A 114,139-nucleotide genomic window follows, 5' to 3' on the forward strand; every position below is an offset into this window, starting at 1 on the left:
GGCCGGGCCGGTCTCGTCGAAGAACTCGGCGTAGACCTCGTTGTAGCCGCCGAAGTCGTTCATGTTGACCAGGTACGTCGTGACGTTGACCAGGTCGGCCAGCGAACCCCCGGCCGCGGCAAGGATGTCCGCGATGTTGCCGATGACGGCGCGGGTCTGCTCGCGGATGTCGAGGTCGGTCACTCCCATGGGGTCGGCCGCGGCCCCGGCGAAGCTGCCGTCCGGGCGGCGCGAGCTGGTGCCGGACACGAACACGAGGTCCCCGGCGCGCCGGAAGTGCGGGAACCGGCCGCGCGGCTTGGCCTTGCCGGGGACGACAAGGGCGTCCGCGTTCGTCCCTTCGGCGGTGCCGGTCATCCCATCACCTCCGCCGCGGCGGTGACCTCGACCGCGCCCAGGCCCTCGATGCTCGCGCGGACGTGGTGCCCGGGCAGCAGCGGTACGGCCGCGGTCGCGGCGCCCGCCAGGATCACCGAACCGGCCGGCAGCGTCGTCCCGGCCTGCGCGGCGAGCCGCGCCGCGGCCGCGAGCGAGCGCAGCGGGTGCCCGAGGATCGCCGCCGTGGTGCCGGTCTGCGCGACGCGGCCGTCGACTTCGAGCAGCACGCCCAGGTTGTCCAGGACGACCCCCGCGGCCGGACGCCACGCGCCCACCGCGAAACCGGCCGACGAGGCGTTGTCCGCGACGACTTCGGCGAGCGTGAAGGAGAACCCGGCGTACCGAGAGTCGATGATCTCCACCGCCGGAGCCACGCCGGCGACCGCGCCCAGCGGGTCGCTGTTGTCCGCCCCGGCGCCCAGCGGCGCACCGAGCAGGAACGCCACTTCGGGCTCGATCCGCGGGTGCAGCAGCGCGGCCGTGTCGGCGGTACCGCCGTCCGCGACCCGCATGCCCTCGGTCAGCCATCCGTGGATCAGGTCGTGCACGCCCATCTGCCGCATCTTGGCGACCGACGTGAAGCCCAGCTTGAACCCGGCGATGCGGTCGCCGCGGTCCAGCCGGCGGCGGACCACGGCCCGCTGCACCGCATACGCGTCGGCCAGCGGCACGTCCGCCAGTTCGGTCGGCCCGGCCACCGGCTTGCGCCCGGTCGCCGCGTCGTCCAGCAGCTGCGCCCAGCGCTCCACCAGGCCCGTCGCGTCGTTCATGCCCCGGCCTCCTCGTCCGTGCCGGATCCGGCCGCCGGACGCCCGAAGACCGCCCGCACGCTGCCCAACCCCTGGATGCGTGCCTCGAAGGCGTCCCCGGGCGCCGCGGCGACCATCGGGCCCAGCGCGCCGGTCAGCACGGTGTCGCCCGCCCGGAGCGGGTCGCCCACCGCGGCCAGTGCGTCGGCCAGCCAGAGCGCGGCGTTCAGCGGATGCCCGAGGCAGGCCGCGCCCGCGCCCGTGGACACCTGCTCGCCGCGCCGCTCCAGGACCATGCCCGCGGTGCGCAGGTCCACATCGCGCAGCAGTGTCGGCCGCCCGCCCAGCACGTACAGGCCGGACGAGGCGTTGTCGGCGACCGTGTCGACGATCGTGATGTCCCAGTCCGCGACCCGGCTGCCGACCACCTCGATCGCGGGCAGCACGAACGCGGTCGCGCGGATCAGGTCCGCCACCGTGTTGCGCTCGTGCGGCAGGTCGTGTTCGAGCACCAGCGCGACCTCGGCCTCGGCGCGCGGCTGCAGCACCGCACCGTGCGGGATCTCCGCCCCGTCCGGCACCGCCATGTCGTCGAAGAGCACCCCGAAGTCCGGTGTGTCCACGCCGAGTTGCTTCTGCACGGCAAGCGAGGTCAGGCCGATCTTGCGGCCCACCACGCGGCGCCCCGACGTCATCCGGCGCTCGGTCTGGATCTGCTGCACCGCATACGCCGCGGCGACGTCGCCGGGCGGCAGGATGTCGCGCACCGGCGGACACGGGGTGCCGTTGCGGCGCGCCCAGTCCAGCCGGTCCGCGGCTTCCACAAGGACCTTGCGGTCGGTCGTCGTCACAGCTTCACGCACACATTCGTCGGTTCGGAGAAGAAGTCCAGGGAGTGCATGCCGCCTTCGCGGCCGATGCCGGAGGCCTTGACGCCGCCGAACGGGGTCCGCAGGTCGCGCAGGTTCCAGCAGTTCACCCAGGAGATGCCGACCTCGAGCTTCGGCGCGACCCGGTGCGCGCGCGAGACGTCGGTGGTCCACAGTGACGCGGCCAGGCCGTACGGGCTGTCGTTGGCCAGCCGCACGGCCTCCTCCTCGGTATCGAAGGGGGCGACGTGGCAGACCGGGCCGAAGATCTCCTCGCGCACCACCGGATGCGACTCGGGCAGCCCGGCCAGCACGGTGGGCTGCACGAAGTAGCCGCCGTCGCGGTCGTCGCCGAAGTACGGGATGCCGCCGCCGGCCAGGACCGCCCCGTCGCGCGCGGCCTGCTCGTAGTAGCCGAGCACCTTGGCGCGGTGCTCCGCGGAGACCAGCGGGCCCATCCGGGTGCTCTCGTCGTACGGCCGGCCCAGGACCAGTTCCTTGGCCCGGGCGGCCAGCGCGGCGGCGAAGTCGTCGAACACCGCGCGTTCGACGTACACGCGCTCGGTGCACAGGCACACCTGGCCGGCGTTGGTGAACGCGGAGGCCAGGGTGCCCTCGACGGCCTTGTCGAGGTCCGCGTCGGCGAACACCAGTGCGGCGTTCTTGCCGCCGAGTTCGAACGAGACCGGGGTCAGGTTGCGCGCGGCGGCGCGCATGATGGCGGTTCCGGTGCGGGTCTCCCCGGTGAACGCGATGGCGTCCACGCCCGGGTGGGAGGTCAGGAACTCGCCCGCGCTGTCCGTGCCGAGTCCGTGCACCAGGTTGAACACGCCGGCCGGGACCCCGGCCTCGTCCATCACCTCCGCCAGCAGGGTCGCCGTGGACGGGGTGAGTTCGGACGGCTTGGCCACCACCGTGTTGCCCGCCGCGAGCGCCGGGGCGACCTTCCAGGTCAGCAGGAGCAGCGGCAGGTTCCACGGGGAGACCACGGCCACCACGCCCAGCGGGCGGCGCACCGTGTAGTTGAGTGCGCCCAGGCCGTCCGGGGTGGTCGTGCGATACGACTCCTCCGCGCGGCCCAGCGCCAGGTCGGCGTAGCTGCGGAAGTTCGCGATGCCGCGCGGGATGTCGACCGTCGAGGCGAGTGCGTACGGCTTGCCGGTGTCCGCGATCTCGGCCGCCGCGAACTCCTCGAAGCGCGCCTCGATGCCGTCCGCGACGCGCCGCAGGATGCGGCACCGCTCCGCGGTGTCCAGATCGCCCCACGGGCCGGCCAGGGCGCTGCGGGCGGCCGCCACGGCGCGGCCGACGGTCTCCCGGCCTGCCTGCGGGACGGTGTCGAACGCGGTCCCGGTGACCGGGTCGGTCAACGCGAAGGGTTCGCCCTCGCTTTCGGCCTCGAACCGGCCGCCGATGTAGTGCTGCATACGTGCATCATGGCGGCGGGCAGCCATAACCAGCCAATGCCCGTTTGGCGCTGTGCCATACCAGGATCGATATACTCGCGGCGTCCGGTGCGGCAGCTGCCCCGCAGCCCCGCGCACCACCCCGTCCGCTCGGAAGGCCGCCCATGATCGACCTGCTCGACGGGCGGCTGAAATTCCGCCACCTGACCCTGGCCGTGGCGGTCGCCGAACAGGGCAGCGTGGTGCGTGCCGCCGAGACGCTGCACCTGACCCAGCCCGCCGCCACCCGCACCCTGCGCGAGCTGGAGGACCTGGTCGGCGCCCGCCTCTTCGACCGCGGACCGCGCGGCATGACCGCGACCGTGTCCGGGGAGGCGTTCGTCGACCACGCACGCGTCGTGCTCGCCGAGGTCCGGCGGGCCGGCGACCACCTCGCCGGCCTGCGCGAGGGCCAGACCGGGACGGTCACGGTCGGCACCCTCCTGGCCGGCACCGCCGTCCTGCTGCCGCGCGCGGTCGCGGCCCTCAAGCGCGAGCGGCCGCGCATCACCGTGGTGGTCCGCGAGGCCACCTACGACGTCCTGTACCAGCAGCTCCTGTCCGGCGAGGTCGACGTCGTCGTCGGCCGGCTGAGCCCGCCGCCGGAGCCGGGCCGGGTACGCCAGCACGCGCTGTACCACGAGCCGATCCGCCTCATGGCCCGGCGCGGCCACCCGCTGCACACCGGGCGCCGCCTCGCGCTCGCCGACACGCTCGCGCACCCGTGGATCCTGCCGCTCGAACAGACCACGCTGCGCGGCGAACTGGAAGGCCTGTTCGACCGCAGCGGCCTCCCGCTGCCCGCCGACCGGGTCGAGTGCACCTCGATCCTGACCGTGCGCGCCCTGCTGCTGGCCACCGACATGATCGCCGCGCTGCCCGAGCTGGTCATCTCCGGCGACGACCAGCTCGCGGCGCTGCCCGTGCCGCTCGAATCGGTCCGCCGCACGGTCGGCACGACGCTCGTCGCGGACCGCACGAGCACGCCGGCCGTCCGCGAGTTCCTGCGGCACCTGGAGTCCGAGGGCGGCGAACTGCGCGCCGCGCTCGACGGGTGACGCGCGCCTCGGTGCGGGATGCGAAGGCACGGCGGGCCGGAGCGGATGGCCGGCCCGCCGTACCGGTTCGGGAACCGCCGCGGGTCAGTTGCGGCGGCTGAGCGCCACCCCGATCCGGGAACCCGAACTGCCCAGGCCCGAGGCCACCGGCGCGGTGAACGCCACCGCTCCCGTGACCATCGCGGCCGGCACGGTCTCGGGGATCGGCGGCAGGCCCGGCCGTACGGGCGCATATGCCGGTGCGGTGGCGGACAGCACCGGGGAACCGGTGGGCGACGTCCTCGGGGCCGGCGTCCGGGCGTCCGGGGACGCGAAGTTGCGGCGCAGCGACTCCTCGTCGTACCGCTGGGCGGCCTGATGCCAGTTCAGGATGCCGGACAGCCAGTTCTGCAGGTCCGCGACGTACGCGTCCATACTCGCGCGGCCCTCGGCCCCGAGCCGGTGGTCGTCGTACAGGATCGGCAGCTCATGCGCGATGACGTGCTGGAACTGGCTCATGCGCTGGTTCATGAGGTCCGCGACGATCCGCACCGACGTCTCGTGGTCGCAGTCGAAGAACTTCTCGACCACCAGCAGCGCGTTGTGCACCTCGCCTTCGTACTCGATCTCTTTCTGGTACGAGAACAGGTCGTTGACCAGGCACGCGTAGTCCATCGCCGCGTTCTCCAGCGAACGCACCGGCCCGCTCCGGTAGATGGCGTCCGGAACTCCGGCGCCGTGCTGCAGCCGGCACAGGCTCATCGTCAGGTCCGAGCCGAACGTGTCGCGGCGCATCTCGATGTAGTCGACCGGATCGGGGACGCGGCGGTGGGCCAGGTTGTGGACCTCCCACACCCAGCTGTCCAGCATCTTCCGGTTCACCTCCCGGAAGTCGCGCCGGACCGGGTCGGACATCGAGCGCGTGGTCCGCTCCCACAGGTCCGCGAGCCCGCGCTCCAGCGCGGTGGCCGGCGGGGGAGCGGGCGCACCGTCCACCGGCATCTGGGCGATCAGCCGCTCGGTGCACAGCTTCGCGCCGGCCACGTCCCCAGGGGTGCCGAAGCGCACCGGGAAGTAGTCGTCCCCGTACGTCCCCCACGTCAGCCACTGCGCGGAAAGCTCCAACTCCTCGGCGGTGGCGTCCGGATCGAGTCCGGCCGAGCACAGCGCGAAGTCGAAGCCGATCAGCTTCTCGCGGTCCCACACTTCCGTACCCGGCTCGCCCGGCTGCGGCGTCAGCATGCCCATCTGCTCCGCCCAGTCCACCGACGCGCGGCGCGCCCGGTCCAGATGCGGGCTGAGCGCGAGCGGGTAGGGCATCGCGAACTCCGGGAGCGGGGAGGGCCCGACCGGATGCGGCGTGTGCAGGCGGCGGCGCAGCCGGTTCAGCGTGGCCAGGATGTTCACCGCCGACATGCCGAGCCCGGCAGGGCCCAGGCCGCCCGCGCCGCTCCAGCCCGCGCCGCCGCCTCCGCCCGGTGCGAACGCGTACGGCAGAGCGCCGACGCCGCCGGTCCGCGCGTTCTCGTTCATGTAGCGGCTGGACCGCATGTGCCATTCGTGGCCGCCGGACTGCCAGTCCTGCAGGCCCTTCACGTACGCCAGCACGTCCGCGCAGCGCTTCGGGTCGATGGCGTACTCGGAGAACAGCGGCCCGAGTTCGGTGAAGACGGTGTCCTCGAACTGCTGCAGCCGCGAGGTCAGCAGGTCGTTGACGGCGTCGGCGGCCTCCTGCGTGCCGCAGTCGAAGAAGGTCTCCAGGACCAGGACCCCGTTGCTCAGCTCGCCCTCGTCCTGGATCTCCCGCTCGTACGAGAAGAGGTCGTTGCGCAGGTGCACGGCATCCGAGAACGTCTCGCGCAGCACCCTCAGCGGGCGCGACTCGGCGATCTCCTGCGGGACTTCGGCCCCCGCCGCGAACTCCACCAGGTTCGCCGACCAGGGCGCGCCGCCGACCTTGCGGCGCATCTCGATGTACTCGACCGGATTCGCGATCCGGTGCTCATTGATGTTCGACAATTCCCAGAGGGATTCGTTGAGGAGATTCGCGGTGTGCTCGGCGAACCGCTCGCGCCACTCCTGCGACATCGACGGCACGGTACGCGTCCACAGATCCGCGAGCCCCGCCTCCACGGGATTGGTCGGCTCCGGCGTCCCGGTCCCGGAATCCAGCGGCATGAACAGCGGCAGGCGGTCCAGATACGCCTTGCCGCCTTCCCGGTCCTGCGACCGCTTGAACACTTCCAGGAAATGGTCGTCGAAGAAGAAGACCCACGTGTACCAGTCCGTGACCAGCGACAACTTCGTCGCATCGCAATCGGGATGGGTATAGGAGCAGAGCAGTGCATAGTCGTGCGCATCGAGGTCGTCGCCGGTCCAGACGCCCGACCCTTCCAGCATCCCCATCTCGCCGGCCCACTGCTTCGTATGCGTGCGGGCCGTCTCCAGATTCGGATTGAGCCGTGCCGGATACGGCATGTAGAACTCCGGCAGTTCGAAAGGCTGCGCCACCCCAGACCCCTTTGGCTTTCCCCCGTTTCCGCCACCCGGACGTCTGGGCATTACCCGCCGCGACACGCGGCTATCCGGGTGGCGAAACAGTCATACAAACGCCAGGGTGCGGGGTGGCGGCCCGCGGAACTCCGGTCAGGCAGCGCTGCTCCGGGAGTGCTGCTCAGGCCGTGCTGCTCGGACAGTGCTGCTCAGGCCGTGCTGCGTACCCGCCCGAGTTCCTCGGCTGCCGAACCGGTCCGCTGCATGCGGTGCCAGCGCAGCCGGTTGCCCAGCACCGCGGTCACCACGGACTGGATCACCACCAGGTACATCAGCTGCCGGTACACGAACTGCTGCAGCGGCAGCGTCCAGATCGGCCCGAACTTCTCCCGGTCCAGGCGCAGCGCGTACATCGCGGTCAGCAACTGCGCGACCAGGAAGGCCGACCAGATCCCGACGGTCTGCCACGGGTCCAGGAAGACCACGCCGTACAGCGCGAACACGTCGACCACCGGCGCGAGCAGCGGCATCAGCACCTGGAACAGGAACAGGTACGGCAGCCCGCGGCGCCCCAAGTGCCCGGCCGGGCCGCGCTCGACGAGCGCCTTGCGGTGCTTCCACATCGCCTGCAGCGTGCCGTAGCACCACCGGTAGCGCTGCCGCCACAACTGCCGCAGCGACTCAGGCGCCTCCGTCCAGGCCAGCGCCCGCTCCTCGTAGACCACGCGCCAACCGGAGCGGCAGAACGCCATCGTCAGGTCGGTGTCCTCGGCCAGCGTGTCCTCGCTGACGCCGCCGACACCGGCCAGCGCGGTGCGCCGGAAGCCGCCGATCGCGCCCGGAACCGTCGGCATGCACTCCAGCACGTCGAACATCCGGCGGTCGAGGTTGAACCCGATCACGTACTCCAGATGCTGCCAACGGCCCAGGATGCCGCGCCTGTTGCCCACCTTGGTGTTGCCGCTCACGGCACCGACCGCCGGGTCCGCGAACGGCTGCACCAGGTGGTGCACGGCATCCGGTTCGAAGACGGTGTCGCCGTCGATCATGACCACGAGCTCATGGCTCGACCACGCGATCCCGGTGTTCAACGCGGCCGCCTTGCCCGCGTTGCGCTGCCGGATCACCGAGACCCCGGGCAGCTTCAGCGACTCGGCGATGTCCGCGGTGCCGTCCGTCGAACCGTCGTCCACGACCACGATCTCGACATTCGGGTGCGTGGAGGCCGCCAGCGAGCGCAAAGTCGCCTCGATGCCCGCCGCTTCGTTGTACGCCGGCACGATCACCGACACCGGGTCCCACACCTCGGGCAGCCGGAAGCGCCGCTTCTGGGACCGCCGCGTCCGGCGTACGTGGATGCGCGCCACGACGAGCAGCACCACGAGCCGCAGCACGGTCAGCACGCCCGCGATGGCCAGCGTCCAGGTCATGCCGACGGTGAACCAGTGCGCGCCGCGCTGCGCCCAGATGAGCGCACCGCCGCGCAGTTCGGCCGTCGAGTCGGCCCGCGCGGTGGGCGGCAGCCCGACACCATCCGACACCGTGGTGAACCGGTAGCCCTGCTTGCCGAGTTCGGTGAGCAGCATGTCGAGGCCCTCGACGGTCTGCGTGCGGTCGCCGCCGCCGTCGTGGAACATCACCACCGCGCCCGCCCCGCCCTTCGGCATGGCGGCGGCCGCGATCGCCGCGGCGCCCGGCTTGGCCCAGTCCTTCGAGTCCAGGTCGGTGGTGACGGTCAGATAGCCGTCCTGACCGGCCCTGCGGACCGCCTCCCAGGTCTCCCCGCACAAGGCGGAGGGGACCGACGAGTACGGCGGACGCATCAACCGCGGCCGCAGGCCCGCGGCACCGGCGATGGCGTTGTCGGTCAGCGTGAGTTCGAGATTGGTCCGCCACGCGGGCTGGGCGCCGATGTCGGTGTGCGTATACGTGTGCGAACCGATCTCGTGGCCGGCGTCGCGTACTTTGCGTACCAGACCGGGATGCGTCGCGGCCTCGGCGCCCACCATGAAGAAGGTGCCCTTGGCGTTGTGCCGTTCGAGTACTTCGAGGACCCGCGGCGTCCACGTCGGGTCGGGGCCGTCGTCGAACGTCAGTGCCACCGTCTTCGGCGGCATCGACGCCGACTCCGTACCGCCCTCGGTGGCCCGGATGACCGGGCCGCCCTCACGTACCGCGGTCGGCGCCGGGGCGCAGGAAGCCTCGTCGGCCGACGCGGTGCCGGAACGGCCTACGGTGTGCCGGGCGTACCCGTCGAGCAGCAGCGCCGACGCGACGACCACGAGGACGAAGGCCAGCATGAGCCAGTGCGCCTTGGGCTCGCGCGGCGGCCGCGGCGCGGGGGCACCGGCCGCCGGGCGGGCCGGGGGACCGGCTGCAGGGGTCCTCGGTGCCGGGACGGAGTCGTCCCGGAAGGTGTCATCCGGTGCGGGGCCGCCCCGGAAAGAGTCGTCCGGTGCGGAGCCGGCCCGGAAGGTGTCATCCGGGAAGGATTCATCCGGAAACGGGACATGTGAAAACGTGCCGTCCGGACCCGGGCCGGCCGCAGGCGATGCGACCGGCGCGGCACCCGGCAGGGCCTGCCCTTTACGACGCCGACCGGCCACTCAGTGCCCGCCCTTGTTGGTGTTCTCGGCGGTCGGGCGGCGCGTCTGGCCGGGAGGCTCGGTAGGCGCATTGCCGGGCTTGTCGGTGCTCTGGCCGGGCGCGGAGGCCGCGTTGCCCGGCAAGCTCGAGGCCGGAGCCGGCACCGCGGTCGGGCCGGCAGTAGCAGCGGGAGCCGTGCTGCGCGCTCCCGAGGGCCGGGCAGTGGCCGGCGGCCGGCTCGGCGCCTTGCTGGCCTCCGCACTGCCGGTCGGCCCCTCCGAAGCATCCGGTTTCGCCCCCTCGCCGGGACGCTTCCCATCAGCGTCGCCCGGCTTTTCGGCCACCCACGGGGGCGTGCCGAGCGGCGATGACGCGACGATGCCGGTGGCGAGCAGACCGAGATATCCGGCCGCCGCGACGCACACGGCAATCGCGCCGCGCCGCAGCCACCGCTTCCGGCGGCCCCCCGCGTCGACGAATATCTGCGTCGGGGCGTCGTCTTCGACGGCCCCGCGGCCGAGGCTGTGCCGCCCGCGAGACTGATCCGGCAGTGTCATGGCGCCGGAGTTTAGCCACGCTCCCCGGCGCCGTGAGACACCCTCCGCTCCATCGTCACAGTTGGCCGGTTCGTCCCCCCTGCCCGGCCGCGTTCCGGAACCCGCCGCACCGGCCGCGATACGGTCGGGCCATCCGACGGGGAGTGGCCATGACGTCCGTTTTGCTCGACGACCTCGGGTACGAGGTGACCGTGCCGCGCGAGGTCCGCCGCGTGGTCTCCCTCGTGCCGTCCCTCACCGAGGCGGTCGCGGAGACCGCCCCCGGCCTGCTCGTCGGCGCGACCGACTGGTGCAGCCATCCCGCCGATCTCGACGTGACCCGGGTGCGCGGCACCAAGAACCCGGACCTCCAGGCCGTCACCGCCCTCGCCCCGGACCTCGTGATCGCCAACGAGGAGGAGAACCGCGTCGCCGACCTCGACGCCCTACGGGCCGCAGGCCTCGCCGTGTGGGTCACCCAGGTCCGCACCCTGGACGAGGCCTTCTCCTCCCTCGACCGCCTCCTCGGCGACGCCCTCGGGCGCGACGCCCCGCCCTGGCTCGCCGCCGCCCGGCACGCCTGGGCCGCGATCGACCCCGCCGCCTTCCCGCGGCGCATCGCCATCGTCCCCATTTGGCGCCGCCCCTGGATGGTCCTCGGCCGCGACACCTTCGCCGGCGACCTCCTGACCCGCTTCAACATCGCCAACGTGTACGCCCACCACGCCGACCGCTACCCCCGCATCCCGCTCCCCGACCTCGTCGCCACCCGCCCCGACCTGGTCGTCCTCCCCGACGAGCCCTACCGCTTCACCCCCGAAGACGGCCCGGAGGCGTTCCCGGAAACCCCCGCCGTCCTCCTGAGCGGCCGCCACCTCACCTGGTACGGCCCCTCCCTGACCGAAGCCGCCCAGGCCCTCACAGCGGCCCTGACGTCATCCGACTGACGGGGCGACCCGGACCGCCCGGCGTCAGTCGGCCGCCGAGCGCCGCTCCTGAGCGTGCTGGTAGTTCCGCCAGATGCGGTGCCACGGGTACGCGTCCTCCGGAGGTTCTGCGACCGCGGGCGGGAACGGAGCCGTCTCGATCAGGTGGACGAGGGTGTACCCCAAGCCGTAACAGCCGTCCGGGCCGAAGCAGGTGGCGAGCAGCGCGGCCTCGGCCTCGCTGACGGGACGGGCAATGGCGAGCAGGGCCCGTTCCTGCTGTTCGAGGAGGACGGTCACGTCGTCGCCGTCGTCCGCCTCGGACACGAGGGGAGCCAGCCGCGCGAACTCCCGTACCGCAGGCCGGATCTCCAAGGCGGACCGGCAGCGCGTGAGCATTTCGCGCACCGCGGCGTGCGGAAAGCCGTCCCCTTCCTCGCCCGTGTCCTTCGACTTGCCGTACGACTCCGGGCGGACGCGGAGGCTGTAGAGCTCGGGGCCGTCCAGCGGGGCGGCGGCCTCCTGGGGGAACGCGTCGCCTGACGGATCCGTCACCCACATGACACCCGCACCGCGCAGGTCGCGGCTTTCCGTCCACTCGGTGGAGTCCGGCCAGTACGGCTCCGGTTCCCCGGCAGCCGAGCTCTCGCCGGCGGTGCGCGGCCGCAGCGCGGCGAACGACGCATCGAGCCGCCGCGCGAACGCCTCGACGTCGTCGCCATCCACGGCGAACGCGAACCGGGCGAGCAGCGCGAGCAGCGGTCCGGGATGGGGGAGCCCGGGATCCCGCAGGGCCGCGGCACGGCACACCAGGTCGAGTTCCTCCGGGCGGAACACATGAGGGTGCCAGTGCGCCTGGTCGTCCCAGCCGAGCGTCCGGTCCTCGGAGGGGTCGCCGGTGCGCACGGCCAGGTCGAAGTACCCGGTGTCGACGTCCAGGGCCAGGACCAGGGCGTGGTCGTCGGTCACCTCGACGACGACCTCGCAGTCCTCGAGATCCGGGAAGAGCAGGCCGTCATCGTCGAGGACCTCCTGACGGCCTTCGCAAAGGTCGTCGAGGAGGTCCTCGCGGAAGTGGTACGCGGCCCAAAAGCGCGGATCGGCGAGGCGGGCCGACAGGGGTTCGGGGAGTGGCATGTGCCGAACCTAGTCAGGGCTGCCGACAGCGCGGTTCAGGCGTCTCGTTTGGTCAGGGTGAGGGTGCCGAGGGCCAGGGAGGTTGCGGACCAGGCGGTCAGGATGGCCAGGCCCGGCCAGGGGCCTATGGGCAGTTGGTCGAGGTTGCGGGTGGCCTGGATGGACATGCCGGCCGAGGCCGGGGCGGCCTTGGTGAGGCGGTCGGCCCACTTCTCGTCGCCGATGGCGGAGACCAGGATCGGGAACGCGTACAGCAGGACCAGGACGATGGTGAGGGCGCTTGCGGTGTCGCGGAAGGCCCAGGCCAGGCCGAGGGCCAGGAGGGCGATCAGGATGAGGAATATGACGGTGCCGAACGCAGCCCGGGCGGTGGGGCCGTCCAGGAGGGAGATGCGTTCGTAGCCGTGCGCCGGGGTGAAGCCGCCTGCGGCCACCAGGAAACGGCCTGCGATGAGAGAACCGAGAACGGCGACGGCGCCGGCCGCTGCGGTCAGGGCCGAGACGACCAGGGCCTTGGCGGCCAGGACGCGCGTGCGGCTCGGCATTGCGGTGAGGGTGGTCCGGATGGTGCCGGTGCCGTACTCGGACGTCACCGCCAGCACGGCCAGGACCGCCACCGCGACCTGTCCCGGCCACACGCCGGTCAGGCTGAGCTTGACGACGTCCTCGTTGCAGGACTCCGGCGTGCGGCAGGCGGATGTGTCCACGGCTCCGGCGGACGCCGCGCCCACGGCGACGGTGAGCACGACCATGGTCGCCAGCAGCCACCAAGTGCTGTGCAGCGTACGGAGCTTCTCCCACTCGGCACGCAGCTCGCCGAGCAGGCGCGGCGGCATCGAGGTGCCGGGAGCGCGCGGCGCGGGGGAGCGGCGCGGGTGGGGCGTCGTGGTGCCGTCCGGGTCGCGGCCGGGCGTGCCCGCGACCCGGAACGTACCCGTGTCCGCGCTCACACGGGCCGCCGGCGCAGCTTCCACGCGGCCGCGGCGAGCACCACCGCCGTGTACGCGGCCAGGACCAGGAGTCCCGACCAGGGGCTCGAACCGGTGCACCCGTTGTCCGGCAGGCACACGTCGTCGACCTGCGGCACGTCGACGCGGGTGTCCTGGACCCCGAAGCCCGCCACCGGAGTCGCCCGCATGATGAACCGCGAGACCTCCAAAGGCAGTCCGGACACCAGCACCTGCGGCAGCACCATCACCACCACGAGCAGCGTGACCGCCGCGGCGGTGTTGCGCAGCAGGGCGCCGAGTCCCAGGGCCAGCAGCGCGACCAGGGCGAGGACCGCGGCCGTGCCGACGATCGCCCGCAGCGCGGGACCGTCCGTCCAGGCCACGTCCGGGAACATGGGCGGCCGATGCCCGGCATCGCGCAACGCCTTGATCCCCAGCGCCGCCGAGACCGCCGCCGCGACCACGCCCACCGCGAACACCGTCCCGGACAGCACCACCGACTTCGCGGCCAGCACCCGGCCGCGCCGCGGGCTCACCGTGAAGGTGGTCCGGATCATGTCCTTGCGGTACTCGGCGGTGATGAACAGGACTCCCAGGGCCGCGAACGGGATCAGCCCGATCGCCGCCCCCGACAGGGCGGTCTGCACGAGGTCCATGTCGGTCTCCGTCGGCGCGATGTCGCCCGACGCGGACACCGTGTGGATGCCGTCCCGCTCCTGCGCCTCCCCTTGGTCGCCCGGCGCCTGGCCGACGAAGTCGTCCCCGAGTTCGCCGCCTGTGCGGCCCTGCACCGAGAACTGCCCGAAGTCGGCCTGCGAGATGGTCGGGAACGAGCTGGCCGACGTGGTCCCGAACGCCCGCTCGTACGTGTTCGCGAACGGCGACGCGACGAACATGCCGACCTCGACCGTCCCCGGCAGGCCCTTGAGCCGGGTCGAGCCGACCTTGTCCCAGGAGACCCCGTCCGCCGACTCGTAGCCGGTCACCAGATCGCCGGCCCGGACCAGCCGCAGCCAGCGCGGCACCTCCGGCTTGGCCGCACTGCCGGCCGTGTCGTGCACGAAGTCCGATTGGAAGCGCACGCCATGACTGCGGGTCAGCATGACCGCGGCGTACGTCGCCCCCGGCTTCGTCGAGGCCTTGACCAGCAGCCCGGCCTTCGCCCACGGCGCCGGCGTCAGTTGCTTGTCGCCCGGCTCCGAAGCACCGCCGCCCGGTACCAGGCGGTCCACCCGCACAGTCACCGTGCCGTCGCCGTCGAGCGGTTGGTGCACGAAGCGGAACGAGTCGCTGACCGTGGTGCCGTCCGGCCCGCGCAGGACGTCGCTCGGCCCGTCGCCGCTGATCTCGCTCCCGTTGGCCGAGAGCAGCGAGATCAGCACCGTCAGCCCGAGCCCGGTGATCAGCACGACGGTCCAGCGCCGCACACTGTGCAGCTTGGTCCACTCGGCGGCCAGCAGGCGCCCGAAGCCGTCTTTGCCGGGCCCGAGCCGCGACCGGTACGGGGCCGGCGGAGCCGAAGCCGAATCGGTGGGCGGCGGAGGAGCAGGTGCGGACGTGCTCATCGCGGGTCCCCGTTCTCGTGTCCGGTGCCGTCGGCCGCATGCACGACGGCCTGGAACTCGGCCGCGTCGCGCGTCAGTTCCATGTACGCCTCCTCCAACGTCGCGCGGTGCGCGGACACCTCGGAGAAGGGCACCGAGTGCTCGGTCAGCAGCGCGATGATCCGCTGGGTGGTCAACCCGGTGACGGTCAGCGAGTCCGGCCCGTTGGCGGCCACCGTCGCCCCTTCGCGGGCCAGCAGGCCCATCGCCTCGGTACGCGCCGCCGTGCGCAGCGCCACGCGTTCGCCGGACGCCGCGGCCAGCAGCTCCGCCACGCTCGTCTCGGCGATCAGCCGCCCCCGGCCGATCACGATCAAATGGTCCGCACTGTCCTCGAGTTCGCTCATCAGGTGACTGGAGATCAGTACCGTCCGGCCCTCGGCGGCCAGCGCCCGCAAGAACCCCCGTATCCAGCGGATGCCCTCCGGGTCGAGGCCGTTGACCGGCTCGTCCAGCATCAGCACCGGCGGATCGCCGAGCAGCGCCGCGGCGATGCCCAGGCGCTGCCGCATGCCCAGCGAGTAGCCGCCCGCCCGGCGCTTGCCGGCCGTGCCCAGCCCGACCAGTTCGATCAGCTCGTCCACCCGCTTCCGGGACATCCCGTGCGAACGGGCCATCCAGAGCAGGTGGTCGCGGCCGCTCCGGCTCGGATGCACGGCACCCGCGTCCAGCAGCGCCCCGACCTCGTGCAGCGGGGCGCGCAGCTCGCGGTACGGGCGGCCGCCGATGGTCGCGCGCCCCTCGTCCGGTGCGTCCAGGCCCAGCAGCATCCGCATGGTCGTGGACTTGCCCGCCCCGTTGGGCCCGACGAAGCCGGTGACCTGGCCGGGCCGGGCACCGAACGAGAGCCCGTCCACGGCGACCGCCCGCCCGAACCGCTTCCGCAGGTCGTGCACTTCAATGGTTGCGTCCATGGCAGCAAAGCTAGGGATCCGGGCCCGTCCGGGTCGTCACGCAGGGGAGCCGTCTTCGCGGTCCCGGAACAGGGGGACGGGACGCCCGCGGGCATCCCCCGCGCGGGGGACGGCCGAGCGGCTGCCGGGAGTGACGCGGCCGCGCCCGGACCCGGCCACAATGGCATTCGTGCAGTTCAGCGCCGCGGCACCCGGCAGAATCGGGCAGCGCACGCGGGCCGGCCGGCCGGCCGCCCGGGCCGGCGGAGGGAGGAGGGGGAGCAGCGGCATGGCAGCACTCCGGCAGCAGCTGACACGCTGCGGACCGCAGTTCGGCGGGGCCGTCCTCGGTCTGCTCGCCGTGGTGGAGACGCTGAACCGGATGGGCAGCGGCATGGCGCTCGACGACCCCGAGTCCCGGCCTTTCCTGCTGATCCTCGCGCTGCTGACCACCGTCCCGATCGCGCTGCTGCCCGCCTACCCGACCGCGGTCGGGGTGCTCGTCACCGCCGCTGCGGTGCTCTCGCTGCTGCCGTTCCGGGTGCTGACCGTGCCCGGCCTGGCCGCCCAGCTGATCGTCCTGTACCACCTCGGCCGGCACAGCTCGCGGCTCTTCGCGCTGGCCCCTTTGCCGGTGTTCGGGGCGTACGCGCTGGCCGCCTCCGGGGACATCGACCAGGCCGAGCGGACCTATGCGGTGATGGTCGCCCTGCTCGCCTTCGGCGCGGTCGCGGCCGGGCTGTCCCGGCGCGTCCGCACCGAGGCCCAGGTGCACAGCGCGGCGGCGCAGGCCGTCGCCGACACCATGTACGAGCACGCCGCCCGCGGCGAACGCGCCCGCATCGCCCGCGAACTCCACGACGTCGTCGCGCACCACATCTCGATGATCGCGGTCCAGGCCGAGACCGCCCGCTTCACCACGGCCGGCATGCCGCCCGAGGGCGCCAAGCGCCTGCTGGCCATCGGCGACACCGCCCGCGCGGCACTGACCGAGATGCGCAGGCTGCTCGGCGTCCTGCGCGAGGACGCGGGCACCACCGGCGGCCGCAAGCCGCAACCCGCCCTGCAGCAGCTCGTCGACCTCGTCGACGAAGCCCGGGAAGCCTCCGGCACGGCCACCCGGCTGATCGTGCGCGGCGACATCGTGCCGCTCGACCCGGGTATCGAACTCACCGCGTACCGCATCGTCCAAGAAGCCCTCACCAACGCGCGCCGGCATGCTCCGGGCGCCGCGGTCGACGTCGAATTGCACTACACCGGCGGCGCGCTCGCGCTGCGGATCCGCGACAACGGGCCGGGCCCGCGGCGGACCGCCGCGACGGGCACGGCGGCCGCGGCAACCGGGACGGCCGGAGAGGTCGCGGCCGGGCACGGCTTGGTCGGCATGCGCGAGCGGGCCGCGATGGTCGGCGGGGAACTGCACGTGGGGGAGGCGGTCGGCGGGGGATTCATCATCGACGTACGCCTGCCCGTCCCGGACGCGGAGACGGCATGACCGGGGAGCCCGCAAGACAGGGAAGGCCGCATGACAGGCAGGCCCCTATGACAGGCAAGTCCGTATGACGGGAGAGTCCGCATGACCGCACCGGGCCCGGCGGAACCGGGGGTCATCAAGGTCGTCGTGGTCGACGACCACGAGGTGGTGCGCGCCGGGTTCGCCGGACTGCTCGCCACCCAGCCGGACTTCCGCGTCGTCGGCACCGCCGCGGACGGCGCCGAGGCGGTACGCGTGTGCGCCGCGGAGCAGCCCGACGTGGTGCTGATGGACGTCCGCATGCCCGGCATGGACGGCATCGAGGCCACCGGCCGCATCGTGGCCGGCCAGGAGCAACGGGATCAGCGCCGGGATCAGCATCGGGATCAGCACCGGCAGCAGCAGCCGTCCGCGGACGGACCGCGGATCCTCATCCTCACCACGTTCGACCTCGACGAGCACGTCTACGACGCGCTGGCCGCGGGCGCCAGCGGCTTCCTGCTCAAGGACGTCACCGCCGAGCGGCTGTTCGATGCGGTACGCGTGGTCGCCTCCGGCGAGGCGCTGCTCGCCCCGACCGTCACCCGGCGCCTGATCGGCGAGTTCGCCCGGATGCGCCCCAAGCCGGCCGCGACCGCGACGCCGATGGCCGCACTCACCCCGCGTGAGACGGAAGTCCTGCGGCTCATCGCGGGCGGCATGTCCAATCCGGAGATCGCCGGACGGCTGCTGGTCAGCGAGGAGACGGTCAAGACGCACGTGAGCCGCGTGCTGGCCAAACTCGGCCTGCGGGACCGCACCCAGGCGGTGGTCGCCGCGTACGAGTCGGGCCTGGTCGTCCCCGGAACCGGCCCGGCCTCCTGACCCGTTCGCCGACCGGCGGCCCGACCGCGCTCCATGCCGTTGCAACCTCGGGCACCCGCGCCTAACCTGCGCTGACGCAGAGTCAGATACGCCCGTCTGCCCGGCGGCGCAGCTCTGCTCGGCTCGGATCAGCTCGGCCCGGATCAGCTCGGATCAGCTCGGCAAACGGAAAGGCGTGCCCCATGCCTCAGGTCGCGGTCGTCGGCGTCGGGATGATCGGTTCGGGCGTGGCCCGGGCCCTGATCAAGGCCGGGTACGAGGTCGCCGTGCACGACGTGCGGCCCGAAGCCACCGCGGCGTTCGGCACCGCGGCCACCGTCGCCCCGACCCCGGCGTCCGCTGCCGCAGGCGCCGAGGCGCTGATCGTGGCCGTCTTCGACGACGCACAGGCCCGTGCCGCGCTGACCGGCCCCGACGGGGCGTTCGCCGCGCTGCCGACGGGCGCTGTGGTCCTCGTGCTCAGCACCGTGGCGGTCCCCACCCTCGCGGAACTCGCCGAGGACGCCGCGAAATACGGCGTCCACGTCGTCGACTGCGGCGTCACCGGCGGCCCGATGGCAGCCCTCGACGGCCGCCTCGTCTCGATGGTCGGCGGCACCGCGGAAGCAGTCGAGCGGGTACGCCCCGTCGTGGCCGCGTTCAGCTCGAAGGTCGTGCACATGGGCGGCCCGGGCACCGGCATGCAGGCGAAGCTGATTCGCAATCACATGCAGTACGGCATATGGGCGGTGGCCGCCGAAGCGGCCGGCGTCGCGGAGGCGGCGGGCATCGACGTCAGTCTCCTCAAGGAGATCGTCACCGCGGGCGACGAGCTGACCGGCGGCCCCACCGCGCTGATGGGTGTGCGGCCCGCCGACCCGGAACTGATGCGGGGCGCCGCCGCGATGGCCCGCAAGGACCTGCGCGCCTCGATCGCGCTGGCCGACGAAGTGGGCGCCGACGTGCCCATCGCGCGCCTGGCCGAGCCGGGCTACCACCGCGTCTTCGGCGTCGCCGACGCCTTGCCGGAGCCGACCGAGCCCGCGCCCGAGCCCGAACCCGCGCCCGAGTCTGAACCCACGACCGGCGCGGCCGGCCGGCACGACGAGGCAGCAGACGAAGCCGCCGAACTGCGCGCCCGCGGCCTGGCCATGATGTCCGCGGTCTACAGCCTGCCGATGAGCCTCGACGGTGCCAGTGGACCGTACGTCGACCTCACCGTCGACCACCTCTTCGGGAAGATCTGGACGCGCCCCGGACTCGACATCCGGCAGCGCCGCCTGCTCACCATCGGCGTGCTGGCCGCGCTCGGCAAGGACGAACTGATGGAGCTTCAGTTCAGCAGCGCCCTGGAACGCGGCGAACTCACCGGCGACCAGCTGCGCGAGGTGGTCGTGCACCTCGCGCACTACGTGGGCTGGCCGCTGACCGCGGGGCTCGGCGGGCTGGCCGAAAAGGTCGCCCGCAAGCACGAGCAAGCCGCGTCCGAGGCAGCCCGCACCCCCGGCGACACCTCAGGAGCTCCGGGCACCGCGAAGAGCTGAGCCCGCGGGGCCGGCGGCCGCCGCCGCGTCACGACGCGGGTTCCGCGGCCGCCGCCCCCGCTTCGCCGACCGGTGCCGCGACCGCCTTCTCCGCTGCCCGGCTGGTGCCCTCCCACGCCGCCCACGTCTCCATGCGCTTGCGCGAGACGTCGAACGCCAGGTCGTACACCATGCTGCCGAGCAGCAGGCGCAGCGGCGGCTCGTCGCTGTCCACCAGCTTCAGCAGCGCCTCGGCGGCCAGCCGCGGCTCGCTGTCCACCGAGCCTTCCGCCCACATCTTCTCCAGCTCGGCGCGCAGCGGGGCGTATGCCTCGAGCGGTGTCGCCGCCTTCATCGCCGTGTAGAGGTCGGTCCAGTAGCCGCCCGGCTGGACGATGCTGACCTTGACCCCGAACTGCGCCGCCTCCATGGCCAGCGCCTCGCTCATGCCCTCCAGCGCGAACTTGCTCGCCGCGTACAGGCCGGAGAGCGGGAAGCCGGCCAGGCCGCCGATGCTCGATATCTGCACGATGTGGCCGGAGCCCTGGGCACGCAGGTACGGCATGACCGCCTGGCCTACCCACAGCGCGCCGAAGAAGTTGGTCTCCATCTGCGCGCGGGCCTCGGCCTCGGTGAACTCCTCGACCATGCCCATCGACAGCGTGCCCGCGTTGTTGACCACGACGTCGAGCCGGCCGAAGTGCGCCACAGCGGCCTCGACCGCCCGGGACACCGCCTCGCGGTCCGTCACGTCCAGGGTCAGCGGCAGGACGCGGCCCGGGTGGGCGGCGGCCAGCTCGTCCAGCGCGGCCGTGCTGCGCGCCGCCGCGGCGACCCGGTCGCCGGCGCCCAGCGCCGCCTCGGCGAACGCCCGGCCGAGACCGCGGCTGGCCCCGGTGATGAACCAGGTGCGGGGAGTGCGGCCGGCAGCGGTGGTCGTCATGGGGACTCCTTCGGTGTGCACGGTGCTGGTGGTGTCGGTAGTGCCGGTACTGCTCGCAGGCCCCGTGGAGGCGCCGGCTTCCGGGATGTTCATGCGGACCCGATTCTCTAGACGAGACGTTGCGTCTTGCTTGCGGACTTCACTCTGCCGTGCCGATCCCCCGATGTCAAGACGCAACGTCTCGTCTAGTTTTTCGCTAGCATCGACGGCATGACCACGAAGACGCCCAACGCCGCCCGCCGCAGCGAGGCCTCCCGCCGCGCGATCCTCACCGCGGCCTTCGAGCTGGCCGGCGAGATCGGCTACGCGAAGCTGACCATCGAGGCCATCGCGGCCCGGGCCGGCGTCGGGAAGCAGACGATCTACCGCTGGTGGCCGTCCAAGGGCGCGGTGCTCTTCGACGCGTTCCTCATGCTCAGCGAAGGGCAGCTGCCCGCCGGTGTCGGGGACGGCGGCGAAGCCGAAGGCGAGGCCGCGGTCGGCGACACCGCAGCCGCACTGCCCGACACCGGCGACCTCGAAGCCGACCTCAAGGCGGTCCTGCGGGCCACCGTCGCGGAGTTGGCCGACCCGCGGTACGACCTCCCGCTCCGCGGCCTGACCAGCGAGATCATGCACGACGCCGACCTCGCCGCGCTCTACGCCGAGCGCCTCCACGAGCCGGTCCAGGAAATGAAGCGCACCCGGCTGCGCGCCGCCCGGGCGGCCGGGCAGCTCGACCCCGATGTGGACCTCGACGTCGCGGTCGAACTCATGTGGGGACCGGTGCTCAGCCGCTGGCTCATGCGTACCGCGCCGCTCACCGAGGAGTTCGCCGACAGCGTCGTCGAAGCCGCACTGCGCGGACTCGCCCCGAAGGCCTGATCCGCACCGCCGCGGGGCGGTCGGCCCACTCCTGAAAGCCTCCTGACCTGCTGATATCACGCTGCGTATCGCTTCGACAGGCGGAACGTGACGGCCGGTGCCACAGTGAAAGGGAGTCCAGCCCCATGGACTTCCCAAGGAGGAACACACCATGGCCAAGAACAAGGCCAAGCCGCACCTGCAGAACAAGAGCGCGCTGTTCACCGACGCCGCGGACCGCGGCCAGGAGGCCCGAGCGCAGGAGACGGACACGCTCGTCGCCGAGAACAACGAGGCGCAGCAGAACCGCCGTGCGAAGGGTCGCAAGCAGTCGCGCGGCAGTGACGGCCCCGGCCGCCGCCGCAGCTGAGCGACGGATCCCCGAGGCCCCGCCCACCGCACACCGCGGTGGCCGGGGCCTCGGCATGTCCGGGACCGGCCCCCCGGGGCGGCCGGACCACCCGGCACGTTCGCGCTCCGCGGCTGCGGGTAGGCCCTGAAGTGCGGGGGTCTGCTCGCACCGAACGAGGGTTGCGCCATGACCAGGCACGAAAGGGCCGTCGAGGTCGCAGCGTCGCAGGACGACGTTTTCCGCCTCCTGGCCGATCGGCACCGCATGCACACGTACTTCCCGATGATCACGGCCGTCCGGGACCACGGGCCCGACTCGGTCACCATCACCACCGCGGACCGCGACGGGGTCAGCCGGGAGTCCCTCCTCCGCCTGTTCGCAGACGGCGACGAGATGCATATCGCCTGGGAATTGGACGACCCGCGGATCCGCGGCGAGATCGTGGTCGCGCCCGGACCGGACCTCGAGGGCTGGAACCACTGCATCGTCAGCGCGATCGTCGACGACGAGCACTGGCCCGGAATCCCTGCCAGTGCCGAAGCGCGCACGGGCTACCTCCGCGCTCCCGGAGTCTTCGGCGGTACGCCGGGCCGCGAGGGCATGGCCCTCGGCCGGGCCGGCAGCGGCGGCGGCATGGCCGGCCCGACGACCCTGGTCGACCCGGTCACCGGCGACGTCATCGTCCCCGGCGAAGCCCTCGAACGCGGCCTCGCACAACTACGCGACCACCTCTCCGCCCTCGCCCACCGCACCTGATCAGGGGCAGCCCTGAAATCACCAGGTCCGGGCAACCGGTCTGCATCCCTGGCCCGTCGTCCCAAGGACGGAACGACGGGCCAGGAATCCGGGGGGAACGATGCGGGCAAGGAAGCGTGCCATGGCGGCCGCAGGTGTCGCGGGGGCGGTGATCGCAGCCGTGCTGCCGGCGACCGCGGCCGCGACGGCGAACACGAGCGGCACCGCGCATGCGGGGGAGGCAGGTAGGCGCCCGGCCAGTGTGACCGTCGAACGCGGCCACGCGCTCGGCTGCCAGGGGAGCAGCGCGGGCGTCGAGGTCGCGGTCGAGCTCTACGAGAACTCGGAATTCGGCACGCACGCAAGCGTGTTCGTGCAGTCCCCGGACGGCGCCTACCGCGGCGGGTACGGCCCGGGCGACACCGGGATCTTCCGGCACGGCCGGATCGCGGCAGCCGTCGCGCTGGAGCCGATGGGCGAACCGGGCGGCGCGGAGCCGGGTGCGACAGCGGCCCCACACTCCGCCGAAGCGGTCGTCACCGGGACCTATGTGCGCAGCGGACGGCCGACGCCCGTGCACGAAGTCATCGAGGACGCCGGGCAGACCATCGTCATCGACGGTCTGAACACGGCCCTGCGCACCGCCGCGACGGTCGCCGTCCTCGGCCGGACCATCCCGCTGACCTGCGACACGGCCTTCGCCTTCGACCTGCTCGTACGCAAGTACCCGATGCCGTAAGCCGAACGGCGGGTCGCCGCGCCGGCAGCCTGCGCTACTTGGCCTCGGCGTACGCGTCCACCACGACCGGGACCATCGGCAGGCGCACGGGAGTGTCGCCGAAGACCAGCCGCGTTGCCTCGTCCGCCGACGCCGTGATCGCTGCGACCACGGCTTCGGCGGCGTCGCGCGGCGCGTGCACGATGATCTCGTCGTGCTGGAAGAACACCAAGTGCGGCCGCCCTGAAGCGCTTTCCTCCAGCGCGGTCAGGCGTCGGCGCAGCATCGCGAGCAGCACCAGCGCCCAGTCGGACGCACTCGACTGGATCACGAAGTTGCGGGTGAAGCGGCCGCGGGCGCGCGTCGAGCGCCCGACTGCATCGCCTTCCCCGTCCCGGCCGCCGTCGCGCGCCGCGGCCCAGTCCCGCACCCCGTCCGGCTCGGCGGCCTGGTCCTGCCGGCCCTGCTCGGCCCGGTCCATCCACTCCGCCGACGGCGGCGGACACGGCCGGCCCAGCACCGACCGTACGATGCCGCCCTCTTCGCCGGTCCGCGCGGCCGCCTCGACATAGCCCATGGCCGCCGGATACTGCCGCCGCAAGGTGGCCAGCAGCGGCCCGATGTCACCGCTGGTCTGGCCGTACATCGCGCCCAGCAGACCCAACTTGGCCTTGTCGCGCTCGCCGCGGAACGCGGCCGCGGCCAGTGCCTCGTACAGGTCGCCGCCGGCCGCGGTACGCGCCAAACCGGCGTCCCGCGACAGCGCGGCCAGCACCCGGGGTTCGAGCTGCGCCGCATCCGCGACGACCAGGCACCAGCCGGGGTCGGCGACCACCGCGCCGCGCAGGATCCGCGGAATCTGCAGCGCCCCGCCCCCGCGGCCGGCCCAACGCCCCGAGACGACACCGCCCACCACGTACTCGGGGCGGAATCGGCCGCCGCGCACCCACGCGTCCTGCCAGGCCCAGCCGTGCGCGGCGTGCAGGCGCGAGAGTTCCTTGTAGCGGATCAGGATCTCGGCCGCCGGATGGTCGATCTCGCGGACCACCCACGAACGCGTCGAGGTCAGCCGCAGCCCGGCTTCGCCGAACGCCTTGATGACCTGGGTGTGCGAATCCGGATTGAACGGCCGGGCGCCGAGCGCCTCCTGCAGCCGGACCGTCAGCTCGGCCAGGCGCTGCGGTATGGCACCGGGGATCTGCGGCCGCGGGCCGAGGAGTTCGGTCAGCAGCGCGTTGTGCACGTCGACCCGCCAGGGCAGCCCGTCGTACGCCATCTCCGCGGCCACCAGGCCACCGGCCGACTCGGCCGCGACGAGCAGCTTGAAGCGGTTCCGCTGCCCGGCATCGGCGATCGCCGCGATCCGCCGCACCTGGTCGGCGTGCACCGCCACCACGGCGGTCAGCGCGTCCACGCCCGGGGGAAGCTGGAGCCGGTCCGGGGCGAAGAGGCTCTCCTGGTCGCCGCTGTCCGCGGAGGCCGGCAGATCCTCGGGAACCGGAAGCCCCTTGAGGCGCGCCCAAGCCGCCCCCAGCGAACGCGGCGCACCGAACCACCCCTCGTGGGCGCACAGCAGCGCCTCCACGAGAGCCAGGTCATGGCAGCGGCCCACGCGCACCGGCAGCAGCGGCGCGTACGCACTGTCCGCCGACGCCCACACCCACCGAGGGGCGGCGGCCCCCGCAGCCCCCTCGATCTCCGCGACCGCCTCGGCGAGGACCCGTACCTGCCGGGCCGCCCCCGCCGGACTGCCGTCCTCGTTCAAGGGCTGGATACGACCCCCCGGCCCGTGCGCATCCGCAACCAGCGCCGCCCGCGGGGGAGCCGGCACAGGAGCAGAAGCCGCCTCACCGTCGGCGCGCCCGGACACAACGGACACGGCCACGCCTCCCTTCCCGGATCCGGATGTCGGCCATGGCCCGGACGACCGCAGCCGCCCGCTGACCAGGACCCCCGACCCTAACGCCACGATGGGCCGCTGCTGCGCATGCCACGAGGGCGACGCGGCAGCCCCGCGTGCGGCAGCGGCGACGCGGGGGAGCCGGGCGGCCTCGTGGTGCGGCGCCTGATCAGGCGGTGGGATGCTGCGCGTCGGTCCCCGTCTGCGGGGTGGCCTGGTGCGGGATTGCGGCGCCCGCGGGGTCGGCGGTGAGTGCCTTGTCCTCGGTGCTTGCAGCCTCGTCCAGGGTGGGGTCGTCGGCTTCGGCTTCTGCTCGGGCCTGGGTGAGGCGCTCGGTCATTGCCGTCGTGCGGGCGCGGAGGGCCGCGGCCCGGGCGTAGGCGTCCTCGGTGAGCGGCGGGGCGGGTGTGACCGGGACGCCGTGTGCCCGGGCGGTGGCGACCAGGCTCGCTGCCACCTCGGGCCGCTGGGCGAGCAGTGCGGTCGCGAACAGGCTGGCCTGCATCGTCTTCTGACGGCCCAGCAGTCCCTTGTAGGTGATCTCGCAGGCCACCTCGACGGTGTCCAGGCGGCGTTCCGCGGCCTGCTCCAGCGACGCCAGTACGACCGTCGCGGCCGCCTCGACCGCCTTGCCGACCACCCACTTGCGGCCCGGGATCGGCGGCAGCACGTCGCGGACCCGGTCGATCTCCGCGTCCAGTCCTTCGTTCGTCATCACCGCGAACGCGTCGTGCAGACGCAGCCCGGTGACCTTCTCCCACGGCACGTCCTCGCCGTCGAAGCCCACCTCCTCGGGGCCGAACCGCACCGCGCCGAGCCCGTCCAGCGCGCGCAGCAGCTTGGCGGTCGCGGCCGGGACCCGCGGATGGCGGCAGATCAGCACACCGAGCGAGTACTCCCAGACCTCGGTCGCAGGGGAGTCCGGGACGTCCAGCGCCCCCAGCGCGCTGCGTGCCCAGTCGCCGGAGGCGAGGCCTTCGCGTCCGGCCTCGACACGGCGGCCCACGGCGCTGCGCCCCGCGGCGGCCGCCGAACCGACCGCACCTCCGACCGCGCCGCCGATGCCGCGTACCCGATCCCCGATGCCCATGCTGCGGTGCCTTTCCGTCCTTGTGCTGCTGCGGCTGCCGCGACCCTTCCGAACCCGCCGAGTGCACCGCAGTCCCCGTGTACCGACCGCGTGCCACCCTAATCCGCTGGTCCCGGAGCCGCTGCGCGAGCTCCCGCAGGGCCGCACGTAGGCTGAGGCTGCCGGACCGGCGGGGTCGCCGGTCCGCCGAACGATGCGGGGAGTTGCGCGTGCGGGTCGTGCTCGTGGTGGTGGGGATCGTCGCCGTGCTCGGCGTGCTGAGCGCCGTGCACTGGTACGTGTGGCGCCGCATGGTCCGCGACACCACCCGCCCGGGCGGCGCGGCCCGCCGGATCGGGACCGCCGCGGTCGTGGCGCTGCCGCTGCTCTCCGTCGGTGCGATGGTGTCGGTACGGGCCGAAGCCCCCTTCGCACTGCAGCAGATCCTGGCCTGGCCCGGCTACCTGTGGCTGGCCACGCTCCTCTACCTGGTCCTCGCCCTGATCATCGGCGAAGCGGTCCGGCCGATCCTCGGCCGGGTCCTGGCCCGCCGCGGCCCCGCCGCACTCCGCGACCGCACGGCACCGCAGCAGGCGGACCCGGCGGCGGAGCCGGAACGCGCAGCGGAGCACGCGGCGGAATCCGCACGGGAACCCGCCGAAGCCGTCACCGTCGGCGCGGATGGCCGCCCGATCGAGGCGCCTCCCGGCGGCGTGCGCGACGGCCGCTCGGGAGCCGGCCGCGAAACGGCGCCGAGTCCGGCGTCCGACCTCGGGGGATCAGGCGATGCCGCCCCGGAACCGGCCCTCTCGCGACGCCTGTTCGTCGCCCGTACGGTCGCGGTCGGCGCCGCCGCGGTGGCCGCCGGAACCGTCGGGTACGGCACGTACGGCGTGCTGCGCGGCCCGACCACCAAGCGGGTGACCGTCCCGCTGGCCAAGCTGCCGCGCAGCGCCCACGGGTTCCGCATCGCGGTGGTCAGCGACATCCACCTCAGCCCGGTCCTCGGCCGCGCCCACGCGCAGCGGGTCGTCGACGCGGTCAACCGCACGAACGCGGACCTGGTCACCATCGTCGGCGACATGGTGGACGGCAGCGTGGAGAACCTCGGCTCCGCCGCCGAACCGCTGCGCGGACTGCAGTCCCGGTACGGGACGTTCTTCGTCACCGGCAACCACGAGTACTTCTCCGGCGCGGCTCCCTGGGTCGAGCACGTCCGCCAACTGGGCATGCACCCGCTGGAGAACGCCCGCGTGGAGATGCCGGGCTTCGACCTCGCCGGCGTCAACGACTTCGCCGGCGAGGACGAAGGCCAAGGCCCCGACTTCGTCCGCGCGCTCGGCGACCGGGACCGCTCGCGCACGTCGGTGCTGCTCGCCCACCAGCCGGTCGCGATCCACGACGCCGTGAAGTTCGGCGTCGACCTGCAGCTCTCCGGACACACCCACGGCGGCCAGCTGTGGCCGGGCAACTTCATCGCCGAGCTGGACAACCCGACCGTCGCCGGGCTGGAACGTTACGGCGACACGCAGTTGTACGTGACGCGCGGCGCAGGAGCCTGGGGGCCGCCGGTACGCGTCGGCGCGCCGTCCGACATCACCGTGGTGCAGCTGGCTTCGCCGGCGGCCTGAGGCGCGCCCGGGCCCCGGGCCCGGCCGTTCGAGTGATCATGTGTCGGCGTGCCTCGGCATACTGGCGGGATGACACCCGACGAGCTCAAGGACGCGTGTCTCGCGTTCAACGGCGCGACCGAGGAGTTCCCGTTCCCGCGGCACCCCGAGGTGTCCGTGTTCAAAGTGGGCGGCAAGATCTTCGCGCTCAGCCAGTTGACCGACAAGCCGCTCACCGTGAGCCTCAAGTGCGAACCGGAACTCGCGCTGCGGCTCCGCGCCAAGTACCCGGCGATCGTGGGCGGCTACCACCTGAACAAGCGGCATTGGAACACCGTCACCCTCGACGGCACGGTCGCGGACGACCTGGTCCGGGACATGATCGAGGACTCGTACGACCTGATCGTGGCCGCGCTCCCGAAGATGGAGCGCCTCAAGCTCGACTGGCCCGGTGACCGCCCCGCGCCTTGAACCCGCTCGGCGCGACCACCAGGTCGGCGCCCGCGGCCAGCAGCCGCTCGGCGGTCTGCCGGCCGCCGTCGGTCGGCGGCGGTCCGCAGCGGCCGTGCACCGGGTTGCCGATCAGCATGCCCGGCCAGGCTCTGCGGATGCCCCGGAAGACCGTGTCGCCCGGATCGACGAACACCACGTGCAGGTAGGCGAGTTCGAATCCGGAAAGAGCTTCGGTCAAGGCCGCGTAGATGTCCGCGGTGTCGCCCTCCTCGATGCCGTTCACCCCCGCGCCCGGCGCGATCCGCACCCCCACCCGCTCGGCGCCGATCTCGGCCGCGACCGCCGCCACTACCTCTGTTGTGAAGCGGATGCGTCCGGCCGCGCTGCCGCCGTACGCATCGGTGCGCCGGTTCGTGTTCCCGGCGAGGAACTGGTGCAGCAGATAGCCGTCCCCGGCGTGCACCTCGACACCGGCGAACCCCGCGTCGACGGCCTTTCGGGCGGCGGCCGCGAAGTCGGCGACCGTCTCCTCGATGTCCGCGACCGTCATCTCGCGCGGGACGACCGCGTCCTGGGTGCCTTTCGGGGTGAACATGCTGCCGGGCAGCGCGATAGGCGACGGGGCCAGCGGCGTGCGGCAGCTGGTGTCGGGGTGGCCGACCCGGCCGCCGTGCCGGATCAGCGCGAACATCCGGCCGCCCGCGGCACGGACCGCGTCGGTGACCCGGCGCCAGCCCGCCACGTGCGCGCCGTTGTACAGCGCCGCGCTGTTCGGGTACGCCTTGCCGACCAGGCTCGGAGTCGACGCCTCGGCGATGATCAGGCCCGCCGACGCACGCTGCGCGTAGTAGGCCGCCGCGGCCGGCTCCGGGACTCCCGCGGCGTCCGCGCACCTGCGCGTCATCGGGGCCGCCACCACGCGGTTCGGCAGGTGCAGGGAGCCGAGCCGGGCCGGCGTGGACATTGCCCTGGCGGCGTCCGTGGTCATGTCGTGCTCCCTGTCGCTGGTGCGTGCGGTGCCGGCCTTGCCGACAGGGAGGACATTGCCGAGGGCTGCTTCGGGCCGGCTGACGGTCCGCTGACGAGCTCCGCGCAGTGCCTGGGCCGTCCCCGATCGAGGACGCTTCCTGCCGCGTCCGTACCGGCTCAGGACTGTTCGAGGAAGTCCGCGACCAGCGGCGACGCGATGTCCTGGAACTCCTCGAAGTAGCCGTGCCGGGCGCCCTCGATCATGTGCAGCACGGCACCCGGGATGCGCCCCGCGATCAGCGGCGCGTTCGCGGCCGGGTTGAACAGGTCGTCGGTGCCGTGCACGACGAGCGTCGGGGCCTGGATCGACGGCAGGGCGTCCCACGCGTCGTGCTTGGCGCTGGCCCGCAGATGCCACCGCCGGGCGTACGCGGGCATGTCCCGGTCGCCGAGCGTGAAGTACGGCCCGGGGGTACGGGCCAGCCACTCCGGCGTGTACATCAGGTCGAGCAGCGCGCGGCGCAGCGCGGCCGGTTCGGTCACGGCCAGCGACCTGCGGACCTCGGCACTGCGCTCGACCCCCGAGCGGCCGCCCGGCGAGGTGCAGCCGAGCACCAGCCGGTCGACGCGCTCCGGCCGGTCCGCGGCCAGCCACTGGGCGATGCGGCCGCCCATCGAGGTGCCGTACACGTGCGCCCGGTCGATACCGGCCGCGTCGAGCACCGCGGCGACGTCGGAGGCGAAGCGCCGGGTGCTGTAGACGTCGGCGTCCGGGCAGTCGCTCTTCCCGGTGCCGAGGTGGTCGAGCACGATCGTGGTGAACCGCGCGGCGAAGTCGTCGCGTACGCGGTCCCACCAGTGCAGCGAGTTCGACTGGCCGCTGAGCAGGACCAGCGGGCGGCCGCTGCCGTGTATCTCGTAGTGGACGGCGAAGCCGTCCGATGTCCGGGCGAAAGGCACAGGCCAGCCTAACCGGCGGCGGTCCGGCGGCCCTGCGGCCCGTTGGCCTGCCGAGCCGCCCGGCCGCCGCACCGCGGAGCTCCGGTACGTCCGCTCCGCGGTGCCTCCCGCACCACGTCTACCGGGCCGCGAGCCCCTCGCCGTCGAGGCCGGCCGGCAGTGGCCGGTCGTACACGATGCCGAGCTGCTGCGTGGGGCGCGTGAGGGCGACGTACAGGTCGTTCGGCCCGAAGTCGGCGGGCTCGACGATCACGACCGTGTCGAACTCCAGGCCCTTGGCCTGCCGCGGTTCGAGCAGCACCACCGGGCGGGTCAGGTCCGGCACACCGCCCGCTCCCACGCCCGTCCCCGGGTCCGCGGCGTCGTCCAGATGCCCGGCGGCGACCAGCGCCGCGCGCACGGCCGGGCCGTGTTCGCGCGGTGCGATCACCGCGAGGCGTCCCTCGGGGCCGAGTTCGCGGGTGACCGCCTCCGCGGCCGCCTTCGCCAGGTCGCCCGCGTGCTGCGCCCACGGGTGCACACCCGTGGAGCGGACCGACTGCGGCGGCTCGAACCCGCCGCCGGACGCCTCCAGCACCCTGGCCGCGAGTGCCATGATCTCGGCCGGCGTCCGGTAGTTGACGCCCAACCGCACGTGCTCCCAGCGGTCTTCCATGTGCGGCGCCAGGATCTTCTCCCACGAGCCGCAGCCGCCCGGTTCGGACGTCTGCGCCGGGTCGCCGACCAGCGTCATCGACCGGGTCGGGCTGCGCCGCATCAGGAGCCGCCACACCATGGCCGAGAGCTCCTGCGCCTCGTCGACGATGATGTGCCCGAAGGCCCAGGTCCGGTCGGCCGCGGCGCGTTCCGCGGCAGTGCGGTGGTCGGCCTCCTCGTGGCGCTCCGCGAGGCGCTCCGCGTCGACCAGGTCGTGCGCGGACAGCACCTCGGAGTCCTCGTCCTCGCGGTCCTCGAACTCCTGGGTGCGCGAGCCGTAGGTCATGTCCAGCACGCCCTGCGCGTACGCGATGCGCCGCAGCCGGTCGGCCTCGGCCGCGGCCCGCGCGGCACTGTCGTCCACGCCGAGCAGTTCGGCGGCCTCGTCGAGCAGCGCGACGTCCGCCGGGGTCCACGCGCCGCCGGAGCGGCGGATCAGGGCGGCATCGGCGTCGTCGATGTGGACCGGGTCGGTCAGATAGTCGGCGAGCAGCTCCTCGGGGGTGAGCACCGGCCACAACTCGGCGATCGCCGCGTGTACTTCGGAGCTGGCCGCGACGGCCATGGTCAGCTGCGCCACGTCGGCGGCGCCGAGGAGGTTCGGGCCGCCGTAGGGGTCCGCACCGATCCGGTCGACCAGTTGCGCGGCCAGGCCGTCGACCACCTGAGCGGCGAAGTACGGGCGGGCCAGGTTGTGCGGGAGCAGTGAGCCGCGCGCGGCGTGCCGGGCGTCCGAGGCGATGTCGGCGTCCAGGTACAGCTCGCCGTCGTCGTGCGCGATCACCAGCGCGGGATCCGGCAGGCGCTGCTGGTCGCGGACGAACTCGGCCAGGGCGTCGGCCATTTCGGCGCGGCCCTTGATCTCGGCGGCGGCCGGCGTGTCGACGCCGGTCGCGGTCACGCCGGGGAAGAGCTCGCCGGGGGTGGCGAACAGCACGCCGGTCTCGCCCAGCGCGGGCAGCACGTCGCCGATGTAGCGCAGGAACGTCGGGTTGGGGCCCACCACCAGCACCGCACGCCGGGCGAGGTGCTCGCGGTACGCGTACAGCAGGTACGCGGCGCGGTGCAGCGCCACGACGGTCTTGCCGGTGCCGGGCCCGCCCTCGACCACCAGCAGGCCTTGGTGCGGTGCCCGGATGATGCGGTCCTGGTCGGCCTGGATGGTCTGCACGATGTCGTGCATGCGGCCGGTGCGCGCGGAGTCGAGGGCGGCGAGCAGCACTTCGTCGGCGTCCGCGCTCTCGTGGCCGGTGCGCAGCGGGTCGCTGAGGTCGAGGATCTCGTCGTGCAGCGCGGTCACGACGAGGCCCTCGGAGGTGATGTGCCGGCGGCGGCGCAGGCCCATCGGGGTGTGGCCGGTGGCGAGGTAGAAGGGCCGGGCGACGTCCGCGCGCCAGTCGAGCACCAGGGGAGTGTGCTCGGCGTCGTCGCGGCGGATGCCGATGCGTCCGATGTGGTGGTCGCGGCCGTCCCGGAAGACCAGCCGCCCGAAGCACAGGCCGTGCTCGCCCGCGTCGAAGGCGGCCAGCAGCGCGGACTGCTCGCCGACCAGCACCTCCCGCTCGACGCGCGCCTGGTGCCCGGTGCCGGACGGGCCCAGTGCCTTCTCGACGGCCGCGGTCGCCTCCGCGCGCAGTTCTTCGAGACGCGCGTGCAGCACGTCGACGAATTCCTGTTCGCGTCGCAGTTCCTCGTTTGACAATTCGACTCCCGGCCGGATAGCATGCGTTTATCGAGTTCTTCTGTCCGCTCTTTTGGAGCGTGGCACAGAAAGCTCCAATATACGCAAGGAAATACCCCGGACTCAAGTCGTCCGGGGTATTTCCTTTTCCGGCACCGGCACCGGCACCTGGTCCGGTGCCGACCGGCCGCCGGTCAGTAGTAGCGGCGCAGGTCCGGCCACAAGGCCGACCACGGCCGCGACGTCCCGTCGCAGACCAGCACCTCGGCGTCCTGCTCCTCGTTGTCCAGGTCCTTGCCGTTGTCCACCCGCGCGGCCGGGCGGCAGCCGGTGAAGAAGCGGTCCTGCCCGGTGGCCCCCGCGATGTGCACGACGAGCACCGGCCCGTTCGCGGAGTCCGGCGGCGGTCCCCAGTCGGCGAAGCTCATGTGCCCCGAGTAGGCCTTCGGGAGCCCGCGTTCCGGCCCGTAATACCGCAGTGCGCCGGCCTCGCCGTAGTTCCCCGCGAAAATCACGGTACGCGGCCGCTGTTCGGCGGGAATCCCGGCCCAGGCGGCCGCCACCGCGTCCGCCAATTCCGGCCACCCCACCTGTTCGCCCTGTTCCTGGTTCACCGCCATCGGGACGTCCAGTGCGTCGGCGGGCAGCACGGGCAGCGTGACGACCGCGTTGATCACCGCGGACAACGCCAGCGCGGCGGCCACCAGCACCCCGCGGGCGCTGCGCCGACTGCTGCGCATCCAGCGCAACACCGGGTCGCAGCCGGCCGCGGTCAGGACCAGCAGCGGAGGCAGGGCGTAGTACGACTTGCCGCCCATGGCCACGACCGCGACGCACACCACCGGGTAGGCCACCGCGAGCGCCCGCGCCCAGCGCACCTGCGGGTCCCGGAAAAGCCGGACCAGCCCGGCGATCCAGACGGGCACGAAGAACGGGGACAGGAAGAGGAGTTGCTGCGGGACGAACATGGCGCGGTTCTCTGCGCCGTCGTCCTCGGCGATGCCTTCGGCGACGGTCAGCTGCGGCCAGCCGTGGTCGATCTGCCACAGCACGTTGGGCAGCGCGAACAGCGCGGCGATCAGTACGCCGACCGGCATCAGGCGGCTGCGCAGCACCGAGCGCGGCCCGACCAGCAAGACGCCGGCCAGCAGCGCCGCGACCAGCAGGACGACCAGGTGCTTGTTGAACGCGCCGATGCCGATCGCCGCGCCCAGGACCGGCCACCAGCGGCCGTCCCCGGTGCGCAGCAGCCGCAGCGCGACCCAGCAGATCGCCAGCCACGCCAGCAGATCGAACGTCGAGGTCGACACCATGTGCCCGGACGCCAGCACGAAGCCGGACGTCGCGGCAAAGGCGGTGGCCAGCACCTGGCCCGGCGTACCGCTGCCGAGTTCGCGCGCGGCCAGCGCGACGAGGAACAGCGCCGCGACGGCCGCCAGGATCGCCACCACCCGCAGACCGACCGGCGAGGACCCGAACAGTTCGGTCGACGCCCGTGCCAGCAGCGGTGTCAGGGGCGGCTGGTCCACGTAGCCCCACGCGGGATGGTCACCGGCCGCCATGAAGTACAGCTCGTCGCGGTGGAAGCCGTAGCGGCCGGACAGGCCGCTCTGCACTGCGGCGAAGACGACCGCGATGGCGGCGACCGGCTTGAGGGCGAACGCCGGCAGGGCGGGCTCCGGGACATCGGCGTCCCCGGCATCGTCCGCTGTCTGGCTCTGGTTCGAACTCACGTGTCCCCCTGGGGAGTCGGCCGGGACGGAGCGAGGAACCAGGATGCCGCGTCCCCGGGGTCTGCGGAACGGGACGGCGTCATCACCGAGAGCCCGCCTGCCCCTTACACCCCGCATTCCGTGCGAAACGGTTGCGAGGCGGCGGAGCGGCGACAAGGCTGGAGGCGTTCCCCGGTCGGCGCGGGGCAGCGTTCGCCGGCAAGACGCGCGCGGCACGCAACTCGCATGCGCCCCCGCGCGTAGTACTGCCGAACGCGTCGCCGATTCCGTCCGCACCGAACTCGGCGCCTTCCGCGACGCCGGTCACGCATCGCACACGCAAAGCACACTGCCACGAGCAACTGCCACGAGCACTGGAGCCCGGCATGACCTCCGACATCACGCCGTACCGCCTCGACGTCCCCCAGCAGCAACTGGACGACCTCCGCGAGCGCCTGGCCCGCACCCGCTGGCCGGTCCAACTCCCCGAGACCGACTGGTCGCGCGGCGTCCCCGCCGACTACTTGCAGGGCTTGGCCGACTACTGGGCGAACGGGTACGACTGGCGCAAACACGAGGCGCGGCTCAACAGCCACCCGCAGTTCACCACCGTGATCGACGGCCAGGAGATCCACTTCCTGCACGTGCGGTCACCGCACGAGGACGCTCTGCCGCTGCTCCTCGCACACGGCTGGCCGGGCTCCGTGGTCGAGTTCATCGACATGATCGAGCCGCTCGCCAATCCGGCCGACCCCGCGGACGCCTTCCACCTGGTCATCCCGTCACACCCCAACTTCGGCTTCACCGGCCCCGCGACCAGCCCCGGCTGGGACAGCACCCGCATCGCCGCCGCCTACGCCGAGCTGATGAAGCGGCTCGGCTACACCCGGTACGGCGCGCAGGGCGGCGACTTCGGCGCCTTCATCGCCCCGGACCTCGGCCGTGCGGCCCCCGAGCAGGTCGTCGGCGTCCACGTGAACGCCGCCACGGCCGGCTTCATCCCGTGGGGCGAGGTCGACGAGGAGACCAAGGCAGGCCTGAACGAGCGCGAACTCCGCTCCCTCGAAGGCCTCAACGCCTTCATGGCCGACGGCAACGGCTACTTCCAGATCCAGGCCACGAAGCCCAACACCATCGGATTCGGCCTCGCCGACTCGCCTGCCGGGCAACTCGCCTGGATCATCGAGAAGTTCAAGGACTGGACGCACGGCGACGGACTGCCCGAGGACGCCATCGACCGCGACCTCATCCTCACCAACGTGATGCTGTACTGGCTCTACAACACCGGCGCCTCCTCGGCGCACATGTACTACGACAGCATGCACTCGGGGAACTGGCCGACCCCGTCCGCGACTCCGACCGCGGTGGCGCACTTCGCCGAGGATGTCGCGATCCGGAAGTACGCCGAAGAGCTCAACAACATCGTGCGCTGGACGGACTTCGACCAGGGCGGCCACTTCGCCGCGCTGGAGGTCCCCGAGTTGCTGGTCCAGGACGTACGCGCGTTCTTCCGCACGGTCCGCTGAGCCGTCCGGCCGGGTCCTGCCGCACCGCGCGCGGCGGGACCCGGCCGTTCTCTCGGCTCAGGAGATGCGAGCGGTGCCGATACGGCGGAGCCTGGCCGTGCCGGACGGGTCGCGCACCGCACGGTCGAGGACGAGTTCGGCACGGCGACCGTCCAGCACGAGCGTCATCAGGTGGTTCCCGAACCACGGGCCGCCCAACTTCCGCCAGCTGACCGGCTTTTCCGGCAGTTTCGCGTGCCGGGCGAGCAGCGAGCCGATGAGGTCGGCGGGCCTGCTCCAACCGAACCGGAAGCCGAGGCGGATCGCCGGCGGGACGGAGTTGTGCAGCGGCGAGCACGTCAACTGCAGGACGCGGGCGGCCTTGCCGTCGACCGGCGCCGTCGATCCCGACTCCTTCGATCCCGACTCGTTCGATCGCGGCTGCGGCCATTGCGCCTCGGCGGCATACGCATGGTGCACATCGCCGGACAGCACGCATACCGTCGCGGGCGGCGTGCCGGTTTGGTCGTCGGCCGGTCCGTGCGTGGCGAGCCGGCGCAGGCTTGCGGCCAGCGCCTCGAACGAGGACCGGAATGCCGCCCAGTGCTCCAGGTCGCCGGCCCGGCGCAGCTTCTCGCTCCACCGCGCCGCCCGCGAGCCGCGGGTCCCGTCGCACAGCGCCTCGTTCCAGGACTCCAGGTCGTGGATGCCGCGCGGCAGCAGCCACGGCAGCGAACTGCCGACCAGGAGGTGGTCGTACCCTCCCTCGTCGAACTGCTCTTGCACCCAGGAAAACTCGGCCGGATTGACGATGCTGCGCGCACCGGGCTGCAGGACGCGGCCGGCCCGGGTGTCCAGCATGACCAGGCGGGTGCGGCCGAAATCGCGGCGGAAACTCCAATAGATCCGGGACGGATGCGAGGCGGCGTCGGCCCCGGCGTCGGTCCCGGAGCCCTGGGTCGCGCCCCCGGAACCGCCCCTGGAAGCGCCCGCGGAATCGGCGGTCTCGGACTCCGCGTGCGTCCCGGCGTCCGCGTCCGCCGTGGCGTCCGCACGCACGGCGAAGGTGCGCAGCAGCGCATCGCTGCGCTCGTTGTCCGCCGCGGCTCGTACCGCCGCGAACGTGGGATCGGCGGCCAGGTCGTCCGGCGCCAGGTTCCCGAGGTGCTGGTACACCCAGTACGACGCGAAGGCGCCGACGATCCGCTCCTCCCACCATGGCAGTTCCGCCATCTCGCGGCGCCAGGCCCGCGAGGTGTTCCAGTCGTCGATGATCTCGTGGTCGTCGAAGATCATCGCGCTGGGCACGGTGGAGAGCAGCCAGCGGATCTGCGGATCGCCCCACGACTCGTGGTAGAGGAGCGCGTACTCGTCGAAGTCGCGCACCTGGCTGCCGGGCGGGCGCTGCGTGCCGCGGCGGCGGGCCAGGCGGTCGCGCATCGCGTGCGACACCTCGTCGGCGTAGACCTGGTCGCCGAGCAGGAGGAGGGCGTCCGGGAGCTCGTCCGGAGTGCCGCGGGCGAGCTGCAGCGCCAGGGTGTCCAGGACGTCCGGGTCGAGGTGCCGCTCGCCTTCGTCGCCGCGGTTCGGCGGGCGCGACCAGCGGCACGAGCCGAACGCGATGCGCTGCGGCGCGTCGGCGTCGCCGGCCGTGCGGATCACGCTGTCCGGGAAGACCGACGGGTGCGGCGGCCACACCTGGCGGCCGTCCAGCCGCACCCGGTACGGCCGGGTGCGGCCCGGGGCCAGCCCCTCGACGACCACGAGCGCGTAGTGCCGCCCGAACACCGACCACGTGGACGCCTTGCCGACCGCGTCCTCGCACTCCACGGCGACCTCGCCGGGCCCGTCGGTCTCCAGCCACACCGTCGCGGACGTCCGCCCTGCGTAGCGCAGGACCGGGCCCAGCAGCAGATCGGCCATCGGGTTCCTCCTTCGGCGCGGTGTGCCGCGGCCGGCCCGGTGCTGCGGTTCGTGCTCCGCGGTCCCGGCCTTGCGGCGGCATACGCATCGTGTGGCGGTGTTCCTCCATCCTGCGTGGAGCTCTGCCCGATCGGCGTATTGCGACACGGCCGCACGGCGATATTCGGCGCCGGCCCTCCGGAGCCGGGGGCGGAGACGGGGGCCTAGACGGCCCGCGCGGATCGCCGGCCTGCCGCGGGGACCGCCGGGGGCGGCGCGGCCGGCGGCGCCGGGGCGGGCGGTGCCCAAGGCCCCAAGGTGGCGATCAGGAGCCGCAGCGCCCGGTCCACGGTCTGCCGGTCCTCGGCGGTGAGCGGTTCGAGAAGCGTGTCGAGGGCGGACAGGCGCGTGCGCATCGCGGTCCTGGCCTTCTCGCGGCCCTCGGCGGTGAGGCAGACGAGGACCGAGCGGCGGTCCGCGGGGTTGGGGCGGCGTTCGACGAGCGCCTTTTTCTCCAGCCGGTCGACGCAGTGCGTCATGCCGCCGGACGAGTACATGACCAGCGGCTGCAGCTCGCGCAGCGTCAGGCCGTCGATGTCGGTGCGCACCGCGAGCACGGCCAGGACCATGTACTCCGGCGCGGTCAGGTCGAGGCCCCCGATGCTGCGCCGGTCGAACTCCTCCATCGCGATCATCGCCTGGTGCAGCCGGACCACGAAGCCCAGCGACGAGGCGTCCACGTCCGGCAGCACCTGCGACCACGCGGTGACCACGTCGTCGGCGTAGTCCCCGGCCGGGTGCCCGTCGGGCTGCTTGGTCACGTGTGCTCCCTGGTGCTGTCCTCGGCGCTTTCCCCGGGCCCGGCTTCCACGGACCCGTCCACCCCGATGATGGCAGCGCCGGCGGTGTCCCCGGTCGCCTCGTCGATCAGGATGAAGCTGCCGGTCGCGCGGGAGTCCCGGTACGCGTCGTACATGAGCGGCGCCGACGTGCGCAGCCGGACCCGGCCGATCTCGTTGAGGGCCAGCTCGCCGGCGTCCGGCTCGGGGCGCCCGGTGCCGACGTCCAGCCGGTGCACGACCTCGGCGACGCGCGCCCGCACGGTCCGGGTGGTGTGCTTGAGCAGGTACGTGGCGCCCGGGCGCAGCGGGTGGCGTGCGGTCATCCAGCAGACCGTGGCGTCGATGTCCTGCCCGAGGTGCGGGGGATGCGCGGCGGAGCAGATCATGTCGCCGCGGGACACGTCGAGTTGGTCGTCCAGGGTGACCGCGACGGCAAACGGCGCGCGGGCCCGGCCGACCGGCCCGTCGGGGCCGTGCACTTCGGCGATGCGCCCGGTCCGGCCGGACGGGAGGACGATGACCGCATCGCCGGGCTGCAGGGATCCGGCGGCGATGCTGCCCGCGTAGCGGCGGTGTCCGGAGCCAGCCGGGCGCAGCACGTACTGGACCGGCAGCCGCGCGGCCGAGCCCGGTCCGCCCGGCGGCGGGACCCGGAGCGTCTCCAGGTGGCGGAGCAGCGGCGGCCCGCCGTACCAGGGCATCGCGGTGCCGGGCTCCACGACGTTGTCGCCGTGCAGCGCGGACATCGGTACGGCGGTGACGCTGCCGATCCCGGCGAGGCCGGCGAACTCGGCGAAATCTTCTCGGATTTCGTTGAAAGCGGCCTGGCTGTGCCCGACCAGGTCCATCTTGTTCACGCACAGGACCACGTGCGGGACGCGCAGCAAGGAGGCCAGCAGCGCGTGTCGCCGGGACTGCTCGACGAGGCCTTTGCGGGCGTCCACGAGGACCATCGCGACGTCGGCGGTGGACGCTCCGGTGACCATGTTGCGCGTGTACTGCACGTGCCCGGGGGTGTCGGCGATGATGAACGTCCGTGCCGGGGTGGCGAAGTAGCGGTACGCGACGTCGATGGTGATGCCCTGCTCGCGTTCCGCGCGCAGGCCGTCGGTGAGCAGCGACAGATCGGTGGAGGAGGCGCCGCGGCGCTCCGATGTGGCGGCCACGGCGGCGAGTTGGTCCTCGAAGACGGCCTTGGCGTCGTGCAGCAGGCGGCCGATCAGGGTCGACTTGCCGTCGTCCACGGACCCGGCGGTCGCAATACGCAGCAGGCCGGTGGATCCGGCGGACTCGGTGGGGTCGGCGGACTCGGCGCCGTGCTCCGGCGATTCGACGAGCATGCTCAGAAGTACCCTTCGCGCTTGCGGTCTTCCATGCCGGCCTCGGAGACCCGGTCGTCGGCACGGGTGGCCCCGCGTTCGGTGATCCGGGTCGCGGCGATCTCGGCGGCGACCCGGCGGGCGTCGGCGGCGCCGGACCGGACGGCGCCGGTGCATGTGGCGTCCCCGATGGTGCGGAAGCGCACGGTCTCCTCGAACGGAGCCTCGCCGTCCGCGAGGGTGAGGAACCGGGTGAGCGCCAGCAGCATGCCGTCGCGGGCCACGACGCTGCGCCGGTGGGCGTAGTAGAGAGAGGGGAGATCGATGCCCTCGGCCGCGATGTAGCGCCAGATGTCCAGCTCGGTCCAGTTGGACAGCGGGAACACCCTGATGTGCTCGCCGGACCGGTGCCGGCCGTTGTAGAGGTTCCACAGTTCGGGCCGCTGGTTCTTCGGGTCCCACTGCCCGAACTCGTCGCGGAAGCTGTACACCCGCTCCTTGGCCCGGGCCTTCTCCTCGTCGCGCCGGGCACCGCCGAAGACGGCGTCGAAGCGGTGCTCGGCGATCGCATCCAGGAGCGTCGTGGTCTGCAACCGGTTCCGCGAGGCGCGCGGACCGGTCTCCTCGGCGACCCGGCCCCGGTCGATGGACTCCTGGACGGATGCCACCACGAGCCTGACCCCCGTGGCGGCGACGTGCCGGTCGCGGAACTCCAGCACCTCGGGGAAGTTGTGACCGGTGTCGACATGCATGACCGGAAACGGCAGCGGGCAGGGCGCGAACGCCTTGAGTGCGAGGTGCAGCATGACGATCGAGTCCTTGCCGCCGCTGAACAGCAGCACGGGGTTCTCGAACTCGGCGGCGACCTCGCGGATGATGTGGATCGCCTCGGACTCCAGCAGCGCCGGCAGCGGAGGCGGGTCCGCGTCCGCACCCTCCCGGGGCGATGGGCGGGCGGACATGCCGACGTGCGTGACGGCTTCCGTCATTCCGGCCTCCGCGACGCCACCCGGTAGTTCGCCTGTACGACGACGCCCGACACCAGGGCCGCATCGTCGGACGCCAGCCAGGCGATCACCGCGGCGACCTCGTCCGGGGTGCTCATCCGGCGGAGCAGCGCGCTGCGCCCGAACTCCTCGGCGCCGCCCGGCATATCCGCCAGCCAGCGGAGCATCGGCTCGGTGGCCGTGGGCCCCGGCGTGACCGCATTGCAGCGGATGCCTTCCTCGGCGTACTCCATGGCCACGGTCTGGGTGAGGTTGATGACGGCCGCCTTGTGCGCGGCGTACGCGCCCAGGCCGTACTCGCCGCCGATGCCGGCTCCCGATGCGGTGGTCACGATCGAACCTCCGCCTTGCCCGATCATGTGCGGCAGCGCGGCCCGGATGCCGTAGAAGACGCTGTCCAGGACGACGCGTTGCTGGGTGCGCCAGTCCTCGTCGGTGATGTCGCCGACCCGGCCGGAGATGGAGAACGCGGCGTTGTTGTGCAGGATGTCGAGGCGCCCGTGCCGCTCGACCGCCGCACCGATGAGCTCGCGTACGTAGGCGTCTTCGGCGACGTCGCCGTCGACGGCCACCGCATCGCCGCCTTGCGCCCGGATGTCCGCGACGGTCCGCGCGGAACGCTCGGGGCGCAGGTCGCCCAGGACCAGAGCGGCCCCTTCGGCGGCGAACCGCAGCGCGGTGGCCCGCCCGATGCCGGATCCGGCACCCGTGATCACGGCGGCCTTGCCGGCCAATCGTCCGTCCATGCGTGCGACCCCTCCCGTGGTCGGTGGCCCCTCGGGCCGGTGGCTGGTGACTGGCGGTCGGCGGTCGCGCCGCACACGCGCGGCGCCCGGGCTCAGGCCCGCATCTGGCCGCCGCCGTCCACCATGAACGTCTCGCCGGTGATGTACTGCGACGCGTCGGAGAGCAGGAACAGCACCGGCGGTGCGATGTCCGCGTCCGGATCCCCGTCCCGGCCCATCGGGTGCTGCGCGTACATCGCGTCGAACACCGCGCGGCGGTCCGGGTCGTCGGCGGGCGGCCGCCGGTGCGCGGCCGAGGCCGGGCACACGCAGTTGACGGTGACGCCGTACCGGGCCCACTCGCGCGCCGCGGTACGCGTCAGCGAGCGCACCGCCTCCTTGGACGCGCTGTACGGCCCGTAGCCGGCACCGCCGCTCATGCCCACCGCCGAACCCATCGTGACGATGCGGCCCCGGCCCGCGGCACGGAAGTACGGCAGCACCGCCTGCATGGCCCACAGCGTGCCCTTGGGGCCGGTGTCGAAGAGCAGGTCCATGTCCGACTCGGTGACCTCCTCGAGCGGCGTGACCGGACGGAACGACTGCGCGTTGGCGACCAGGCCGTCCAGCCGCCCGAAATGCTCGTGGGCCCGCCGGGCCAGGTCGACCGCGGCGGCCTTGTCGGCGACGTCGCAGGCCACCGCCAGGTGCTCGATGCCCAGCGCGTCGAATTCGGCCGAGGCGTCGGCAAGGCGCTTCGGGTTCCGGCCGGTCACCGCGAGCCGGGCGCCGCGGCGCCCGAGGTGCCGGGCGATCCCGCGGCCGATGCCGCGCGAGGCCCCGGTGACGATGACGACGTGCCCGCGCACGCCGTACGGATCGGGCGCCGGACCAGGTCCCGGACCGGGGTCCGCGGCGCCGGCCGGGTTCGCGTCCTGCCGCACAGTGGGCCTCCTTCTCGTCGGCCCTTGAAAAGTATCTTCACACGAAGCTACTTTTCAAGAAGGAAGATCCGGGATTCCGAGGGGAGCGGCCGGGATGAGCGGTCCAGCACGGCAGCAGCACCGACAGCCAGGCGCCGGCCCAGGCGCCGCGTCAGGCGCCGAGACAGAGGCGGAACGCCCTTCCTGGGTAAGCCTGGTGAACGACGGTCAGGTCGGCCCGCTGCTCGCCGAATCGGCCGAGCCGTTCACCCGGGCCGCGCTCACCGGGCGCGCCCGCGCCCTCACCGGCCTGTCCGACTTCGGCGCCGACGACTTCCACGAACCGCTCGACCTGCTCCTCCGCGACCTCGAGGAGCACGCCCGGCTCACCCCACTCGGCCGCTGGCAGACGTACCGGTACCTGCTGCGCCTGCTCCGCGTCCGCCTGCAGATCCAGGACCTCGCAAGCCGCGACCCCGGCGTGCTCCGCGAACGCATCGAGGCCCCGCTGTTCGTGGTCGGCGCGCCCCGAACCGGGACGTCGATCCTGCACGCCCTGCTGGCCCAGGACCCCGCACACCGCGTACCGGAGGGCTGGGAGCTGCTGCTGCCCGTGCCGCCGCCCCCGGCCGACCCCGAGGCCTTTGCCGCCGATCCGCGCATCCTCGCCGCGGACCACGAGCTGCGCTTCTTCGACCAGGTGACCGGCACTCTCGACGCCATCCACGTGTACGGCGCCCGACTGCCCAAGGAGTGCCTGTCCGCGCACTCGTTCGCGTTCCGGTCCCAGGAGTTCCCGGCCCGCTACCACCTGCCGAACTACACGGCGTGGCTGCTGGATTGCGATATGGCCCCGGCCTACGAGTACCACCGCCGCGTGCTCGGCATCCTGCAGCGCGGCTTCCCGCCCGGCCGCCGCTGGGTCCTCAAGAGCCCCGCCCACCTGCATTCCCTGCCGGAACTGCTGCGCACCTACCCGGACGCCCGGATCGCGGTCACGCACCGCGACCCGATCACCGTCCTCGGCTCGGTCACCAGCCTCATCGCCACGATCCGCTCGGTGCACAGCGACGCCGTCGACTACCCGGCCATCGGCCGCTACCACGCCGACCTGTACGCCCGCGACCTCGGCGACCTCGTCGACCACGACGCGACCGGCCTGCTCGCGCGCGACCGCGTGCACCACAGCCAGTACGCCGACTTCATCACCGCACCGCTGGAGACCGTGCGCGCGCTGTACGACGCGCTCGGGCTGGACCTGACGCCGGAGGCAGAGAGCCGCATGCGGACTTACCTGGACGGCCGACCGAAGGACAAACACGGCGTGCACCACTACTCGTTCGACGACCTCGGGCTCGACCGGGCGCACGAAAACGCCCGGTTCGGCCGCTACCGCACGCACTTCTCGGTACCGGCAGGCCGCAATGGCTGAGGCGTACGGCACCGGCGCCGAGGCCGGCCTCGACCCTGCGTCCGGACCGGGCCCCGACCACGCTGCGTGGCAGGCCTTCTGCGATGCCCTCAAAGCGGCCGGCGACCGCATCCTCGAGTCCGACTTCCCGACCGCTCCCGAAGACCGCGCGGAAGGCTTCCGGCACCTCGCCCAGCAGGCGGTATGCTGGCTCACCTGGGGCGTCGGGCACCTCGACCCGCAGGACCCGCGCTTCATGCGGCAGAACGACCTGCTCACCCGCTGGGGCGGGCCCAACGTCGACAACGTCTACAAGCATGCCCGCATCGACGACGACGGCGTCTACCGCATCCGCGGACTCATGCACAGCTGCGAGGAGTTCCTGCTCGCCCTCCGCATCGGCAACATGCACCAGGAGAAATACGGGACGCTCCACGAGGTGACCGCCACCGACCTCGGCATCGGCCCCGGCGACGCCTTCGAGCTGGTCCTGGGCGGCCCCGAACCAGCTGCGGAGGACCCGGCGGTGCGCTGGATCCCCCTGCCGCCCGGCACCCGCATGGTCGCGATCCGCGAGTACTACTACGACTGGCGCGAGACCGAACCGGCGGTCTTCACCATCGAACGCCTCGACACCCGCGACCCGGTATCGGCCCCGCCGCCGCCCCGCCTGAGCCCCGTCCGGATGGCCGAGCAACTGCACGAGGCACGCTCGCAGTTCGAGCGGTCGATCACCTACTGGAACGACTACCAGCGGGCCGCCCGGGCCCGCGGCGACGACAACACCTTCATCCAGCCGCGCACCGAACCCAAGGGGCTCAAGGGCCTCGTCTACGGGTTCTGCTTCTACCGGCTGGCGCCCGGGGAGGCGCTGGTCGTCGAGTGCGAGGCCCCCGTCGCCCGCTACTGGTCCTACCAGCTCTACCAGTTGGGCTGGTTCGAGCCCGTCGAATCGATCCACCGCACCGGCGGGCTGAACCACCGGCAGACCGCAGTCGACCCGGACGGCCGGGTGCGCGTCGTCGTCGCCCACGCCGACCCCGGCAGCGCCAACTGGCTGGACACCGAAGGGCGTCCGGAAGGCATGCTCACCTTCCGCTGCGCCTGGTCCGACAACCGCCCCGAACCGACCGCGCGGGTCGTACGCCTCGACGAGCTTCCCGGCGTGCTCGGCCCGGACGGCGCCGGCGGCACGGTGGCCCCGGCCCGGCGCGCCGCACACATAGCGGCCCGCCGCGCCAACGCAGCCTGGCGCTTCCGTACCTGACGGCATCTCGCGACCGCGAAGGGAGGCAGAGACCGACCGGGCAAAGGGATCCAAGCCTTTACCTGACGGTCGACCGCGGCCGGGTGATCGTCGACTAGCGTCGTCGACATCACCCGAACACCGCACAACGTGCGCCCCGCCCAGGGGCGTACGTCGGAAAGAGGCATGCCATGACCAGCATCAAACTGCCCGAAATCGCCGCAGAACTCCCTGACTCGTGGAACTCCCACGTCGTCGACCGCGTCGGCCCGGCCTACCTCAAGGTCATGCGCATGGACGAGATGCCCGGCGAGGACGACATCCATCCCGAGCCCGAAGCGCTGCTGGTCGTCGAGGGCCGCATGGAGATAGCCGTCGGCGGCGTGGCCCGGTCGGTCGGCCCCGGCGAGCTGTGCGTCGTGCCCGCCGACACCGTCCACCGCGTGCTGCCCGGCAGCCGCGGGACGCTGTTCCTCGTCAACCTCAACGCCCCGGACCCGGTCTGACGAAGCTCCGGTATGTCCGGGTACGCGGGGCGTCAGGGCACCGCGGTGGCAGCCGCCAGGCGGGCCGCCACGTCCTGACGCAGGAGGTAGCGCTGCAGCTTCCCCGTCGCCGTCGTCGGCAGCGCGTCGAAGGCGAACACGTGCCGCGGCCGCTTGAAGGCCGCCAAGTGGCTGCGGCAATGCGCGATCAAGGCGTCCGGGTCGACCGCGTGGCCCGGCGCCGGGACCACGCAGGCCACCGGCTTGTCCAGGCCGTCGGCGTCGGGCGCGGCGACGACGGCGACCTGGGCGACCGCCGGGTGGCCCAGCAGGCAGGCCTCGACCTCGGCGGGGGAGACCCAGATGCCGCCGGCCTTGAGCATGTCGTTGTCGCGGCCCAGGCAGGCGTAGTAGCCGTCCGAGTCCCGCATGTAGATGTCGCCGGTGGCCAGCCATTCGCCCTGGAAGACCGCGCGCGAGGTGTCGGTCCGGGCCCAGTAGCCGGTGGCCAGCGACGGGCCGCGCAGGTAGAGCGTGCCGGGCTTGCCGTCCGGCACCTCGGAGCCGTCCGCGGCCCGCAGGCTCAGGCCGTACCCGGGCACCGGCATCCCGGTGGTGCCGGGACGCACCGCGCCCGCGCGGTTCGACAGGAAGATGTGCAGCGCCTCGGTCGAGCCGATGCCGTCGACGATCTCCACGCCGAACCGGTCCAGGAACCGGGCGTACAACTCGGCGGGCAGCGCCTCGCCGGCCGAGACCGCGAAGCGCACCGACGCGAAGGCGTCGTCCGCGATGTCGGTGCTGTGCAGCAGCGCGGCGAAGAACGTCGGCCCGCCGAAGAACAGCGTGGGCCGGTCCTCGGCGAGGCGCGCGGCGACCGTGGCCGGGGTCGGCCGGGCCGGGTCCAGGATCGCGGCGGCGCCGGCCGCGAGCGGGAAGAAGCAGGCGTTCCCGAGGCCGTACGCGAAGAACAGCTTCGCCACCGAGAAGCACCGGTCGCCGGGCGAAGTGCCGAGCACCTGCGTGCCGTACGTCTCGACGACGTGCCGGATGTTGGCGTGCCGGTGCATCGCGGCCTTGGGTGTCCCGGTGGTTCCCGACGTGTAGAGCCACAGCGCGGGAGAGTCGCCGTGCGTGGGGTACGCCGCGGCGCCCGGTGCCGCCGCGCGCACGTCGTCTACGCCGCACGCGGCAAGCTCCTCCCACGTGATGCGCGGCCCGCGCGCGAGCCGCACGTCGGCGCCGCGGATCGCCACCGTACCGGCCAGGTCGTGCGGCGCCTCCGCGGTCTCCAACTCGTCCAGCGCCTCCTGGGCGGTGGCCGCGAACTCCGGTGACACGGCCAGGAGCCGGGCCCGCGAGTCGCGCAGCAGGGCGGCGAGTTCGGGGCCGCGGTACATCGTGGACACGGGTACCGGCACTGCGCCCATGCGCATCGCGGCGAGCAGCGTGACCAGCATCTCCGGGCCGTCGGACGCGAACAGCATCAGGCGTTCCTCGGGACGCAGCCCGGCGGCGCGCAGCCCGGCAGCGACCTGGGCCGTGCGCTCGCCGAGTTCGCGGTACGTGAGGGTGCCCAGCGGTCCGGTGACCGCGATGCGGTCGGCGTGCCCGGCGCTGATCTGACGGTCCACCAGGTAGCTGGCGGCGTTGAACGGCTCTGGCATCGGAACCCCTTCGGATCCGGCCGACACGGCGGAGGAGGCAGAGCGTCGGAGCCCGCCCCGGGTCTTATACGAGGTGCACGTACTCGTACGCGAAAGGCCGCCCGTCGATGCCCTGCTTCGGCGGGGCGATCCACGACGCGACGCGCCCCGGCTCGTACACCGGCTGCATGAGCGAGGCGACGAACGCCATGTCGTCGTCGCTCGGCAGCCACTGCGGTACGCCGGCCGCCCACTGCTCGGCGTCCAGCACCGTGCCGTCGGGAGCGATGCGGTGGCCCGCGTACGCGCCGACCGCCCGGTTGAAGCCGTGGTGCGGGAGGAGCAGGCGCTCGCCGATGCCGTACTCGGCGAGGATGCGGTTCCAGCGGGTGACACCGCTGCCGCAGTCCGCCGTGTACTCGGTGCGCAGGTCCTGGTTGAGTGCGACGAGCAGCGGCGTCTCCACCGCGGTGATGCGCCCGTCCGCGACCGTCTCGACCGCCGTGTGGCCCTCGGCCAGCACATGGTCGTCCTTGCGGCGGTCCTCCTGCCAGCGGCCCTTCAGCCCGTTGGTGAAGTAGTTGGCGACGTTGGTCGACGTCTCCGAGCCGAACAGGTCCAGCGAGACGCTGTAATGGAAGTTGAGGTAGCGCTGCAGCACCCCGAGCGGGATGCCGCCGTACCGCGCGATGTCGTCGGTGTCGTGCTCGCGCATCAACTCGGCGGTACGCGCCACCACGCGGTCCACGCCCGTGGTGCCCACCATCATGTGGTGCGCTTCCTCCTTGAGCATGAAGTCGCAGGTGCGCGCGAGCGGGTCGAAGGCGCTCTCCTTCAGCGTGCCGAGCTGGTACTTCCCGTCCCGGTCGGTGAAGTAGGTGAACATGAAGAACGCCAGCCAGTCGGGCGTGGGTTCGTTGAACGCGCCGAGGATGCGCGGTGCGTCCTCGCTGCCCGAGTTCCGCAGCAGCAGCGCCTCGGCTTCCTCGCGCCCGTCGCGCCCGAAGTACGCGTGCAGCAGGTACACCATCGCCCACAGGTGGCGGCCCTCCTCCACGTTGACCTGGAAGAGGTTGCGGAGGTCGTACAGGCTCGGCGCGGTCGCCCCGAGGTGCCGCTGCTGCTCGACGGACGCGGGCTCGGTGTCGCCCTGCACCACGATCAGCCGCTGCAGGTCGGACCGGTGCTCGCCGGGCACCTGCTGCCACACCGGCTCGCCCTTGTGCCGGCCGAACCCGATCGCCCGGTCCGGACTGCGCTCGGACAGGAAGATGCCCCAGCGGTATTCCGGGAGCGCCACGTGCCCGAAGTGCGCCCAGCCCTCGCGCCCGACCGACACGGCGGTCCGCAGGTACACGTCGCGGGTCGGCAGCGCCGGGCCCATCTCGGCCCACCAGGCCAGGAACTTCGGCTGCCACGACTCCAGGGCCCGCTGCAGGCGGCGGTCGCCGGCCAGGTCGACGTTGTTGGGGATGCGTCCGGTGTAGTCGATGGTGCCCACGGTCTGCCTCACACTCGCTCGGTGTCGAAGTCGGCGCGGCGGCCGGTGCCGTAGCTGCGCAGCGCGCCTTCCGGGCCGGCCGCGTTCGGGCGGTTGAAGATCCAGTTCTGCCAGGCGGACAGCCGGCCGAAGATCTTCGTCTCCGGGGTCTCGGGGCCGGTGAAGCGGTGGTTGGCCTCCATACCGGTCAGCGCGTCCGGGCTCAGGGCGGCGCGCTCCTCCAGGGCGAGGCGCACCTCGTCGGCGTAGTCGATGTCGTCCGGCGCGAACGTGACCAGGCCCAGCGCAAGCGCCTCGGCGGCCGCGAGGTCCTTGCCGGCGTGATCGGCGAGGAGGTCCGGATGCTCCGGGGCGCCGTGGAAGCGCGACTGCAACCGGGTGCGGCCGTTTCCCATCGGGTACGCACCGAAGTTCGCCGCGGTCATCCGCAGCCGAGCAGGCTGCGCATCCCCGTCCTGCTCGTCCTGTTCCTCCTCGAAGACGCCGTCGAGCATGTACTGCCGGTCTGCGGCCAAGGCGAGTTCCAGCAGCGGCCCGGCGAAGCAACTCCCGGGCTCCAGCAGGGCGATGAGCGTCCGACTCGTCACGTCCAGCCGCTTGAGCGTGCGCTTGAGGTAGTGGCGTGTCTCGTCGATCAGCCAGTGGCCTTCGTGCGCGGACAGGAAAGCGTCGTACGCCGCCACCTGGTCGGAGTCGCCGGCGGTCTTGAGGATCCAGGTGCCCAGGGTGTTCTCGTTGGTCCGCAAGTGCAGGATGGCGTCGTCGAGTTCGCGGGTCATCGCAAGCGGCCAGAACCCGGCGCCCTCGCGTACGGCGGCCTCGGGGGAGTCCGGCGGCGGCGCGCCCGGCCCGGCGACGGTGATCGTGGCAGTCCGCGCGGCCCGGTCCAGGACCACGGCCACATGTGTGTACGCGATGCCGTCCGGCCCTTCGCTGCGCACGAGCGGCTTCAGCACGACACCCTCGGTCCCGTCGTCGGTCGGACGCGGCGACCGCTCCGCCGCCTCGCGGGCCCGCTGCGCCACCGTCTCCGCGAACCGGCTTCGCGGCACGGCTTCGTCGACCAGCCCCCAGTCCAGCGCGGTGCGTCCGCGTACCCCGTCCGCCCGGGTGGCGAAGACGTCGGCGAGGTCCTTGCGCACCCCGCGCTTGTCGACCACGCGCACCAGGCCGCCGGTACCGGGCAGCACGCCCAGCAGCGGCACTTCGGGCAGCGACACGGCCGACGAACCGTCGTCGACCAGCAGGATCTCGTCGCATGCCAAGGCCAGTTCGTACCCGCCGCCTGCCGCGGTGCCGTTGACCGCCGCGAGGAAGGCGAGCCCCGAGTGCGCGGACGCGTCCTCCATCCCATTGCGCGTCTCGTTCGTGAACTTGCAGAAGTTCACCTTCCAGGCATGCGAACTCTGCGCCAGCATGCGGATGTTCGCACCCGCGCAGAAGACTTTGTCCTTGGCGCTCCCGATCACCACCGCCTTCACACCGGGGTGCTCGAAGCGGATGCGCTGCAGCGCGTCGTACAACTCGATGTCCACGCCCAGGTCGTACGAGTTCAGCTTGAGCTCGTAGCCGGGCACCAGGCCGCCCTGCTCGTCCACGTCCAGCATCAGCCGCGCGACGCTGCCTTCGATCTCCAGGGACCAGTGCCGGTACGTGTCGGGGTGGACGTCGAAGCGGACCGGTCCCGGGGGCATGGCGTGCGCCTTTCGGCCGACGGTGCAGAACCTCGCTGGGCATCGGTTCTACTCCATGATGTGCTACATATCAACGCCTTGGCGTCACGTTGATGTAGAAGATCGCGGGACTGCGATACTCCGGGCAACGGCCGTACGAAGATCACCGAACGACCAGGGAAGGTGCCCATGCCGCAGGCGAGCACGCCGGACGACCCCACCGCCGCGGCCGCGCCGCGCCGCCGGCCCGCCGGGGCCACCGGTGCCCGCTCGCTGCTCATGTCGCTGCTCGGCGAGTACGTCCTGCCGCACGGCGGCACCGTCTGGACGGCGACCGTCCTGCGCGTCCTCGACGGCCTGGGCATCGAGGAGAAGTCGGCCCGCCAAGCCCTGGCCCGCACCGCCGCGGACGGCTGGATCGCCGCCGAACGCCACGGCCGCCGCACCCGCTGGGCCCTCACCCCGCCGGGCCGCCGCCTGCTCACCGAAGGCGCCGCGCGCATCTACGGCTTCGGCGAACCAGGCCCCGAATGGGACGGCAGATGGCTGGTCCTGATGGCCACCGTCCCCGAGGCCCAGCGCAAGCTGCGCCACCAGCTCCGCACCCGCCTCACCTGGGCCGGCTTCGGCAGCCCGTCCCCCGGAGTGTGGATCAGCCCGCACCCGGAACGCGCTCCCGAAGCCGACACCATCCTGCGCGAACTCGGCCTGGCCGACGACGCGTTCTCCTTCCACGGCACCTTCGGCGGCACCGGCTCCGAACGCGCCATGGTCGACCGCGCCTGGGACCTCGCCGCAATCGACGCCGAGTACGCCGAGTTCGTCGACCGCTTCACCGAGCTGCGCCCCACCCCCGGGCTCCCCGTCGTGCTCGCCCAAGTCCGCCTCGTCCACGAATGGCGCCGCTTCCCCTTCCTGGACCCGCAGCTACCCGCCGCCCTACTTCCCGCCACCTGGACCGGCACCAAGGCCGCAGACCTCTACAACACCCGCCGCCAAACCTGGCAAACCACCGGCGAAACCGCCTGGCACCACCTGACCGCAGCCGCGGAGTGACGGCGTAACGTCTGTGGCCCGACCGCCAAAGGGGGAGCGCGTGTCCGAGAACTACTGGAACCCGGTGCCCACCGCACAGGAGATCGTCCGCGCATACGGTGTGGACCATCTGTGGTTCGGCGGCAAGTGGGCCGAGCGCAACTGGCGCAACGTGCCGGGGCCGTTCTACGGCGCAATGACCGACACTTGCTGGACCGGCCGGATGGACGCGCCCGACCATGTCGCGTACGACGACCGGGGCGGGGAGTTCGTCTATCGCCAGCCTCGCACGCCTGATGAAGTCCGCCTGATCGTGGCCGCGGCGGACGCCGACCCGGTTGCCGGGTATGGCTGGGACGGCGACGACCATTGGACCGTCCAATCCGTCCGCGATTGGTGGGCCGCCCGTGACCGGGTCCGCGCCTGGGCGGTGGAATCGGCCCGCCACCGTACGGACTCCGGAAGCGCCGCTGCCGAGGATGCGGCCGACGGCCTCCACGACTACATCGCCTACATCGACGGCGACCTGGAGCGCGACCTCCGCCGCTACATGTTCTGGCTGGACCAGCGCCGGGCACCGCTGCCCGGCGAGCCGCTTCCCGAGCTGTGACATCGCCGGCGCTGGGCAGCGCCCCTCAGTAGGCGACCGGGTCGCGGACGATGGGGCAGGTCATGCAGTGGCCGCCGCCTCGGCCGCGGCCCAGTTCTGCGCCGACGATGGTGATGACCTCGATGCCCGCCTTGCGCAGTGCCGTGTTGGTGGTGGTGTTGCGGTCGTAGGTGAAGACCACGCCGGGTTCGAGGGCCACCGCGTTGTTGCCGCTGTCCCATTGCTGGCGTTCGGAGGCGTACTCGTCGCCGCCGGTCTCGATGACCCGCAGTGCGGACAGCCCGAGGGCCTTGGCCACCACGTCGGTGAATGCGGTGCTGCCCTCGTCGATGACGTCCAGGCCTGCCGGGTTGTCGGCCGGGCGCAGGGAGAACGCGCGGACCGCGTCCATGATGCGCGGGTAGAGGGTGACGGTGTCGCGGTCCGCGAAGGTGAACACCGTGTCCAGGTGCATCGCGGCGCGGAGCTTCGGCATGCCGGCCACCACGACGTGTTCCGCGGCGCCCTGCGCGAACAGCGCGGCGGCGACCTGGGTGATCGCCTGGCGGGACGTGCGCTCGCTCATGCCCATCAGGACCACGCCGTTGCCCACCGGCATGATGTCGCCGCCCTCGAACGTGGCCTGGCCCCAGCTCTGTTCGGGATCGCCCCACCACACCGTGGAGTCGGCGTAGTCGGGGTGGAAGCGGTAGACGGCCTTCATCAGCAAGGTCTCGTCGTGCCGCGCGGGCCAGTACAGCGGGTTGAGGGTCAGGCCGCCGTAGAGCCAGCAGGTGGTGTCGCGGGTGTAGAGGGTGTTGGGCAGCGGCGGCATCAAGTACTCGCGGGCGCCGACCTGTTCGCGGGCGAGTGCGACGGCCGGCGGCCGGAAGTCGTCCGGCAGGTCGGCGGTGGCCAGGCCGCCGATCAGGTACTCGGCGAGCCGCCACGGTTCGAGGGTGTCCAGGAACGCATGCGTGCTGTCCACGAGGCCGACGCCGACCTGGTTCGCGGTGATCTTGCGTTCCAGCAGCCAGGCCTTGGCCTCCGGGATTGCCATGGTCTGCGCGAGGAGGTCGTGCAGTTCGACGACCTCGACGCCGCGCGTGGTCAGCTTGTTCACGAAGTCCGCGTGGTCGCGCTGGGCGTTCTCGACCCACATCACGTCGTCGAAGAGCAGTTCCTCGGCGTTGGTCGGCGTGAGCCGCCGATGGGCCAGGCCCGGTGCGCACACCAGGACCTTGCGGAGCCGCCCGACCTCGGAATGCACGCCGTGCCGCCGGGGCGCCGCTGCGCTGCCGTCCACGGCCTCGATGCTGGTCATGCGCTGCCTTTCGGTACGACGTCAGATGCTTACGGCCCCGGTGGCCAGGGCCGCGACCCCGGCCACCGCGCCGGCCAGCGAGAACACGAACAGGCCGAGCTCGGCGCGCGAGAAGACCCGCCGGCCCTGCTCGCGCCGGGCCATCGCGAACAGCACGGTGGCCGGTGCGTAGATGATGAACGACACGAGGACGTACTTGAGTCCGGCGGCGTACAGCAGGAACGCCGTGTACACGGTCGCCAGGACGGCGTACGTCAGGTCCCGGGACCGCCCGGATCTGCCGCCCGGCGCGTCCCGCGGCACCAGCAGCTTGACCGCGTACGCCGCGGCCAGCAGGAACGGGATGAGACTGAGCGCGCTGGTCAGGTCCAGCGCGAAGTTGAACGCGTCGTCGGAGAAGAGCGTCGCGATCAGGACGACCTGGGTGAGCAGCGTCGTGGCGACCAGCGCGGGCACCGGTACGTCCTGGTCGGTGGACCGGCCCAGGAAGCGGGGCATGTCGTCGTCCTGCGCGGCGACGTACAGGACCTCGGCGGCCATCAGCGTCCACGCGAGATAGGCGCCCAGGACCGACACGATCAGCCCGACGCTGATGAATACGCGCCCCCAGGTCCCGACTTCGTGCTCGAGGACGCCGGCCATGGACGGCTGGCGCAGTTCGGCGATCTCGCCCATCGGCATGATCCCGTACGACACGATCGTCACCGACGCGAACACCGAGAAGACGCTCAGGAAACCGAGCACGGTCGCCCGGCCCACGTCCTCGCGCCTGCGCGCGTGCCGCGAGTAGACGCTGGCGCCCTCGACGCCCAGGAAGACGAAGACGGTGGCCAGCATGGTGCCGCGCACCTGGTCGAACAGCGAGCCGGCGTAGTCCGCGCCGCCGAAGTTGTCGGCGAAGACCGACGGGTCGAGGTAGAACAGCGCCAGCACGATGAAGAACAGGATCGGGACGATCTTCGCGACCGTCACGATCTTGTTGATCGCCGCGGCCTCCTTCACGCCGCGCCGGATCAGCAGGAAGAACGCCCACAGGCCGACTGACGACAAGGCCACCGCGAGCACGGTGTCGCCGTCGCCGAGTGCCGGGGCGAGCGCGCCGACCGTCGACATGATCAGCACCCAGTACGTCACGTTTCCCACGCAGGCACTGGCCCAGTAGCCGAACGCCGAGAAGAAGCCCGGATATTCGCCGAAGCCGGCCTTCGCGTAGGCGTACACGCCGGCATCCAGGTCCGGGCGGCGCACCGCGAGCAGCTGGAACACGAAGGCGAGCATGAGCATGCCCGCCCCGGCCACCGCCCACGCGATCAGCGCCCCCGCGACACCGGTCTCCTGCGCGAACCGGCGCGGCAGCGAGAACACCCCGGCGCCCACCATCGACCCGACCACCATCGCGGTCAGCGCCGGCACGCCCAGCTTCACGGCCTTCCCGGCCGCTCCGGAAGATCCATCCGACCCGGAAGATCCGGCCGCCGCACCGACCGCGGCACCAGCCGGGCCCGAGTCCTCCGAGGACGTCACAAGTGCACCGCCATTCCGGCTCGACAGGCGACCAGGGAATGATTTGCACCTTATGGCTGATCATGGTCTTCCGCCTGGCGAGTGCGGCGTCTCCCACATGCCTCCCAGGCGCCCGCGCGCAGCGCGAAGCCCTCGCGGGCAGCGCCGGATTCGGCGCCGCCTACGAGGGCTTCAGGACCGGCTGACCAGCAGCTTCTCTACTTCGGCAGGTTGCGGGCCATGACGATGCGCTGGACCTGGTTGGTGCCTTCGTAGATCTGGGTGATCTTGGCGTCGCGCATCATGCGCTCGACCGGGTAGTCGCGCGTGTAGCCGTAGCCGCCGAGCAGCTGGATCGCGTCGATGGTGATCTCCATCGCGGCGTCCGACGCGTAGCACTTGGCGGCCGCACCGTAGAAGGTCAGGTCGGCGTCGCCGCGCTCGGACTTCGCCGCGGCCTGGTACGTCAGCGCGCGGGCGGCTTCCAGCTTCATGGCCATGTCGGCGAGCATGAACTGCACGCCCTGGAAGTCCGCGATCGGCTTGCCGAACTGGCGGCGCTCCTGCACGTAGTTCTTGGCGTAGTCGAGCGCGCCCTGCGCGATGCCCAGCGCCTGCGCGGCGATGGTCACGCGGGTGTGGTCCAGGGTCGCCATCGCGGTCGCGAAGCCGGTGCCCTCCTCGCCGATCATGCGGTCCGCCGGGATGCGGACGTTGTCGAGGTACACCTCGCGCGTCGGGGAGCCCTTGATGCCGAGCTTCTTCTCCGGCGCGCCGAACGAGACGCCCTCGTCGGACTTCTCCACGACGAACGCCGAGATGCCCTTCGAGCGCTTGTCCGGGTCGGTCACCGCCATCACGGTGTAGTACTCCGACACCCCGGCGTTGGTGATCCAGCGCTTGACGCCGTTCAGCACCCAGTAGTCGCCGTCGCGCACCGCGCGGGCCTTCATGCCGGCCGCGTCCGAGCCCGCCTCGGGCTCCGAGAGGCAGTACGAGAACATCGCCTCGCCGCGCGCGACCGGGGTCAGGTAGCGGCGCTTGAGGTCCTCCGACGCGGACAGCATCAGCGGCATCGTGCCGAGCTTGTTGACCGCGGGGATCAGCGACGAGGACGCGCAGACCCGGGCGACCTCCTCGATCACCAGCACGGTGGCCAGCGCGTCGGCGCCCGCGCCCTCGTACTCCTCGGGGATGTGCACGGCCTGCAGGTCGGCGGCCGACAGCGCGTCCAGCGCCTCCTGCGGGAAGCGGCCCTGCTCGTCCACCTCGGCCGCGAACGGCGCGATCTTCGCCTCCGCCAGCGCGCGCACGGTGTCGCGCAGCATCACGTGCTCGTCGCCGAGACGGAAGAGGTCAAAGTCCTTGTTCACGAGCGGGCACTCCGATCGGGGCGGCGGGGGTACTGCAAGCGGGGGAACTGCAGGCAGGCACGGCAAGCGGGTACGGCAAGCGGGTACTGCCAGGGGTACGGCGTTCCATCATTCGATGGCACTCAGTACCCCAGACTATGCGCACCGAGTGCCATAGCCAAGCTCCGGTGCTAGGTTCCCGACCATGACGACGGGACCGGCCAAGCCCCCGATACGCGACGCGCTCGTCGCCGCCGCCTTCCAGCTGTTCCCGGAACGCGGCTACGACCAGACCACCGTCGACGACATCGCCGCGCTCGCCGGGGTCGGCCGCCGCTCGTTCTTCCGGTACTTCCCGAGCAAAGAGGACGTCGTCTTCCCGGACCACGAGCGCTCGCTCGCCGACATGACCGCCTTCCTGGCGGCCGGCCCCGACGACGAGGACCCGGTCGAGCGCGTGTGCGAGGCGGCCCGCCTGGTACTCCGGCTCTACGCCGACGACCCCGTCTTCTCGGTGCAGCGCTACCGGCTCACCAAGCAGGTCCCCGGCCTGCGCACCTACGAGCTCTCGGTGGTCCGCCGCTACGAGAGCGCCCTGGCCCACTACCTGCGCGGCCGCTTCGCGGACCGCCCGGACAACGCGCTGCGCGCCGACGTCCTGGCGGCCTCCGTGGTCGCCGCGCACAACAACGCGCTGCGCGGCTGGCTGCGCTCGGACGGCGAGGGCGACGCGGCCGCAGCCGTCGACCACGCCCTCGATTTCGTGCGCCGCACGTGGAGCCCCGACACCGGCGACGGCTCCCCGGGCGCCGCGGCGACCGAGCCCGACGACGTCGTCGTGGTCATCGCCAAGCGCCGCACCCCGATGTGGCGCGTGGTCCGCGACATCGAATCCGCCCTCGCGGACGACTGACACCGGCGCGGCCCCGTGCCCGGGGGGGCTCGATCACGGGGCCCTGCGACGCCGCGCACCCCCTCGCCGACCCGGCTTCTCGCCGCCCGCGCGCCCGCTGCCCTCCCGCCCTCTGCCGCCCGCGGTCCCGGCCGGCGGCCCGCCGTCGCATCTCTCGCGTTGCGGGAGTGATCGGACGCTGTTCTAGTCGAGGTGGGATCCGTGATGGCGCGTATCCGCCGATATGCGCCGCACGGCGCGCACGGCTAGGAGCGTGGAAGCCATGGAAACCGAGACCAATCCGAGCATCCAAGGCATGTGGGGCCAGCTCGCGCAGGCCGCCTGGCAGGCCGTTCTGCTGGCCGGCCTGGCCACCCTCGCCCTCGGCTGCGTCATCCTGGCGTGGCCCGAACCCACCCTGATGGTGGTGGGCGTGCTGTTCGGCGTCTACCTGCTCATCACCGGTGTGGCCCAGCTGATCGCCGCCTTCGGGACGCACGCCGCCACCTCCATGCGGGTGATGGCGTTCATCAGCGGTGCGCTGTCCGTCCTGCTGGGCCTGTTCTGCTTCCGCGGCACCACCCAGTCGATCTTCCTGCTGGCCGTCTGGATCGGCATCGGCTGGCTGTTCCGCGGCATCACCGAGACCATGGCGGCCGTCTCCGACTCCGACATGCCGAGCCGCGGCTGGCAGGTGTTCCTCGGCGTCATCACCGCGATCGGCGGCGTGGTTCTGATCGTGGCGCCGTTCGGCTCGATCAGCGTGCTGACGGTCTTCGCCGGCATCTGGCTGATCCTGGTGGGCCTCGTGGAGATCGTCACCGCGTTCCGCATCCGCGGGCACGCCAAGAAGATCAGCGAGGCCGAGGCCGAGTGGGCCGCCGACAACGCCGCCGCGCGGACCGTCATGGGGGAGTAGCGACCGTGGTGAGTGCGAACGAGTTGCCGAAGACCGCGGACGAGCCGGCCCCGGCACCCGGAGGACCGGCGCCGGCCGCCGCGTACAGCCGTCCGACGGCCGGGTGGGGCGCCGCGTTCAGCGTCGGCAAGGTCCTCCTGCGTCGGCACGGCGCCCCGGTCGAGGACCTGCGCGCCACCCTGCGCATGAACCACGCCGGAGAGGGCTTCGACTGCCCCGGCTGCGCATGGCCGGACGACCCGGACGGCCTGCACCTGGACGTCTGCGAGAACGGCCTCAAGCACGCCGCCTGGGAGATGACCCACAAGCGCGTCGACCGCGCCTTCTTCGCCGCGCACACCGTCGGCGAGCTGTCCGGCTGGTCCGACCACGCCCTCGAGGACCAGGGCCGGCTGACCGAGCCGATGGTGTACGACCGGGAGACCGACCGGTACGTGCCGATCAGCTGGGACGACGCGTTCGCCCTCACCGGCGACATCCTGCGCGGCCTCGACAGCCCGGACCGCGCCGCGTTCTACACCTCCGGCCGACTCGGCAACGAGGCGTCGTTCCTCTACCAGCTGCTGGCCCGCGAGTTCGGCACCAACAACATGCCGGACTGCTCCAACATGTGCCACGAAGCCAGCGGCCGTGCCCTCACCGCGGCCATCGGCAGCGCCAAGGGCACCGTCGACCTGCGCGACTGGCAGCACGCCGACACCATCTTCGTGCTGGGCGTCAACGCCGCCTCCAACGCGCCGCGCATGCTCACGTCGCTGGCCCAGGCGTACCGGCGCGGCGCGCAGATCGTGCACGTCAACCCGCTCGTGGAGGCAGCCGCCGGACGCACGATCGTGCCCCACGAGCTGCGCACGATGGCCACCTTGAAGGCCACCCCGACCGGCACCTTCGACCTGCAGCCGCGCATCGCGGGCGACATGGCCCTGATGCGCGGCATGGCCAAGGCGCTCCTGGAGACCGCGGAGACCGACCCGAGCGCCGTCGACCACGTCTTCCTCGAACGCTTCACCGCGGGCTTCGAGGAGTACCGCGAGCTGTGCCGGGCCACCGAATGGACGGACATCGAGCAGGGCAGCGGGCTGGCGGTCAGCCAGATCCGCCGGGCAGCCGAGATGTACCGCGCCGGCGCCCACACGATCGTGGCGTGGTGCCTCGGCGTCACCCAGCAGGAGCACGCGGTCGACACCATCCGCGAGATCGTCAACCTCCTGCTGCTGCGCGGCAACATCGGCCGCGAAGGCGCCGGACCCTGCCCGATCCGCGGGCACAGCAACGTCCAGGGCAACCGCACCTGCGGCATCAACCACCGGCCCGACGACGCATTCCTGGACCGCCTCGCCGACGCCTGCGGCATCGAACCGCCGCGCGAGGCAGGGCTCGACACGGTACGCACCATCCAGGCCATGCACGACGGCGAAGTCCGGGTGTTCGTCGGCATGGGCGGCAACTTCGCCCTCGCCACCCCCGACACCCCGTACACCGCCGAGGCACTGCGCCGCTGCGAACTGACCGTCCAGGTCAGCACGAAGCTCAACCGCAGCCACCTCGTACACGGCCGCCACGCGCTGATCCTGCCGTGCCTGGGCCGCACCGAGAAGGACCACCAGGCCACCGGCGTGCAGTCCGTGTCGGTCGAGGACTCCATGAGCATGGTCCACCTGTCCCGCGGCATGAAGCAGCCCGCCTCGCCCCACCTGCGCTCCGAACCGGCGATCGTGGCCGGCATCGCCCTCGCCACGCTGCCGGACAGCCCTACCCCATGGCGCGAGTACGCCGAGGACTACGACCTCATCCGCGACACCATGGCCCGCGCGCTGGACGGCTTCGACGACTTCAACCAGCGCGTACGCCTCCCGCACGGCTTCCGGCTGCGCCAGCCCGCCCGCGAACGCGTCTTCCTGACCCCCTCCGGCCGCGCCGAGTTCTCGCACGCCCCGCTCCCGCCCCTGGACGCCACCCCCGGGCGGCTCGTCCTCGGCACCATGCGCTCGCACGACCAGTGGAACACCACCATCTACTCGGAGAACGACCGCTACCGCGGCATCGAGGGCCTCCGCACCCTCGTCTTCATGAACCCCGCCGACATGGCCGAACGCGGCCTCGCGGACCGGGACTTGGTGGACATCACCAGCTTCGCCAAGGACGGCACGCAGCGAAATCTGCGGAACTACACGGCCGTCGCGTACGACATCCCGCCCGGCTGCGCGGCCGGCTACATGCCGGAGATGAACGTCCTGTGCCCGGCCGGCGACTACAGCGAGCAGAGCGACCAGCCGCTGATGAAGCACCTCAACGTCGAGATCGCCCCCGCGGCCGCCGACCTTGCCGCCCCCGACGGCACGGCGACGGCGTCCGGTTAGTTCCCGCCTGCGTCCGGCCCGGTCCCGTTCCCCACGGGGAGGGGCCGGGCCAGCGGGATCCCGGCCTCCTGGAGCAGCGCGGCCTTGGCGAAGAACTCCTCGCCCAGCGGGTCCACGTCCAGCAGCGGCATCAGCGCCCGCCACAGCGAGATGTGCTCCGGGGACTCGGCGGCCAGCCGCTCGTAGCGCCGCCGCGCCGCATCCGGGTGCCCGTTGCGGACCAGCCACACCGCCAACGCCGCTTCGGTACGCGCCTGTTGCCCGGCCGCATCGGCCGTCGGCGTGTGCGCGGCCACCTCCTCCTCGGTCAGGCCGCTGTCGCCGGCGGTCACCCACCGCCGCAGCGCGGCCATCGCCGGACCGGACGGCACGTCCGTGAACACCGTGAAGGTGTCCGACGGGTACTGCGTGTCGTTGGGGCGGACGATCCGGCCCGCCTCGTCGATCCACACCACCGTCGGCACATTCGCCACCTGGTACAGCGCCGCGACCCGCTGCTCCGTGTCGACGACCACCGGATGCGTCGGCTTCGCCTCCTCGATCCACGGCCGCGCGTCCTCGACCCGGTGGTCCAGCGACACGCTCAGCAGCACGAACCCCTGGCCGCTCAGCTCCTGGTGGCGCGCCTCCCAGTGCGGCAGCTCCCACCGGCACCCGCACCACGACGCCCAGAAGTTCAGCGCCACCTTGCGCCCGCGCAGATCCGAAAGCCGGTGCATCCGCCCGTCGACGTCCGGCAGTTCGAAGTCCGGAGCCTCCCCATCGGCGCCCGCCCCCAGCCCGGCTGCCGCAGTCCCGACGACGGCCACCGCCGCCTCCGTCTCGACCGCATAGGGCCGCCCGAGCACCCCGGCGAAGGCCGCTAGATCGACCAGCCCGTCGTCGCCCCGCACCGGCACCGTCGACGTGTGCGGAATGCAGACGTCGCCCCGGCACCACCCGTACTCCTGCCACGCCCACCCCAGCGCGGTCTGCACGGCTTCGATGCCCAGGAACACGCCGCCGTCCGGGCCGGTGCGGACCTCGACCTCCGAGGCCCGCCCCTCGTCGAGGACCGTCCACACTGCCTGCCCTGATTGCTGCCCTGACTGCTGCCCTGACTGCTGCACCGGAGCTCCTCCCGACGGATACGACGACTCCTCGGACGGACGCCGCGGCACCGTCATATCCCGACCGGACGCGGGAAGCCAGACGGCCCGCAGCCCGGTTCCCGGACCGCCGACACGGCCCCCGCGACCCTTGTCGATACAGGAATGCATCGGATACGTTTTTGTATCCGACGGGCGAGAACGCCCGGGCCGGGTTCCGGTGGCGCGAGGCGGCGGGTGATGACGGCGGCGGTCAGTGCGCGGAGGTCGCAGACGCGGCAGCGGTTGCTGGACGCCGCGATGGAGGCGTTCGCCGAGGAGGGCTTCGGGCGGACCACCGTCGAGCGGCTCTGCGAGCGGGCCGGGTTCACGCGCGGCGCGTTCTACTCGAACTTCACCTCGCTGGACGAGGTCTTCCTGGCCATGTGGGAGGACCGGTCCACGCGGATGCTCGCGGACGTGCGGGCCGCGCTCGCCGAGGTCTCGGCGGAGGACCCGGGCCAGGCGCTGCGGGCCGCGCTGGCCGCGATTCCGGTGGACGACGCCTGGTACCGGGTGACGGCCGAGTTCACCGCGCACGCCTTGCGCAACCCGGCGCTGCGCAGGGTCATGGCGGCCCGGGAGCAGGCCATCCAGGACACCGTCCTGCCGGTGCTGGTCGCCGCGCTGGCCCGGACCGGGCGGCAGGTGCGCGACGAGGCTGCGCTCGGCCGCGCGCTGGTCGCGGTGCACGACGGGACGGCCGTCCAGGTGCTCCTGGAACCGGACGACCCCGGGGCGTGGGCCCGGCGCGAGGAATTGTTCATGAGCGTCCTGGCGGCCTACAGCACGCCCGGCGGCGACACCAGGGACCTGGACGCCGCCCCCGGCCCGGACGCCGCCACCGACTTGCTGGAGGAACCGCGATGAGCGCAGACGCCGATGTGATCGTGGTCGGCGCCGGGCTGGCCGGCCTGGTCGCCACCTACGAGCTGACCCGGGCCGGGCGCCGCGTCCTCGTGGTCGACCAGGAGAACGAGGCCAACCTCGGCGGACAGGCGTTCTGGTCGCTGGGCGGGCTGTTCTTCGTGGACAGCCCCGAGCAGCGCCGGATGGGCATCAAGGACTCGTACGAACTGGCCATGTCCGACTGGCTGGGCTCGGCCGGCTTCGACCGCGAGCGCGAGGACCACTGGCCGCGCCAATGGGCTCATGCGTACGTCGACTTCGCGGCCGGCGAGAAGCGGCAGTACCTGTACGACCTCGGGCTGCGCGTGATGCCCACGGTCGGCTGGGCGGAACGCGGCGCGGGCACCGCGACCGGGCACGGCAACTCGGTCCCGCGGTTCCACCTCACCTGGGGCACCGGTCCCGAGGTGGTACGCGTGTTCCTGGAGCCGGTGATGGCCGCCGCGGCGCGCGGTCTGGTGACCTTCAAGTACCGGCACCGCGTCGACGACCTGATCGTCGAGCAGGGCGCCGCCGCGGGTGTGCGCGGGACCGTCCTGGAGGCGTCCGTGCAGCCGCGCGGCGTCGCGTCGTCGCGCACCCCGGAAGGGGAGTTCGAACTGCGCGCGCAGGCCGTCGTGGTCACCTCGGGCGGCATCGGCGGCAACCACGAACTCGTGCGCAAGAACTGGCCGGTGGACCGGATCGGGCCCGCACCGCAGTCGATGATCACCGGCGTCCCGGCGTACGTGGACGGCCGCATGCTGGAGATCACCGAAGGCGCCGGCGGCTCGATCGTCAACCGCGACCGCATGTGGCACTACACCGAGGGCATCAAGAACTGGGACCCGGTCTGGCCCGACCATGCGATCCGGATCATCCCCGGCCCGTCGTCGCTGTGGCTGGACGCCGCCGGACGCCGGCTGCCCGCACCGCTGTTCCCCGGCCACGACACCCTCGCGACGCTCCGGCACATCGTCGGGACCGGCCACGACTACACGTGGTTCGTGCTGACCCGGTCCATCGTGGAGAAGGAGTTCGCGCTGTCCGGGTCCGAGCAGAACCCGGACGTGACCGGCAAGGACCTCAAGCTCGTGCTGTCCCGCGTGAAGAAGGGGGCGCCCGGTCCGGTCCAGGCGTTCCTGGACCACGGCGAGGACTTCGTGGTGAAGCCCACGCTGCGCGAACTGGTGGACGGCATGAACGCCATCGCCCCCGGGCCGGCCCTCGACTTCGCGCAGGTCGAGCGCGAACTGGTGGCGCACGACCGCGAGGTGGCGAACGCGTACTCGAAGGACCTGCAGCTGATGGCGGTCCGCAACGCCCGGGCCTACTGGCCCGACAAGATCACCCGGGTCGCCGCGCCGCACCGCTTCCTCGACCCCGCGCACGGTCCGCTCATCGCGGTCCGCCTGCGCGTGCTGACCCGGAAGACGCTCGGCGGCCTGGAGACCACGCTGGACTCGCAGGTCGTCCGCCCCGACGGGAGCACCTTCGAAGGGCTGTACGCGGCGGGCGAGGTGGCCGGGTTCGGCGGCGGCGGCGTGCACGGGTACAACGCGCTGGAGGGGACGTTCCTCGGCGGCTGCATCTTCTCCGGCCGGGCGGCCGGGCGGGCGCTCGCGAAGGCGCTCGGATGAGCGGCGGCGGGACCTCCGGTACGCGGGCGACCGGTGGCACTGCGCTGGTCACCGGGGCGTCGTCGGGCATCGGCGCGGCGGTCGCGGAGGCGCTGGTGGCCCGCGGATACCGGGTCTTCGGCACGACACGCGAACCCGGCAAGGTCGCCGCGCCCATCGCGGGTGTGGAGTACCTGCGCCTGGACCTGACCGACGACGCGTCCATCACCGCATGCGCGGCCGCGGCCGGTGCGGTGGACGTGCTGGTCAACAACGCGGGGGAGAGCCAGAGCGGCCCGTTCGAGGAACTCCCGATGGACGCGGTGCGGCGGCTGTTCGAGACCAACGTCTTCGGCGCGGTCCGGCTGTCGCAGCTGCTGCTGCCGGGCATGCGGGAACGCCGCCGCGGGCGGGTGGTCATGGTCGGCTCGATGCTGGCCAGTTTCCCGCTGGCCTACCGCTCGTCGTACGTGGCCTCCAAGGCCGCCGTGAAGGGCTTCGCGAATGCCGCGCGCCGGGAGTTCGCGGCCTACGGCGTGCACATCACCACGGTCGAGCCGGGCTCGATCAACACCGGAATCAGCGAGCGCCGCACCGAGTACCTGCGCGACGGATCTCCGTTCACCGCCGAGTACCGCACCATGCTGGCGGCGCTGAACAGCAATGAGGCCGAAGGCGTTTCGGCCGCCGCGGTGGCGGCGACGGTGGTGAAGGCCATCGAGGCCGGCCGGCCGAAGCCGCTGTACGCGGTGGGCAGCAACGCTCCGCTGGTGTTCGCGCTGCGGCGCCTCCTGTCCCGGACCGCGGCGGAGCGGCTGGTGTCCCGGCGGCACGGCCTGCGCTGAGGCGCCCGGCCGAGCCGCCCGGACCACGGAACCTCAGGACGTAAGCTCCACCAGGCCGGCGGCCGCATCCCCGACCGGGGTGTCGCCGCCGGTCAGTTCGACGATGCCGCGGCCCAGCCCCGGCTGGTGCAGGGCGGCGGCGATGAAGGCCGCCACGTCGTCCCGGGGCACGTCGCCGTACTCGATGGCCGGGCCCGCCGTGACGCGTCCCGTGCCGGGGCGGTCCACGAGCGTGCCGGGCCGGACGATGAGCCAGTCGAGTGCGGTCCGGACGAGGTACACGTCGGCGGTCTTCTTGACCTTCATGTAGTGCTCGAAGCCCGCGCTGGGTTCGCGCCCGCGGCCCGCGTCCGGGAACACCGACACCAGCACGAACCTGCGGACCCCGGCGCGCAGCGCGGCCTCGGCGGACTTCTCCAGCCCGCGGCCGTCGATCAGCGTCGTCTTGTCCAGGCCGGTCCCGTGCGCACCGGCCGAGAACACCACCGCGTCGTGGCCGGCCATCTTCGCGGCGAGGTCGTCGACCGAGTCGCCGATCAGGTCGCCGGCCAGTGCGGTGGCTCCGGCCGCGTGCACGGCATCGGCCTGCGCGGGATTGCGGAACATCCCGGTGACCTCGTCCCCGGCATCGGCCAGCAGCCGGGCGAGCCTGCTCCCGACGCCGCCTGCGGCCCCGACCACGAACACCTTCATCGACGACTCCTCTTCCGCTTCCCGGGTGCGTTCCCGGGTGTGTTCCCGGGTACGTGTCGGCCCTCGACCCGTGTCCCACGACCGGTCCGTCCAAACGTCGGCCGGAAGTGTGCGATGCACCCTACTTAGCGATCGTTCGTTCTTGACCCTTCGCGGCGGACGGGACTAGCGTCGCCACACCGGTATCGGGGCGGGGAGGCGGAAGCCATGACCAACACCGAATTCGAGCTCGGCGGACTGTGCCACCTGGCGCTGGTCTGCCAGGACATGCAGCGGACGGTCGAGTTCTATACCGAAGTCCTGGGCATGCGGCTCGCCAAGACCGTCGAAATCCCGGATGGGGGACAGCACTTCTTCTTCGACATGGGCGGCGGGCAGTTCCTCGCGTTCTTCTGGTTCCGGGACGCTCCCGAGCGCGCACCCGGCGTGGCGTCGGCATCCGCACTCCCCGGGGTGGGCGACATCCGCACCGCGCACGCGTCGATGAACCACGTCGCGTTCAAGATCCCGGCGGACCGGTTCGAGGAGTACAAGGCCAAGCTGGAGGCGAAAGGCGTGGTCACCGGGCCCGTGCTCAACCACGACGACAGCGAGCGCGGCGTCAGCATGGAAATGAACGAGGGCACCTACGTGCGGTCGATGTACTTCTTCGACCCGGACGGCATCCTCCTCGAATTCGCGGCCTGGACCCGCGAGTTGAACGAGGACGACGTACGGCACCCGGCCGTCGACCGGTTCGGTGTCGTCCCGGCCGCCCGGCCGCGATGACCCCCGGGACGGGGAAGCCGGGCAGGCCGCGGACCATGCGCCCGACGGTTGCGGAGTTCGTCGGCAGCGAATCGCCGGGAGCGCCGCGCGCCGGGGCCGGCGGCCACCCGTGCCAGGGGCTCTACCACGCCCCGGACGGCGCACGGCCGCGCGTCGCGCTCATCGCCACGCACTACCAGATCGATTTCGCGGAGCACTATCTCGCCGAATTCCTCGCCGCGCGAGGCCTCGGATTCCTCGGCTGGAACACCCGGTACCGCGGCTACGAGGGCGACTTCGTGCTCGACCGGGCGCTGGTCGACATCGGCGTGGGGGTGCGCTGGCTCAAGGAGCAGGCCGGCGTCGAGCACGTCGTGCTGCTCGGGAACTCCGGCGGCGGGTCCCTCATGGCCGCGTACCAGTCGCAGGCCGTCGAGCCGTGCGTCCCGCCCGGCATCGGGCTGCCGCCGGCCCCCGGAGCCGGCGAACTCCTCCCCGCGGACGCGTACATCTCGCTGGCCGCCCACCTCGGCCGCCCCGACGTGCTCACCGCGTGGATGGACGCCGCCGTCACCGACGAGGACGACCTGACGCGCACCGATCCGTCGCTCGACCTGTTCGATCCGGCCAACGGGCCGCCGTTCACCGCGGAGTTCGTGGCCCGCTACCGCGCCGCGCAGGTGGCCCGCAACCACCGGATCACGGCGTGGGCGCAGGCCGAACTCGACCGCATCACCGCGGCGGGCTACTGGGACCGGCCGTTCGCGGTCCACCGGACCTGGGCCGATCCGCGCATGGCCGACCCGGCACTGGAGCCCACGCGGCGCCGGCCGGGCCGGTGCTACCGCGGCGACGTGCGCGCCGCGAACCGCGGCGGCCGCGGCATCGCGGGCGAGACGACACTGCGCAACTGGCTGGACATGTGGAGCCTCGCCACGTCGCCGTGCCGCTCCGAAGCGCACCTGGCGAAGGTCACGGTGCCCGCGCTCGTCCTGAACGCGGACGCCGACACCGGGGTGTTCCCGAGCGACGCGGATCTCGTGCACAAGGCGATCGGGAGCACCGACAAGACCCGCCCCGACGACCTCGCCGGCGACCACTACTTCCGCACCCCGGACGGTGCGCGCGACATCGTCGCGGACGTGATTGCCGACTGGATCGCCGAGAGGTTCCCGGGCGCGCACGGCTGAGCCCGCGCCACCGACCGCGCTGCCCCAGTACGCATTTCGGACGACCGGAAAGTTGTGCCGGTGTTGCCCGGCACAACTGCTTTCGCGTGCCCGAAATGCGGGGAAACTTCTGCTCCTCACGAGGCACGGGATAGGCACAACCCAGCGCGTTGACTGCCCGTCGGCGCGAAAAATACCTTCGCGTCATGACAACGGTGGGGGACATTCTGGTGATCGGTGCCGGTCCCGGCGGGGTCGCAGCCGGCGCGTGGCTACGCCGCGCGGGGTTCGACTTCCTGGTGCTGGAGCGTGGGTCCGAGGTCGGCGGGACCTGGCGCGACAACAACTACCCAGGCTGTGCATGTGACATCGCGGCCTCGCTGTACTGCTTCTCGTTCGCGCCGAATCCGGACTGGAAGCGCGCCTACGCCGAACAACCCGAGCTCCGCGACTACTTGCAGCGGACCGCGGACGAGTTCGACGTGACACGCTCGATACGCTTCAACGAGGAAGTGAAGTCCGCCCGTTGGGACGGACAGGCCTGGCAGGTCGAGTCCACCGGCGGTTCGTACACCGCCCGTGTGCTGGTCACCGCCACCGGGCCGTGGAGCGCCCCGCTCGTCCCGGACCTCCCCGGGCTCGACCAATTCCCCGGCGCGGTCTTCCATTCCGCGCAGTGGGACCACGACTTCGACCTCAAGGGAAAGCGCGTCGCGGTCATCGGCACCGGCGCGTCCTCGGTGCAGTTCCTGCCCCTGGTGCAGCCCGAGGTGGAGAAGCTCCACCTCTTCCAGCGCACCGCGCCGTGGATCATTCCGAAGACCGACTATGCCCTGTCCGAATTCGAACGCAAGATGTACCGCAAGTACCCCGGGGCCCTGAAGGCAATGCGCAAGACGCAACTCGGCATCCTGGAATCCCTGGGCTTCTTCTTCCGCCACCCGAAGGCGATGCCGGCACTCCAGAAGCTCGCGCTCTGGAATATCCGACGCGGCGTCAAGGACAAGGCACTCCGGGAGATCCTGACACCGAACTTCATCATGGGCTGCCGGCGCGTGCTGTTGTCCAACACCTACTACCCGGCGGTCGCCTCGGACAACGTCGAGGTCATCCCGCAGGAGCTGGTCCGCATCGAGGGCAGCAAGGTGATCGGCGCGGACGGCACCGCCCGCGAGGTGGACGCGATCCTGTTCGGCACCGGCTTCCACTACAGCGACCCGCCGATCGCGGGCAAGATCCGCGACGAGAAGGGCCGCACGCTCGAAGAGATGTGGGAGGGCAGCCCGCAGGCCTACCTCGGCACCAACGTGCACGGCTACCCGAACCTGTTCATGCTGCTCGGCCCCAACATGGGTTCCGGTACGGGCTCGGCGATCGCGGGCATAGAGGCCCAGGTCCGCTACGCCCTCAGCGCGCTCACCACGATGCGCGACAACGGCTGGCACGCCGTCGAGGTCCGCGCCGACGTGCAGGACGATTACAACACCGAACTCCAGAAGGCCCTCGGCACCACGGTCTATACGCCGATCGGCTGCAACAGCAACTACATCGACCGCAACGGCCGCAACAGCACCATCTGGCCGTGGTCGACCAAGCGGCTCAACAAGCGCATCCGGACGTTCGCGCCGGACGAATACCGCACGGTGGCACGGCACGAGCTCGCCGACACGGGTGCGGAGAGCGGCGCCGAGACCGGCTGAGACCGGCTGCGGCCGGCTGTGACCGGCGCCAGGGCTCGGTTGAGCCCTGGCGCCGGACGAGCCCTACACGTGTCCGGTCGACCGGTAGCCGTCCCGGACCGCCGTCTCCAGCGACTCGTAGCGGGGCTGCAACGCACCCGTCATGAACAGTTCGCGCATGTGCGTGCGCCTCTTCTTGCCGCTCGTGCTGTGCCGGATCGTGCCCGGCGCCACGAAGCAGATGTTCGCGACCGCCACGCCCGCGTACTTGGTCAGGCCGGCGATCGCGATGCCCGCGAGGTCGGCCGGCGGTACGGACTCCCCCTTCTGCGCGTCGAGTTCGTGGAGGATCACGACATGCTCGCCGTCCGGGCAGTCCACGCCAAACGCCACGGTGTTGCCGGCCGCGAAAGCCGGATCCAGCGCGCCGAGCCTCGCCTCGAGATCCTGCGGGTAGATGTTGCGGCCGCGGACGATGATGAGTTCCTTCAGCCGCCCGGTGATGTACAACTGCCCGCCGGCCCGCACCGCGAGGTCGCCGGTACGCAGGAAGGGGCCTTCGCCGTCGTCGGTGTGCCCGTCGAACACCGCCGCGGTCTCGTCGTCCAGCCCCCAATACCCCAGCGCCACACTGGGACCGCGCAGCCAGATCTCCCCGACGCGGCCGTCCGGCAGCTCCCGGCGCGACTCCGGATCGACGATGCGGGCGTCGTAGCCGAAGGGGTCGGGCCCGCTCGACACGAGCGAGCGGTACGCCGAGTCATCCGAACGCCCCGGCGCGGCCCGGCGCGCCGCGCCTGCGGCTTCGTCCGGTGCCGCCACCGGCGCGAACTCCCCGCGTTCCAAGGGCTCTGCGTGCACGAGTGTCACCACCGCGTCCTCCACCGGCGCGTTGCCGGTGACGAACAGCCCGACCTCGGCCATCCCGTAGCACGGGCACATGCTGTCCGCCCGGAACCCGGCCGGGGCGAAGCGCTCGCGGAACGCGGCGAGCGTGCCGGCATGCACCGGTTCGGCGCCGTTCGCGGCGACCAGCCACGACCCCAGATCCAGGCCGAGGGCGCGTTCCGCGGGGATCCGCCGGACGCACAGGTCGTACGCGAAGTTCGGTGCCGGGCTCAGTCCGGCGCTGAACCGCCCGGCGAGTTCGAGCCACCGGTACGGGTCGCGCAGGAACGCCGTCGGCGACATCATCGCTGCTTGCCCGCCCTTGCGCAGCGCGATGAGCAACCCGCCGATCAGACCCATGTCGTGGTAGAGCGGCAGCCAGCTCGCGGTGTTCATCCGGGGCGGCAGATGGAACGCCCGCACGATCAGGTCGATCGTGTAGGCGAGGTTCTCGTGCGAGAGCATCACGCCCTTGGGCTCGGTGGTCGAGCCGGACGTGAACTGGAGCATCGCCAGGTCCCCGCGGCGTACCGGGCGGTGCCGCCAGGCCGCCGCATCGCCGAGCGGTGCGGCATCGGTCGCGACGCAGCGCACCGCGGTGCCCTCGGTGGATTCGGCCACCAGCGGCAGGTGTTCGGCGTCGATCAGGACGACGGAGGCGCCCGCGGCATCCAGGATGCGCTGCAGGCGCCGTAGTTGGCTGCCGCTGCTGTTGAGAGGCAGAGGGGCGGGGACGGCCACGATGCCCGCGTACAGGCAGCCGAAGAAGGCCGAGGCGAAGGCGGTCCCGTTCGGGTAGAGCAGGACGGCGCGGTCGCCGGGGGCGCAGTTCTCGGCCAGCCATGCGGCGATCTGCCTTGCCCGGGTGTCGAGTTCGCCGTAGGTGAGGGTCGCTTCGGGCTGCTCGTCGGGGAAGTCGGGGACGTACGTGACCGCTTCGCGGGCGGGCACCCGGGCGGCCAGGCGCTGGACGTTGCGTACGACGGTGTCGAACGGGTCGGCGTCCGCTCCGTGCGGCGGCCAGCCCTGCCGCGGGCCGCGATCCCAGGCCTCTCCCGGATCGGCGACGTCGACAGGCAGGACGTTGTGCTCGGTCATCTGGCTTCCCCTCAGCTCCGCATGGTCGTCATGGGTCCGGTCCGCTGTGCTCCCGTGCTCTCAGGCCGCACCGGGTAGGCGCCACGTCCGCACCGGACGGCCCCGAAAAGGGCCAGGACCGAGAAGGCGGCAGGTCTTCTCGGTCCTGGACATGGGGCCATGACGGAGCGTCATGTGCGGTGCGGGAAGCGAGTCGCGCTGTTCGCCTTTCGTCGCAGTCCGCCGGGCGGATCGCTCAGGCGCGGCTCCCCTTCAGATCGGCATGGCCGTCCGGCGCCGCCTGCGGCGCGGAACCCGCCACCGCCACATCGGCACGCGGCCGTCCCGGCAGGCAGGTCAGGGCGACCACCGCGCACAGCAGCGCGATGCCCGCACCGACGAGCATCGACGCGTGCAGCGCATCCATGAACGCCGCATGCGCGGGCTCGGCGATCTCCGGCTTCGCCCGCAGCGTGGCGCCGAGCGAGGAGACCGCCTCGTCCGGCAACCCGTCGCCCGCGGAGCCCAGTTGGCCGCGGTACACGCTGCCGAGGACCGAGCCCAGGACGGCGATGCCCAAGGCGGTGCCGGTGTGCCGCATCGTGTTCGCGATCGCGGACCCGGCGCCCGCTCTCGCCGGCGGCACTTCCGACAAGGCCACCGCCATCACCGGGGCCAGCGTGGCCCCGAAGCCCAGCCCCGCCGCGGTCTGCGCGATCTCGATGACCACCAGCGAGGTGTCCTGCTCGATGGTGCCGTAGAACGCCAGAGAGGCGGCCATCAGCAGCGCTCCGGGGGCCACCACCGCCACGTACCCGAAACGGTCCGCCAGCGAGGCCCCGAGCGCCCCGCTGACCATCGCGCCGAGTGCGACCGGCAGCATCAGCAGACCGGCCTTGAGCGGACTGAAGCCGCGCGCGACCTGGAGGTAGAACACCAGCACGAAGCCGGCCCCCATGATCGCGAACGCCGAGGTGCACAGCACCGCGGAACCGGCCGCGAAGGACCGCTTCCGGAAAAGCGACAGGTCCACCGCCGGGTTGCCCACCCGGCGCTCCACGACCAGCAGGAGGCCGAGGATCAGGATGCCCGCGCCGATCGAACCGAGCACGATCGCCCGGCCCCAGCCGGCCGGCTCGCCGCCCGAGATGATGCCGAACACCAGCGTGCCGACACCCGCGATCGACAGCCCCACGCCGGCCAGGTCCAGCCGGCCCGGCGCAGGGTCCCGGTTCTCCGGGACGAACATCAGCGTGAGGACCACCGCGACGAGCGCGAACGGCACGTTGACCAGCAGGACCGAGCCCCACCAGAACCCGCCGAGCAGCGCCCCGCCGATCACCGGGCCGGCCGCGATGCCCAGGCCCGCCGAGATCGACCACAGTGCGAAGGCCTTCGCCCGCTCGCCCTCGGGGAACACGTTGCTGATCACGCCCATGCTGCAGCCCGGCACGACCGCCGCGCCGATGCCCATCGCGGCGCGCCAGCCGATCAGCTGCGCGGGATCGCCCGACCAGGCGCCGAACGCCGATGCGGCCGCGAAGAACAGCAGCCCGCCGACCAGCACCAGGCGCCGTCCGTACCGGTCGCCGAGCACGCCCGCGGCGAGCATCAGCGCCGCGAACGTCAGCGTGTAGGAGTCCATCGACCACTGCAGCTCGGCGTTCGTCGCACCCAGCGACTCCTGCACCGAGGCCAGTGCCGCGGTCATGATGTTGTTGTCCATCACCGTGATGAACATGCACAGCATCATCACGATGAGGATCAGCCACCGGCGCGGATGCCCGGCTTCCTGGGGGAGGGCCGTGCCCTGCGGCGTCGCCTCGGAGGTCACCGCGCACCCCCTCGTGCGCCTGCCCGTCCGCCCGTGCGGGCCTCCGGCCGCGCTCCGCGTAACTCCCCGTGCCGTACGCCGGTGCAGTGCCGTGCCACTTCGGCATCCCTCCGTCCGTCGAACCGGTCCGCTGTGCCGAGGACCGAGCACGCCGAATGCCCTCGGCGCATGCGGAACGGACCCGGGGCATCGTCCTCGGCACTCCGGGTGCCTGGCCGTACGCGCACCCGGTGTTCCGACGTCCCCGTGCCAAAACACCGGACTCCCTGTGGAGTCCGGGCCGTGCGCTGAAGGCTACCGCCGAGTAGCCCTGTTGGTGACGCCCTCGCACCGGCCAAAGTTCGCCGCCCCGACAGGCGAGCCAGGAACCACAGCCCTGCAGGTCGCAGCCGATCCGCAAGATCGGGAACGGCGTTCCTCCGGTGGCCGGAATCACCCCCTGCCCGCAGGCGCGGTCAGGCCTGCTTCTTGTGGCATCCCCCACGCCGAAATGCCCGGTCCGCGAGTACTGCAGGGCGCGGGGGCGTGGCGGTACCGTGGCACGCCGTGCGCCGCGGACCCGACGCCCGCACGGTCCGCAACTGCCGTTCCCGGACCCGGGACCGGCCCGACCGCACGCACTTCTTCCTGCGCAGGCATTGGCGCGAAAACGGCGTCGCACGACTGCCGTTCCAGGCCGCAGCAAGCCCGGAACGGGTCCCCAGCCCCCGGTTGCCCCAGTGAAGGAGCGCCTTCATGTCGTACGTGAGTCCACCGGAGCTCGTCGGCAAGATGATCGACGCAGGCGAGGCCAAGGTCTTCATGGCCACCCGCGACACGGTGATACGGGCCTTCATGGCCGGCGCCATCCTCGCGCTCGCCGCCGCGTTCGCGGTCACCATCACCGTGCAGACCGGCGAACCCCTCGCCGGCGCACTGCTCTTCCCGGTCGGGTTCTGTCTCCTCTACCTCCTCGGCTTCGACCTGCTGACCGGCGTCTTCACGCTGGTGCCGCTCGCCCTGATCGACAAGCGCCCCGGCGTCCGCCCGCGCCTCGTCCTGCGCAACTGGGGCCTGGTCTTCGTCGGCAACTTCGCCGGCGCACTGGTCGTCGCGCTGATGATGGCGGTCACCTTCACCTACGGCTTCACCGAATCGCCCAACGCGGTCGGCAAGGCCATCGGCACCATCGGCGAGAACCGCACGGTGGGCTACGCCGACCACGGCGCGGCCGGAATGCTCACCCTCTTCATCCGCGGCGTGCTCTGCAACTGGATGGTCTCCACCGGAGTCGTCGCCGCGATGATCTCGACCTCGGTCTCCGGCAAGGTCATCGGCATGTGGATGCCCATCCTGGTCTTCTTCTACATGGGCTTCGAGCACTCCATCGTGAACATGTACCTGTTCCCGTCCGGACTCATGCTCGGCGGCGACTTCTCCCTGTGGGACTACCTGCTGTGGAACGAACTCCCGACCATCGTCGGCAACTTGGTCGGCGGCCTGGCCTTCGTCGGACTCACGATGTACGCCACCCACGCCCGCACCGGCCCGACCCGCCCGATCGCTCGGGTACCCGCGCCGGACAAGGCGGCCGCGTCGAATTCCCTTTCGCTCAAGGCGGTTTCCGCCGAATCCGCCGCGCCGCAGGCGACGCCGGCCGACTCCGCGGCCGTCCGGTCCGGCCCGGGCGATTCGGCGGAGAACGGATCCCGCCCCTGACCGACGTCCCCGGCGCCCGGCCGGGTCAGCTGCGCTTGGTGCGGGAGGCCGGCTTCGGCGCCAGCATCGCCGGGAGGGTCGCGCGCAGGTTTTCCGCCAGGGTGGCGGCTGCGGAGGCGTCGCCGGTGAAGTGGCGGAGCAGGGCCTGCTGGAACAGGCCGTCGTACATCGCGTAAGCGGTGGCGGCGGGGAACGCGGCCGGGCGGCCCGAGAGTTCGGCGTACTGGGCGACGATGCGGCCCACCATGCGCTCGAGGCTCTCGTCGATGTCCCGGGCGTCCGCGCGGAAGGCCTCCTCGAAGAGGCTCTGGTTGCGCAGGTCGTACCAGAGGCGGTGCATCGGCGCGTCCTCGCGCAGCGTCGCGGCCATGGCCTCGGCGAATCCGTCGGCGAGGCCTTCGGGGGTGTCCGCGGTGGTGATGACCGCGTCGTAGCGGGTCACGCAGTCGATCTTGTACTGGCGTACGCAGTACGTGATGAGCTCGGCCTTGTCGCGGAAGTAGTAGTGCAGGACGCCGTGCGAGAACTCGGAGTTCTGCGCGATGTCGCGCAGGCTCGTGCGGGCGTAGCCCAGTTCGGCGAGGGTGCGCATGGCGGACGCGGCCAACTGCCGGCGCCGCTCCTCGAACTTGTCCACCTGGCGGCGGGAGATCCTGTCCCGGCCCTGGTCTGCAACCTGGGTCATAGCGCGTGTGCTTCCCGTCGGCCGGCGTCGTGCCTCGTCGTGTCTGGCGTGCCCGCAGCCTAGCGCGGGCGGATGTGGTGCGGGCAGTCGGATTGGACGCTCGTCCTGAAGAATTTTGACAGGCGTCCAAGTTTTCCTGGACAAGCGTCAAGTTTTTATTAGGCTGTGCGGCACCTCACACGGATGGCTCAAGGAGACGCCCATGAACGGGTACGACCTGACCGGACGCACAGCCCTCGTCACCGGCGGGGCCCGCGGCCTCGGGGCCGGGATGGCCGCCGCGCTCGGCCGCGCCGGGGCCGCGGTCGCCGTCGCGGACCGCGACGCCGAAGCCGGCAAGGCCACTGCGGAAGCCCTGGTCGCGGACGGCGTGCGCGCCGAATTCGTGGCCCTCGACGTCACCGAGGACGCGCAGTGGGAAGCGGCGGTCGCCGCCGTCGTCGCGTCCTTCGGCGGCCTCGACGTCGTCGTCAACAACGCCGGGGTGGAGATCTCCGGCCTCGTGGTCGACCTGGACCCCGCGGACGTGCGGACCATGCTGGAGATCAACGTCCTCGGCACCGCGCTGGGCGTCAAGCACGCGTTCCGGGCCATGCGGCCCGGCGGTGCGGCGGGGCAGGGCGGCTCGGTGGTCAACATCGCGTCGGTCGCCGCGACCATCCCGTTCCCCGGCATCGCGGGCTACTCGGCGACCAAGTCCGGGGTCGACCGGCTCACCCGGGTCGCCGCACTGGAGTCCGGCAAGCTCGGCTACGGGGTGCGCGTCAACTGCGTCTACCCGGGCCTGGTCGCCACCGAGATGGGCCTCCGGCTCGCCGCGGACATGCAGACGCTGGGCCTGTGGCCGAGCCCCGAGGCGGCCGTCGCCGACGTGATCGGACTCACCCCGCTCGGCCGGCTCGGCGAGGTCGCGGACATGGCCGACGCCGTCGTCTTCCTCGCTTCCGACGCGGCCCGCTTCATCACCGGCGCCGGACTGCCGGTCGACGGCGGCATGGGCATGTAGGCGGCGTCCGTCCTGCCCTGGTCCGTGCGTACCTGCCCCACGCACCCGTGCCCGGCGCACCTCCGCGCCGCGCACCCCGCCGAGACACGAGACCGAGAGAGCGGCCCATGACCAGCAGCGCCAAGCCCGTCGTCGTGTACGGGGCCTCCGGCTACACCGGACGCCTCGTCTGCGAATACCTGCGCGAGTACAACATCCCCTTCATCGCCGCCGGGCGCGACAAGGCCCGGATCCAGGAAGTCCTGGACCGCGTCCCCGGCATCGAGGACGTCGACCACGAGGTCGTCGAGGTCCCGCACGAGACCGAAGCGCTCACCGAACTGTTCCGCGGCGCCAAGGTCGTCAGCAACATGGTCGGCCCGTTCATCAAGTACGGTCCCGAGGTCGTCGAGGCGTCGCTGGCCGCCGGCTGCCACTACCTCGACACCACCGGCGAGCAGGACTGGGTCCTGGACGCGCAGGCCCGGTGGGGGCAGAAGTACGCCGACGCCGGCCTCCTGCTCTCGCCCGGCATCGCGCAGATGTACACGACCGGCGAGATCGCCGCGAACATCTGCCTGGAGACCCCGGGCGTCGACACCCTCGACATCCTGGTGCTCTGGAAGGGCTTCCCCACCTACGCCTCGACCCAGACGATCTTCACGATCCTCAAGGCCGACTGGTTCTACCTGGAGCAGAACCAGTACAAGCAGTGGGACCCGCTGAGCACCTTCGAGGTGGCCGTCCCCGGACAGCACGAGACAGCGCTCGCCCTGCCCTGGGGCGGCACCAGCCACCCGGTCTGGTTCAAGGACGACCCGCGGGTGGCGAACTGCAAGGTGGCCGGAGGCGTCTTCGACCGCACGGTGATGGAAGGCGTCATCGCCACGGTCAAGCTCGTGCAGGAGCAGATCAAGACCCTCCCCGCCGACGAGCAGGACGCCGCGCTCGCGGAGATCGCCGGGTCCGTGCAGGCCGGCATGCCGCCCCGCGAGAACCCGCGCATCAACACCTCGCTCGACTCGGTGCACGCCTCCGGACCGCTCGCCCGCGTGCACTGCGTGATCCACGGCAACTCCAACTACAAGCAGACCGCGGTCCTCCAGGCGTACGCCGCGCTCTCGCTCATCCAGGAGACCCCGCGCCGGGTCGGGTTCGCGTCCGCCTGCCAGGCCTTCGGCCACCGCGAACTCCTCGGCCAGCTCCAGGCGTTCGGCCTGGCCATGGAGCCCGAGGTCACGGTGCGCCGCTGACTCCGCAGCGGGGGCGGCCGGTCCCTTCCCACGGCCGCCCCCGCCGCGGTTCCCCCAGCGCGCCCGTCCGAACACCGCGTGCGGCGACCCGTGCCGCGCCCGACCCGGCCTCACCAGACCTCCCTAGACCTCCCCAGACCTCACCAGACCAGGAGAGCGGTCCATGCGGCTCTGCGACTACCTCGACAAGGGCGCATCCCTCGGCGCCGACCGGCCGTGCCTGACCATGGACGGCGCCACGCTCACCTACGGGGAGGTGACCGCACTCTCCTGGCGCGTGGCCCGGGCACTCGACCGGTCCGGGATCCGGCCCGGCGACAAGGTGGCGGTCCTCTCCGCCAACAACTCCACCGCGTTCGCGTGCGTCTTCGGCATCTCCCGTGCGGGCGCGGTGTGGTGCCCCGTCAACCCGCGCAGCGAGGCGGCCGAGAACCGCGAGCTGCTGGACCTGCTCGACTGCACCGCGCTCATCTTCCAGAGCGCGTTCGCCCCCCTGGTCGAACGCATCCGCGGCGACCTCCCGAAACTGCGCACCCTGGTCCGCCTCGACGACGGCGAACCCGGGCACGAAGGGCGCGGTGACGGCTCGGCGGCGGGCGCCGTCCCGTTCCGCACCTGGACGGCCGGCCTCCCGGCCGAGCCGTGGGAAGCCGCACCCGCCGACGACATCGTCATGATCGCCGGGACCGGCGGCACGACCGGCAGGCCCAAGGGCGTCATGCTCGGCGCGCGGAACATCGAGGCCATGTCGGCGCTCACCTTGATGAGCTACCCGATCGGCCCGCGGCCCGTGTACCTCGCGCTGGCGCCGCTCACGCATGCCGCCGGGGTGCTGTGCTTCCCCGTCCTGACCCGCGGCGGCGAGATCGTCGTCATGCCGCGCCCCGACCTCGGCGAGTTCCTGGCGCTCGTCGAACGCCACCGGGTCACCCACACGTTCCTGCCGCCGACCCTGCTGTACGCGCTGCTCGCCCACCCCGCACTGGACTCCACCGACACCGCGTCGCTGCAGTGCCTCTGGTACGGCGCCGCACCGATGGCGCCGGCCCGGCTCGAAGAGGCCATCGGGCGCCTCGGCCCGGTGTTCGGCCAGCTCTTCGGGCAGACCGAGGCGCCCATGATGGTGGCCGCCATGGCCCCGGCCGACCACGTGCACGCCGACGGCACGGTCGTGCGCGAACGCCTGGCCTCGGCCGGCCGGCCCACCCCGCTGGTCACGGTCGGGATCATGGCCGGCGACGGGACCCTGCTGCCGGCGGGGGAGCGCGGCGAGATCGTGGTCCGCGGCTCGCTGGTCATGCCCGGGTACTACAAGAACCCGGAGGCCACCGCCGAGGCGTCCCGGCACGGTTGGCACCACACCGGTGACGTCGGCTACCTCGATGCGGACGGCTACCTGTTCATCGTCGACCGCCTCAAGGACATGATCATCACCGGCGGCTTCAACGTGTACTCCGCCGAGGTCGAGAAGGCGCTCCTGGACCACCCCGACGTGCAGGACTGCGCGGTGATCGGGCTTCCCGACGAGAAGTGGGGCGAACGCGTCACCGCCGTCGTCCAGCTCCACCAAGGCCGGGCAGCCGAGCCCGAGGCTTTGCGGGCGTTCGCCAAAGAGCGCCTGGGCGGCGTCAAGGCCCCCAAGCAGATCGAGGTCTGGGCCGACCTGCCGCGCTCGACCGTCGGCAAGGTCCTCAAGCCGGACATCAAGCAGCGGCTGCTCGCCTGACGCCGAGGCGGGTGCGAACCGGCCGCAGTACAAGGCGGGTTCGCGTCCGCCGCAGCCGGCGGCCCGCGGCTGATCGCGGTGAACAACGGTTAAGTACAGTTCCTTTCATGGCCACCGACTTCGCCATGCCCAAGCCGGTGCACATCAGGGGTACGGGCAGCTTCCTCGCCTGGCTCATCGTCAGCCAGAAAGGCCGCGTCCTCGCCGGCGCGACGCTGGGCAGCCTCTGGATGGTCGGCCTCGCCCTGCCGCCGTACCTGCTCTCCCGGGCCGTCGACGAAGGCCTGCGGCCCCGGGACTTCGGCGTGCTGCTCGGATGGGCCGCCGGGGTCTTCGCGGCCGGCGCGGCGAACGCCGCGCTCGGCATCGCCCGGCACCGGACCATGACGAAGATCCGCCTGGACGCCTCGATCCGGATGGCCCGCGCCGTGGTCGGGCAGGCCGGCCGGCTCGGCTCCGCACTGCCGCGGCAGACCACGACCGGCGAGGTCGTCGCGATCGGCATGGCCGACATCCAGGCGATCTCCCAGTCGCTGACCATGACCGGCCCCGGGGTGGGTGCCGTCGTGGCGTACGCCGTGGTCGCGGCGGTCCTCCTCGCGATCTCGCCGCTGCTCGCCGCGGTCATCCTGCTCGGCGTCCCGCTCATCGCCGCGACGGTCGGACCGGTGCTGCGCCGGCTGCAGAAGTCCGGCACGGACTACCGTGCCCAGGAAGGCGCGTTGATGGCGCAGCTGGTGGATGTCGCGGCCGGGCTCCGGGTCCTCAACGGCCTGGGCGGCAAGGCCACCCGCGCCCGCCGCTACCGCGCGGACTCCGAGGAACTGCGGGCGGGCGGCTACCGCGTCGGTGCCGCATCCAGCTGGGTCGGGGCCCTCGCCGCCGGACTCCCCGCCCTCTTCCTCGCCGCGGTCACCTGGCTCGCCGCCCGGATGGCCGCGCAAGGGGCGCTCACCATCGGCGAGATGGTCGCGGTGTACGGCTACGTCGCGATGCTGGTCGTCCCCGTGCGGTTCTTCATCGAGATGGGGACCGACTACGCACGGGCCGACGTCGCGGCCCGCCGCGTCACGGCGTTCCTGCGCCTCGAACCCGAACTCGCCGACGGGCCGGGGACGGTCGCCGGTCCCCAGGGCTCTGCCGTGTTGTACGACCCGGTCTCGGGCGTCGAGGTGCGGCCCGGACTCCTGACCGCACTCGCCGGCGCCCGGCCCGCGGACGCCGCGGCGGTGGTCGACCGGCTCGGCCGCCTCGTCCCGTCCGATGCCACGTGGGGCGGTGTACGCCTCGGCGAAATCGCCTTGGCCGAGGTCCGCGCCCGGATCCTGGTCGCCGACAACGAGGCGGACATCTTCGCGGGGAGCATCCGCAGCGTGGTCGCGGGCCGCCACGACCCCGACGACGCGTCCGTCCTGGCCGCGATCCACGTCGCTGCCGCGGACGACATCGTGGAGGCGCTGCCCGAGCGGCTCGGCGCGCCGGTCTCCGCCCGCGGCCGCAATCTGTCCGGCGGCCAGCGGCAGCGCCTGCGCCTGGCCCGTGCGGTGTACGGCGCCCCTGAAGTACTCCTTGCCGTCGAGCCGACCTCGGCAGTCGACGCGCACACCGAGTCGGCCATGGCCGAACGCCTCCGCGCCGCCCGGCAAGGACGGACCACCGTGCTCGCGACGACGTCCCCGATCGTCCTCGAACTCGCCGATGCGGTCGTGTATCTGACGGACGGAAAGGCCGAGGCATCCGGCACGCACCGCGAACTCCTCCGTACCGATGCCGGGTACCGGGACCTTGTCTCCCGGGATGACGCGGAAGCCCGCGCATGAGCGGCGCGCTTCCGATCGCCGGCCGCGCCGAGGTCCGCCGTGCCGTGCTCGGCGAAGTACGCGCCGACAAAACCCTGTTCGCGGGCATGATGCTGCTCGCCGTGCTTGCCGCGGCGGCCGGGCTGGTCGGGCCCTGGCTGCTGGGCGGCATCGTGGATGCGGTCCAGCGCGCGGCCGGGCCGGGCGGCGGGCCTGGCGGTACCGGCGGCGGGCCGGCGGACGTCGTGGCCGAAGTGGACCGGCTTGCGCTCCTGATCGTCGCCTTCACCGTCGTCCAGGCGGTCCTGCTCCGCTACGCCGCTTACGCCGGGGCCAAGTTCGGCGAGCGTACCGCTGCCCGTATCCGCGAACGCTTCCTCGACCGCACGCTCGCGCTCCCTCCGGCGGTGGCGGAGCGCGTGCCGGCCGGGGACCTGGTCGCCCGCGGGACGACGGACATCGCCACCGTGGCCACGACGCTGCCCGGGGTCGTCCCCGACACCGCGATCGCCCTGGTCCAGATGGCGGTCGTCGTCGTGGCGATCGTCGCCCTCGACCCGGTCCTCGGGGCGCTGGGGCTGGCCTGCCTCGCGGGCTTCGGCCTCGCCACCCGCTGGTACCTGGGACGGGCCCGGCCCGCCTACCTGGCCGCCCGCGCGGCGAACTCGGCGCTGGCCGACGTCCTGGTCACCAGCGCGGAAGGGGCGCGGACCGTGGACGCCCTCGCGCTGGCCGGGCGGCGCACCGAAGCCGTCGAGGCGGCGGTCGCCGAGACCCGGCGGACCAGCCTGGCGACCCTGCGGCTGCGTACCGTGCTCTTCTCGGCCGTCGAGGCGGCCTACGTCCTGCCGCTCAGCGGGATCCTCGTGGCGGGCGCCGTGCTGCACGAGCGGGGATCGGTCAGCCTGGGCACGGTCGTCGCCGCCACCATGTACATACGGCAGTTGGTGGGGCCGGCGGATGTGCTGCTGTGGTCGGTGGAGCTGCTGCAGAACGCGAGTGCCGCCTTCGCGCGGGTCGAAGGGCTGACGTCGGTGCCGCCGGCCAAGCGCCCGGAACCGGCGGACCGGCCGGGAGGGGGAGCCCGGCCTGACGGAGCCGGGCCGGGAGGGGGAGCCGGGCCGGGAGGCAGCCCCGCCGAACCGTCCGGCGACCGGATCGTCGTCGACCAGGCCTTCTTCGCGTACGACTTCGGCACGGACGTGCTGCGCGGCGTCGACCTGGTCATCCGCCCGGGGGAGCGGCTCGCCGTGGTCGGCCCCTCCGGCGCGGGCAAGTCCACGCTCGGCCGCCTGCTGGCCGGCATCGACCCGCCGCGGAGCGGAACGGTGACCGTGGGCGGGGTACCGGTCGCCGGCCTGGCGCCGGACCGCCTGCGCCGCCAGGTGCTCCTGGTCACCCAGGAGCAGCACGTCTTCCAGGACTCCCTGCGCGCCAATCTCTCCCTGGCCGCCCCGGCGGCGACCGACGCGCAGTTGCATGCGGCCCTCGAAGCGGTCGGTGCGGACTGGGCGGCCCGGCTCCCCGGCGGCCTGGACACCGGACTCGGCGGCCCGGGGCACCGCGTGGACGGCGCCCAGGCCCAGCAGATATCCCTGGCCCGGGTGATCCTGGCCGACCCGCACACCCTGGTCCTGGACGAGGCGACCGCGCTGCTGGACCCCACCGCCGCCCGGGCCGCGGAACGCGCGCTGGCCGCGGTCCTGCACGGCCGCACGGTCATCGCCATCGCGCACCGCCTGCACACCGCCCACGACGCCGACCGCATCGCCGTCATGGACCACGGCCGCATCACCGAACTGGGCACCCACGACGCCCTCGTCGCCGCCGGCGGCGGCTACGCCAGGCTGTGGCACGCCTGGCACGGGGACTCCGCCCGGGGCAGTTAGAGATCGCCACGCGTTCCACGCGCAGGGGACACCGGTGTCGACTCTCTCGCACTCTTAGCTTAGGCTCACCTAAATTCTGGCTGCCCGCCTTGCGGGCACGTCGGCATTCCGTGCTGCCCGAGTCCCTTCCCGCAGCCTCCGCAGGAAGGGCAACTCCCCGTGAGAGGTGCTTTCTGACGGCGCTTCACCGGTCCCCGGCCGACATCGCGACGGCCCGGACCGCGGCCGAGACCCCGGTGCCCAAAGGCGCTCGGGGCCCGCGGCGCGGGGGCGGACTCGCCGTCCTGGTCCTGCTCCTCGGGCTCGCCGCGGTGGCCTCGCTGGCCGTCGGCGCACGTTCGCTGAGCCCGTCGGAGGTCTGGCACGGGCTGTTCGCCGAGCCGACGGCCGACCAGCGCCTCAACGAGATCAGGCTCATCGTGCAGACCGTGCGGGTGCCCCGCATGGTCCTGGCGATCGTGGCCGGGGCCGCCCTCGGGGTCGGCGGTGCGCTGATCCAGGGGTACACGCGCAATCCGATCGCCGACACGGGACTGCTCGGGATCAACGCCGGGGCGTCGTTCGCGGTGGTGTTCGCGATCTCGGTGTTCGGCTTCGCGGACCCGGCGCAGTACGTCTGGTTCGCCCTCGCCGGGGCCGCGCTGGCCGGGGCCGTCGTGTTCGGGCTGGCGAGCCTCGGCCGCGGGGCGGGCAATCCGCTGACGCTGGCCCTGGCCGGCCAGGGCGTCACCGTGTTCCTCACCGCCATGACCACGGCGGTCGCGCTGAACGACCAGGCGTCGCTGAACGCGCTGCGGTTCTGGAATTCGGGCTCGATATCCGGCGTCGGCTTCGACGTCATCTGGCCGGTGACCGGGCTGATCGCGGCCGGCCTCGCGCTCGCGACCGCCACGCTCCCCTCGATCAACCTCCTCAATCTGGGCGACGACGTCGCCCGCGGGCTCGGCGTGGACATCGCCCGCAGCCGCATCCGGGGCATCGCCGCGATCACGCTGCTGGCCGGCGCCGCGACCGCCGCCTGCGGGCCGATCGCGTTCCTCGGGCTCATGGTCGCGCACGTCGCCCGCCACCTGACCGGCCCGGACTACCGCTGGCTCGTGCCGTACGCCGGACTGCTGGGTGCGCTCGTCCTCCTGCTCTGCGACATGGTCGGGCGGGTCGTCGTGCGTCCCGAGGAACTGGACGCGGGTGTGCTCGTCGCCCTGCTCGGCGCCCCCTTCTTCGCGGCCCTGGTGTGGCGCGGAAAGCTCAAGAGCGCATGAGCGGCCTCGACGTGCAGCCGCGGGTGGCGGCCGGAGTGCGGTTCGGGCGGGTGTCGTTCGTGTGGCGGCCGCGGGCCGTCCTGGTGACCGCGCTGCTCGCGGCCGCCACTTTCGCGGTGTTCTGCGTGTCGGTCTCCATCGGGGACTTCCGCATCAGCCTGCCCCGCGTCGTCGCCACGATCTTCGGCCGCGGCGACCCGTTCGACGAGTTCGTGGTCATGGACCTGCGGATGCCGCGCGCGCTGGCCGGCCTCGTCGTCGGGATCGCGATGGGGGTGTCCGGCGCGCTCATCCAGTCCCTCGCCCGGAACCCGCTGGCCAGTCCGGACATCCTGGGCGTCACCGGCGGGGCGAGTGCGGTCGCGGTCTTCCTGGTGACGGTGTCCGGCGGGGCCTCGGCGGCCGTCGCCGGCACGGTCGGGCTGTCCACCGCGGCCCTGGCCGGCGGTCTCGGCACCGGCCTGCTCGTGTACGCCCTGACCTGGCGGCGCGGCATCGACGGCTTCCGGCTCGTGCTGATCGGCATTTCGGTCAGCGCCGTGATGCAGGCCCTCACTACCTGGCTGCTGGCCACCGCCGACATCCGGGACGTGGCCAAGGCCCAGGCGTGGCTGGTCGGTTCGCTGGACAACCGGTCGTGGGAGGAAGTGCGGATCGCGTTCTGGTGCACGCTCGTGCTGCTGGTGGTCGTGGTGTCGGCCGCGTTCCAGTTCAAGCCGCTGCACCTCGGTGACGAGGTCGCGGCCGGCCTGGGCGTCCGGTACTCCGCGGTACGGGCCGTCCTGATGCTGTGCGCGGTCCTGCTGGCCGGGGCGGCGGTGAGCGCCGCGGGCCCGGTCCCGTTCGTCGCGCTGGTCGCGCCGCAGATCGCCATGCGCCTGGTCGGCAGCCCGACGCCGCCGCTGGCGGCCTCCGGGCTCGCGGGGGCGCTGCTGCTCATCGGCTCGGACCTGGTCGCGCGTACCGCACTGCCCACCGCGCTGCCGGTCGGCGTGGTCACCGCCGCGATCGGCGGGCCGTTCCTGGTCTACCTGCTCGTGCGGGCGAACCTCAGGCGGAGGACATGACAGTAGGAATTCCCGAAGCCCCCGGAGCCCCCGAAGCCTCCGATGCCCCCGAAGTCCGGCTGGCCGCCCGCGGGATCACGGTCGGGTACGGCAGCCGGACCGTCATCGACGGCCTCGACGTGGCGGTACCGCCCGGCCTGGTCACCACGATCATCGGCCCCAACGGCTGCGGCAAGTCGACCCTGCTGGGCACCCTCGCGCGGCTGCTGCGGCCGGCCCGGGGCAGCGTCGTCCTGGACGGCGAGGACATCGCCAAGGCCAGGACCCGGGACGTCGCCAAGAAGCTCGGCCTGCTGCCCCAGGCCCCCGTCGCCCCGGAAGGCCTGACGGTGTCCGACCTGGTCGCCCGCGGCCGCCACCCGCATCAGAGCTGGCTGCGGCAGTGGTCCTCGGACGACGCCGACGTGGTGGCCCGCGCGCTGGCCCTGACCGGCGTGTCCGACCTGGCCGACCGGCCGGTGGACGCGCTGTCCGGCGGGCAGCGCCAGCGCGTGTGGATCTCGATGGCACTGGCCCAGGGCACCGACCTCCTGCTGCTGGACGAGCCGACCACCTACCTCGACCTGGCGCACGCGATCGACGTGCTCGACCTCGTCGACGACCTGCACGAGGCGGGCCGCACAGTGGTCATGGTGCTGCACGACCTCAACCTCGCCATCCGCTACAGCGACAACCTCGTCGTCATGAAGGCGGGCGCGATCCTCGCCCAGGGCCACCCGCGCGACGTCGTCACCGCGGAGTTGCTGCACGAGGCCTTCGGGCTGCGGGCCCGGGTCATCGACGACCCGGTCGGGCACCGGCCGCTGATCGTGCCGATCGGGCGTGCCCACGTCCGCGCCGACGCCGGGGCCCGCGCCCCGGTGGAGGGGGCGGTGCGCGCTCAAGATTAGGTAAGGCTAGCCTTACTTCGATTTCCCGGACGGGGGCGTGCCGCCCCACGGCCGGTCCGGACCGAACGGCGCGAAAGCAGAGGACTCCGAATGCTCTTCCGGACAGCGAAGCGTACGACCTCCTGGCGGCGGCTGGCCGCCGTCGCCTCCGCCGCGGCCCTCGGTGCCGGCCTGCTCGCAGGCTGCGGCTCCGACTCCGCGGACAAGGCCGGCAGCACCGGCGCCGACGGGGCCGGCTCGGCGCCCGCCGCGTCGGCCGGCGCGTTCCCGGTCACCGTGGAGCACGCCTTCGGATCCACCACCGTCGCCAAGGCCCCGCAGCGCGTGGTCTCGGTCGGCTACACCGACGACCAGACCATCCTGGCCTTCGGCATCAAGCCGGTCGGCATGGTCGACCAGTACCCCAACCCGCCCGGCACCAGCCCCGACGTCAACACCCAGTGGCCGTGGGTGAAGGACAAGTGGGGCAGCGCGCGCCCCGAGGTGGTCATGAGCAACGGCGACTCCGGCCCCAACTTCGAGAAGATAGCCGCGCTGCGCCCCGACCTGATCATCGCGGTCTACTCGGAGATCGACCAGGCCGCGTACGACAAGCTCACCAAGATCGCCCCGACCGTCGGCCGCACCAAGGGCGAGAAGGAACCTTTCAGCGCGCCGTGGCAGGACAACGCCCTGCACATCGCCAAGGCCCTCGGCAAGGCCGACGAAGGCGCCGCGCTGGTCAAGGGCATCGACGACAAGCTCGCCGCGATCCGCCAGAAGCACCCGGAGTTCGCGAACCAGACCGGCGTCGCGCTGTCCTGGTACAAGGACTCGGTCGCACCCTTCACCACCACCGACGTACGCGGCCGCCTGGTGACTTCCGTCGGCTTCAAGGGCGTTCCGGAGATCGACAAGATCGCGGGCGACAAGTTCTACACCGTGCTCTCGCCGGAGCGCATCGACCTGGTCAACGTGGACCGCATCTTCGTCATCGCCGACCAGGCCGACCAGACCGCGCTGAAGAACTTCCAGCTCTTCGCCAACCTGCCCGCGGTCAAGAACAACAAGGTGTCGTACCTCCTCGACAGCGAGGGCCCGGCCATCGGCGCCGCGATGTCGCAGAGCACGCTGCTGTCGCTGCCCTACGCCATCGACGAGATCGTCAAGTCGGTCGGCCAGTAGTGACCTGCCACCGCGTATCCGCTCCCGGTACGGCCGCCGCGTGAGCACCACCGACACCCAGGCCGGCCCGGAGACTGCGCCCAAGGACCAGGCTCAGGACCAGGCCCAGGCCCAGGCCCAGGCCCAGGCGACTCTGGGCACGGCCGGCGGCCGCGCCGCGACCCGCTGGGTCGCGGCGCAGTGCCGTGAAATGCCCTGGCTGACCGCGGGCACCGCACTTTGCACCGTGGCCGGGGCGGCCCTCCAAGTCGTCCCCGTCCTGCTGCTCGGCCGGGTCGTCGACGGTGTGACGGCCGGCGAACCGCGGTCCGAACTCGCCGTCCTCGGCATCTGGCTGGTCGCCGCCGCGCTGCTCGGCGCGGCGGCCACCGCGGCGTCGACGTACCTGATCGGCCGGCTCGGCGCCGAACTCCTCGCGCGGTTGCGAGAAGGCGCCGTGCACGCGGTGCTCGGCATGCCCAGCGCCCGCATCGAGCAAGTCGGCCGCGGAGACGTGCTGTCCCGGGTCGGCGACGACGTCGCCGTGCTGTCCAAGGGCATCCGCATGGCCGTCCCCACGGTCTTCTCCGCGGGAGTCCTGGTCGTCGTCGCCACCGGCGGGATGTTCGGGCTCGACTGGCGGCTCGGCCTGGCCGGCGCCGCCGCACTGCCCGCGTACGCCCTGGCCCTGCGCTGGTACCTCCCGCGCTCCGCCCCGCTCTACCGCCGCCAGCGCGCCGCGCAGGCCGACCGGGCGCAGGCGCTGATCAGCGGGCTGGACGGGATCGAGACGGTCCGCGCGTACCGCCTCGAGGAGGCCTTCCGCGCGAAGGTCACCCACGAGTCGGCGCGGGTCCGCGACCTGGGCATCGAGGTGTTCCGGTTCTTCGGGCGGTTCGTGGGCCGGGAGAACCGCGCCGAGTTCATCGGACTCGGCCTGATCATCGTCGTCGGGTACGCCCTGCTGGAGGCCGACGCCGCCACACTCGGCGAAGTCGCCGCCGTGCCTTTGCTGTTCCACCGGCTGTTCAATCCGCTGGGTGCCATTCTGTTCACCTTCGACGAGGCGCAGAAGTCGGGCGCGAGCCTGACCCGGCTCGTCGGCGTGCTGGGGGAGTCCGACGGGCAGCGCCTGGTGGGCGACCCGTCCGCGGCACGCCCCGGCGCCGCCGAGGCAGCCGCCGCGCCGCACCCCGCCGCGTACCCGGTGACCGTACGGGGCCTGACCTACCGCTACCCGGACACCGACGAACCCGTGCTGCACGACGTCGACTTGACGATCCCCGCAGGCGGTTCGCTCGCCCTGGTCGGGGCCACCGGCGCGGGCAAGTCGACGCTGGCCGCGCTGATCGCCGGCATCGGGACGCCGGATTCCGGCACGGTGCGCATCGGCGCCACGGACCTCGCCGCTCTGGACGGCGCGGCGTCCCGCAGGCTGGTCGGCATCCTCACCCAGGAGACCCACGTCTTCTCCGGCACGCTCGCCGAAGACCTCCGGCTGGCCGCCCCGGCCGCGACCGACGCCGAACTCCTCGACGCCCTGCGTACCGTCGACGCCGGCGCCTGGGCCGAGTCCCTGCCCGACGGCCTCGACACCGCTGTCGGCGAGGGCGGCGAACGCCTGGACGCCACCCGCGTCGCCCGGATCGCGCTGGCCCGGCTGATCCTCGGCGGGGCACCCGTGGTCGTCCTCGACGAGTCGACCGCCGAGGCCGGCAGCGCAGGCGCCGCCGAACTCGAACGCGCCGTCGCCGCCGCCTGCCGGGGACGCACGACCCTGCTGGTCGCGCACCGCCTCACCCAGGCGATGGCCGCGGACCGCATCGCCGTCCTGGACGCGGGCCGCGTCGTGGAGCAGGGCACCCATGAGGAGTTGGTGGCGCTGGGCGGCCGGTACGCCCGGCTGTGGCAGGCCTGGCGGGAAGGCAGCTGGACATCATGAGCACAACCGACCAGCAGCACGGGCAGGTCCAGCCGGTCCAGCCGGTCCAGCAGGGCCGGGAGCAGCAGAAGCCGCAGGACCCGCAGCCGCCTGTCGAAGAACCGCGCAAGGGACGGCAGCCGCGCCCCGGCGCCCGGATCCTGCGCAGCGCGCTGCGCCGCAACCTCGGGGCGATGTCCCGGGGCACCGCCCTGATGAGCTCGTACCAAGCGGGCGAGACCGCGTTCCCCATCGCGCTCGGCCTGATCGTCGAGCACACGATGCGCGATCGCAGCCTCGGCGCACTCGGGCTGGCGATCCTCGCCCTGGCCGCGGTCACCACGATCGTGTCGCTGTCGTGGCGCTTCGGCATGCGCATCCTGCAGAAGGCGAACACGACCGAGGCGCACTACTGGCGGGTCCAGGTCGCGTCGCGCGGCCTCCAGCCGGTCGCCGCGACCGGCGCTGCGTCCGGCGGCTCCGCGTCCGGCGGCTCCGCGTCCGTCCTTAAGTCCGGCGAGATCCTGACCATCGCGACCGAGGACGCCGACCAGACCGCCGACATCGTCGAGGTCGTCCCGGTCCTCATCAGCTCGCTGGTCGCCGTCGCGGTCGCCGCGGTCGCCCTCGGTCTGGCCGACTACCGGCTCGGCCTGCTCGTCGTCTTCGGCACCGCCGCGATCCTGACCGTCCTCAGCGTGATGTCCAAGCGCATCGGCTCGCGCACCCGCGAACAGCAGGCCCGTGTCGCCCGCGCCGGCGCCAAGGTCGCCGACCTCATCACCGGACTGCGACCGCTGCACGGCTTCGGCGGCAACCACGCCGCTTTCCGCTCGTACCGCCGGGTCAGCAGCGAGGCCACCGGCCAGGCCGTCGCCGTGGCCCGGGCGAACGGCGCGTACGCCGGCACCGCGCAGGGCCTCAACGCGGTCCTCGCCGCCGCGGTCACCCTCACCGCAGGCTGGCTGGCCTTCGACGGCAGCATCACCATCGGCCAGTTGGTCATGGCCGTCGGACTCGCGCAGTTCATCATCGAACCGCTCAAGCTCTTCTCGGAGATGCCGAAGTACGTCATGATCGCCCGTGCCTCGGCCGACCGTATGGCCCTGGTGCTGACCGATGAACCGCAGGCCTCCATACCCGCACAGCGCCCGTCCCTCGGCGGCGACCTGGAGATCGACGGCGTCCACCACGAGTCACTGCGCGGACTCGACATCCACGTCGCGGCAGGCGAGTTCGTGGCCATCGTCGCGTACCAGCCGCGCGCGGCAGCCGACTTGGCCGCGCTCCTCGCACGCAACGCCGCACCCGGCACCTACCAGGGCACGGTACGCGTCGGCGGCCACGACATCGCCGGCCTCCCTGTCGATGCCGTCCGCACCCACATACTCGTCAACCCCGACCACGGCGAGATATTCGCGGGAACCCTCCGCACCAACATCGACCCTTCGGGCACCAGCCGTATCGTGCCCGAAGCCGTCGAGGCATCCCTGCTGACCGACGTCGTCGCCCTCCACCGCGAAGGCCTCGACTACCCGGTCCGCGACCGCGGCGCGAACCTCTCCGGCGGCCAGCGCCAACGCCTGTCCCTGGCCCGAGCACTCGCCGCCGACGCGGAAATACTGGTCCTGCAGTCCCCGACCACCGCCGTGGACGCCGTCACCGAGCAGCTCATCGCCCGCAATCTCGCCGATCTGCGCCGCGGCCGCACGACCATCGTCATCACCGCCAGCCCGGCGCTCCTCGACGCCGCCGACCGCGTCCTCGTCCTGGACGACGGCGCCATCACCAGCGAGGGTCCGCACCGCAAACTGCTCGCCACCGACCCCGAGTACCGGCGCGCGGTGGCCCGCTGACCGCCGCGGCCGGTTTCCGGTCGCGCGGTCGGCTCAGGTGCCGGGGGAGGCTGCGGCCAGGAGCCCGAGTGAAAGCTCCTGGTCGCGGTCCTCGAAGTTCCAAGCCCCCTTGCGGACAACCGCGTTCGTGGCCCAGAACACCATCGTCCGGGTGCCGGGGCGGATCAGGACGCGGGCGAAGGACCAGTCGTTGCCGCCGTCGTGCGTGGCGACGGGGCCGTCGCCGGTCGGCAGGATCGTCCAGCCGTAGCCGTACGATCCGGTCGACCCGTCGCCTTCCGGCACATGCGGCGTGAACATCTTCGCCTTCGCCGCCGCGTCCAGGACGGACTCGCCCTCCAGCGCCCGACACCAGAGGTACATGTCCCGGGCGGTGGACAGCAGCCCGCCGTTGCCGCGCAGATACCAGTGCGGGCGGCCGTCCGGCGCCCACGGATGATCGAACGGGCGCCCCTGGGGCTTCCCTTGCGCGTCGTACTCGACCGCCACGTCGCCGCGGCCCGGGTCGGGCAGCGCGTAGCCCGTCCGGACCATCCCGGCCGGCCGGAAAAGGTTCCGGGCCAGGTACTCGTCGTACGGGACCCCCGACACCCGTTCCACGATCGCCGCCAGCACCGAATAGCCCACGTTGGAGTACGCGAACTCCCGCCCGGGCGCTGCCTCCAGCGGCACAGCCAGGGCCTCGGCCACCAAGGCGTCCCGCGACACCGGGTCGTAGTCGTCGCCGAGGCCTTCGGGCAGGCCCGATGTATGGGTCAGCAGGTGGTGGATCGTGATGCCCCGCTTGTCGGCCGGTACGGCCCCCAGATGGACGGCGATCGGATCCGTCACCTTCAGCGCGCCGCTCATCTCCAGCTTGAGCACCGCGGCCGCGGTGAACGACTTCGTGATCGAGCCGATGTCGTACACGGTGTCGCAGTCCGCCGCGCGCCCGGCGGCCTGATCGGCCTTGCCCATTCCCTGGCACGCCACCAACTGCCCGTCCCTGGCCACCGCCGCGGTGCCGCCGGCACCCTGCGGCCACTTCTCGGCCAGGAACTCGGAGACAGCCTGAGCCTGCACCCCGAAGGCCGGAACAGCCGCCGGCGACCCGCTCCCCGTACTCACCGGTGGCGCGCCATTCGTAGACGCCCCCGAAGCCGAAGCCGAAGCCCCCGACGGCCCACTCGGCACCCGCCCGCCCGACCGCTCATCCGTCGCACCGCACCCCGCCGCCGAAACCGCCGCCAAGACCGTCACCAAGACCACGGCCCGCGCCCGCCCCGCCCTCTTCCCCATGAACCGCATCGCATCCCCGAACCCCGGCACGGCCCACCCGCGCCCTCCCCGAAGACGCTAGGCAAGCCACCCCGCCCGGATCATCACGCACCCGAGCCAACCTCCTCCTCCCCGACACCAGCCACCCCCACCCCCACGATCCCCACCAAGGACTACGCGCCACGAGGGAGCCTGTCGCAGTGTGAGCTCGCACGACGGCCGGGGCGAGGGTTGCAGCCTTCCGAAGCAACTCGCCGACAAACAAAGGGTGTCAGTGGAACAATCGGCGGCCGTCGGGGCGTATCCGGATGCTGGTCGTGCTCGACACCAACGTCCTGCTCGATCTCTACCGAATGAACCGCAAGGTCCGCGGCTACATGCTCACCGTGCTGACGGGGTTTCGGGGCCGCGTCCGGCTGCCGCATCAGGTGCTGGTCGAGTTCCGGCGCAACCAGTCTCAGGAGGGCGCTACTTCGCCACCACGCCAACAAGGCCAAACAGGCGCGCGAGTCGATGGCCAGGCAGGCCGAGGCAATTCTCTCCGCAGCGGACAACGACGAGTTCGTCACTCGCGAAGCCCTCTACGAAATCGGCGGCGCGCGAGGTCTCGTCGGAAAATCTGCCCGCTTGCGGTTCCCTTGGACTCAGCCCGGGCCGTCGGGGTGGGCGAGGTCGTAGGCGCGGGAGATCTTCTTGGGGACGACCATGCGCCAGGCTTCGACGACCAGTTCGCGGGCTTCTTTCGGGTCCAGGGACGCGAGGATGGCGTGGACCCAGTTGAAGCGCAGGTCCGATTCCGCCGGCAGTCGGAACTTGCGCGGGTCGCTCGCGACGAGGTCGGCTCGCTCGTCCTTGGGGAAGGCGAAGCCCATCACCGTCTCGTCGAGGGAGAACGCCACGTACACGATCTGCCCGACACGGAACTTCAGCCGGCCGCGGACGTACACCGGATACGAGCGCTCCAAGGCCGTCCCCAGCGACCGGACGTCCTCTATCTCCGCCATGCTCGGACCTCTCGATCACGGGTCGGCCGGTCGGCCGCCTGCTCTGCTCTGCACCGGGTCGCGGTTGTGTCCGCGCGGGACTTCATTGTCACACCCTGCGCGGCACAATATCTGCACTTGCGATGGCAGAAATAGCCGCAACGCGCGGCGAGAATTCCTGCGACCTCGAGCGGAATAGAATTCCGGATGGCATTGAAAGGGTTGCGCCGTGCTACTGTCGACAGCAGTTGCAGTTGTGGTTCCCAAAAACCTCGAACTCGCTCACCCGCCGGTTTTCGGTGGGCGGCGTGTTTTTGCATGTCGGATCTGTTCGGCTGGGCAATCATCACGGCGACGCGGGGTCCGCACGGTGCGGGCTCCGGGTATTGCCCTGAAGGAGATTCGATATGGCTGCCGGTACGGTGAAGTGGTTCAACGCGGAAAAGGGATTCGGGTTCATCGAGCAGGACGGCGGCGGCCCGGACGTCTTCGCGCACTTCTCGAACATCGCTGCGCAGGGCTTCCGTGAGCTCACCGAGGGCCAGAAGGTGACGTTCGACATCGCCCAGGGACAGAAGGGCCCGACGGCCGAGAACATCGTTCCCGCCTGACCGCGACGCGCTGATTCACAGCTGGAGGCCCGCACCTGGAGGTGCGGGCCTCGGCTCGCTTCCGTTCGGCCCCGGCCGTCGGGTCCCGGTGGCGCCTGCGGTCCCCACTTCTTCACGGGACGCGCCGTGCCGGGGGAATAGTGATGGCAGCCTGCGGCGGCGGCTCCCCCTTCTGAGGAGGCACCTGTGGTCACGAAACAGATACCCCCTGGCCCGTCCGCGCACCGTCTCGCAGCGGCCCCGTGCGCGTCGGAATTGCGGGTCGGGACAGACATGACCGTCGAGGTGGCGCTGGCGGTGCTGTCCGGCGCCCAAGCCGAACGCCTGCTGGTCTGCGACGAGGACGACCAGTGCTCGGACCTGGTCACCCGAAAGCAACTGGCCGCTGTCCGCGAGAGTCCGTCGTACACGGACCATCTCCGCCTTCGGGACGTCATCGACGTCGACGGACCGTTCGCCGGAGCAGCAACCATGGCAGGTACCCGACAAGCCGCATGCTGTGATTCCTCGGATCAGCGCTGTGCTCCGGCTGTCGGACACGACGACGCCGACCCGTTGTCCACACTGTCTTGCTGAGTGCCTGGACCGGCTCGCCGCGGGTGCCATGTCCTGGCAAGGGGACTTCGGGCATCCGGCCCGCGGTGGGCGTGCTGTTCAGGTCTCGGCGCCTCGTGGCCCGTAGGGGTTCGTTTTGCGAAGCTCCTCGTTGATGTGCAGGGCTTCGGCGAGTTGGTCCTCGAGGATGACGATGCGGCAGGCGGCTTCCACCGGCGTTCCCTGGTCGACGAGTTCCCGGGCGCGTTGCGCGATGCGCAGCTGGTACCGGGAGTAGCGGCGGTGTCCGCCTTCCGAGCGCAACGGGGTGATCAGCCGGGCTTCGCCCAGCGTCCGGAGGAATGCCGGGGTGGCGCCGATCATCTCGGCGGCCCGGCCCATGCTGTAGGCGGGGTAGTCGTCGTCGTCGAACTTGTCGGGACGACCGGGGGTGTCACGGGGAACCACTGCACCTCTTCATCGTTCAACTGCAACGTTCATCTGCATCGTTCGTTTCATCGGTTTCGTCCAGCGTTGTCGTCGAACCGTCGTCCTGCACCATCGTGCCGCAGCCGCGGGCGCACACGCGGCGCCTCGGGTCGCTGCGTTCTCGTGACGAGGCTCCTGATGCCGGACGGCATCAGGACGCGGAAAGGCGCCGCACCGACTGGCCGGCAACACCGGTGCGGTGCGGCTCGGTTCGGTTTCCGCGATGGGATGTCGGTCCCTCTCCAGCCGACCTTCTCCACTGCCCAGTAGTGGGTGGTGGCGGGGACCCGAAGCACCACGATATCGGCCGGTGACATCGGGGTTGTCCATCAGGCTTTCCCGGGAGGCGGAATGGTCGCTCGGAGAGAGCCGCAATCACCGCTGGAACGGCGGCAAGCACCGCGACGCCGCTCGAACGCACGGATGGAACTCCTCGACAGTCGCGGTAGGCCGACCACGCATCGGAGCCGTGGCAGACGCGCACGCCGCCCGGTTGGCTGTGAGTCGGACCCTCGAACGCGGGGCAGGCCCGGAGCAGCCGGCAATGCCCTCTGTCACTCGCCCGGCCGAGCTCCGTCACCCCGGGGCATGAAAGGCGTGCACGTCGCCGCCGACGGAGCGCGGGATCCGTATCGGATTCCGGAGCGACGAGATCAAGTGCACCTACTGTCAGCCGCGCCGCCCGGCTAGGCTGCCTGCGAGGGACTTCGTCGGCGCTCCGAGTTGACGTCACCTCCTATGCGCGGTGCTTCCCACGACGCCGCAGAGGGGCGCACCTGCGTGGTGGCCGTCTGATCGATGCGGTCGATGGCAATCCCGCCCACCGGATCGAACACCACCTCACTTCCGCGGATTCACGTCCGAACCTGCGGGAGGTGCCGCCCATGGCCCGTGGCCACTGCGGCGTGCACGGAGTGGTCTGGCAAGAAGACGGCAACCGCCGAGCCCGCTGCCGAAGCCGGCATGACGCGAAACCGCAGCTCACCCATGCGAACGCCGACGTCGCGGAGGCAGAGGCCGATCAACGCTGACGTGTCGGGCACAGGCCGGATTCCGCCGACAGCACCGCTCACATCTGGAGACCGATAATGCGCGCTCAGCCCTTGAGTCCCTCGAGTGTTCCCGCCGACCGACGCCCACGTGTGGGGGCGACCATGCGTCTCGTCATCGCCGGATTCGGCTTCGATCTCAATCGGGACGAGGTGGCGAAGCTCATGAGCGAGGTCGAGCCCGAGCAGGGCCCCGGTGATCGCGTCACCGTCGGCCGACACGCCTATCCGGTGATGCAGATCGGCGAGGTGATCACCGGCCAGGACCGTCGCGACTTCTCGGCCCGCGAGGTGACATGCGCCCTCGGCCGCCTCGGCTTCCCGGTGCACACGGCGGGGTAGTTCGTCAGGTTGCACCCCTGCACCCCTGCACCCCTGCACCCCCGCACCGGCGTTCGCGCCGACCGGAGCATCGGTCGCGCGGCAACAGCCTGCGGCCGATCCCCGGCCCCTTCATTTCGACCCTGCGCTCGCGGACCCGGTGCCGCTGTCGACTCCGCTACTCGTCGCGCGCTGGACGCGTGGCCCGCAGGACCAGGTGCACGAGCGCCTCGATCTCCGCCTCTTCCGGCGGGCGGTAGAGCATGAGCGGGGCGAGCACGAGCTGACTCGCCAACATGTCCACGACCGCGACCGGGGCGCACGTCGGGTCCACCTCCCCGCGCGCGATCCCCCGCTCGACGACTCCGCGCCACGCCTCCTGCACGGTCCCGAAGTGTTCGAGGATCAGCGCCCCGAGTTCGGGATGCCTCGACGGCTCGTCGCGCGCCCGGCTCGTCGCCGTCGCCGTCGTCGTCCTCGTCACCGAGGTCGCCCCGCCATCCTCGGTCTCCGCGATCTCGGACCTCTCGCTGGCGAGGCGGCCATTGTCGTCCGACCAGCGCCGGCGTGGCGCATCGGCCGGGAAGGCGTGTCCAGATTGCGCGGACTTCCGAGGGCGGCCGATTCTCCATGATCACACCGGTCGGGCCGGTGGTAGGTTCCTGCGGCTATCAGCCGCCGTGTACGAAACGTACCGGCAGCTTGGGTGCGCCCGACCGGCGAGCACATCGCAATCAGATGTGGGCCATGATGCGAAATGAGACCGCGATGTCGATACGTGAGCCGCAGAACCGCCCGGGGACGCGTGCGTCCGGCCGGAGACTGCGCACCCTCGGCGTGATCGCGTGCAGCCTCGCCGTACTGACAACAGGCGTCGCGTGCGGTGGCGACTCCGGTGGCAAGGACGACGCGGCTGAACAGAAGACATCAGGCGTGCCGGCGGCCTCGCCGACCGCGGAGCCGTCCGGCGCGCCGAGCGCGGCAGGCTCCCCGTCCCCGTCTGCGACCGTGTCCGCGTCCCCGACCAGCGGCACGCGCTGGCCGTGTGTGGCGATCACGGCCACCGGCAAGCCACCGCGCGGCACACTGACCCGTGAAGACCTGCGCAACGCCTCGACCGATCCCAAGCCGCTGACCGGCGACGAGGTGTTCGGTGTCGCCAGCGTCCCCTACAAGTACAAGAACTCCACGCTGACGCGCGCCTGCGTCAAGGTCATCGAGACCTGCGAGCCGGTGGCGGTCGACAAAGTCGCCGCCATGCTCAAGCAACAGGGTTGCCAGCGGGTGGTCTCCGCGCTGTACGTCGACAAGGCCAACAACGTGCAGGTCTCGGTGTCGGTGATGCAGATGCCCACCGCCACGGCTGCGGCCACGATCAAGGTGGACGTGGACAGCGACAAAATCTCCCCCAACTTCGCCACGGTCGCTGCGCCCGCCGACTCCGGTGCCACGACGCGGACCGACGACACCACCTACCTCGACCTCACGTCCTCGCTGTACCGCTACGCGATCTACGAGCGCAGCTACCGCGCGGACAGCCAGCCGATGGCCGACGGCGACTCGGACAAGCTGATCGCGGCCATCAACGCGATCTACCACGTCGCAGGCGACGCGATCGACCGCCGCTCCGACGGCAAGCCGTAGCCGAACACCCCCGAGGACGGGGCGATCCCCGAGAAGCAAGCGCGCCCGGGCTCTGCATCGACCCGGCCACTGCACCCGAACCGGCGCCTGACACAGGCGCCGGTTCGCTCCGAACGCGCCGATCAGCTGGTGTACTCCAGGCGCACGGAGCCACAACTGCCATTCACGAAGACGGCGTTGTCCGAAAGACAGACCTGGACGTTCATCCACCTGTTCTCGGTGAGTTCAAGGTCCAGCTTGTAGGACTTCGCCCAGCCGGTGTAGCCGCCCCGGTAGTCGTAGTAGGACCAGCCCACGCCGTCGGCGCCCATGTCCCAGTAGACGCGGACAGCCCTGCCGTCGCTGCAGGTGTCGTGGATGTAGAAGAGGTCGCCGGCATCCTCGAACTGGGCATACCCGCACGAGTTCTTGCTGCTGATCGCGGGGCCGATGCTCGCGTGTGCCTGCGTGGTGGCAACGCCGACGGTCAGAGCCGCTGTGGCAGCACCGACGATCACGGACTTCTTGAGAAGACGCATGCAGGTTTCCTTACGATGACGGGATCCCCCGATGAATACGCGAAACCTCTCGGAATGATCCGCGGACCGGAGCCGTCGAGAGCGCGTGGACTGATGATCGGGGTCGCGCGTTCCGGCGAACTATCCAAGCTGCGCAGCGCTATCAGGACAGGTCCGTCGGCCCCCCGCATGGAAATGTCGCGGGCAGCTGCCGTGGCAGCAGCATGATCATCTGCGCATGGTGCATCCGAGTCGTCCCCTGTGCGCCTACGGACGCGTGCGGGGTGCGGCGCTGCCCGGAATGGTGCACGGGGGCCCATTCGCCGTTCGGAAATGTTGCACCGGAGCCGTAGTTCCGGCCCGGCGGACGCGTCTAACGTGCTGCTGCCCCCAGCCCGAGCCGTCGTGGCTCGGCACGCTTTTCCGGGGCGCAGCACGGCAGACAAGGATGATCATGCTGGCCGGATTCACTGTCACCTCCCTCGCCGCGACGGAACCCCTGCAGGTCAACGAGAAGATCACGGCCCGGATCGTGAAGGAGGGTTCGCCGGAAGACCCGTCCGTCATCATGGAGTTGACGTTCGCTCCGGGTGCCGCCTTCGGGGCGGACGAGCACCGGCTCCCGGAGATCCTCGTGGTGACGTCCGGGGTGTTCGGCGACGGAACCGCCGAGTACGGCGAGGGGAGCGTCATCATCGCGACGCCGGGCTCGGTCCACTTCCCGCAGTCCGAGGGCGGCTGCACCGTCCTCGCCTTCCACCCGGCCGGCCGCTAGCTCGTGTCCGCCTGCCCGGAGCCCGTCCTGCGCCGGGCCGGCGGGCCTCGACGGCTTTCGTTCGTGCGGCGATGGGGTGAGACCTCGTGATCGACAACGTACACCTGGTGGTCGGTGCTTCCGGTGCGGGCATCGCGGCGGGCCTGACCTGGGCCGCGCAGTTGCCCGCCCGGCGCCGGGCGGACAGGCGTGCCGATCAGTCCAGGACCCGGGCCGAGCAGGCGCTTGCCCGGGCGGAGCGGCAGGCCGAGGACGCGGCGGCGACGGCGCGCGCGGACGCCCTGCGGCAGATCGCCGAGGCACGTGCGGAGGCAGCCGAGAACTGGTCGCAACTCCAGCACGTGATGGCCGAGTTGGGGCACCTCGTCGAAGTGCGGCTGCCTGCCGTGCTGCAAGAACTCCAGGGGGTCCGGGTGCCCATTGCTGTCGGGCTGCGGCGTCCGGACCTCCTGGCCGACTCCGAGGCGGCGGGCTACCTGGAGGCCGCCGAGGATGCGGTGCGCGCCGCGGGTGCGGCGGTGCGGCGCCGGGTCGAGGACTCCGCTCGTGCGGGTGTCCGGGTCGCCGCCGAGGAGATCCAGGCGAGCCTGACCCGCGCCCAGCGGGACATCGACAGCGGGTTCGACGACCATGACGACCTGGGCCGCCCGGGTGGCCTGTCCGGCACGGCCTCCGCGGCCCGGACGCTGGCCCGGGTCGACCACAGCGTCACCCTGGCCACGCATACCGTTCAGCGGCTGCGGATCCTCACCGAATCGTGGCCGGGCGTGCAGCGCGCCGACTGCACCGTCGCCGAGATCGTGGAAAGTGCCCGCGGCCGCATCAGGCAGAGCGACGCGGTCGACTACACCTACCTCGCGCAGACCGGTGAAGCGGTCGTCGAGGGGCTGATCGTGGAGCCGGTCATCGTGGCGCTGACCGAACTCCTGGACAACGCGGCCGCATACTCGGGCGAGGCGGTCGCCACCCACGTGCAACTGGTGCCGACCGGCATGCGCATCACCGTCGAGGACCAGGGGCTCGGCATGAGCCCCGCGCAGCTGGCGGAGGCGGAGGCGGCGCTGGCAGCCGGCACCACCGACGTCACGGGCCTGGCCGAGCCCGGCAAGCTCGGCTTTCTGGTGATCGGTCGCCTGATGCAGGTGTACGGGCTGCTGGTGGGGCTGTCGCCGTCGGCGTCCGGCGGCGTGCGTGCGGACCTGCTGATCCCCGCGGCGCACCTGGTCGCGGCCGCGGAACCGATCGAGGAGGTGCCGGTGGTGCCTGCCGAACCCGCGCCCCTGCGCCGTCGGATCGTGGTCGCACGGGAAGCCCCGGCGTCGCCGGCAGCTGCCGCGGCCGTCCCCGTCGACCCGGCCGCCCCCCTGGCGGACGCCCCGGTGGACGACGCGTCGTCCGGCGTCTCCGCACGCGCCGGGCAGGGACCTGACGAGCCCGGACCTGACGAGCCCGGACCGACCGCGCACGGCCTCACCGCGCACGGACTCCCACGGCGGCAGCCCCGCAAGGCCGTTCGGCGAACCGCGGCGCCCCGGCAACAGGAGGTGTCCGACCCCGACGCGTTCGCCGCCGGCTTCGCGCAGCTCCGGGGCGTGCTCGCGACCGGCTATGGCGACGACAGCCTCGACGAAGGGTGAGCACACGATGTCGGAGTACCAGCACGCCACCGCCGATATGGCGGATCTGCGGCCGCAGCTCAACGCCTTGCTCGGCGAAGGAGTGATATCGGCCGTGCTGTTCTCGTCGGACGGGCTGGCGCTGGCTGCCACCGACGGCTTGGGCCGCGACGAAGTCGAGCGCTCCTGCGCCGCGTTCGCGAGCGTGGCGGCGCTTCAGCACACGTTCGCCGACTGCTGCCGCACCGACCCGGAGAACCTGCTGCTGCGGTATCAGATCATGGACTTCACGCGGTACACCGTCCTGCTGATGTCCGCGAGCCGCAACAGCGGTCTGGGGGTGGCCGTGGAAGGCGACTCGATCGGCCAGAACGTACAGCTCGCACTCTCCAAGGCGTTGAAACTGATCAAGGCCTTGGGCCCGGTCTTGGCGGCCCGGGACCGCCGGATCCACGCTCAGGCATGAACTCCGGTGCGGGCGGCGGCCACACGCGCCGCGGCGTCGTCCGTTCGCACACCGTCATCACGACGCGGACCGAGGTGCAGGACCGGCCGCACGTCGACATGGCCACGCTGCTGTCGCTCGACGCGCGGGTGCCCGTGCGGGGGCTCGGGGTCCAGGCTCGGCGCCTGCTGGCACTGCTGGAGCCCGGGATGCTGTCGGTCGCGGACGTATCCGCGCATCTCAGCCTGCCCGGCGGTGTGGTGCGCGCGCTCACCGCCGACCTGATCGTCTCCGGCAACGTGGTCGCCGACAACCCGTTCGTGCCCGGTGGGCAACCGCTGGAACGCGACATTCTGGAAAGAGTCTTGGATGGCCTACAGCGCCTCTGACCGCCACCACCTGCCACCCGGCACCCGGTCCGTGAAGATCGTCGTGCTCGGTGCGTTCGGGGTCGGCAAGACCACGTATGTGGGGACCGTCTCGGAGATGCGGCCGCTCCGTACCGAAGAACGACTCACCCGTGCCGGGCAAGTTGTCGACGACGTACGGGTGGACACCAAGACCACCACGACCGTCGCCATCGACTTCGGCCGCCGCACGTTCGGCGGGGACATCGCCGTCTACCTGTTCGGTGCGCCCGGGCAGCCGCGGTTCGCCGACATGATCCGCTCGCTGATGCACGGCGCGCTGGGCGGACTGGTACTGGTCGACACCCGCAACGTCGACCGGTCGTACGAGTCGATCGGCCTGCTGGAAGAGGCCGATCTGCCGTACGTGGTCGCGGTGAACACGTTCCCCGGCGCCCCCGTCTACCCCGAGGAGGCACTGCGGGAAGCGCTGGCGCTGCCCGACGACCGCCCCCTCGTCTTCCTCGACGCGCGGACGCTGCAGTCGGCGAAACGGGCGCTGATCGCCCTGGTCACCGACATCCTCCACCCCGCAGGAAGCACCGCATGACGACGTATTCGACGCACCGCCCGTCCCTGCCTCGGCTGTTCGGTGAATCCTTCGGCGAACGGCCCGACGAGGCCTACGCGCAGCTGCGCACGGCGGGCCCGGTGGCATGGGCGGAGATCGCCGACGGGGTGTACGCGCTGGTGGTGACGAGCCATGCCGCCGCCCGCGAGCTCCTGGCCGACCCGGAGTACACACGCGACCCTGGTGCCTGGGAGGCGCTCGCCCACGGCACCGTGCCGCCGAGCCTCGCGTTCATGTACGGCGGCGGCCTGCACCATGCCGACGGCACCGAGCACGCACGGCTGCGCCAGGCCGTCGACGACTGCCTGGCCAGTGTCGACCTGCATGAAGTGCGGCGCACTGTACGGAAGTTGGCGGGCGACATGGTGGACGTCTTCAGCCCCCGCGGACATGCCGATCTCATGGCGGAATACGCGGACCGCGTGGCGCTGCAAACCCTCACCACGCTGCTCGGCCTGCCACCCGAGACCGCCGAACGGATCGGGTTGCACGCCGGGGCGCTGGTGGCGGCCGCTCCCGACGCGGCCTCTGCGGCGGCCGAACTAGGGCAGCTGCTGAGGGATTTGGTCGCCGCGAAGCGCGCGCACCCGGGGGCCGATCTGGCGTCGTGGCTGCTGGCCCACCCGGCGCAGTTGAGCGACGGCGAAGCGGAACAGCAGCTCGCCGCGCTCGTGCTCCTCGGTGCAGGGCCGACCGCGGCGTGGATCGGGTCGACGCTGCACATTCTCCTGACCGATCCGGAGTACGCGGGCGAGCTCGTCGGCGGGGCGGTGACGATCCGGCAGGCGATGGACCGCACCCTGTCGCTGCGCTGCCCGGTGGCCAATTCGTCGGTGCACTACGCGCGGCAGCCGAAGTTCCTGTGCGGCGTGCATGTGCCGGCCGGGACACCGGTCTTCGTGAGCCACGCCGCCACCGCGCTCGACCCCATGCGGCCCCACCGCCACGAGACCCGCGACCGCAGTCACCTCGCATGGTCGGCCGGCCCGCACCGGTGCCCGGCGCAGAGCCTCGCGGTCTCGATCGCCGAGACGGCGATCGAGACCGTGGTGGACGCGCTGTGGGACCTGTCCGCGCCGGTGCCGGCGATTTCCGGCAAGCCGGGGCCGTTTCAGCAGTGCCCGGTGCACGTCGGAGTCCTGTTCTCGCCGGGCAACCACAGAATGGCGCCCCCGTCTGGCGTGGCGTGAAATCACTGCGGTAAGCACTGTTCATTCCGTTCGTGCACGACACAGGAGCAGCCGGCGATGTTCTCCCTGCGCGACTTGAGCGCGATTCCCGAGTTCGGTATCGGCACCGGTGCCGGTGCCGAACGCGAGGTGCACTCGGCGGTCATCCTGTCCGGAAGCCAGTGGATCGGGCCGAGCGTCGAGAAGGCGCTGGTGGTGTCGGACATCCCGAGTATCGGGGTCGTCGACCGACTGGTCCGCACCCTGGCCGCCGGGCGCGCCGCGGGCCTCGTGATCGCCGGTGCGCCGCACGAGGCGGCGCTCGGCGAGGCCCGTGAGGCCGCAGCACGGTACCGCTTCCCCGTTCTGACCTCGACGCGGCCGCTGTCCGCTTGGAAGTCCGGCCTCGCACAGTCGGTCATGGACCTGAGCGTCGCCCGGACCCGCCGACACGCGGCGCGGCTGGGCCGGCTCCTGGAGCAGTTGAGGGCACCATCGGACACGGTGGGCGGGATCAGCGGGCTGCTGGCCGACGAACTGGACGCGGAGGTCGTCGTCCGGGGTGACAACGGCATCATGGCCGCCTGCCCGGCCGCCGCACCGCTCACTCTGGCGTCCGTCATCCAGCGTCCCGACCGGCCGCACCAGACCACCCCTACGGGGTTGTTCGCACGAACGGTGCCGCTGTCGCAGCACGAGGTGCTGATCGTCGCGACGAAGGAGCCGCAGGGACGCGCCGACGCAGAGGTGGTCGACCACGCGGCCGCGGCGCTGTCCTACGCGCTGGCGCCGCGCTCGCGCGATGCGGGGGAGCACGTCGCCGCCGCGGTGCGGGGCATCCGGCTCTCCGCCTTCCAGATGCTGATGACCGGGCACGCCGTGCACGCGCGCCGGGTCATGGCGGGGTTGGCACCCGGTCTGCTGGACAGCGAGTCGGCGCGGGTGTTCATCGTCGACTGCGCCCGTGCGGACCGGGACACGGTCATGGCCGAGGTGGAACGCAGCCTCGGGGACCGTGCGCTGGCGGTGCGGTGTCCGGCGTACCACGAGCACGTCATCGTCGTCGCGCCGGAGCACGGCAGTCACGACGGTCACGGCGGTCACGACGCCGAGCGTGAACTGCGCAGGTTGCGGGAGACGTTCAGCATCGCGAATGTCGCGGTAGGGGGCAGCCTGGCGCATCCGATCGAAGGCATCGGAAGCGCCTACGGGGAAGCCGCCGACGCCCTGGCACGGGCCTCGCACCACCCGGAGCGCACCGTCATCACGTCCTCGCGCACCCCGAGTCTGGTGGACGTGCTGCCGGCCGGGCCCTCGTACGCGTGGGCGAGCCGGTTCCTGCACCCGATCCTGAGCCTTCCCCGGCAAGGCGCACAGATCCTCGAAGCCACTGCCATGGCCCTGGAGTTCCGCACGTCCGCAGCGGCACGCATCATCGGCGTGCACCGCAACACCGTGGCGCGGCGCGTCACCCAGGTCTGCGGCGCGGTGGGCCTGGACCCGGAGCGCACGCTCGACCGGATCACCCTGTCGCTGGCGATCCAGATCGTCACCGCGCACCCGAGCGGGCCCGCCGACCTGCCGGAGGCCTCGTTGCACGACATCCTCACCCACCCCCGGGTCCGCACGTGGGCCGACAAGGCCATCCGCCCGCTCGCCGACGACCGGCGCGACCTCGTCCGCACCCTCCGCGCGTGGGTCGACGCCGAATTCAACGCGGGCGCCGCCGCCGCCGAACTCGGCGTCGCGACCAAGACCGTGCGCTCGCACATCCGTGCCGCCGAGGCCCTCCTGGAACGCGACCTCATCACGGGCATGCCCCAGGACGTCGCCGAAGACGCCGACGAACAGCGCCTCAGCGGGTTGCGCCCCCTCACCGTCGCCCTCTACGCGACCACCTCACCGGGCGCCCGGCTCCCCGCACTCCTGCGGGACCCGACGGGCTTCCCAGCCGATCCCCCCGGCACCGGCCTGGCCGAACTCACCGAACTGCGCCACTGACCCGACCGCGGGCCCGGCACGCGTCCATGTTCGATCGCGCCCTGGCGCGGTCGGGCCCCTACTCGCAGTGGCGGCCCGCGTCGGATGGATAATGCGGGGCAAAAGACCGCGTATCTGTGCAAGCCACCGAGCGGGGTGGCGGACTACTGTCTTGCTGCGTGTCACACATACCAACGACGCCGCCGGGCCCGCCGCAGCCATCGAACTCGCCGCAGGAATACGGAAATCCGCACCGCTACCGCATGCCGCCGAGCGCGCCGCCCGGGCGCGCCCGCAAGCGGATCACCTCCGTCGCCGCGGTGGTGGTGCTGGTCGGCGGGGCGCTGGCCGCCTGCGGCGGCAAGCAGCCGGCGGCGCAGCCCTCGGACGTCGCCCCGAGCGCGTCCGCCGAGGCGTTCGACGCCCCGGCGAAGGAGCCCGGCCAAGCGCCGATCCCACCGGAATTGACCATGGCCTGGAACGCACCGCCGGTAACCCCGGGGGGGCCGACGGGCCGCACGCTCGCGGCGATCTGGCAGACGGACGCCAAGGTGTACATCGGGCGCGGTACCGGCGTGGACATTCTCGACGCCGCGACCGGCAAGGTCACCGGAGCCGTTGCGCCACCGTCCCCCGGGCTCGGCGTGTGCGGGATGACCGAGGGGCTTACCAAGTCCGGTCTGGGCGCTGTCGCGTGGACGAGTGCGGACAAGAACTGGGAGTGCACGACCGTATCCCTCGTCGACACCGCGCAGGGCGGCAAGACGTTGTGGAGCACGACCGTGGCCGGGACCCGCAAGGACGGTTCGCCGCTGAGCCGCGACACGCTGACGCTCGGCTTCGTCGGCGACAACCTGCTCACGGTGATGACGTCGAACACCGTCGTCGGCCTGCGCACCGCGGACAACAGTGTCGCGTGGACGTGGAAAGTCCCGCCGACCACGAGTTACATCTCGAACGACGAGATCCGGACCTCTTCCGACCGGGTGCTGGTGCTCATGACGGAAGACGTCGACGAGCGGGGCGCCGAGCCCCTCCGCCGCACCGCCGTGCTGGACGCGTCCGGTACCCAGCTCACGCCGCAGGCCGCGACGCTGAAGCTGAACCCGAAGGAACGCGTGCACCTGCTGTCGGCGTCGCCGTTGACCGCGATCGTCCGGCCGGACGTGCTCGACGACACGACGCCGCCGCGGATCCAGACGTTCGACCGCAACGGTGTGCCGGGCAAGGACTTCCCGCTCTCCGGCAGCTTCGGGAACATCGAGGTCCTCACGGGCTCCCTGCTGGATGCGTTGCCGCGCTGGCCGCTGAAGGTGACTCCCACCACGGTCTACGGCCTCACCAAGCCCTCGGGGACCGGGATCCGACAGGCCCATGTGGTCGCGTTCGACATCGCCACCGGCGCCCCTAGGTGGAACCGGCAGGTTCCCAAGTCGTCGTCGCCGGTCATCCTGTCCGCCGACGACAACGCGGTGCACGTGCTCGACACCTCGACGCTCGGCGGCGCCATGACGATCCAAGGATTTGCCGCGTCGGACGGCCGACCGGCGGACCGGCCGTCGACCATCCGGATCGACGACAATGTGCCCAAGTTCCTCGCAAGACTCTTCGACGTGTATCAGGGCCGCGTACTGATGGCGGACACGAGCAGCAGCCAGGCCAACGCGGTGCTGTTCCGGGGCTGAGGGGGCTCCACGCATGTTCCCGTGGGCCGGCCTCACTGAGCTGAGGCCGGCCGGCCGGCCGGACTGCTGTGCCGTATCGGACCCTCGCTCGCGGGTCGGGACGCGTGCGCCGGATTGCCCCCCGAAATGCAAAAAGACCCTGCGGCCAGGGTCTTTTCTGGTGTCCGAGGGGGACACAACCACTACGCCCGCACCATGACCCAGCCGCAGCAGAACCTGGTGGTGCTGTCGTGACCAGGCCAGATACCGCCAGCACGACCTCAGCGAACCACGATCCCGTCCGTGCGGTCACGGCCCTGAAGGGTGCCGTCGTGGCACTGACGTTCCTGTTCGGTTTCGGGAACGTGTGGGCACTGGCCCTGCGTCTCGGTGTCTTCTCCTGGGTTGCCCCGCTCGTGGCGCCGGCCGTCGACCTGTCGATCCTCGGACTGCTGCTCGCCATCCGGCGCCTGGTGATCCAGGGGGCCGATAGCTGAGTCATTGCTCCGGCCCGACGGCTACTCGTCTTCTCCAGTCTGATGACCGTCGAGCTCAAGGTCGGGGCCCACAGGTCGCGAGAGCTGGTGACCGAGGTGCGATCGCAAGGCTCCTCCGACGCGATGGGGACGGCTGATGGGAGCTCACGGGGGCACGCCTCAAGCGGTTTGGAGCAACCGCGTACCTCGGCTCAGTTCCGTCCTGCGGCCGTGCGGCAAACAGTGGCTTGGACAGTTGATCCCGAGCCGGCGCGCGACCGCCGCGACCGCCTTGCCGGACGACTCCGGCAACGCGACCGCGTCCTTCTTGAACTCCCCCGGGTACTTGGGAGTCCCCATGACCAGACCCTCTCCACGGATCCGCAGATCCGCAGCTCAAGAGTCTTCACAAATCGGGGGGAAGCCCAGTGGCGCCCGGCGGTGTGGCCAATCCCGCCGGGCGCCCCGTGTCAGGTGCCGTAAGTGACCTTCACGTTGGCCACCTGGTGGCGGTCTGCCGTCGAGCCGGTGGCCGCGGTGAACGCCGGCAGGACGCGGTCGGGCAGGGTCACCTTGGCACGCACGACGACCGCGCCGTCGATCTTCACGGTCAGCGTGCCCGCTGCCACGATCACGTCGAAGTGGTGTGTCGTGCGGAGCTGCGGTACGGCGGTCGTCGAGGCGGCGTACCGCATTGTGGTGCCTTCGGCGCCGGTCGCGATGCCGACCACGTTGCCCAGCTTGTTCGTGGAGTTGTCGAAGGTGTCCACGATTACCGCGACCCCGGTCAGCCCGCTGTAGCCCAGGCCGCCGCCGATTTCGCCCACTCTCTTGCCGGACCCCGGGTCGAGCAGCGTGAAGGTGAGGCCGTCACCGCCGGCGCCGCCGCCGATGGTGGCGTCGAACGACGCCTGGAGCGCGGCGGAGGGCACCGCTTCGGTGTAGTAAGCCGATCCGGCGACGAAACGCTGGTCGACGGGGGTGAGTACGGCCGTGCCGGGGGCGACCGTCGCGGAGCCCTCGGCACGCCAGCGCGCGTCGCCGAGGTTCGGGAGCTGCCCACGCGGCTGCCCGGACTGCGCGGGTGCGGAGGTGCCCGGCGGCGGAACGGGAGGCGGGGCGGAGGTACCCGGGGCGGGGGCGGTCGTCGTGGAGGTGGTGCCCGGTGCCGGGGTGGTCGACGCCGGGGCGGACGGCGTTCCGGACGGCCCCGGCGATGAGGGCGTTGCCGGGGCGGACGGCGCCTGCGACGAGGGCGGGGGAACGGTGTCCGACGCCGAGGGGCTCGGCGATGCTCCGGACTCGGGGGGTCCGAAGACCAGGCCGTTGATGACGAACGTGGTGACGGACATACCGGGCAGGACAGCGTTGATGTGACCGTCCCGGACGTTCACCGAGCCGTTCTGCACAGGGCGGTTGATACTGCCGAGCACGCCCGCGCTCTGCCAGATGTCGGCCGACCCGCGCGCGACACCGTCCAGGTCCAGCCGGGCGTGCCCCTCTGGCCCGGTATTGACCACCACGATGTTCGCCTCGTTGGCGGAGGCGTAAACGAACACGTCCGGATTGTTGCTCGAGGCCTGGACGACGTCGCGGCCGAAGTGCCGGGGGCCGCCGGCCGCGTGTCCGGTGAACATCTCCATTCCGACGTGGCTCGCCTTGCGGGCGCCGCCCGGGCCGATGACACCCATGGCATTGTTCTTGTCCGCGTACAGGAATGCAGTGGCGCCCTGCGTCACGATATCGCCGAACGCGTTGGCCACCCAGACGCTGGCGAAATGGGTGTTGTTCTGGGGTTCGTCGCCCCAGTTCATATTGAATTCACCGACTTGCAGTTCCACCGAGGGGTCGTCGCCGACCATCGCCCGGAGTTTGCGCAGTTGTTCGCGGTACCGGGTCGAGGACGCGACCGTCGCGCTTTCCCCGTTGCCGGCGCCGTAGGCGTGGTAGTCCACGAAACTGGCGCGCTCCTGCGGCAGCGCGTTCCGTACCGCGCCGTCGATGAAGGTACGCAGCAGGTTCTCGTCAAAGTACGCCGGTGCCGGGCCGCCGATGCGCAGGTCGGGGGTGACCCGCCGCATCTGCGCGGCGATCTGTCGGAAGGCCGCGGTGTACTGCGCGGCACTGAGGTCGGACTTGCTGTTCGCGTCCATCTCGTTGCCGATGATGAACCGCTTCACCTGGTGGCCGTGTCGGTTCAAGTAGTCGAGAACAGCAAGAGCGTCACCCGGGTCGGTATTCACGATAACGGTCGGCTCGGCGCCGATCGATTCGATTGCGGTGAGCCACTCGTGTCCGGTGACGCCGGTGTCGCCGCCATCCGCCCCCGAGACGACCTCGCCGTTGCCGTTCGGCTTGAGGTGGATGCGGATGCCGCCGACCCCGAGGCTCCTGAGCGCCTCGATTTCCTCGGGGCTCTTGGCGACCGGACCGCCGTCCACACCGAACGTCGAGAAGGTCACGCCGAAGCGGTCGGCGGTCGATTTTCCGACGATCTTGGCGAAATCGACGGAAATAACGGTGTCCGGCGCCGCGTTGGCGGTGCCCTGGGATTGCACATAAACCGTGGCACCCATGCAGAGGGCGAGCGCGAAACCGGTGCCCAGCGCGACCTTGCGTTTGGCGGAAACGAAAACGGAGCCCCGAGTCTTCACAACGGCCTGTCTCCAATTTCTCGGCTGTCGACGGGAATCGGAGACAGGGTGACACGGCGCCGGTCCGCGGAGCCGACCCGGAAAGAGCGGTGCGTAAATTGGACAGCACGCTGCGGTCGGCGACCGGCGACCGGCGACCGGCGACCGGCGACCGGCAACGCGGCCCTGCCCGGCACCGCGTCCCGTACATCACGGGACGCGAAGATGCAGTTGCATGCGGCGGCCGACGCCGAGATGTCCCAGGCCCGCTCGAAGGTCGCCGAATGCGACCGCAGGCTCACCGGCCACCAGGCCGTCCTCGACGCGGGCGGCGACCCCGTCGCCGTTGCCGGATGGACCCGGCAGGTCACCGCCGAGCGCGCCACCGCGCAGACCGTCATCGACGCGTGGAAGCCCCGGCAGCGCTGGACGGAACCCGAGCTGCGGGTATTCCTTGCGAGACTCGGGGATCTCGCCGCCGCCGTACGGAACGCCGACCGGGCGGGCAAGAAGGAGCTGTACAGGAAGCTCGGTGTGAAGCTTGCGTACGCAAAAAATCCCCACATCGTGACCGTCGAGATTGATCCCGACGCCCACGATATGGAGATCTCGTTGTGTCCGAGGGGGGACTTGAACCCCCATGCCCTTGCGGGCACTAGCACCTCAAGCTAGCGCGTCTGCCTATTCCGCCACCCGGACTGGGTGTGTGGCCCGTGACCCGGAGGTCGGGGCGACGTCGAGAACCATATCAAAGATCGGCGGAAACGCGGATTCCGCGGGGGCGGGGCGCGGGGCCGGTGGGGGGAGTGGGGGTGGGTGCAGGATGGGGCTTTGGGAGTCGACCGCGTCTGACCTTACGGAGTTTCGATGAGTGACCTGGCTGCGACGTCCGAGCGTGCTGTCTCGCGTGCGGAGAGTGAGGTTGTCGAGCTGTGCCGGGACCTGATCCGGATCGATACGAGCAATTTCGGGGACGGGAGCGGGCCCGGGGAGCGGGCGGCCGCGGAGTGGGTGGCGGAGAAGCTGGCGGAGGTGGGGCTCGAACCGGAGGTGTACGAGTCCGACCGGGGGAGGGCCAGCACGGTGGTGCGGATCGAGGGGGAGGACCGCAGCCGACCGGGGCTCCTTATTCACGGGCACACGGACGTGGTGCCGGCGAATGCGGCGGACTGGACGTACGACCCGTTCTCCGGGGAGATCGCGGACGGCTGCGTGTGGGGCCGCGGGGCGGTCGACATGAAGGACATGGACGCGATGGTCCTGGCGGTCATGCGCGAGCGGGCCCGGACCGGGCGGAAGCCTCCGCGGGACGTGGTGCTGGCGTTCCTGGCGGACGAGGAGGCCGGCGGGGTCTACGGCGCTCGGCACCTGGTGGACCGGCACCCCGGGCTGTTCGAGGGGTGCAACGAGGCGATCGGGGAGGTCGGCGGGTTCTCGTTCACGGTCAACGACGATCTGCGGCTGTATCTGATCGAGACCGCCGAAAAGGGCATGGAGTGGATGAAGCTGGTCGTCGACGGGACGGCCGGCCACGGGTCGATGATCAACCGCGACAACGCGATCACCGAGCTGTGCGAGGCCGTGGCGCGGCTGGGGGCGCACAAGTTCCCGGTCCGGCTGACGAAGAGCGTGCGGACGTTCCTGGAGGAAGTGTCCGACGCCATGGGGATCGAGCTGGACCCCGAGGACGTCGAAGGGGCCATCGAGAAGCTCGGGCCGATCGCGCGGATCATCGGGGCGACCATCCGGAACACCGCGCAGCCGACGATGCTCGGCGCCGGGTACAAGGTGAACGTGATCCCCGGGCAGGCCACCGCGCACGTCGACGGGCGGTTCCTGCCGGGCTTCGAGGACGAGTTCTATGCCGAGCTGGACGCCGTGCTCGGCCCCCGCGTGCGGCGCGAACGCGTGCACGGGGACCGGGCGTTGGAGACGGACTTCGACGGGGCGCTGGTCGAGGCGATGGCCGCGTCGCTGAAGGCGGAGGACCCGGGGGCCCGCGCGGTGCCGTACTGCCTGTCCGGCGGTACGGACGCGAAGTCCTTTGCCGACTTGGGGATTCGTTGCTTCGGCTTTGCACCGCTGAAGCTGCCGGCGGACCTGGACTTCGCCGGGATGTTCCACGGGGTCGACGAGCGTGTCCCGGTGGAGGGACTGCAGTTCGGAGTGCGTGTCCTCGACCGATTCATCGACGCCTGCTGACGGGTGGGCCGGACCGGACGGGCGGTGCCGAGTGCGGGATTGGTGCGGGGACCGCTTGCAACCCTAAAAGGTGAATCGCCCATCCGGTCCGTAGCCTCCGCATACCGATGTCGTTTCCCCTTGTGCGGCGCGCAAGCGTGCCGTGGTTCCGACAAGGAGGACTGAAACACATGAAGAAGATGGGCAAGGTCGTGGTTCTGGCGGCCGCGACCGGTGGACTGGCGCTTGCGGGCGGCGGCGTTGCGATGGCCGACGCGGAGGCGAACGGCGCGGCCGTCGGCTCCCCCGGTGTCGGCTCGGGCAACTCGGTCCAGGTGCCGGTGCACGTCCCCGTGAACGTCTGCGGCAACACCGTCAGCGTGATCGGTGTGCTGAACCCCGCGTTCGGCAACTTCTGCGCCAACACCTGATCTTCGCAGGTGTCCTTTAGCTAGGGCGTGGATTACGGCGGCCCCGGGGATTCCCCGGGGCCGTTTTGCCTTTTGGCGCAAGGAAGTTGGACATCGGTGCGCAGCCGGGCGGACAGCTTTGATCGAGGTGGTATCGAACGGGTGAATCGGATGGTCGTCAGAAATCCTGAATCTCATCCGATCGGGCGAACTTTAAGCGCGTTGGTGTCCTCTTAAGTGACTTGAACTGATCGAACCCTGTTAATGCCGTTGCGGGGCAACTGTCCCGCCCCTCACACGGAAGACACAGGGGAATCTCCTATGCAACAGCTTGCCAAGAAGGGGCTGTTGGTGGCCCTCGCGGCATCGGGCGCGCTCGCGTCCGCCGCGGTGGGTATCGCCAACGCCGGCAGCGGTGCGCAAGGGGCCGCAGTGGGTTCGCCGGGGGTGGCTTCGGGCAACGTCGTGCAGGCCCCGGTCCACGTGCCGGTCAACGTGTGCGGCAACACCGTGAATGTCGTGGGTCTGCTCAACCCGGCCTTCGGCAACAAGTGCGTCAACGTGGGCGGCAAGCCGCCCAAGCCGCCGCACTGCGGGCCGACGTGCCCGCCCACGCTCGGGCCGCCGCCGTCATCGCCGCCTCCGCCGCCCACGACGACGAAGCCGCCGACCACGAAGCCGCCGACCACGAAGCCGCCGACGACGAAGCCGCCGACGACGAAGCCGCCGACCGCGTGCCCGCCGGTGTCGTGCCCGCCCACGACGCCGCCTCCGCCGCCGACGACGACGTGCCCGCCGACGCTGCCTCCGCCGCCTCCGCCCACGAGTGGTCCGCCGACGCTGCCTCCGCCGCCTCCGCCGACCAGTGGTCCGCCGACGCTGCCTCCGCCGCCTCCGCCGACCAGTGGTCCGCCGACGCTGCCGCCGCCGCCTCCGCCGACCAGTGGTCCGCCGACGCTGCCGCCGCCGCCTCCGCCCACGAGTGGTCCGCCCACTCTCCCGCCGCCGCCTCCGCCGACCAGTGGTCCGCCGACGCTGCCGCCGCCGCCTCCGCCCACGAGTGGTCCGCCCACTCTCCCGCCGCCGCCTCCGCCCGGCAGCACTCCTCCCACCCTCCCGCCGCCGCCTCCGCCGACCAGCACTTCGCCGGCCGGTACGACCGGTGGCGGCACCTCAGGTGGGACGACCGGGGGCCAGGTCACGCCGCCCAGCCGCGGCGGACTCCCGCAGACCGGTGCCGCGACCATGGTCCTGGCTCCCGCGGGTGTCGCGTTCCTCCTCGGCGGTGTGGTGCTCTACCGCCGCGCCAGGCCGAACGCGAGCTGATCCGACACGTGCCGACGGCCCCGGCCGCCGGCACCGCACAACAGTGAAGGCCGCCCACCCCGTCAGGGGGTGGGCCGGCCTCCACGGGTGCGGCCCGGATCCCCGGGCGGACGCACAA

96 protein-coding genes, 1 tRNA gene and 1 pseudogene (1 of these 98 only partly in view) are annotated in these 114,139 nt (G+C 71.9%); 55 read left to right on the forward strand and 43 right to left on the reverse strand.

The annotated features are described in order from the left end of the window. The 4 genes in view from LZ495_RS20685 to LZ495_RS20700 are tightly spaced (each overlapping or abutting the next) and all read right to left on the reverse strand, a layout consistent with a single transcriptional unit that may run on beyond the window. Nucleotides 1-357: the 5' portion of a RidA family protein gene (locus tag LZ495_RS20685; protein WP_235053989.1), read on the reverse strand. 99 nt of this gene lie to the left of the window's left edge; 357 of the gene's 456 nt are visible here — the first part of the coding sequence; it begins with the start codon at nt 355-357; its stop codon lies beyond the left edge, outside the window. Beyond that, complete coding sequence (locus tag LZ495_RS20690; RefSeq protein ID WP_235053991.1) at nt 354-1,148, reverse strand: 2-keto-4-pentenoate hydratase; 795 nt, start codon at nt 1,146-1,148, stop codon at nt 354-356. The genes LZ495_RS20685 and LZ495_RS20690 overlap by 4 nt, the downstream gene beginning before the upstream one ends. After that, nucleotides 1,145-1,978, reverse strand: a complete 834-nt coding sequence (locus LZ495_RS20695; RefSeq protein WP_235053992.1) for a 2-keto-4-pentenoate hydratase — start codon at nt 1,976-1,978, stop codon at nt 1,145-1,147. The genes LZ495_RS20690 and LZ495_RS20695 overlap by 4 nt, the downstream gene beginning before the upstream one ends. Continuing rightward, nucleotides 1,975-3,423, reverse strand: coding sequence for a 2-hydroxymuconic semialdehyde dehydrogenase (locus LZ495_RS20700; protein WP_235053994.1), 1,449 nt, complete (start codon nt 3,421-3,423; stop codon nt 1,975-1,977). Before LZ495_RS20700 ends, LZ495_RS20695 begins: the two co-directional genes overlap by 4 nt. 143 nt (nt 3,424-3,566) lie before the next feature. Between LZ495_RS20700 and LZ495_RS20705 the strand changes: the two genes are divergently transcribed. After that, on the forward strand, nt 3,567-4,499 hold the full coding sequence (locus LZ495_RS20705) for a LysR substrate-binding domain-containing protein (RefSeq protein ID WP_268823116.1): 933 nt from the start codon (nt 3,567-3,569) through the stop codon (nt 4,497-4,499). Nucleotides 4,500-4,583: 84 nt separating this feature from the next. On the opposite strand, the gene LZ495_RS20710 is transcribed toward LZ495_RS20705, so the two are convergent. The 3 genes from LZ495_RS20710 to LZ495_RS20720 all read right to left on the reverse strand — a co-directional run bounded on the left by LZ495_RS20710 (nt 4,584) and on the right by LZ495_RS20720 (nt 10,114). After that, on the reverse strand, nt 4,584-6,989 hold the full coding sequence (locus tag LZ495_RS20710) for a terpene synthase family protein (RefSeq protein WP_235053996.1): 2,406 nt from the start codon (nt 6,987-6,989) through the stop codon (nt 4,584-4,586). A 191-nt stretch (nt 6,990-7,180) separates the two neighbouring features. Next, nucleotides 7,181-9,271, reverse strand: a complete 2,091-nt coding sequence (locus LZ495_RS20715) for a bifunctional polysaccharide deacetylase/glycosyltransferase family 2 protein (protein WP_235053997.1) — start codon at nt 9,269-9,271, stop codon at nt 7,181-7,183. A 306-nt stretch (nt 9,272-9,577) separates the two neighbouring features. Beyond that, nucleotides 9,578-10,114 (reverse strand): hypothetical protein, encoded by a 537-nt coding sequence (locus LZ495_RS20720; protein ID WP_235053999.1) that lies wholly within the window; start codon nt 10,112-10,114, stop codon nt 9,578-9,580. Between the two features lie 149 nt (nt 10,115-10,263). Here LZ495_RS20720 and LZ495_RS20725 point away from each other — a divergent pair, with 149 nt between their 5' ends. Then, entirely contained in the window at nt 10,264-11,040 is a 777-nt protein-coding gene (locus LZ495_RS20725) for a helical backbone metal receptor (RefSeq protein ID WP_235054000.1), read from the forward strand. Between the two features lie 24 nt (nt 11,041-11,064). On the opposite strand, the gene LZ495_RS20730 is transcribed toward LZ495_RS20725, so the two are convergent. Genes LZ495_RS20730 through LZ495_RS20745 form a run of 4 tightly spaced genes read right to left on the reverse strand, consistent with a single transcriptional unit; the run spans nt 11,065 to nt 15,624 of the window. Next, nucleotides 11,065-12,156: a hypothetical protein gene (locus LZ495_RS20730; protein ID WP_235054002.1), complete on the reverse strand. Its 1,092-nt coding sequence runs from the start codon at nt 12,154-12,156 to the stop codon at nt 11,065-11,067. 35 nt (nt 12,157-12,191) lie between these two features. Next, nucleotides 12,192-13,106 (reverse strand): ABC transporter permease, encoded by a 915-nt coding sequence (locus LZ495_RS20735; RefSeq protein WP_235054004.1) that lies wholly within the window; start codon nt 13,104-13,106, stop codon nt 12,192-12,194. Further along, the gene (locus LZ495_RS20740) at nt 13,103-14,671 is read right to left on the reverse strand and encodes a DUF1349 domain-containing protein (RefSeq protein ID WP_235054005.1); all 1,569 of its coding nucleotides are present in this window, start codon (nt 14,669-14,671) and stop codon (nt 13,103-13,105) included. The genes LZ495_RS20735 and LZ495_RS20740 overlap by 4 nt, the downstream gene beginning before the upstream one ends. Further along, the gene (locus tag LZ495_RS20745) at nt 14,668-15,624 is read right to left on the reverse strand and encodes an ABC transporter ATP-binding protein (protein ID WP_235054007.1); all 957 of its coding nucleotides are present in this window, start codon (nt 15,622-15,624) and stop codon (nt 14,668-14,670) included. Before LZ495_RS20745 ends, LZ495_RS20740 begins: the two co-directional genes overlap by 4 nt. A gap of 268 nt (nt 15,625-15,892) precedes the next feature. On the opposite strand from LZ495_RS20745, the gene LZ495_RS20750 reads away from it, so the two are divergent. The 3 genes from LZ495_RS20750 (at nt 15,893) to LZ495_RS20760 (ending at nt 19,464) form a co-directional block, all read left to right on the forward strand. After that, entirely contained in the window at nt 15,893-17,098 is a 1,206-nt protein-coding gene (locus tag LZ495_RS20750; RefSeq protein WP_235054008.1) for a sensor histidine kinase, read from the forward strand. A gap of 81 nt (nt 17,099-17,179) precedes the next feature. Further along, a complete protein-coding gene (locus tag LZ495_RS20755) occupies nt 17,180-17,941 on the forward strand; it encodes a response regulator (RefSeq protein ID WP_235054010.1) in 762 nt (253 codons plus the stop codon). Between the two features lie 182 nt (nt 17,942-18,123). Further along, nucleotides 18,124-19,464 (forward strand): NAD(P)-binding domain-containing protein, encoded by a 1,341-nt coding sequence (locus LZ495_RS20760; protein ID WP_235054011.1) that lies wholly within the window; start codon nt 18,124-18,126, stop codon nt 19,462-19,464. 28 nt (nt 19,465-19,492) lie between these two features. Here LZ495_RS20760 and LZ495_RS20765 read toward each other — a convergent pair whose 3' ends face one another. Then, nucleotides 19,493-20,386, reverse strand: a complete 894-nt coding sequence (locus LZ495_RS20765) for an SDR family oxidoreductase (protein ID WP_235054012.1) — start codon at nt 20,384-20,386, stop codon at nt 19,493-19,495. A 210-nt stretch (nt 20,387-20,596) separates the two neighbouring features. On the opposite strand from LZ495_RS20765, the gene LZ495_RS20770 reads away from it, so the two are divergent. From LZ495_RS20770 to LZ495_RS20785, 4 genes are all read left to right on the forward strand, one after another. Next, nucleotides 20,597-21,250, forward strand: a complete 654-nt coding sequence (locus LZ495_RS20770; protein WP_235054013.1) for a TetR/AcrR family transcriptional regulator — start codon at nt 20,597-20,599, stop codon at nt 21,248-21,250. 151 nt (nt 21,251-21,401) lie between these two features. Then, a complete protein-coding gene (locus LZ495_RS20775) occupies nt 21,402-21,599 on the forward strand; it encodes a hypothetical protein (RefSeq protein ID WP_235054014.1) in 198 nt (65 codons plus the stop codon). A gap of 168 nt (nt 21,600-21,767) precedes the next feature. After that, nucleotides 21,768-22,337 (forward strand): SRPBCC family protein, encoded by a 570-nt coding sequence (locus LZ495_RS20780; RefSeq protein ID WP_235054015.1) that lies wholly within the window; start codon nt 21,768-21,770, stop codon nt 22,335-22,337. Between the two features lie 121 nt (nt 22,338-22,458). Continuing rightward, nucleotides 22,459-23,055: a hypothetical protein gene (locus LZ495_RS20785; RefSeq protein ID WP_235054016.1), complete on the forward strand. Its 597-nt coding sequence runs from the start codon at nt 22,459-22,461 to the stop codon at nt 23,053-23,055. A 34-nt stretch (nt 23,056-23,089) separates the two neighbouring features. Here the strand turns inward: LZ495_RS20785 and LZ495_RS20790 are convergent, their stop codons facing one another. Beyond that, entirely contained in the window at nt 23,090-24,865 is a 1,776-nt protein-coding gene (locus LZ495_RS20790) for a bifunctional 3'-5' exonuclease/DNA polymerase (protein WP_308268485.1), read from the reverse strand. A gap of 238 nt (nt 24,866-25,103) precedes the next feature. After that, entirely contained in the window at nt 25,104-26,024 is a 921-nt protein-coding gene (locus tag LZ495_RS20795) for a hypothetical protein (protein ID WP_235054019.1), read from the reverse strand. A gap of 209 nt (nt 26,025-26,233) precedes the next feature. On the opposite strand from LZ495_RS20795, the gene LZ495_RS20800 reads away from it, so the two are divergent. Beyond that, the gene (locus LZ495_RS20800; protein WP_235054021.1) at nt 26,234-27,634 is read left to right on the forward strand and encodes a metallophosphoesterase; all 1,401 of its coding nucleotides are present in this window, start codon (nt 26,234-26,236) and stop codon (nt 27,632-27,634) included. Nucleotides 27,635-27,703: 69 nt separating this feature from the next. Further along, nucleotides 27,704-28,084 (forward strand): MmcQ/YjbR family DNA-binding protein, encoded by a 381-nt coding sequence (locus tag LZ495_RS20805; RefSeq protein ID WP_235054023.1) that lies wholly within the window; start codon nt 27,704-27,706, stop codon nt 28,082-28,084. Here LZ495_RS20805 and LZ495_RS20810 read toward each other — a convergent pair. The 4 genes from LZ495_RS20810 to LZ495_RS20825 all read right to left on the reverse strand — a co-directional run bounded on the left by LZ495_RS20810 (nt 28,047) and on the right by LZ495_RS20825 (nt 34,105). Beyond that, nucleotides 28,047-29,054: an oxidoreductase gene (locus LZ495_RS20810; protein WP_235054024.1), complete on the reverse strand. Its 1,008-nt coding sequence runs from the start codon at nt 29,052-29,054 to the stop codon at nt 28,047-28,049. The genes LZ495_RS20805 and LZ495_RS20810 overlap by 38 nt on opposite strands. A gap of 158 nt (nt 29,055-29,212) precedes the next feature. After that, nucleotides 29,213-29,995 carry an alpha/beta fold hydrolase gene (locus LZ495_RS20815; RefSeq protein ID WP_235054026.1) on the reverse strand — a complete coding sequence of 261 codons (783 nt, stop codon included), beginning with the start codon at nt 29,993-29,995 and terminating at the stop codon, nt 29,213-29,215. Between the two features lie 118 nt (nt 29,996-30,113). Beyond that, entirely contained in the window at nt 30,114-32,393 is a 2,280-nt protein-coding gene (locus tag LZ495_RS20820; protein ID WP_235054028.1) for a HelD family protein, read from the reverse strand. 173 nt (nt 32,394-32,566) lie between these two features. Further along, on the reverse strand, nt 32,567-34,105 hold the full coding sequence (locus tag LZ495_RS20825) for an ArnT family glycosyltransferase (RefSeq protein WP_235054029.1): 1,539 nt from the start codon (nt 34,103-34,105) through the stop codon (nt 32,567-32,569). A gap of 365 nt (nt 34,106-34,470) precedes the next feature. Here LZ495_RS20825 and LZ495_RS20830 point away from each other — a divergent pair, with 365 nt between their 5' ends. Next, nucleotides 34,471-35,610 (forward strand): epoxide hydrolase family protein, encoded by a 1,140-nt coding sequence (locus tag LZ495_RS20830; protein ID WP_235054031.1) that lies wholly within the window; start codon nt 34,471-34,473, stop codon nt 35,608-35,610. Between the two features lie 57 nt (nt 35,611-35,667). Here LZ495_RS20830 and LZ495_RS20835 read toward each other — a convergent pair whose 3' ends face one another. The 6 genes from LZ495_RS20835 to LZ495_RS20860 all read right to left on the reverse strand — a co-directional run bounded on the left by LZ495_RS20835 (nt 35,668) and on the right by LZ495_RS20860 (nt 42,328). Then, the gene (locus LZ495_RS20835) at nt 35,668-37,512 is read right to left on the reverse strand and encodes an alkaline phosphatase D family protein (RefSeq protein WP_235054034.1); all 1,845 of its coding nucleotides are present in this window, start codon (nt 37,510-37,512) and stop codon (nt 35,668-35,670) included. Between the two features lie 203 nt (nt 37,513-37,715). Next, nucleotides 37,716-38,312: a MarR family winged helix-turn-helix transcriptional regulator gene (locus LZ495_RS20840; RefSeq protein ID WP_235054036.1), complete on the reverse strand. Its 597-nt coding sequence runs from the start codon at nt 38,310-38,312 to the stop codon at nt 37,716-37,718. Then, entirely contained in the window at nt 38,309-39,673 is a 1,365-nt protein-coding gene (locus tag LZ495_RS20845; RefSeq protein ID WP_235054038.1) for a sulfate adenylyltransferase subunit 1, read from the reverse strand. Before LZ495_RS20845 ends, LZ495_RS20840 begins: the two co-directional genes overlap by 4 nt. 2 nt (nt 39,674-39,675) lie before the next feature. Beyond that, a complete protein-coding gene (cysD, locus tag LZ495_RS20850; protein WP_235054206.1) occupies nt 39,676-40,614 on the reverse strand; it encodes a sulfate adenylyltransferase subunit CysD in 939 nt (312 codons plus the stop codon). 23 nt (nt 40,615-40,637) lie between these two features. Beyond that, complete coding sequence (locus LZ495_RS20855) at nt 40,638-41,405, reverse strand: SDR family NAD(P)-dependent oxidoreductase (protein WP_235054039.1); 768 nt, start codon at nt 41,403-41,405, stop codon at nt 40,638-40,640. Nucleotides 41,406-41,497: 92 nt separating this feature from the next. Beyond that, entirely contained in the window at nt 41,498-42,328 is an 831-nt protein-coding gene (locus LZ495_RS20860) for an SDR family NAD(P)-dependent oxidoreductase (RefSeq protein WP_235054040.1), read from the reverse strand. A 196-nt stretch (nt 42,329-42,524) separates the two neighbouring features. On the opposite strand from LZ495_RS20860, the gene LZ495_RS20865 reads away from it, so the two are divergent. The 3 genes from LZ495_RS20865 (at nt 42,525) to LZ495_RS20875 (ending at nt 45,470) form a co-directional block, all read left to right on the forward strand. After that, nucleotides 42,525-43,739: a sulfotransferase family protein gene (locus LZ495_RS20865; protein WP_235054041.1), complete on the forward strand. Its 1,215-nt coding sequence runs from the start codon at nt 42,525-42,527 to the stop codon at nt 43,737-43,739. After that, entirely contained in the window at nt 43,732-44,985 is a 1,254-nt protein-coding gene (locus LZ495_RS20870) for a DUF1214 domain-containing protein (protein ID WP_235054042.1), read from the forward strand. Before LZ495_RS20865 ends, LZ495_RS20870 begins: the two co-directional genes overlap by 8 nt. A gap of 170 nt (nt 44,986-45,155) precedes the next feature. After that, a complete protein-coding gene (locus LZ495_RS20875) occupies nt 45,156-45,470 on the forward strand; it encodes a cupin domain-containing protein (protein WP_235054043.1) in 315 nt (104 codons plus the stop codon). A 32-nt stretch (nt 45,471-45,502) separates the two neighbouring features. Here LZ495_RS20875 and LZ495_RS20880 read toward each other — a convergent pair whose 3' ends face one another. The 3 genes from LZ495_RS20880 to boxC all read right to left on the reverse strand — a co-directional run bounded on the left by LZ495_RS20880 (nt 45,503) and on the right by boxC (nt 50,290). Then, nucleotides 45,503-47,116, reverse strand: coding sequence for a benzoate-CoA ligase family protein (locus LZ495_RS20880; RefSeq protein ID WP_235054044.1), 1,614 nt, complete (start codon nt 47,114-47,116; stop codon nt 45,503-45,505). A 64-nt stretch (nt 47,117-47,180) separates the two neighbouring features. Continuing rightward, nucleotides 47,181-48,608, reverse strand: coding sequence for a benzoyl-CoA 2,3-epoxidase subunit BoxB (boxB, locus tag LZ495_RS20885; RefSeq protein WP_235054045.1), 1,428 nt, complete (start codon nt 48,606-48,608; stop codon nt 47,181-47,183). Then, on the reverse strand, nt 48,605-50,290 hold the full coding sequence (gene boxC, locus LZ495_RS20890) for a 2,3-epoxybenzoyl-CoA dihydrolase (protein WP_235054047.1): 1,686 nt from the start codon (nt 50,288-50,290) through the stop codon (nt 48,605-48,607). The genes boxB and boxC overlap by 4 nt, the downstream gene beginning before the upstream one ends. A gap of 168 nt (nt 50,291-50,458) precedes the next feature. Here boxC and LZ495_RS20895 point away from each other — a divergent pair, with 168 nt between their 5' ends. Next, the gene (locus LZ495_RS20895; protein WP_235054049.1) at nt 50,459-51,325 is read left to right on the forward strand and encodes a PaaX family transcriptional regulator; all 867 of its coding nucleotides are present in this window, start codon (nt 50,459-50,461) and stop codon (nt 51,323-51,325) included. Between the two features lie 40 nt (nt 51,326-51,365). Then, entirely contained in the window at nt 51,366-51,914 is a 549-nt protein-coding gene (locus tag LZ495_RS20900; protein WP_235054051.1) for a ferredoxin family protein, read from the forward strand. A gap of 25 nt (nt 51,915-51,939) precedes the next feature. Here the strand turns inward: LZ495_RS20900 and LZ495_RS20905 are convergent, their stop codons facing one another. The 3 genes from LZ495_RS20905 to LZ495_RS20915 form a co-directional block, all read right to left on the reverse strand. Then, nucleotides 51,940-53,217 (reverse strand): arginine deiminase, encoded by a 1,278-nt coding sequence (locus LZ495_RS20905; protein ID WP_235054052.1) that lies wholly within the window; start codon nt 53,215-53,217, stop codon nt 51,940-51,942. Nucleotides 53,218-53,238: 21 nt separating this feature from the next. Continuing rightward, nucleotides 53,239-54,642 carry a basic amino acid/polyamine antiporter gene (locus tag LZ495_RS20910; protein WP_308268461.1) on the reverse strand — a complete coding sequence of 468 codons (1,404 nt, stop codon included), beginning with the start codon at nt 54,640-54,642 and terminating at the stop codon, nt 53,239-53,241. Between the two features lie 296 nt (nt 54,643-54,938). Next, a complete protein-coding gene (locus tag LZ495_RS20915; RefSeq protein ID WP_235054210.1) occupies nt 54,939-56,048 on the reverse strand; it encodes an acyl-CoA dehydrogenase family protein in 1,110 nt (369 codons plus the stop codon). A 229-nt stretch (nt 56,049-56,277) separates the two neighbouring features. Between LZ495_RS20915 and LZ495_RS20920 the strand changes: the two genes are divergently transcribed. From LZ495_RS20920 to LZ495_RS20930, 3 genes are all read left to right on the forward strand, one after another. Further along, a complete protein-coding gene (locus LZ495_RS20920; protein WP_235054054.1) occupies nt 56,278-56,985 on the forward strand; it encodes a TetR family transcriptional regulator in 708 nt (235 codons plus the stop codon). Nucleotides 56,986-57,247: 262 nt separating this feature from the next. Then, nucleotides 57,248-57,883 (forward strand): HdeD family acid-resistance protein, encoded by a 636-nt coding sequence (locus tag LZ495_RS20925; protein WP_235054056.1) that lies wholly within the window; start codon nt 57,248-57,250, stop codon nt 57,881-57,883. Nucleotides 57,884-57,888: 5 nt separating this feature from the next. Then, on the forward strand, nt 57,889-60,243 hold the full coding sequence (locus tag LZ495_RS20930) for an FdhF/YdeP family oxidoreductase (RefSeq protein ID WP_308268463.1): 2,355 nt from the start codon (nt 57,889-57,891) through the stop codon (nt 60,241-60,243). On the opposite strand, the gene LZ495_RS20935 is transcribed toward LZ495_RS20930, so the two are convergent. After that, nucleotides 60,240-61,352 carry a TlpA disulfide reductase family protein gene (locus LZ495_RS20935; RefSeq protein WP_235054057.1) on the reverse strand — a complete coding sequence of 371 codons (1,113 nt, stop codon included), beginning with the start codon at nt 61,350-61,352 and terminating at the stop codon, nt 60,240-60,242. The genes LZ495_RS20930 and LZ495_RS20935 overlap by 4 nt on opposite strands. 219 nt (nt 61,353-61,571) lie before the next feature. On the opposite strand from LZ495_RS20935, the gene LZ495_RS20940 reads away from it, so the two are divergent. From LZ495_RS20940 to LZ495_RS20950, 3 genes are read left to right on the forward strand one after another with little or no spacing between them, the layout of a single operon-like run. Beyond that, entirely contained in the window at nt 61,572-62,240 is a 669-nt protein-coding gene (locus tag LZ495_RS20940; protein ID WP_235054058.1) for a TetR/AcrR family transcriptional regulator, read from the forward strand. Next, nucleotides 62,237-63,898, forward strand: a complete 1,662-nt coding sequence (locus LZ495_RS20945; protein ID WP_235054060.1) for an FAD-binding dehydrogenase — start codon at nt 62,237-62,239, stop codon at nt 63,896-63,898. Before LZ495_RS20940 ends, LZ495_RS20945 begins: the two co-directional genes overlap by 4 nt. Continuing rightward, nucleotides 63,895-64,722 carry an SDR family NAD(P)-dependent oxidoreductase gene (locus LZ495_RS20950; RefSeq protein WP_235054062.1) on the forward strand — a complete coding sequence of 276 codons (828 nt, stop codon included), beginning with the start codon at nt 63,895-63,897 and terminating at the stop codon, nt 64,720-64,722. Before LZ495_RS20945 ends, LZ495_RS20950 begins: the two co-directional genes overlap by 4 nt. A gap of 33 nt (nt 64,723-64,755) precedes the next feature. Here LZ495_RS20950 and LZ495_RS20955 read toward each other — a convergent pair whose 3' ends face one another. Beyond that, nucleotides 64,756-65,415, reverse strand: a complete 660-nt coding sequence (locus LZ495_RS20955) for an SDR family oxidoreductase (protein WP_235054063.1) — start codon at nt 65,413-65,415, stop codon at nt 64,756-64,758. Nucleotides 65,416-65,622: 207 nt separating this feature from the next. Between LZ495_RS20955 and LZ495_RS20960 the strand changes: the two genes are divergently transcribed. From LZ495_RS20960 to LZ495_RS20970, 3 genes are all read left to right on the forward strand, one after another. Next, nucleotides 65,623-66,183, forward strand: a complete 561-nt coding sequence (locus tag LZ495_RS20960; protein ID WP_235054064.1) for a VOC family protein — start codon at nt 65,623-65,625, stop codon at nt 66,181-66,183. A 35-nt stretch (nt 66,184-66,218) separates the two neighbouring features. Beyond that, nucleotides 66,219-67,352 (forward strand): alpha/beta hydrolase family protein, encoded by a 1,134-nt coding sequence (locus LZ495_RS20965; protein ID WP_235054066.1) that lies wholly within the window; start codon nt 66,219-66,221, stop codon nt 67,350-67,352. 185 nt (nt 67,353-67,537) lie between these two features. Continuing rightward, entirely contained in the window at nt 67,538-69,031 is a 1,494-nt protein-coding gene (locus LZ495_RS20970; RefSeq protein ID WP_235054067.1) for a flavin-containing monooxygenase, read from the forward strand. 63 nt (nt 69,032-69,094) lie between these two features. Here the strand turns inward: LZ495_RS20970 and LZ495_RS20975 are convergent, their stop codons facing one another. Both LZ495_RS20975 and LZ495_RS20980 read right to left on the reverse strand, forming a co-directional pair. Next, nucleotides 69,095-70,996 (reverse strand): fatty acyl-AMP ligase, encoded by a 1,902-nt coding sequence (locus LZ495_RS20975; protein WP_235054068.1) that lies wholly within the window; start codon nt 70,994-70,996, stop codon nt 69,095-69,097. Between the two features lie 235 nt (nt 70,997-71,231). Then, a complete protein-coding gene (locus LZ495_RS20980; RefSeq protein ID WP_235054069.1) occupies nt 71,232-72,809 on the reverse strand; it encodes an MFS transporter in 1,578 nt (525 codons plus the stop codon). A 735-nt stretch (nt 72,810-73,544) separates the two neighbouring features. Here LZ495_RS20980 and LZ495_RS20985 point away from each other — a divergent pair. Further along, entirely contained in the window at nt 73,545-74,507 is a 963-nt protein-coding gene (locus LZ495_RS20985) for a formate/nitrite transporter family protein (RefSeq protein ID WP_235054071.1), read from the forward strand. A gap of 25 nt (nt 74,508-74,532) precedes the next feature. Here LZ495_RS20985 and LZ495_RS20990 read toward each other — a convergent pair whose 3' ends face one another. Next, nucleotides 74,533-75,192, reverse strand: a complete 660-nt coding sequence (locus LZ495_RS20990; RefSeq protein WP_235054072.1) for a TetR/AcrR family transcriptional regulator — start codon at nt 75,190-75,192, stop codon at nt 74,533-74,535. Between the two features lie 202 nt (nt 75,193-75,394). Between LZ495_RS20990 and LZ495_RS20995 the strand changes: the two genes are divergently transcribed. The 11 genes from LZ495_RS20995 to LZ495_RS21045 all read left to right on the forward strand — a co-directional run bounded on the left by LZ495_RS20995 (nt 75,395) and on the right by LZ495_RS21045 (nt 90,983). Then, entirely contained in the window at nt 75,395-76,198 is an 804-nt protein-coding gene (locus LZ495_RS20995) for an SDR family NAD(P)-dependent oxidoreductase (RefSeq protein WP_235054074.1), read from the forward strand. Between the two features lie 107 nt (nt 76,199-76,305). After that, nucleotides 76,306-77,430 carry a DUF5938 domain-containing protein gene (locus tag LZ495_RS21000; RefSeq protein ID WP_235054076.1) on the forward strand — a complete coding sequence of 375 codons (1,125 nt, stop codon included), beginning with the start codon at nt 76,306-76,308 and terminating at the stop codon, nt 77,428-77,430. Between the two features lie 163 nt (nt 77,431-77,593). After that, nucleotides 77,594-79,156, forward strand: a complete 1,563-nt coding sequence (locus LZ495_RS21005) for an acyl-CoA synthetase (RefSeq protein WP_235054077.1) — start codon at nt 77,594-77,596, stop codon at nt 79,154-79,156. 107 nt (nt 79,157-79,263) lie between these two features. Further along, nucleotides 79,264-80,976, forward strand: a complete 1,713-nt coding sequence (locus LZ495_RS21010) for an ABC transporter transmembrane domain-containing protein (protein WP_235054078.1) — start codon at nt 79,264-79,266, stop codon at nt 80,974-80,976. Continuing rightward, nucleotides 80,973-82,844: an ABC transporter ATP-binding protein gene (locus tag LZ495_RS21015; RefSeq protein WP_235054080.1), complete on the forward strand. Its 1,872-nt coding sequence runs from the start codon at nt 80,973-80,975 to the stop codon at nt 82,842-82,844. Before LZ495_RS21010 ends, LZ495_RS21015 begins: the two co-directional genes overlap by 4 nt. Before the next feature lie 236 nt (nt 82,845-83,080). Next, a complete protein-coding gene (locus tag LZ495_RS21020) occupies nt 83,081-84,106 on the forward strand; it encodes a FecCD family ABC transporter permease (RefSeq protein ID WP_235054082.1) in 1,026 nt (341 codons plus the stop codon). Next, nucleotides 84,103-85,173 carry a FecCD family ABC transporter permease gene (locus tag LZ495_RS21025; protein WP_235054083.1) on the forward strand — a complete coding sequence of 357 codons (1,071 nt, stop codon included), beginning with the start codon at nt 84,103-84,105 and terminating at the stop codon, nt 85,171-85,173. The genes LZ495_RS21020 and LZ495_RS21025 overlap by 4 nt, the downstream gene beginning before the upstream one ends. Further along, nucleotides 85,170-86,063 (forward strand): ABC transporter ATP-binding protein, encoded by an 894-nt coding sequence (locus LZ495_RS21030; RefSeq protein WP_235054084.1) that lies wholly within the window; start codon nt 85,170-85,172, stop codon nt 86,061-86,063. Before LZ495_RS21025 ends, LZ495_RS21030 begins: the two co-directional genes overlap by 4 nt. A gap of 90 nt (nt 86,064-86,153) precedes the next feature. Continuing rightward, the gene (locus tag LZ495_RS21035) at nt 86,154-87,227 is read left to right on the forward strand and encodes an iron-siderophore ABC transporter substrate-binding protein (protein ID WP_235054086.1); all 1,074 of its coding nucleotides are present in this window, start codon (nt 86,154-86,156) and stop codon (nt 87,225-87,227) included. A 190-nt stretch (nt 87,228-87,417) separates the two neighbouring features. Continuing rightward, nucleotides 87,418-89,148, forward strand: a complete 1,731-nt coding sequence (locus tag LZ495_RS21040) for an ABC transporter ATP-binding protein (protein ID WP_443732550.1) — start codon at nt 87,418-87,420, stop codon at nt 89,146-89,148. Then, nucleotides 89,145-90,983: an ABC transporter ATP-binding protein gene (locus tag LZ495_RS21045; RefSeq protein ID WP_235054088.1), complete on the forward strand. Its 1,839-nt coding sequence runs from the start codon at nt 89,145-89,147 to the stop codon at nt 90,981-90,983. The genes LZ495_RS21040 and LZ495_RS21045 overlap by 4 nt, the downstream gene beginning before the upstream one ends. Before the next feature lie 33 nt (nt 90,984-91,016). Here LZ495_RS21045 and LZ495_RS21050 read toward each other — a convergent pair whose 3' ends face one another. Then, complete coding sequence (locus LZ495_RS21050; protein WP_235054089.1) at nt 91,017-92,045, reverse strand: serine hydrolase domain-containing protein; 1,029 nt, start codon at nt 92,043-92,045, stop codon at nt 91,017-91,019. Nucleotides 92,046-92,548: 503 nt separating this feature from the next. On the opposite strand from LZ495_RS21050, the pseudogene LZ495_RS45320 reads away from it, so the two are divergent. Then, a pseudogene (locus LZ495_RS45320) lies at nt 92,549-92,689 on the forward strand (PIN-like domain-containing protein); the annotation flags it as partial. 195 nt (nt 92,690-92,884) lie between these two features. On the opposite strand, the gene LZ495_RS21055 reads toward LZ495_RS45320, so the two are convergent. Continuing rightward, the gene (locus LZ495_RS21055; protein WP_235054091.1) at nt 92,885-93,244 is read right to left on the reverse strand and encodes an MmcQ/YjbR family DNA-binding protein; all 360 of its coding nucleotides are present in this window, start codon (nt 93,242-93,244) and stop codon (nt 92,885-92,887) included. A gap of 386 nt (nt 93,245-93,630) precedes the next feature. Between LZ495_RS21055 and LZ495_RS21060 the strand changes: the two genes are divergently transcribed. Next, nucleotides 93,631-93,834 carry a cold-shock protein gene (locus tag LZ495_RS21060; RefSeq protein WP_235054093.1) on the forward strand — a complete coding sequence of 68 codons (204 nt, stop codon included), beginning with the start codon at nt 93,631-93,633 and terminating at the stop codon, nt 93,832-93,834. Between the two features lie 273 nt (nt 93,835-94,107). Then, nucleotides 94,108-94,410, forward strand: coding sequence for a hypothetical protein (locus LZ495_RS21065; RefSeq protein ID WP_235054095.1), 303 nt, complete (start codon nt 94,108-94,110; stop codon nt 94,408-94,410). Between the two features lie 78 nt (nt 94,411-94,488). Here the strand turns inward: LZ495_RS21065 and LZ495_RS21070 are convergent, their stop codons facing one another. After that, nucleotides 94,489-94,836 (reverse strand): MerR family transcriptional regulator, encoded by a 348-nt coding sequence (locus tag LZ495_RS21070; protein WP_235054097.1) that lies wholly within the window; start codon nt 94,834-94,836, stop codon nt 94,489-94,491. A gap of 1,175 nt (nt 94,837-96,011) precedes the next feature. Here LZ495_RS21070 and LZ495_RS21075 point away from each other — a divergent pair. Further along, nucleotides 96,012-96,248, forward strand: coding sequence for an SCO5918 family protein (locus LZ495_RS21075; RefSeq protein WP_235054098.1), 237 nt, complete (start codon nt 96,012-96,014; stop codon nt 96,246-96,248). Nucleotides 96,249-96,405: 157 nt separating this feature from the next. Here LZ495_RS21075 and LZ495_RS21080 read toward each other — a convergent pair whose 3' ends face one another. Next, nucleotides 96,406-96,711 (reverse strand): TetR-like C-terminal domain-containing protein, encoded by a 306-nt coding sequence (locus LZ495_RS21080; RefSeq protein ID WP_235054099.1) that lies wholly within the window; start codon nt 96,709-96,711, stop codon nt 96,406-96,408. 284 nt (nt 96,712-96,995) lie between these two features. Between LZ495_RS21080 and LZ495_RS21085 the strand changes: the two genes are divergently transcribed. Beyond that, a complete protein-coding gene (locus tag LZ495_RS21085; RefSeq protein WP_235054101.1) occupies nt 96,996-97,871 on the forward strand; it encodes a hypothetical protein in 876 nt (291 codons plus the stop codon). A 122-nt stretch (nt 97,872-97,993) separates the two neighbouring features. Here the strand turns inward: LZ495_RS21085 and LZ495_RS21090 are convergent, their stop codons facing one another. After that, nucleotides 97,994-98,389: a hypothetical protein gene (locus LZ495_RS21090; RefSeq protein WP_235054102.1), complete on the reverse strand. Its 396-nt coding sequence runs from the start codon at nt 98,387-98,389 to the stop codon at nt 97,994-97,996. Between the two features lie 433 nt (nt 98,390-98,822). Between LZ495_RS21090 and LZ495_RS21095 the strand changes: the two genes are divergently transcribed. The 9 genes from LZ495_RS21095 (at nt 98,823) to LZ495_RS21135 (ending at nt 107,492) form a co-directional block, all read left to right on the forward strand. After that, on the forward strand, nt 98,823-99,143 hold the full coding sequence (locus LZ495_RS21095; protein ID WP_235054103.1) for a cupin domain-containing protein: 321 nt from the start codon (nt 98,823-98,825) through the stop codon (nt 99,141-99,143). A gap of 86 nt (nt 99,144-99,229) precedes the next feature. Beyond that, a complete protein-coding gene (locus LZ495_RS21100; RefSeq protein WP_235054104.1) occupies nt 99,230-100,780 on the forward strand; it encodes an ATP-binding protein in 1,551 nt (516 codons plus the stop codon). A 7-nt stretch (nt 100,781-100,787) separates the two neighbouring features. After that, entirely contained in the window at nt 100,788-101,225 is a 438-nt protein-coding gene (locus LZ495_RS21105) for a roadblock/LC7 domain-containing protein (protein WP_235054105.1), read from the forward strand. Beyond that, nucleotides 101,222-101,593: a DUF742 domain-containing protein gene (locus tag LZ495_RS21110; protein WP_235054106.1), complete on the forward strand. Its 372-nt coding sequence runs from the start codon at nt 101,222-101,224 to the stop codon at nt 101,591-101,593. The genes LZ495_RS21105 and LZ495_RS21110 overlap by 4 nt, the downstream gene beginning before the upstream one ends. Then, a complete protein-coding gene (locus LZ495_RS21115) occupies nt 101,574-102,161 on the forward strand; it encodes a GTP-binding protein (protein WP_235054108.1) in 588 nt (195 codons plus the stop codon). The genes LZ495_RS21110 and LZ495_RS21115 overlap by 20 nt, the downstream gene beginning before the upstream one ends. Further along, nucleotides 102,158-103,372 (forward strand): cytochrome P450 family protein, encoded by a 1,215-nt coding sequence (locus LZ495_RS21120; RefSeq protein ID WP_235054109.1) that lies wholly within the window; start codon nt 102,158-102,160, stop codon nt 103,370-103,372. The genes LZ495_RS21115 and LZ495_RS21120 overlap by 4 nt, the downstream gene beginning before the upstream one ends. A gap of 57 nt (nt 103,373-103,429) precedes the next feature. Beyond that, nucleotides 103,430-105,352, forward strand: a complete 1,923-nt coding sequence (locus LZ495_RS21125) for a helix-turn-helix domain-containing protein (RefSeq protein WP_235054110.1) — start codon at nt 103,430-103,432, stop codon at nt 105,350-105,352. Nucleotides 105,353-105,510: 158 nt separating this feature from the next. Further along, complete coding sequence (locus LZ495_RS21130) at nt 105,511-107,016, forward strand: hypothetical protein (RefSeq protein WP_235054112.1); 1,506 nt, start codon at nt 105,511-105,513, stop codon at nt 107,014-107,016. A 311-nt stretch (nt 107,017-107,327) separates the two neighbouring features. Further along, nucleotides 107,328-107,492 (forward strand): hypothetical protein, encoded by a 165-nt coding sequence (locus LZ495_RS21135; protein ID WP_235054113.1) that lies wholly within the window; start codon nt 107,328-107,330, stop codon nt 107,490-107,492. A gap of 449 nt (nt 107,493-107,941) precedes the next feature. Here the strand turns inward: LZ495_RS21135 and LZ495_RS21140 are convergent, their stop codons facing one another. The 3 genes from LZ495_RS21140 to LZ495_RS21150 all read right to left on the reverse strand — a co-directional run bounded on the left by LZ495_RS21140 (nt 107,942) and on the right by LZ495_RS21150 (nt 110,803). Beyond that, entirely contained in the window at nt 107,942-110,047 is a 2,106-nt protein-coding gene (locus tag LZ495_RS21140) for an L-type lectin family protein (RefSeq protein ID WP_235054115.1), read from the reverse strand. Between the two features lie 267 nt (nt 110,048-110,314). Continuing rightward, a complete protein-coding gene (locus LZ495_RS21145; protein WP_235054117.1) occupies nt 110,315-110,701 on the reverse strand; it encodes a hypothetical protein in 387 nt (128 codons plus the stop codon). Between the two features lie 18 nt (nt 110,702-110,719). After that, nucleotides 110,720-110,803, reverse strand: a tRNA-Leu gene (locus tag LZ495_RS21150). A gap of 168 nt (nt 110,804-110,971) precedes the next feature. On the opposite strand from LZ495_RS21150, the gene LZ495_RS21155 reads away from it, so the two are divergent. The 3 genes from LZ495_RS21155 (at nt 110,972) to LZ495_RS21170 (ending at nt 114,021) form a co-directional block, all read left to right on the forward strand. Continuing rightward, nucleotides 110,972-112,306 carry a M20/M25/M40 family metallo-hydrolase gene (locus tag LZ495_RS21155; RefSeq protein WP_235054118.1) on the forward strand — a complete coding sequence of 445 codons (1,335 nt, stop codon included), beginning with the start codon at nt 110,972-110,974 and terminating at the stop codon, nt 112,304-112,306. A gap of 179 nt (nt 112,307-112,485) precedes the next feature. Further along, nucleotides 112,486-112,716: a chaplin gene (locus tag LZ495_RS21160; RefSeq protein WP_268823148.1), complete on the forward strand. Its 231-nt coding sequence runs from the start codon at nt 112,486-112,488 to the stop codon at nt 112,714-112,716. Nucleotides 112,717-113,016: 300 nt separating this feature from the next. After that, on the forward strand, nt 113,017-114,021 hold the full coding sequence (locus LZ495_RS21170) for a chaplin (RefSeq protein ID WP_372498614.1): 1,005 nt from the start codon (nt 113,017-113,019) through the stop codon (nt 114,019-114,021). Nucleotides 114,022-114,139: the final 118 nt, after the last annotated feature.

It is taken from the genome of Yinghuangia soli, from assembly GCF_021502675.1.
Taxonomy (GTDB): Bacteria; Actinomycetota; Actinomycetes; order Streptomycetales; family Streptomycetaceae; genus Yinghuangia; species Yinghuangia soli.

What these genes read in the sequence shown, in the direction of transcription:
- LZ495_RS20745 (WP_235054007.1), bottom strand. Translation starts at nt 15,624, where the DNA reads ATGGACGCAACCATTGAAGTGCACGACCTGCGGAAGCGGTTCGGGCGG.
- LZ495_RS21095 (WP_235054103.1), top strand. Translation starts at nt 98,823, where the DNA reads ATGCTGGCCGGATTCACTGTCACCTCCCTCGCCGCGACGGAACCCCTG.
- LZ495_RS21075 (WP_235054098.1), top strand. Translation starts at nt 96,012, where the DNA reads ATGCGTCTCGTCATCGCCGGATTCGGCTTCGATCTCAATCGGGACGAG.
- LZ495_RS20960 (WP_235054064.1), top strand. Translation starts at nt 65,623, where the DNA reads ATGACCAACACCGAATTCGAGCTCGGCGGACTGTGCCACCTGGCGCTG.
- LZ495_RS20715 (WP_235053997.1), bottom strand. Translation starts at nt 9,271, where the DNA reads ATGCTGGCCTTCGTCCTCGTGGTCGTCGCGTCGGCGCTGCTGCTCGAC.
- LZ495_RS20915 (WP_235054210.1), bottom strand. Translation starts at nt 56,048, where the DNA reads ATGCTGCGCGACACCGTGCGCGCGCTGGCGGAGGCGAAGATCGCGCCG.
- LZ495_RS20990 (WP_235054072.1), bottom strand. Translation starts at nt 75,192, where the DNA reads ATGACCCAGGTTGCAGACCAGGGCCGGGACAGGATCTCCCGCCGCCAG.
- LZ495_RS21090 (WP_235054102.1), bottom strand. Translation starts at nt 98,389, where the DNA reads ATGCGTCTTCTCAAGAAGTCCGTGATCGTCGGTGCTGCCACAGCGGCT.
- LZ495_RS20970 (WP_235054067.1), top strand. Translation starts at nt 67,538, where the DNA reads ATGACAACGGTGGGGGACATTCTGGTGATCGGTGCCGGTCCCGGCGGG.
- LZ495_RS20755 (WP_235054010.1), top strand. Translation starts at nt 17,180, where the DNA reads ATGACCGCACCGGGCCCGGCGGAACCGGGGGTCATCAAGGTCGTCGTG.
- LZ495_RS20855 (WP_235054039.1), bottom strand. Translation starts at nt 41,405, where the DNA reads ATGGACGGACGATTGGCCGGCAAGGCCGCCGTGATCACGGGTGCCGGA.
- LZ495_RS20905 (WP_235054052.1), bottom strand. Translation starts at nt 53,217, where the DNA reads ATGACCAGCATCGAGGCCGTGGACGGCAGCGCAGCGGCGCCCCGGCGG.
- LZ495_RS20875 (WP_235054043.1), top strand. Translation starts at nt 45,156, where the DNA reads ATGACCAGCATCAAACTGCCCGAAATCGCCGCAGAACTCCCTGACTCG.
- LZ495_RS20730 (WP_235054002.1), bottom strand. Translation starts at nt 12,156, where the DNA reads ATGCCACTCCCCGAACCCCTGTCGGCCCGCCTCGCCGATCCGCGCTTT.
- LZ495_RS20940 (WP_235054058.1), top strand. Translation starts at nt 61,572, where the DNA reads ATGACGGCGGCGGTCAGTGCGCGGAGGTCGCAGACGCGGCAGCGGTTG.
- LZ495_RS20920 (WP_235054054.1), top strand. Translation starts at nt 56,278, where the DNA reads ATGACGACGGGACCGGCCAAGCCCCCGATACGCGACGCGCTCGTCGCC.
- LZ495_RS21120 (WP_235054109.1), top strand. Translation starts at nt 102,158, where the DNA reads ATGACGACGTATTCGACGCACCGCCCGTCCCTGCCTCGGCTGTTCGGT.
- LZ495_RS20830 (WP_235054031.1), top strand. Translation starts at nt 34,471, where the DNA reads ATGACCTCCGACATCACGCCGTACCGCCTCGACGTCCCCCAGCAGCAA.
- LZ495_RS20775 (WP_235054014.1), top strand. Translation starts at nt 21,402, where the DNA reads ATGGCCAAGAACAAGGCCAAGCCGCACCTGCAGAACAAGAGCGCGCTG.
- LZ495_RS21040 (WP_443732550.1), top strand. Translation starts at nt 87,418, where the DNA reads ATGCCCTGGCTGACCGCGGGCACCGCACTTTGCACCGTGGCCGGGGCG.
- LZ495_RS20895 (WP_235054049.1), top strand. Translation starts at nt 50,459, where the DNA reads ATGCCGCAGGCGAGCACGCCGGACGACCCCACCGCCGCGGCCGCGCCG.
- LZ495_RS21170 (WP_372498614.1), top strand. Translation starts at nt 113,017, where the DNA reads ATGCAACAGCTTGCCAAGAAGGGGCTGTTGGTGGCCCTCGCGGCATCG.
- LZ495_RS20795 (WP_235054019.1), bottom strand. Translation starts at nt 26,024, where the DNA reads ATGGGCATCGGGGATCGGGTACGCGGCATCGGCGGCGCGGTCGGAGGT.
- LZ495_RS21060 (WP_235054093.1), top strand. Translation starts at nt 93,631, where the DNA reads ATGGCTGCCGGTACGGTGAAGTGGTTCAACGCGGAAAAGGGATTCGGG.
- LZ495_RS21160 (WP_268823148.1), top strand. Translation starts at nt 112,486, where the DNA reads ATGGGCAAGGTCGTGGTTCTGGCGGCCGCGACCGGTGGACTGGCGCTT.
- LZ495_RS20805 (WP_235054023.1), top strand. Translation starts at nt 27,704, where the DNA reads ATGACACCCGACGAGCTCAAGGACGCGTGTCTCGCGTTCAACGGCGCG.
- LZ495_RS20780 (WP_235054015.1), top strand. Translation starts at nt 21,768, where the DNA reads ATGACCAGGCACGAAAGGGCCGTCGAGGTCGCAGCGTCGCAGGACGAC.
- LZ495_RS20975 (WP_235054068.1), bottom strand. Translation starts at nt 70,996, where the DNA reads ATGACCGAGCACAACGTCCTGCCTGTCGACGTCGCCGATCCGGGAGAG.
- LZ495_RS21115 (WP_235054108.1), top strand. Translation starts at nt 101,574, where the DNA reads ATGGCCTACAGCGCCTCTGACCGCCACCACCTGCCACCCGGCACCCGG.
- LZ495_RS21000 (WP_235054076.1), top strand. Translation starts at nt 76,306, where the DNA reads ATGACCAGCAGCGCCAAGCCCGTCGTCGTGTACGGGGCCTCCGGCTAC.
- LZ495_RS21030 (WP_235054084.1), top strand. Translation starts at nt 85,170, where the DNA reads ATGACAGTAGGAATTCCCGAAGCCCCCGGAGCCCCCGAAGCCTCCGAT.
- LZ495_RS20765 (WP_235054012.1), bottom strand. Translation starts at nt 20,386, where the DNA reads ATGACGACCACCGCTGCCGGCCGCACTCCCCGCACCTGGTTCATCACC.
- LZ495_RS20950 (WP_235054062.1), top strand. Translation starts at nt 63,895, where the DNA reads ATGAGCGGCGGCGGGACCTCCGGTACGCGGGCGACCGGTGGCACTGCG.
- LZ495_RS20870 (WP_235054042.1), top strand. Translation starts at nt 43,732, where the DNA reads ATGGCTGAGGCGTACGGCACCGGCGCCGAGGCCGGCCTCGACCCTGCG.
- LZ495_RS20720 (WP_235053999.1), bottom strand. Translation starts at nt 10,114, where the DNA reads ATGACACTGCCGGATCAGTCTCGCGGGCGGCACAGCCTCGGCCGCGGG.
- LZ495_RS20965 (WP_235054066.1), top strand. Translation starts at nt 66,219, where the DNA reads ATGCGCCCGACGGTTGCGGAGTTCGTCGGCAGCGAATCGCCGGGAGCG.
- LZ495_RS20740 (WP_235054005.1), bottom strand. Translation starts at nt 14,671, where the DNA reads ATGAGCACGTCCGCACCTGCTCCTCCGCCGCCCACCGATTCGGCTTCG.
- LZ495_RS21110 (WP_235054106.1), top strand. Translation starts at nt 101,222, where the DNA reads ATGAACTCCGGTGCGGGCGGCGGCCACACGCGCCGCGGCGTCGTCCGT.
- LZ495_RS20945 (WP_235054060.1), top strand. Translation starts at nt 62,237, where the DNA reads ATGAGCGCAGACGCCGATGTGATCGTGGTCGGCGCCGGGCTGGCCGGC.
- LZ495_RS21035 (WP_235054086.1), top strand. Translation starts at nt 86,154, where the DNA reads ATGCTCTTCCGGACAGCGAAGCGTACGACCTCCTGGCGGCGGCTGGCC.
- LZ495_RS20785 (WP_235054016.1), top strand. Translation starts at nt 22,459, where the DNA reads ATGGCGGCCGCAGGTGTCGCGGGGGCGGTGATCGCAGCCGTGCTGCCG.
- LZ495_RS20835 (WP_235054034.1), bottom strand. Translation starts at nt 37,512, where the DNA reads ATGGCCGATCTGCTGCTGGGCCCGGTCCTGCGCTACGCAGGGCGGACG.
- LZ495_RS20845 (WP_235054038.1), bottom strand. Translation starts at nt 39,673, where the DNA reads ATGCTCGTCGAATCGCCGGAGCACGGCGCCGAGTCCGCCGACCCCACC.
- LZ495_RS21155 (WP_235054118.1), top strand. Translation starts at nt 110,972, where the DNA reads ATGAGTGACCTGGCTGCGACGTCCGAGCGTGCTGTCTCGCGTGCGGAG.
- LZ495_RS20700 (WP_235053994.1), bottom strand. Translation starts at nt 3,423, where the DNA reads ATGCAGCACTACATCGGCGGCCGGTTCGAGGCCGAAAGCGAGGGCGAA.
- LZ495_RS20810 (WP_235054024.1), bottom strand. Translation starts at nt 29,054, where the DNA reads ATGACCACGGACGCCGCCAGGGCAATGTCCACGCCGGCCCGGCTCGGC.
- LZ495_RS21045 (WP_235054088.1), top strand. Translation starts at nt 89,145, where the DNA reads ATGAGCACAACCGACCAGCAGCACGGGCAGGTCCAGCCGGTCCAGCCG.
- LZ495_RS20925 (WP_235054056.1), top strand. Translation starts at nt 57,248, where the DNA reads ATGGAAACCGAGACCAATCCGAGCATCCAAGGCATGTGGGGCCAGCTC.
- boxC (WP_235054047.1), bottom strand. Translation starts at nt 50,290, where the DNA reads ATGCCCCCGGGACCGGTCCGCTTCGACGTCCACCCCGACACGTACCGG.
- LZ495_RS20760 (WP_235054011.1), top strand. Translation starts at nt 18,124, where the DNA reads ATGCCTCAGGTCGCGGTCGTCGGCGTCGGGATGATCGGTTCGGGCGTG.
- LZ495_RS20985 (WP_235054071.1), top strand. Translation starts at nt 73,545, where the DNA reads ATGTCGTACGTGAGTCCACCGGAGCTCGTCGGCAAGATGATCGACGCA.
- LZ495_RS21055 (WP_235054091.1), bottom strand. Translation starts at nt 93,244, where the DNA reads ATGGCGGAGATAGAGGACGTCCGGTCGCTGGGGACGGCCTTGGAGCGC.
- LZ495_RS21140 (WP_235054115.1), bottom strand. Translation starts at nt 110,047, where the DNA reads ATGGGTGCCACGGTTTATGTGCAATCCCAGGGCACCGCCAACGCGGCG.
- LZ495_RS21065 (WP_235054095.1), top strand. Translation starts at nt 94,108, where the DNA reads ATGACCGTCGAGGTGGCGCTGGCGGTGCTGTCCGGCGCCCAAGCCGAA.
- LZ495_RS20955 (WP_235054063.1), bottom strand. Translation starts at nt 65,415, where the DNA reads ATGAAGGTGTTCGTGGTCGGGGCCGCAGGCGGCGTCGGGAGCAGGCTC.
- LZ495_RS21025 (WP_235054083.1), top strand. Translation starts at nt 84,103, where the DNA reads ATGAGCGGCCTCGACGTGCAGCCGCGGGTGGCGGCCGGAGTGCGGTTC.
- LZ495_RS21125 (WP_235054110.1), top strand. Translation starts at nt 103,430, where the DNA reads ATGTTCTCCCTGCGCGACTTGAGCGCGATTCCCGAGTTCGGTATCGGC.
- LZ495_RS20770 (WP_235054013.1), top strand. Translation starts at nt 20,597, where the DNA reads ATGACCACGAAGACGCCCAACGCCGCCCGCCGCAGCGAGGCCTCCCGC.
- LZ495_RS20690 (WP_235053991.1), bottom strand. Translation starts at nt 1,148, where the DNA reads ATGAACGACGCGACGGGCCTGGTGGAGCGCTGGGCGCAGCTGCTGGAC.
- LZ495_RS20995 (WP_235054074.1), top strand. Translation starts at nt 75,395, where the DNA reads ATGAACGGGTACGACCTGACCGGACGCACAGCCCTCGTCACCGGCGGG.
- LZ495_RS21005 (WP_235054077.1), top strand. Translation starts at nt 77,594, where the DNA reads ATGCGGCTCTGCGACTACCTCGACAAGGGCGCATCCCTCGGCGCCGAC.
- LZ495_RS21105 (WP_235054105.1), top strand. Translation starts at nt 100,788, where the DNA reads ATGTCGGAGTACCAGCACGCCACCGCCGATATGGCGGATCTGCGGCCG.
- LZ495_RS20725 (WP_235054000.1), top strand. Translation starts at nt 10,264, where the DNA reads ATGACGTCCGTTTTGCTCGACGACCTCGGGTACGAGGTGACCGTGCCG.
- LZ495_RS21085 (WP_235054101.1), top strand. Translation starts at nt 96,996, where the DNA reads ATGTCGATACGTGAGCCGCAGAACCGCCCGGGGACGCGTGCGTCCGGC.
- cysD (WP_235054206.1), bottom strand. Translation starts at nt 40,614, where the DNA reads ATGTCCGCCCGCCCATCGCCCCGGGAGGGTGCGGACGCGGACCCGCCT.
- LZ495_RS20750 (WP_235054008.1), top strand. Translation starts at nt 15,893, where the DNA reads ATGGCAGCACTCCGGCAGCAGCTGACACGCTGCGGACCGCAGTTCGGC.
- LZ495_RS21015 (WP_235054080.1), top strand. Translation starts at nt 80,973, where the DNA reads ATGAGCGGCGCGCTTCCGATCGCCGGCCGCGCCGAGGTCCGCCGTGCC.
- LZ495_RS20705 (WP_268823116.1), top strand. Translation starts at nt 3,567, where the DNA reads ATGATCGACCTGCTCGACGGGCGGCTGAAATTCCGCCACCTGACCCTG.
- LZ495_RS20880 (WP_235054044.1), bottom strand. Translation starts at nt 47,116, where the DNA reads ATGCCAGAGCCGTTCAACGCCGCCAGCTACCTGGTGGACCGTCAGATC.
- LZ495_RS21010 (WP_235054078.1), top strand. Translation starts at nt 79,264, where the DNA reads ATGGCCACCGACTTCGCCATGCCCAAGCCGGTGCACATCAGGGGTACG.